A 115,343-nucleotide genomic window follows, 5' to 3' on the forward strand; every position below is an offset into this window, starting at 1 on the left:
CGGTAACAGCGGTTCAGAGTTGGCAGGCTTGTCCGACGAAGCAATTATTGTCGTCACCGAAGAAGGCTTGTTTCGTGCGGAATCCTTGGCTTCACGGATTAGTTACTTAACGGTAATGGATATTTTATATACAAATACGATGTATCACAATTTTGATCAAAATGCCGATTCCTTGAAAAAAATCCGCGACAACATTAGCACGACTAAGACCGATCCGCATTATTTGTCGTAAAGATCTGAATGGTGCTTATTTTTGTAATATCGGTCCTCGCAAATTGGCTTTATACCGTGACTCTACATTTTATGAAGCAAGTGAACTATCATGGAGGTATTTCAAAAGCGACCAATTTTTTGGTCGCTTTTTATCTTGTGGGTAAAAATAAGTTAGAAAAAAGAACTTGGGGGTTATGTCCAAGTTCTTTCTAAATCTTAAGACAATTAGTTAATGCACGTGTTGTCTTAGCTTCATTTTAAATTTGCTTATTTCGTTCATTCCGTTACTTTAAATTGTTCGGACACATATTTAGCGTAAGTTTTATGTTTACTTACTAGCTCATCATGTTTTCCTGAACCAGTTACTTTCCCTTTTTCAACAAAGTAAATGCTATCCGCATCCACAATTGTCGACAATCTATGGGCAATAACCAATGTCGTTCGGCCCTCCATTAAATTGGACAATGCCTCTTGAACCTTCATCTCAGATTCTGAATCTAGGCTAGCAGTAGCTTCATCTAACATTAGAATCTTGGGATTCCGCAAGAATGCACGAGCAATTGCAATACGCTGTCTTTGTCCTCCAGAAATTTTAACGCCACGTTCACCGACTTCCGTATTCAATTTATCTGGCATTTCTTCTACAAATTTTCGCGCATATGCTAGTTCCAAGACATCCCATAGTTGTTCATCTGAGAAGTTTTCTTCTAATCCATACGTTAGATTATCTCTGATTGTCCCTGCCATAATCGCAGAATCCTGTGATACAAAGCCGATTTGACGACGATAATCTGATAATTTGATATCTTTTATGTCAATATCTCCAAATTTAATTTGTCCTTCTGTAGGTTCATAAAACCTTTCAATTAAACTAAAAATCGTCGATTTCCCGCCACCTGATGGGCCAGCAAAAGCAATTACTTGGTTTGGCTGAGCAGTAAAAGAAATGTCTGTTAAGATAGGTTCCTCTGGTGCATCTTCATAAGAAAATTTTACATTTTTAACTGATAAAGTCTTTTCCGATAAATCAATATCTTGTCCACTTTCAAAGTCTTCAGGTTCTCTAGATAACAATTCTTGCACTCGTCGTGTTGATCCTGCTGCTTTAGCTACTTCAGAAAATAACGTCGCAATGATTGGCATGGCACCAATAAGATTAAATAGATACATTAAGAAACTCATCAATGTTCCGATTGTCATCACACCAATGGCAATTCGATGCATCCCATATGCTAATAGCCCAAATACCATACTCATAAAGACCATCATCATAATTGGTTGCATAGATGCATCAAATATTGCTTCTTTTTTCCCTACATTAAATAACCGATCCACTTCATTTGCAGCACGAACCTGCGCCTGAGATTCAGCATTAGAAGTTTTGACTAAACGAATTTCACTCAACGTTTCAGTAGCAAGTCCATTAAATTGACTCATAGCATCTTGGCGAATGTGACTAACTTTTGAACCAAATGCCATTACTGGAATCATACAAAGGATTACAACAGGAACAGCAATTACCATAGCAAGCGACATATGCCAATCCATTTTAATCATCATATATACCGTACCAATAACTGTAATCACACTGGCAACTGTTTGAGGAAAAGTAACGGCTAACAATTGCTTAACTTGATTAGTATCATTTACGACCCGGCTGGATATTTCACCCGCTTTAACAGAGTCAAAATAAGAAACTTTTAGAATAGTTAATTTATTCCATAAGCGTTTACGCATATTTTGGATGACATTTTCACCAAAAATACCTAAAATTGTCCCTCCTAATGCAGAAACGAGTGCTGAAAATATAAATAATCCAACAACTTTACCTAATAAACTATAATCTACTCCCTTTTGAAAATTATTGACTAAACTTGAAGCAAGTTTTGGAACGTACACTTGGATACTAGAAGAAATCACAAGAAATATCATCCCAATGCCAAGCAGTAAATAGTTAGGCTCTGTCATCTTGATTAAGCCTAAAAATTCTTTAAACGAAAATTTTGTTTTATCTGCTCGGATAGAATCATGACTATTTTTGCCGCCTCCACCTACTGCCATTATCTTCTCCGACCTCTCTTCCATCCTTCAAAGCCACCGTATTCACCATTGAATTCACCAAATCTACCAAAGCCATCATGTCCCATCATCTGTTCTCTAGCTCTACCATATCTAGCTGATATTTTTCTGAAATGTTCCCAATTTTTATCGTCGCCAAAAATTGTTTCAATTTTATCTAAAAATTCTTCACTAGAAATATTCTTTTCTATACGTTCTAAATAATTATTTAAAGACTCTAGTTCCTCCTCTGAAAAGCCCTTAAACATTTCTTCATTAAATCCATTAGAAATATTTCCTTGAGTACTTAAACTTTCTCGTCCCTTATCGGTCAATACAACGAATGTGACCCGAGCATCTGATTCATTTTTGACTCGTTTAACTGCTTTAACAGACTCTAATTTTTTTATGATTTGTGTCACACTAGAAGGTTTTATATCTAAATATTCAGCGATTCTTCCAGCTGTTACATTTTCTTCAGAAGCAAGCAATTTTAACGTTTCAAAAGTGTTATCTGGTTTCTCCTCTATGCTAGAAGCAAAGATTAAGTAAGGTTGTTGAGCAATTTTTAATAGTTTATTTAAAATATCTGTTTTTTTCATAATTTCCTCCAAAAAATTTATTTAGTTTATATATAAGCTAACGAACTAAATAGTAATCTATTTAGTTTACTTTGTCAACAACAAACTAATTATTTATATGTAGATATAACCAAAATGAAAAATAGCATACAGAAATTGCCGATTTGTTTTATCGATTCATCTGTTCCTCTACTTAAAAATCTATTTGCCGATTCAATCATGAATACTAAAAAACGCTTGGCACAAGCCAAGCGTTTTGATTCTCTCTTTACATCGAACCTTTAAAAACATCTTTATTCTTAGCAAAATAATCAACACCAGAGTAAATGGTGAAAATCAAGCAGGCATATAGCATGATTTGATCTAGTGGTAGATGGAGTGCTGAAAATGGAATGTTGTTAATGAACAGTAAAATAATTGCAACCATTTGGGTAGCTGTTTTTACTTTTCCCGGCCAAGCTGCTGCCATTACTTCGCCATGTTCGACTAATAACAACCGTAAACCAGTTACTGCCAATTCACGACAAACAATAATTGCTACAATCCAAGCGGGTACTTTGCCTTGACCAACTAAGACGATAAAGGCGGTCATCACTAGCATTTTGTCCGCTAATGGGTCCGCAAATTTTCCGAAGTTCGTCACCAAGCCTTGCGCACGGGCAATTTTGCCATCCAACCAGTCTGTAAAACTAGCAACTGCAAAAATAATCGCGCCCACTAATTGGGTAACGGCTAACGTTGTGTCGCCAAAACTAATCGTTCCCCAGTCCATCGGCACCGACACAATAATAATAAAAATCGGAATCATAAATATTCTTAAAACTGTTAATTTATTTGGTAAATTCACTTCAATTGCCCCTTCCTTCTCCTATTCTATTTTACGTTATCTTGCTGGCAGTGTCACGAAAAAAAGAAAAGAATCTGGAATAATTGCCGTTTGACAGTTTATCCAGATTCTTCTTACACCATTTCTAACGATACGTAATCCCTAATGTAACATCCTTACGAATTAAAACTGGCGTTTTTTCCAGTGTTAAATCGGCGCCATCGACTTGAATGGCGACGTTATTTGAGGCGCCTAGGATCAGTGTTGCATTGGCGGCATTCGCAGGTAAAGCTGTTGTTTGGGTCTCTCCTGCTTGCAGGGTGTGTTGGTACGTATAGTTGCCATCGACCATCACGCCAATCCAGCAAGAGCCTTCAGTCCCTTTAAAGGTAATGTTGATTGGACTATTCGCATCTTTAACCGTTGCAGTCACTTGATTGTTGGCATCACTCACCACAGCCACAGCTGTTTTCTTCTCTGGTTCGCTTGAAGAAGACGGCGGTGTACTACTTTGTGTGCTACTTTCTGGGGCTTGACTTGATTCTTTGGGTTTTTCCACACTGGCACTAGTTGCCGGTGTTTGAATAATCGGTTCGGCTTTTTGATCTTGCCACATAATATACAGCACCACGACCGCAATGGCTAAACCAATTAACGAAAAGGCAATGGCTGGTAAGTTCCGCAGTAACCAACTGGATTGCTTTTCTTCGTCATGCAATTGCTTACGTGACCCTTCAAGCTCTTCATACACTGGCTTGGGTTCTTCGACAATTGCTGGTTCTTTGCCATCATAGATATCTACCAATTGATTGCCATCTAAGCCGACCGCACTTGCATATTGGCGGATAAACGCCCGCACATAAAAGGTGCCTGGTAAGGACTCAAAATCGTTTTGTTCAATAATTTCTAAATATCTTTTTTGAATTTTTGTCATTTGTTGCAGTTCATCAATTGAGATGTTCTTCTGCAATCTTGCTTCTTTTAGTGTTTCTCCAATATTTACGCTGGCCACTCGTCCATCTTCTCCAGTCTATTTTGTTAATTTATCGATTGTCTCATCAGTCTTTTTCAATTGCCAAGGAAAACATTCCCGTCCTTTAAGAATACCACAAAAGAAGCCAACTGAGGATAACAAAATTGAAAGATTTCAAAGATTTTTCTTTTTCTTAAACAGTTGGTTTATTGCTCGGTTTCTCCTTTAGGATACATGTAGAAACGGCTCAATCCTTCTTCACGAATAAAGGTCTCTGCTACTTGGCGGACGTCGGCTAATTGAATGCTTTCAATGACTTCAATCTTATCAAACAGCGTGGTTTCCCCAAACAATGATTGTGAAAATTGGTTGGCGATATACTCTAAAGAGTTTAAGGATTGGAAATATTTACCAATCATTTTTTTCTTCAATAAGGACAAATTTTCTTCCGTTAATTCTGGACTTGTTGTGGCAGATAATAAAATAGCTTCAATTCGTTCTGCTAAGACTTCTGGTTGCTCACTATCGCCGCCAATATCCGCAAAATGGAAACTGCGATCTAAATTAAAGTCATAACTAAAACTATCATCTAACAAGCCTTCATCATAAAGAGCCAAATAGTTTTGAGAGGTATTACCAAACAATAATTGTAACAACAAATTCACGGTGACTTGATATTTCATTAAGTCACGACCCGTTGTTGGCACTTCATCTAAGCCTTTCAAGCCAACAAGCACTTTTGCCCGTGTGACTGCCATTTCAATGGCGCTCTCTTTGACAATGTCAGCAGCTGTTTCTTCAGGAAAATGCCGACGAATAGGTTGGGCGGCAGGAAACTCTTTCGCCGCTTGGTTTTCACGAATGAACGCCATTAACGCTTCGGGGTCCATTTTTCCTACCACGAATAAGGTCATATTACTTGGATGATAAAACGTATTGTAGCATGTATACAAATCTTCTGCGGTAATCTCCGCAATACTTGCCACTGTACCGGCAATATCAATGTGCAATGGATGTTTCGGATAAAGGTTGCCTAAAATCCCAAAGAACAAGCGCCAGTTAGGATCATCTAAATACATTTGAATTTCTTGTCCGATGATGCCTTTTTCTTTTTCGACCGTTTCCTTCGTGAAATACGGCGATTGCACAAAATCAAGCAACGTTTCTAGATTTTGTGTCACTTGATCCGTCGTTGAAAACAAATAACTCGTCTTCGTAAAACTGGTAAAGGCATTCGCTGAAGCCCCTTGTTGCCCAAATTTTTGGAAGACATCGCCATCTTCTTTTTCAAACATTTTATGTTCTAAAAAGTGGGCGATTCCGTCAGGTACTTCAATCATTTCCTCTTGACCAATTGGCACGAACGTATTGTCAATGGAACCATAATCGGTCGTAAACAAGCCATACGTTTTTTGGAAATCATTTTTCGGTAATAGGTAAACTTTTAACCCATTCGCCAGTGTTTCTGTATACAATGTTTCTTTAATTTGTGCATAGTCTTTTTTAATCATTTTCCGTTTCTCCTTCCAAAAAGAAGATCGCTTGAAGTTCCAAGCGTTTGGCCACTTCTTGGATTTCTGAAATAGTCACGGCATTGATCCGCGCAATCCATTCCTCCGCCGTCAGCATCGTCTGTGGCATTAATTGGTTCAAGTATTCTTTTTCCAGCCACGCGCCTGCATTATCTAACGCTAAGATATACTGATTTTTTAGCATTGCTTTCGTTTGTTCAATTTCTAATTCGCTAATCTTACCTAAGCGAATATTTTCCAATTCTGTCGAAATCAAACGCAAGACCTGATTCCGATTTTTGCCATCGATTCCTGTTTGAACCGTCATGAAGCCACGGAAGGTGTCGATACTACTAGAAGCATAATACGCTAAATGCTCTTTTTCACGGACATTCATAAATAATTTAGAATGCGGGAAACCGCCAAAAATCCCATTAAACACTTGCAACGCAAAATAATAGCTATCGCCATAATAAATATCCGTGTTGTAAGCCAAGTTTAATTTCGATTGGGCTAGCACCTCACGCTCGGTCCGCTCTTCAATCACGTTGCGAATCGGTTGATTGTAGAAAATCGCGGCTTTGCCTTCTTCACGAGGTGTAAACGGTAATTGCTTGAATAATGGCACTAACTCCGCCTCATTGACATCGCCTAAAACAAAAATATCCACTTGATCTTCCGCCAGCATTTTTTGATAATATGCCGCTAATGACGCCGCTGTTTCCTCAGCTAACGCCGCAACGGTCCCGAAACTAGGGATTTTTTGATCCTCCGATTGATTAAAATAGACACTTTGAAGCGCCAAAGAAGCATAGGTTTGCTTGTCCTCCACAATACTTTCCAAGTACGCTTTCAAGTTCTCTTTCTCCCGTTGGAAGGTTTCCGCCTCAAATTGGCCCGCTTGAATATTGGGGGCAAAAATAATTTCCTTCAAAAAGTCCACCGCTTCGGCGAGAACCTGACTATCCTGTAAATAATGATCATTGACAATGTTCATAGAAACATTAAACCAATGTTGATTGCCTTTTTTGGAAACGCCAATCCCAAAGCTGGCGCCGTAAAGCTCCGCCAAACGCTCACTTAACTTGACTTGATTCGGGTAATTCAAGCTGTTGGTTTCCATCAAACTGGACAACAGCGTTCTTTTTGTAATGGTTTCATGATTTAATCGTGTATTAAAGCGGACTAAAAGACGCACCGTTTTATATTTTTCTGTAGGAATGACGTGTAAATTCACGCCTTTAACTAATTGAACAGACATTGCCGCATCGCTCCTTCATTTGCTTCATCTTACCTAAAGAATGCTGTGAAATATATGTATCGCGTAAATTCTAAAGCATTTTTTAATGTTTTTTCCAATAGCTCCATTATAACACAGCTTCAGGTGCTTTCTGAATGATAAGAGTTTTTCAGTTCAAATTTTCAAGAAGATTCGGTATACTGTTTTTAAAGTGAGGAGGGAAAAAAGAATGATTAAAGAATTTAAAGAGTTTATCATGCGCGGGAGTGTCTTAGACCTAGCCGTCGGTGTTGTCATTGGTAGTGCGTTTACAGCGATTGTGACACAAGTGGTGGAAGGCTTGATTACCCCGTTAATTAGTCTGATTTTTGTCTTGACGACTGGGAAAAAGAGCGCCGACGATGCATTGGGTGCCCTTGTTTATAAAGTCGAAGGCGTTGAATTCAATATTGGTAGCGTGATTAGTGCACTTATTACATTTTTAATTACGGCCTTCGTCCTCTTCTTGATTGTCAAAGCGGCCAACAAAATGAAAAACCGTGGCAAAAAAGAAGAAGCGGCAGAAGAAGAAGTGGTACCAACGAGCGAAGATTACTTAAAAGAAATTCGCGACTTATTAGCGGCGCAAACACCGCCTGCTGAAACTGTCAAAACAGACAGCACTTTCACAGAGAAATAAGCAAAAAGTCATCCTAAGGGGATGACTTTTTTGTTTGGACTTACACAGATGGTCCTGCGACGAGGTTCCATGTGATACTGCCTGTGTAGGCCCCTGCTTTAATATTGTTGGCTGGTGTTGTGATGTTTAAAGCTGTATTAAACAGTGAAAATTGCCATAATCCTTGGCCTTGACCAGCTGCTGCGTTAGCCATTAATTGGGCTTCTCCATCTAAATCAAGGGTCCAATTTTGCGGAGCAGCCAGTTGTGGTCTGACTTCTGGCGTAGAGACTGCTGTCGTCAGAGCTACATAACTATTGCTTGTTGCCTCGTATTCCAAATCAAGTTGAGTAATCAGCGCCACTTTAATGTTGCCTTGTAAGCTTTCAGTGCCTAATTTCAGGCCATTAGATTGGGCCGTTAAATGCCAACCTTCTTTGCCGCCGCGTACGTCACCAACACCAATCATTTCTGTATGGCCGTTGATGGCTTCTGGGTCTCTTTGGTTAAGAATTGGTTTCGTTAAATCATCTGAAATTGATAATTTCCCAAAATTAAATTCGCGAGGAATAAACAGTAAATCGAAGTTACTGTTTGAGCCATTCGGGTCTGGGTCAACGGTATTGGCATCGCCGTTGCCATCTGGCAATGTTCCGCCTGCAAATTCTGCTGTGACTGGCGTATTCCCTGTCGTAGTCGCCTGTACCGAAAGTGGTGCTAAACTTGCGCCAACAACTGCGCTACCAACTAATAAACTTGTCATCATTTTCTTTTTCATTTGTGTTCTTCTCCTTTACGATTGAATGATTATTAGAGGGCAGACCAGCAGCAGTTACCAGCTGATGGTCCGTCCTCTGTTTTTTGTTGCTTGTGCTTAGATTGATGGTCCTGCGACGAGGTTCCATGTGATGTTTCCTGTGTAGGCACCTGCTTTGATGTCATTGGCTGGGGTTGTGATATTTAAAGAAGTATCAAACATTGTAAATTGCCACAAACCTTGTCCTTTCCCTACCGTGGCATTCGCAAGTAGCACAGCATCTCCACCTAAAGAAATTGAAAAAGTTGTTTCATTCACAATTTCAGGTTTGGTAACTGGGTCGGCAAGATTAGCAGCTTGAAAATCATATGTTTGAGTTTCCACATTATAGATTAATGGATATAAATTAATGTTACTAGTTGTAATACTGCCTTCTAAGCTCTCCTCACCGAGCTTCATACCAGTCGATTGAGCAGTCACATGCCATCCTTCTTTCGTTCCTCGTACATCGCCTACACCAACAGATTCCACATGCCCATTAAATCCTTCATCTCTTTTATTAAGAATCGGTTTGGTTAAATCATCAGAAATCGACAATTTTCCAAAATCATATTCTTTGGGAATAAACAATAAATCAAAGTTGCTATTTGGTTGAGTTGGATCTGGGACGACTGTATTTGGGACGCCGTTGCCATCTGGCAACGCGCCGCCTTCAAATGCTGCTGTGACTGGTGTATTCCCAGTGGTCACCGCCTGTGCTGAAAGAGATGCTAAACTTGCGCCAACCACTGCGCTACCAACTAATAAACTTGTCATCATTTTCTTTTTCATTTGTGTTCTTCTCCTTTACGATTGAATGATTATTAGAGGGCAGACCAGCAGCAGTTATCCGCTGATGGTCCGTCCTCTGTTCTTTTGTTGCTTGTGCTTAGATTGATGGTCCTACGACAAGGTTCCAAGTGATGTTACCTGTGTAGGCACCTGCTTTGATTTGTTGGTAAGGAGTTGTGACGTTTAACGATGTGTCTTTAAAAACACCTGACCAAGTTCCTTGCCCTGTACCAATAGAAGCTGTCATTAACGTAGTAGCTCCGCCACCAATCTTCATACTTGTTCCACTAAAGCTTGGTGCCGTTGAATCACTAGCAATATTAATTCCGTTTAAATTAGCTAATGAATCATATATTTTAGCCTCATCATTGTATACTGCATAATACGGTTTCAATCCAAAGCTAATTTCACCGTCAAGTTTATCTGTACCGTTACTCATTTCCACAATTTCACCTGTCACATGCCAGCCTTCTTTAGTACCACGAACGTCACCCACCATAACAGCTCTATATGCTGTTGAACTTTCCTTGATAGAAGACAAATCTTCTCCAATTTTTGACAGAGGAAAATTAAAACTTTTCGGAATGGTTAATAAATCAAAATCCTTATTTGATGTACTTGGATCTGGATCCATATTCCCGTCTCCATCCCCTAAACTATTATCATGGTCTGGCAGTACACCCCCACCAAACTCTACCTGCACTGGTGTATTCCCTGTCGTAGTCGCCTGTGCCGAAAGTGGTGCTAAACTAGCGCCAACGACTGCGCTACCAACTAATAAACTTGCCATCATTTTCTTTTTCATATTATGTACATCTCCTTTAACTGTTCTGAATTTCCAGAGCGCGTGGTTCTTTTTTTCTGCGCTTCCGAAGCTATAGCCTTATTATACAAGAATCTGCCCTCTTCGTAATTTTAAATATTTAACAGCCATTCGTAAAAATTAATGATTCCTTTAAAACCAAGCGTTTCTCTTGATTTCAAGCTTTAATTTCAGCACTTTTTGATATTTACAAATGTTATTTAATGATTTTTTCGTCAAATTCGTTTAAAAAACAAGGAGAAAACGTCAAAAAGTAAGAGTTGGACCTCTACTTTTTGACGTTTTCTCCTAAAATCTTATACATTTACCGGCGGTTCTTGCGAAAAAACCGTCAATTTTCATTTAATGACAGCCGTTTTTATATTTGTTCGTCACTAAGACTTACAATTTACGGCGACGGGCGAATTCCACAAATTTAAATTTGTTTAAGCGGTGACGGGATTCCGTATAACCAAAACAGCGGGTATCTTCCAAGTTCATAATACTGCGGACCACGACGACATGATTGCCTTCCACTTCACCAATCAGCTGCTTGTCCATCTCTGTGAGCGGTTCCACAGTAATTTCTTTCTGGGCGTAACTAATCGCCAAGCCAAGGTCGTTTTCCAGATAATCGAAAATCGAATCTTCGGCACGGTGCTTCGGCAGTTCTGGGACAATCTCTTTAATCAAGTAATCAATATCTAAAATATCGACTTCCCCTTCAATCTCCCGTTGCCGAACTAAGCGCCACACAGGGGCCCCTTCCGTCCAACCAGTCAACTGAGCCAAGTTGCGCTCCACAGGAATTTCTTCTAAGGAAACCACATGGGTATGACTTTCAATATGCTGCGTTTGTTGCAACTCCTTGTAACTGGTTACCCCTGAAATAGGAAAATTAAATTTTTTAAAGTTGAGCACAATCGAGCCTTTGCCTTGTTTTTTCTGAATGTAGCCAGCGTTAATCAGTAAATTCAAGGCTTTCCGAATTGTTTCACGGGAAACATTGTAAGTTTCCACTAATTGATTTTCACTAGGTAATAAATCGCCTGGCTGATAGTCGCCTTGGACAATTTGTTGTTCTAATTCTAAAAATATGTCATGAAACTTGTTCATGCCAATCCTCCTCTACCAACAATTTCTTTTCTAAAAGCATAGCATATTCCCTCCGAAAAACCTAGAGCTGGTCAGAAAAATCCCCCGCACTTTCTGCCTTGCTTACGCCACAAACTCCCCCAGCCAAACCACTGATTGACCGCCTTTTTTTCGGACCCAGCGCAGTCTGTTGCTGCCCCCTTCTGGAAAAGTTTTCCCAAGAATCTAGGGAAAATCCTTGTAATTCTGATTCGTTCATACTATACTGTAGTCAAACACAACATGTCTATACAAGTTTACAAGGAGGCGCCAAACATGACCATTTTAGAATTAACATTCGCAACGAACCAACTAACGACGACTTTTTTTAACCATAAATTGGAACCGCTTCACCAAAAAACATTCCCTTTTGAAGCCTTGACTATCGAAGAATCGGTTCCTGAACTGTGCCAATTGATTGTGGCAGAGGCTGCGCCGATTCTGGGGGGGATTGTGGCTGATTTCCCAGCGGACTTCTTTTCGCCAGAGGAAACGTTGGCGCTGGTTCCGCAAGCGGTGATTCAAGCATTCGCGGAACAGTTGAACACGCCACTTTTAACGGCAGCCGAACAAGCGGCGGCACCGAATCTGCTGGCAGCATTTGAAGAAAAACGGCAGTATCTGGCTTGGCATTTGGACTATTATGGCTACGTGCCTGGGAAAAATGAATATGCGGTGGAGTCCCTGTTAACTGTCGGCAATGGCTTTTTAGGCTTGCGCGGCACGACACCTGAGATGACGATTTCTGATGATCATTATCCAGCGACCTATATTGCGGGGCTTTATAATACAGCGGCTTCGGAAGTTGCGGGTCAAGTAGTGGAAAATGAAGATTTCGTCAATGCTCCTGACAACCAACACATCGCTTTAAAAATTGGCGATGCCACTGACTGGTTAACGATTTCCCCAGACACGCTACAACAATTACACCGTCAATTGAACTTGAAAACGGGGTTGTTTGTCGCAGAAATGATTTTGAAAGATGCGGACAATCAGCAAATTAAATTAACGACGAAAAAAATCGCCAATATGGCACAGCCGAATGACTATCATCTGCAATATACGTTTGAGCCGTTAAACTTTTCAGCCCCAATTACTTTGAAAACCGTCACGGATGGCAGTGTCTACAACTATAACGTGGCGCGGTATCGCAACTTAACAGCGAAACATTTTCAGGTGACAGCATTAAGCGCGCAGGAAAACAAAACCGTGATTGAGGTTTGTACCAATCAATCCAACTTGAGTGTCCGAGAAACGGCCTTGATAACCGGTGATTTTTTTGAAAAAGAAGCCATTATGATTCAAGAAGAAGCGGAAAAAATCGCCCAAGTGGTGACCGTGATGGCGCACCAAGGAACGCGCTATACGCTAGAAAAACAAGTCTTTGTGCAAGCCAGCCACGCCGAACAAAGTTGGCAAGTACCGTTTACGCCGAAGGACTCTTTTGCGGCCGCCGCTCAGGAAAGCGCCCGCGCTTGGCAAACTCTTTGGCAACAAGCCAACATTACCGTGACAGGCGATTTGATGTCTCAAAAACTTTTACGGATTCACAGTTATCACTTGCTGGCTTCGGCTTCGCCTTTTAGTAACCAAGCGCAAGCATTGGACGTCTCGATTACCGCCCGAGGCTTGCATGGTGAAGCGTATCGTGGACATATTTTCTGGGATGAAATTTTTATTTTACCTTTTTATATTCAACATTATCCTGACACAGCGAAACAATTGTTGCTGTATCGTTACCACCGATTAGAGAAAGCGAAGGAGAATGCGGCGGCCAGCCAGTATCGTGGCGCAATGTATCCGTGGCAATCAGGGCGTGATGGGCGTGAAACCACGCAAAAACTTCACTTAAATCCGTTGAATGGACATTGGGGCGAGGATCATAGTATTTTGCAACGGCATGTGTCCTTAGCGATTGCTTACAATGCTTGGTTGTATTGGCATAGTACACAGGATCATGAATTTATGAAACAATATGGCGGCGAAATGTTGTTAGAAATCGCTCAATTTTGGAACAGCGCTGCGACGTTAGATGACGCAACAGGACGGTTCTTTATTGATAAAGTGATGGGACCTGATGAGTTTCACGAGGGCTATCCAGACCAAGCGGAAAGCGGCTTGAAAAACAACGCCTATACGAATTTGATGGTGGTTTGGCTATTCGAAGAATTAACCAACATTTTGGCACTTTTCTCTGAGGAAGAACAGGCACAACTTTTTGCCAAAACGCAGACCACTTCGGATGATTTAGCCCGCATGCAGCAAATTCAAAATTCACTGGAAATTGAAGTTAATTCTGACGGTATTATTGCGCAATATGAAGGGTATTTCGGCTTAAAAGAAATTGACTGGGCGGCGATGAAAGAGAAATACGGCAATATTTACCGCATGGATCGAATTTTAAAAGCCGAAGGAGAATCTCCCGATGATTACAAAGTGGCGAAACAAGCCGATACGTTAATGTTGTTCTACAACTTAGACAAAACTCGGGTGGATCAAATTTTAGAAGATTTAGGGTATCAATTGCCTGCGGATTATTTGGAAAAAAATCTTTTGTATTATCTAAAACGGACGTCTCATGGTTCGACTTTGTCACGAATTGTTCATGCCCAATTGGCAGAAATGGCGCAATTCCATGAGCTATCTTGGCAACTTTATCAAGAAGCGTTGTATTCCGATTATCGTGACATTCAAGGTGGCACGACCGCTGAAGGGATTCATACAGGGGTCATGGCTGCGACGATCCACGTTACTTTAGCGACGTATGCAGGCGTTGACACGCGCCAGAACGAGTTATCAATTTGTCCAAACTTACCTGAACATTGGCAAGCGCTGACGTTCCAGTTTATTCATCAAGGCGTGACGTATCAATTTTCATTAACACAAACCAGTGTCACGATTACAGCAGATAGAGACACACAATTATTGGTTCAGGGCGCGTTGATTCCGTTAACCGCCGAACGACCAAAAGAAGTACATTATCAATAAAGGAGCGAACCACAATGACGATTGGATTTATTTTTGATTTGGATGGTGTCATTACAGACACCGCCAAATTTCATTATCAAGCTTGGAAAGCGTTGGCCGATTCGCTAGGTATCCCCATTGACGAAACCTTCAACGAAACATTAAAAGGCATTAGTCGGATGGATTCCTTGGACCGCATTTTAGCCCATGGCCACCGTGAAAATGCGTTTACTCCAGCAGAAAAAGAAGCCTTAGCTCAGCAAAAAAATGACCACTACGTTCAATTATTAGAACAATTAACAACAGAAGATGTTTTACCTGGTGTCGTGCCATTGCTACAGCAAACCCAAGCACGTCACATTCCCTGTGCCGTGGCTTCGGCTTCAAAAAACGCGCCTCTGATTTTGGAAAAATTAGGCGTGCGCGCGTACTTCGCCACAATTGTCGATCCCGACTCGTTAAGCAAAGGCAAACCTGATCCTGAAATCTTTTTAGCCGCCGCTGACAGTATTGGCGTGCTACCGCAAAACGCCATTGGCTTTGAGGATGCCCAATCAGGCATTGACGGCTTGAAAGCCGCGGGCATCTATGCCGTCGGCTTGTCGGCCAGCCAACCCTTAATCGGAGCCGACATGCAAGTTTCTGAAATGACTGAACTAAGCGTTGATGCACTGCTCAATCGCTAAAGAATGACAAGAACCTTTAGCAGCAGGCACCTCTTTTCATCTACATTGTATCTATGCTAGAATGTAGATGAAAAGAGAGAGATGCGTCAACATACCTCTCTAGTGTAGAGCCGTTTGAGACGGTGACCAATTTAGTTATAAAAAATAACCGTACCGGTCAAAGTAGACGGTTATTTTTTCTTGTCATTTTTAACAGCTTTTATAATTTCACGGATTAACGCTAAATTTATTCGTACTTTTCGGGAAAATGTGCTATAATGAAAACGAAAAGAGAGATATGCTTCAACATACCTCTCTGGTGTAGAGCCGTTTAAGACGGTGACCGATTTTGTTACAAAAAATAACCGTACTCGATCAAAGTAAACGGTTATTTTTTATTGTCATTTTTAAGCAATTTCACAATCAGCGCAATCAAAGCAATGGTAAACATACCAAACCCTAGGATCGTCTGAATTGTTTCATATGCTGACAACAGGCCTCTCCTTTCTGTAAATTTTGGAAGTACGCTCATACGCACCACCTCACTTTCAGATTAGATAGCCACCGTGTTAACTTCTCTACACTTAGATTATACCATGCAAAACTAAAAAATAATTAGTTTCAAATATATTTTTTTAGGGAAATGTGCTATAATGAAAACGAAAAGAGAGATATGCTTCAACATACCTCTCTGATGTAGAGCCGTTTAAGACGGTGACCGATTGTATTATTTAAAAATAACCGTACTGGTCAAAGTAGACGGTTATTTTTTATTGTCATTTTTAAGCAATTTCACAATCAGTGCAATCAAAGCAATGGTAAACATACCAAACCCTAGGATCGTCTGAATTGTTTCATATGCTGACAACAGGCCTCTCCTTTCTGTAAATTTTGGAAGTACGCTCATACGCACCACCTCACCGAAAGAGGAAAGTCTCTGCTCCTACGCTTCTCACTTTGTTGCGATGCTCGTCGCAAAGCGCATGTTCCTTTGCGCTTGCCTCCGCCTTAACTTCTCTACACTTATCGTATATCATGAATGCCTAATAAATATTCAGGTTACAATATTTTTTTAGATAAAATGATTTAGAGAAAAAACCGCCCACATCAGAAAAATGATGTGGGCGGTTTTTTGTAATTATTTATTTTTTGTTTCAAATAACGGACTAACTGGTTTGTTTTCGTGGATACGTTTAATCGCATCTCCGATTAATTCACCAACGCTGACTTCGTCAATTTTTGCAATTTTACGATCATCAGATAGGTATATAGAGTCTGTTACAACTAAGCGTTCAATTGCTGAATCTTCAATACGTTGTAAGGCTGGTCCTGATAAAACGGGATGTGTACAAGAAGCGTAAACGTCTTTTGCTCCGGCTTCTTTCAATGCGTTTGCAGCAAGAGAAATTGTCCCCGCTGTGTCAATCATGTCATCAATTAAGACACATGTTTTGCCTTCCACATGACCAATGATATTCATTACTTCTGCTACGTTCGCTTTTGGACGACGTTTGTCAATGATCGCAATTGGTGCTTTTAAGAATTCTGCCAATTTACGCGCACGCGTTACACCACCATGGTCAGGGGAAACAACAACGACGTCATCGCCTTGAATGCCGTGTTCGATGAAGTAATCGGCAATTAATGGTGCACCCATCAAATGATCCACTGGAATATCAAAGAATCCTTGAATTTGGACCGCATGTAAGTCCAATGTCAACATTCTTGTTGCACCAGCTTTTTCAATCATGTTTGCAACAAGTTTAGCAGTGATTGGTTCCCGGGCACGTGCTTTACGGTCTTGACGTGCATACCCATAATAAGGCATAACCACGTTAATTGTTTTAGCACTCGCACGTTTTAACGCATCAATCATGATTAATAGTTCCATTAAGTTATCGTTAACAGGGCTACTTGTTGATTGAATGACGTAAACATGTGCACCACGAATACTTTCTTCAATATTCACTTGAATTTCGCCATCACTAAATTGTGTTACAGAGCACTTTCCTAGCTCCACACCCACAGCATCCGCAATTTTTTCTGCTAAGGGACGATTAGAGTTCAAAGAAAAGATTTTCAATCTTGGATCAAAATAATGTTTCGACATTAGAACCTCCACTTTCTATTTCAGCCAATTCGTTAAAACTGAACAATACTTTCCTTCTAAAATAATAGTAGTCCTAGCCAAATAAATCAAGAGATTTTCTGTATTTCATACAAGATATTCATCAAAAGTCGCTTTCTTCTAACTATTTTATCGTATTTGTCTAAAAAATGAGGATTATTTGAATAAAGAAAGGTACTCGCCATAGCCTTCTTTTTCTAAATCTGCCACTGGCACAAATCTCAAAGCTGCCGCATTAATGCAATAACGTAAGCCACCTTCTTGGAGTGGGCCATCAGTGAAAACATGCCCTAAATGTGAATCCGCTTCTTGACTGCGAACTTCTACTCGGTGCATGCCGTGACTAAAATCAGCTTTTTCTTTGACGCCACGTTTTTCAATTGGTTTGGTAAAGGATGGCCAGCCGCAACCAGCATCGTATTTGTCCAAGGAGCTAAACAACGGTTCGCCACTAACAATGTCTACATAGATTCCGTCTTGGTAAAAGTTATCATATTCTCCTGAAAAAGGGCGTTCTGTTGCGTTTTCTTGTGTGACGGCATATTGAAGATCCGTCAAGGTTTGTTTTAATTCTTCTTCTGTTGGTTTTGTCATTCTGTCCACTCCTTTTCTTCTGTTCAATTTATTGGGTTCAATGATACCACGTTTGCCAAACAGGCACCTAATAGTTTGCATAGTAAAAGACAGTCCTTTCTTTTTTTGACGAATGAAAAGGACTGTCTTTTATTAGTTGAATTCTTTTAGTAGTCGGGCTACTTTGGCAATTGGTAAACCCATAATGGCGTAATAATCGCCAGCGATTGCTTCAATTAGTAATGCTCCTTGTCCTTGGATACCATAAGCGCCTGCTTTGTCGGCATATTCTGCGGTATCTAAGTAAGCATGGATTTCCGTGTCTGTCAGTGGATAAAACGTTACGGTTGAATGAACTGTCGCGGAGCGCTCTTTTTCCCCTTGTTTCAACGTCACACTTGTATACACGTCATGTGTTTTGCCACTTAGGAGGCGCAACATGCGATAACCGTCTTCCCGAGAAGTCGGTTTGCCGAGGATTTCTCCCGCCAATGCCACAATTGTATCGCAGCCAATGACTAGTGCTTCGGGGGATTGTTCTGCTATAGCCGCTGCTTTTTGGGCAGCCATTTGCGCCACATATTCTGCTGGTAAGCCGTCTTTACCAACAGTTTCATCGATATCGGCTGGTGCAATCGTAAAAGCTGGGACCACACGCTTTAATAACTCCTGACGGCGAGGAGATTGGGATGCTAAAATAATTTGCATAAATTGATGACGCCTCGTTTCTTTTTAATGGGGGTCTTGAATGCGTTTAAACATTCGTTCCATATCTGAATTCGTAAAATGAATCAGCACCGGACGTCCATGCGGACAATTAAACGGATTTTTGCACAAGGCTAAATCTTTTAATAGCACGCGTGCTTGTTGCTCATTGAGGTAATGATTGGCTTTGATGGATCGCTTACAGCTCATCATAATGGCAGTTGCTTCACGGAATTTTTTCACGCTGACCGAGCCAGTTGTTAGCAACATGTCAATCATCTCGCGAACAATGCTTTCCTCTTCGCCTGCAGGATACCAAGTTGGATGCGCCCGCACAATGAAACTATTTTGTCCAAAGTCTTCCAAATGGATGCCGACTTCCGCAAGGGTTTCTTTCTGCTCTTTAATTTTCAAGGCATCGCTATTTGGATAATCAATAACGATTGGTACCAATAGTTCTTGTAAATCATCACTGACTTCGCCAATTTTTTCACGGAAATACTCGTATTTAATTCGTTCTTGGGCAGCGTGTTGGTCGATAATAAACAGGCCATCTTTGCTTTGTGCGAATAAATAAGTTCCATGCATTTGACCGAAGTATTCTAGCTCAGGAAAACGTTCTGTCGGTCGTTCTTCTTCCAACTTGTTCAGAGCTTGTTTCAGTTCTCTTTGACTCGCAGCGCTATTGGCATCGAATTCCGGGTGAAGTTTCATTTCTTCTTGGAAAACCTCGTCAGCAGCCTCTGATGAACGCAGAGAAGGTTCTGAATCAGATACTTCAGTTATTTTCGTTTCTTCGGCTATTACCTGTTGCTCATTACTAGCTGTTTCCCAATGATTTTCGGAATCGACAGCTGCCGAAGAGGTTTCGTAAGCTGATGTTTCTTCCGCTACACTCGTTGATTCTGGCACTGGCGGCGCAAATGGATCGTCCATTGGGTCCACTGCTCTTTCTGTCTGGTTGACAGCTTCAGGGGCGCTTGAGACTGGTGTTTCGTCTGTCGCATGTTCCGCATAGAAGCGACCCGTTGCGGGATTATAGCTTAAGCTGCCCGGTCGTTGTTTTACCGCAGGTTGTTCAGTCGATAGAGGAATTTCCATTTGTTCGGCTTTAGGTTCTGGCGGTAGTTTCTTTTTAAAACGCAAATTGTCTGCCGCATTGGGAATCAACTGTTCTTGGCTCAACACTTCTTGAATCGCCTGTTCAATTAATGCCATTAAATCTTTTTCTTTACTTAAACGAACTTCTTGCTTAGTAGGATGGACATTGACATCGACTAACAGCGGATCCATTTCAATTTCTAACACAGCAATTGGAAAACGCCCCACCATTAGTTTCGAACCATAGCCGGCTACAATTGCTTTATTTAACGCGAAATTTTTAATATAACGACCATTGATAATCGTTGATAAATAGTTGCGGCTGGCCCGTGTGACTTCTGGCAATGAGACATACCCTGTCAAAGTAAAATCAAGGTCTTTTCCTTCAATTTTCAACATTTTCTTTGCGGTACTAATGCCATAAATCCCGGCAATCGTTTGTTTTAAATCACCATTGCCTGTTGTACTCATCATTTTGTGGCCGTCATGAACTAAGCGAAAAGCGACTTTAGGGTGACTTAACGCCAGACGATTGACAATGTCACCGATATTGGCCAATTCCGTTTGGATCGTTTTGACGTATTTCAAACGAGCGGGCGTATTATAAAATAAATTAGAAACGGTCATTTTTGTGCCTTTACGGAGGGCTGCTGGTCGGTTTTCTTCGACCTTGCCCCCTTTTAGAATCACATAGCTGCCTTCTTCTTCCTCAGCTGTGGCAGTTTCGACAATCATTTCAGAAACTGAGGCAATACTTGGTAAGGCTTCGCCTCGGAACCCCAAGCTGCGAATTCGGAACAAATCATCTCTTGTATGAATTTTGCTTGTGGCATGGCGTTTGAAGGCATTCAGTACATCTTCTTTGGCAATTCCTTCACCATTATCAATAATTTGAATGGTTTTCAAGCCAGCTTCTTCAATAAAAATATCAATTTGGGTGCTTCCTGCATCCAGTGCATTTTCCACCAATTCTTTGACGACAGAAGCGGGACGTTCAACAACTTCACCAGCAGCAATCTGGTTGGCTAGTTGTTCGGATAGTTCTTGAATTTTCCCCATTTCACGACCTCCTAACCGGTTCGGTTCCTAATTAGATACGTTTTTGCAATTGATGAAGCATGTTTAACGCATCTAGTGGTGTCATTTCTAATAGATTCATTTTCTTCAATGTGTCAATGACACTTAATTCTTCTGTTGAAACTTCTTTAAATAATGAAAGTTGCTCGGTTTCTTCATGGACTTCTGAAACTTCTTCATGATGAACTGAACTTGGAATCGTTGTTTCTTCCGCTTCTAAAGCGGATAAAATGGTGGCTGCTCGTTCTAAAAGTGGGCTTGGTAAACCAGCGATTTTAGCAACATGTATCCCATAACTCTTATCAGCAGGTCCTTCCATCATTTTATGAAGAAAGACCACTTCGCCATCTTTTTCGACAGCGCCCACGTGAATATTCTTCAAGCCTTTTAAGGTTTCATCTAGAACAGTTAGTTCATGATAATGTGTAGAGAATAGCGTTTTGGCTTGTACTTCACGATGGATATATTCAATGATGGCTTGCGCTAGCGCCATCCCATCATAGGTTGCTGTGCCGCGTCCTAATTCATCAAATAAAATTAGGCTGTTAGGCGTGGCATGCCGCAGTGCTTGGTTGGCTTCCATCATTTCTACCATAAAGGTACTTTGCCCTGCAATTAGATCATCAGAGGCCCCAATCCGTGTAAAAATTTGATCGAAAATTGGCATTTCAGCACTTTCCGCTGGTACAAAACAGCCAATTTGCGCCATGACCACCGTCAAAGCCAATTGACGCATGTAGGTACTTTTCCCTGACATGTTTGGTCCAGTAATCAAGAGAATATCTGTTTCTGGGTTCATGCGGATACTGTTTGGAATGTATTCTTGGTGCCCTAAAACTTTTTCCACGACTGGGTGTCGTCCTTCGACAATCGCCAAATTTTTCGTGTTACTTCTTAACGTTGGTCGAACGTATTGATACCGTTCACTAATTGTTGCAAAAGATTGTAAAACATCAACCGCACTAATGGTTTTAGCCAGTGTTTGCAACCGATCAATGTTCGTTTTCACTTGTTCTCTCACGGCCAAGAACAATTGATATTCTAGTTCAACTGATTTTTCTTCAGCTTCTAAGATTAAACGCTCTAATTCTTTTAGTTCGGGCGTAATAAAGCGCTCCGCATTAGCTAATGTTTGCTTACGCTCGTATTTTCCTTCTTCTAAATTCGCTAAATTTGACTTAGTGATTTCAATGAAATAACCAAAGACACGATTGTAGCCAATCTTCAAGTTTTTAATCCCTGTTTCTTGGCGTTCTTTCGCTTCTAACTCCGCTAACCATTGCTTACCATTGCGCATGGCATCACGGTATTCATCTAATTGGTCGTTATAGCCGTCTTTAATAACATTTCCTTCAGTAATTTGTAAAGGGGCTTCTTCATTAATCGCCGTCGCAATCAATGCCACTAAATCTTCAACGGGGTTTAAGTCGACTAACAAATCATCCCATTCCCCTTGATTGATCCCGACAATTAACTGTCGAATCGTTGGTACTTGTTCTAAAGAGGTCCGTAATTGAATTAAATCACGCCCATTCACACTGCCGAATGCCACGCGTCCTGCTAACCGCTCTAAATCATACACGTTCGTCAATGCTGCTTGCAAATCTAAGCGTTCAAAATAGGCATTTAATAAGGATTGCACCATTTCTTGACGCGCCTTAATTTGACGTTCCTGAATTAGCGGACGATCCAACCATTGTTTTAATAAACGGCCGCCCATAGCTGTTTTCGTTTCATCTAATAGCCACAAAAGAGTCCCTTTTTTCTGCCCTGTTCGAATCGACTGACTCAATTCTAAATTGAATTTAGAATAATGATCCATTTTTAAGAAATGATCTGGCTGATATTCCACAGCTTTCTGAATATGGGACAAGCTCCGCTTTTGGGTAACGGATAAATAAGATAATAATTTGCCTGTAATTTCAATTTCTAATGGATTAATCAGTTCATTGGTTAAAAAACTAAACTCGGCATTTTCTTCCACCGTTTCTTGTGTCGAAAAGATGATGTTTAAACGTAAACTTAAGTTCTCTTTTAACGATTCAGGAATCCCTGAACCTAGGACCATTTCTTTTGTTTGCAACGCAGAAGCTTCGTTTAAAACGCCCTCTTCATCAGCCAAGACTGCTGTTTTTAATTCGCCTGTACTCAAGTCTACATAGGCAAAACCGAACTGATTACCATCTGTTAGCACAGCGGTTAAGTAATTATTGTCTTTGGCTTCCAAGCCTTTACTATTCATCACCGTTCCTGGCGTTACCAACTGGACCACTTCTCGTTTGACCATGCCCTTGGTAGTCTTTGGATCTTCCACTTGCTCACAAATCGCTACTTTATAGCCTTGCTCAATCAACGTATCAATATAGCCTTGCGCGGCATGATAAGGAACGCCACACATAGGAATCGGATCATCCGCATTGCGGTTACGACTGGTTAACGTCAATTCTAAGATTTGCGCTGCATTGATAGCATCTTCATAAAATAACTCATAAAAATCACCTAAGCGATAAAATAAAAACGCATCCTTGTATTGGGCCTTAATGGATAAATATTGTTCCATCATGGGTGTATTTTTTGTCTTTTGTGGCATTTAATTCCCTTCCTTCTCTAGCTCTTCGTTCACGCGGTATTGAATGAGCGCCGTGACATGTTGGACTAAGTCATTGGCTTCGATCAGTTGTTCGCGGTAGGCTACAACGAGTGGGTGCTCATCAAACTCTTTTGTTTTCGCATCAGCTCGTTGAATGGCTTCTTTTTCAGCAGTTGGTTTGCCATAGTGAGCAAATTGAACCGCATCTTTTTGCGCAGCTTTAATTTCTTCCACTAATTCTGTCAGCTTTTTGTTTTTCTTTACCTTTTCTTCAATCGCTTGGTAGCGCTGAATGACTTCATCTTGTCCAATTAAATGTAACAATTTTTCTAATTCTTTATTACTTTGTGCATCTAAATTCAACGGCTCCATTTTTTTCACCTTCATCTTTCACCGGCACTTTTTCTATAAGAGCAGAAAAAGTTAACCTCTTAATGATCCGAGATTAACTTTTCTTCTATTATTCTTGAAACGGGCGATCTTCGCTAATCTGAATCGGCTCAATCATCTTCGCTTGGCCCGTTTGGTCATCAATCTCTAAAATACAGGCAGATAAAATCGTCCGCCCTGTTTCGACTACCTCAAAGCGCTTCGGCAATGCTGTCATAAACTTCTCAATAATCGGTTCACGCTTCATTCCTAAAATCCCATCATAAGGTCCAGTCATACCGACATCACTTAAGAAGGCTGTCCCTTTCGGTAAAATCCGAGCATCATTTGTTTGAACATGCGTATGTGTTCCAACAACGGCTGAAACTTGGCCATCTAAAAACCAGCTCATGGCTTGTTTTTCGCTCGTCGTTTCGCCATGAAAATCCACAAAAATGAGCGGTGTCCGTTTGCGAGCGATAGCCACTAGCTCGGCGGCTTTCTTGAAAGGATCTTCCAATGGCACCATAAATGTGCGGGCCTGTAAATTAATCACCGCTAGTTCCAATTGATTGACTTTCACAAAAACCATTCCTTGACCAGGCACATCTTCTGGAAAGTTCGCTGGACGAACCATTTTCTTCGCATCATCAATGAATTCAAAGATATCCTTGTTGTCCCACGTATGGTTACCCATCGTAACAACATCGACACCATCTTGCAAAAATTTCTTATAAATCTTGCCAGTAATTCCTCGACCAGATGCCGCATTTTCACCATTGGCAATGGTCACTTGTGGACGATATTTCTTCTTTAATTTAGGGACATACGTTGCTAAGGCTTCTCTTCCTAAAGAACCGACAACATCTCCTATAAATAATATACGCAAAAAGGTTCCTCTTCTCTTTTTAACATCTCTTGTTTATTATAGTTGTTTTCGCTTTGAAAAGAAAGTTTTGGTTTTAAAAGATTAAAAAAAGTGTCTCAACGAACAATCCTTGCAATTGTTCGTTGAGACACTACACGCGATACTTATTCGCTTTTTATTTTATTTCGCATAGTCTACGGCACGTGTTTCACGGATAACCGTTACTTTGATATGTCCTGGATAATCCAAGTCATCTTCAATTTTCTTCCGAATGTCTCGAACTAAACGAACAGATTCTAAATCAGAAATTTCTTCTGGTTTCACCATGACACGAACTTCACGTCCTGCTTGAACAGCAAAACTTGAATCAACGCCTTCAAAACTATTAGAAATATTTTCTAAGTTTTCTAAGCGGCGAATGTAGTTTTCTAACGATTCACTACGTGCACCTGGACGGGCTGCAGATAACGCATCTGCGGCTGCCACTAAAACAGAAATAACTGAGGTTGCTTCCACATCACCATGATGCGAGGCAATGGCATTAATAACTACTGAATTTTCTTTATATTTCGCAGCTAATTCTGCGCCAATCTCAACGTGAGAACCTTCAATTTCATGATCTAATGCTTTCCCAATATCATGTAGTAAACCTGCACGTTTGGCTAATTGAACATCTTCGCCTAATTCGGCGGCTAAAACGCCAGCTAGTTTTGCTACTTCGATTGAATGGTTCAAGACATTTTGACCATAACTTGTTCTGAAACGTAAACGGCCTAAAATTTTAATTAAATCAGGATGTAACGTATGAGCACCTACTTCAAAGGCTGCTTGTTCTCCGTATTCACGAATCCGTTCATCCATTTCTTTACGTGATTTTTCTACCATTTCTTCGATACGAGCGGGATGAATCCGACCATCTTGGATTAATTTTTCCAAGGTCATTCGAGCGATTTCTCGTCTGATTGGATCAAATCCAGATAACACAACCGCTTCTGGCGTATCATCAATGATTAAGTCAATCCCTGTTAATGTTTCCAATGTACGAATATTACGTCCTTCACGACCAATAATGCGACCTTTCATCTCATCATTTGGTAAAGTGACCACGGAAACAGTTGTTTCAGAAACAGAATCGGCGGCGCAACGTTGAATTGCTAGGGAAAGCAAGTTCTTCGCTTTGCGATCAGATTCTTCTTTGGCACGTTGTTCTGACTCCTTGACCATCAAGGTTAGTTCATGATTCAACTCTTCTTCTGTTGACTTCATAATAATCGATTTTGCTTCTTCTTTTGAAAGGGAAGCAATTCGTTCTAATTCTTGATGTTGCTGATTAATTAAGTTTTCTACTTCTTTTTCTCGCTCATCAATTAATTGCTGTCTAGCACCAAGTTTCTCTTCTTTTTCTTCCAGTGAGCCTTCACGTTTTTCAAGAGAGTCATCTTTACGATCCAACGTTTGTTCCCGTTGAATTAAACGATTTTCTTGAGATTTAAGTTCTAATCTGCTTTCTTTCAACTCACTTTCAATTTCTGAACGATACTTCTGGTTCTCTTCCTTAGCTTCTAGCAATGCTTCTTTTTTCAGTGTTTCTGATTCTTTCCGAGCGTTCTCGAGAATACTCGACGCTGAAATTTTTGCACCATTTATTGCTTTATCATGACGTGACTTTGCAATAACAAATCCTAAACCAAGACCGACAATCAAACCGACGATAGCGAGGAGAATATTTAAAACCATATTTCCACCTCCATACTATCTTTTTGTTAATTCATATCTTGTAGTTTTTTGATAAACTAAAATCAATTATCAATATGCCTACTTGCATATTTGTGCATACACACAATTTTATTCTAATGTTTGTCGCGAAAGGTGTCAACTTAAAAAAGCCCTTTCTTTTGGAAAGGGCAGCAAATATTAGACAACGTCACATTTTTAGGTTTCCGCCGTCACGAATTGTTTAAATTTTAGAACAAACGCCGCATAGTCTGCTGTTTGACTAAGCTGCTTGATGTGGATGGGTTCGGACATGGACAACAGTCTATTTAACAATTTAGTTCTAAACAAAAAAAGACAACACCTGTCCTGTTCAGTAAGTGTTGTCCTTCTTCTTAACGAGTCGTATTCACTCGTTATCTATTCATCTAAGGGTAATTCTTCTTGACCTTCTGCTTCTTCTGTAATGGTTGAACCGTCACCGATGCCGTATGCATCACGGACCAATTTAGACACTTCTGCCATCATTTCAGGATGATCCGCCATGTATTGTTTGGCATTTTCACGGCCTTGGCCAATTCGTTCTTCTTTGTAGCCATACCAAGCACCACTTTTACTGATAAGGTCTTTTTCCACAGCCATATCTAGTAATTCGCCTTCTTGGGAAATCCCTTGGCCATACATGATATCAACTTCTGCCACTTTAAATGGTGGCGCCACTTTGTTTTTAACGACTTTAATTTTTGTGCGGTTACCGACGATGTCTGTTCCTTGTTTTAACTGTTCTGCACGACGGACTTCTAGACGAACCGTTGCGTAGAATTTCAATGCACGTCCACCAGGAGTTGTTTCAGGATTTCCGAACATCACGCCAACTTTTTCACGAATTTGGTTAATGAAAATAGCAATTGTTTTTGTCTTATTAATTGAGCCTGATAATTTACGTAGTGCTTGAGACATTAGTCGAGCTTGTAAGCCGACATGGCTCGCTCCCATCTCACCATCAATCTCTGCACGAGGAACTAACGCAGCAACCGAGTCGATAACAACGATGTCAATCGCACCACTTGAAACTAAGGCATCGGCAATCTCTAAGCCTTGCTCGCCCGTATCTGGTTGAGATAAAAGTAATTCATCGATGTTAACGCCTAGTTTCTCCGCATATTGAGGATCCAATGCATGCTCAGCATCGATAAAAGCGGCTGTTCCACCATTTCGTTGCACTTCTGCAATTGCGTGTAAAGAAACAGTTGTTTTACCTGAACTCTCAGGACCATATACTTCAATAATTCGGCCACGTGGATACCCACCTACGCCCAATGCAACATCTAACGCTAAAGAACCACTAGGGATAGTTGAAATTTTTTGATCAGCTTTTTCGCCTAATTTCATAATAGAACCTTTCCCAAAGTTCTTTTCAATTTTTTTCAGTGCGGCATCTAAAGCCACTTTACGATCATCTGCCAATGGATAATCCTCCTTTAATTTATATAAACTTATTTTTCATTTCCTGTTAGTAGGTCTATCATATCTCTTTTGTACCAAAAAAGCAAGAAAAAACCGAACAAACATTCGCATATTTATTTTTTATTAATGATTCGTCGCCGCAAAAGATCTAACCCTCGCATAACCGCACTCTGTCTAATATAATTTCGATCACGGTTAAAATGGAAACATTCTACAACAGTTGGTTGGCCTTCTTCCGCCAGCCCAATCCAAACAGTGCCTGTCGGTTGACCTTCGATTGGGTCACCAGCGACCCCAGTAAATGATAAACCATAGTTAGATTTAGCTAACTGACGCGCTTTCTCTGCCATTTCTTTGGCACACGCTTCACTTACCGTGCCATGTTCTTCTAAAAGTTCATGAGAAATTCCTAAAAAGTTCTCTTTTGTTTCTTGCGAATACGTCACGAAGCCTCCCTTAAAAATCTTCGAAGCACCCGCAATTTCCCCCAGTGTACTTTGGAATAGGCCAGCAGTGAGGCTCTCAGCAGCCGTGACGGTTTGTCCGTTTTGTAATAACAAATCCACTGTTACCTTGGCTAAACTATTGTCATCCCCATACCCATAAAAATAGTCTCCCACTTTAGCTAAAACCTTTTCTTCTGTCGCTGTTAATAATTCTTCGCCAGCTACTAAGTCTTTTGTTTTAACTGTTAAACGAAGTGTCACTTCATTAGGCTTAGCATAAGGCGCAATGGTTGGATTCGTTTGGTGCGCAATCAACGATTGAATCTCGGTCACCAGCTGTGATTCACCAATCCCATAAAAACGCAAGACTCTTGAAATCAATTGTTCTTCTTGTGGAAACGCATCAATCAATAAAGGTCGTGCCGCTTGTTGGAACATCGGAATTAATTCATTGGGTGGTCCTGGTAAGAGCAAATAGCTTGTTGTGCCTTCTGTTACGAAAGAACCAACCGCTAATCCTGTCGGGTTTTGAAGAACTTGTCCACCTTCAATAGCTAACACTTGTCGTAGATTATTTTCCGTCATTGGCCGCTTAGACTGTTGGAAAAACTGGTGCAAGCGGTTCAATCCTTCTTGATCTTCTACTAATGATTTATGGAGATGTTGTGCGACAACTTGCTTGGTTAAATCGTCTTCTGTAGGTCCTAGCCCTCCACAAAGGACAATTAAATCACTTCTTTGTTCTGCTTCTGTTAGTAGCGTTTCTAAGCGGCCGCCGTTATCACCAACAACGGTCTGATAGTAAACATCGATGCCTAGCGCAGCTAACTCTTCTGATAAAAAGGTGGCGTTGGTATTCACTACTTGTCCCAGTAATAACTCTGTTCCGACTGCAATGATTTCTGCTTTCATTGATTTCCCCTTCTCTAATAACATACGTAGTTAAACTCACTTTCCATTTTAGCACAACAAAATTTTTACAAAAGAATTTGAGCTTCAGGAAATAATTTTTTTATCAGGAAATTTATTAATTATTACGAAAAAAATGTTCATTTTCTCACAATACATTGTATAATAACGTTATATCGAAAGGAGAGAAATGAATGAGTGTAGTAGTAGGACTTTTGGGTCTATTAGGGTTACTTGTCAGCGGGGGACTGACTATCAAAGCATTAATCAAGAAACAACCGAAAAAACAATATGGCTATGCCGCATTAGCAAGTGCCGCTCTATTTATTGGTGGGGTTGCCACGACAGATTCTTCCCCAACGCTTTCACTTGATGCAGAGAGTGTTGAAACCGATGCCAATGGCTCAGCCACCATCAAAGGCGAATACGACGGCAACAGCAAACTAACGGCCAATGGCAAGGAAGTAAAAACGAAAGACAAAACGTTTGCTTACAAAGTAAAACTGTCCGATGAAAAAACGCAAAAAATCACCTTTGTGGCTGAGAAGAAAGATACCAAAGTTGAAAAATCAGTCGAAGTCACACCGTCAAAAGAATTTATTGCGAGCATCACAGATTCTGAGCAAGAATTGGCCAAAACAGAAAACGCCTTAGCTTACGCTGAAAAACAACCTTCTCAGAAAAACTATGATGAAGCCGCAACCTTAGTATCTTCATTAAGTCAAGAATACGAGGAATACAATGATCGCCTTGAAAAAATCAAAGAAGCAGTACCTGTTGATGAAGCAGTTACAACTGCTGAAAAATCCAAAAGTAAAAGCGATTATCAAGCAGCTGAAAAATTAGTAGCTGCTGCCCCAGTTGGCAAAGAAGGATTTCAACAACGTTTAGCGACTGTTCAAACCGCTATCGCTGAAAAAGAAAAAAATGAACAATTAGTCGCCAGTGCGACAGCCGCTGTTGAAAAAGCTGAACAAGAACCAACCAATGAAGCTTACTATAATGAAGCGATCAAACAAATTGACGCTTTAAACTCCCCAAATCAAGCTTTAACAAAACGGGTAGCCGTTGTTAAAACTCAATTAGATGCCCACAAAGAAAAACAACGAAAAGAAGCAGAAGCTCAGAAACTAGCCGCTGAAAAAGCGCAAAAAGAACAAGCCGAAGCGGCAGCAAAAGCGCAAGCTGAAGCAGAGGCGCAACAAGCCGCACAGGCGCCGGCGGAAGTCGAGACGGCTGCTGCGGAAACACCAAGCGGTAACGCCTTAATTAAAGGGTCACGTGGTAAAATTTATCATGTACCAGGGAGCAGGTATTATGATCAGACTACTAATCCAGTAGCTTGGTTCTCTACTGTTGAAGAAGCAGAGGCAGCAGGATACCGAGCACCCAAACAGTAAATACATTAGCAATAATTAATCAAACAAGAAAATGGGGCCTCCGTTAAAACAACGGAGGCCCCATTTTCTTGTTTTTTATTGATACACACTAATTCGTTGATTTGGGTGTGCATTACTTTCCACTTCATCTAACATGGCAACGGCGTAGTCTGCGTAACTAATGTAGCTGTCACCTTGACTATTGGTTGTTAATTCTTCGCCAGCGACTTCATAATGGCCTGTCGCAGGACCATCAGCATCAAACATGGCTGCAGGACTAATATAGGTCCAGTGGATGTTTTGAGCTTCTTTCAATAAGTTTAAAGCTTCACCCATCGCCGAAGCTAATGGCTGAATTTCTGCTGGGAATGATGGTGTATCTTTTAATTGAGTTGTGTGTTCTGGGTCCACATACAAGGTTCCAGCGCCCCCAACGACAAACAAGCGCGTTTTTTGATTGGTTAAAATCTCAATCAAATGCTGGGTAGATTTTGGGAAATCTTGCACATCAGGGAATCCTAAGGCACTAATTAATACATCAAACGCTTGAATATCTTCTATTGTTAATTGATAAACATCTTTTTCAATGGTCGGTGTGCCATCTGTTATTTTTGAGGCATTACGAATGATGGCTGTCACGTCCATCCCGCGACGTTTAGCTTCTGCTAAAAGTAATTGTCCTTCTTTTCCTGTTGCTCCTAATACTGCTACTTTCATGTAAATCATCCTTTCATTTTTAAATAGAACTAAAATAGTTACATTTAATGCTTTAAAAGTAGAGAGATTACTTATCTCTCTTAACTTCTATTTCATGAATCACATCTGCTAAGGTAATGCTTTTTAATTCTTCTTCCATTTTTTGTTGCACTTTAGTAAATTCAGTTTCTAGTACCGATTGGATATTTGCCCCAACGGAACAGTTTGGATTAGGATTTTGATGAATATTGAAAATCTCTCGTTCCAATTCAACCGCTGTATAAATTTCATACAGTGAGATCTCTTCTGGTTTCTTTAATAAGGTATTTTTATTGGCTCCACGCATGGAATGAATCAAGCCGGCTTTTTTTAACTGACTCATTAGTCGTCGAACAACGACTGGATTCGTATTCACGCTCGAAGCAATGTATTCAGAAGTCACTTGTTCTTGAGGACCTGTTTCAATCAAACTTAAAATATGAATCGCAACACTTAATTTCGTTGACATGGCCATGTCTAATCACTCCAAACTAAATGTAACGTTATTTGTTACATTTAAAGAATACGCTGTTTCGTTTTATTTGTCAATGAGAAACCTCTGACTATTCAAAATAAAAATCATTTGTTGAAACAACACGGGCCCCAAACGGCATTAACGCTAATTTCGCCAATTTAAAGGATTGTTGCCCAAACGGAATACCGATGATTGTCAGACAAAGCAATAAGCCACTAATACAATGTCCAATTGCTAATGGTAGTCCACTGATAATCAGCCAAATAATATTTACCACCAAAGATACGCCGCTATCACTATACACGACTCGCTTTTTAAACGGCCAAAAGCTCAACCCCGCTAATTTAAAACATTGTAAACCAATCGGAATACCGATAATTGTAATACACCAAATCACGCCTGCGAATAGCCAAGATAAGCCACCAAAAAAGCCGCCAAAGATGAACCATAAAATATTGCCAAGTGTTTTCATTCTTGTTCCTCTACTTTCCTCATTAAAAATTATGTATGTGAGTAAGTATACCACGAAAGCTTCTTTTTGTTTCAAACAATATTGTAAGGTCGCTGACTCGTTAAAAGACGAAGACGCTATTTCATGATACAATGAAGAGACTAACGATAAAGGAGCAGACTTCATGGACTTACATTTAACCGTTGATCTAAAAAAAACAAAGACACTCATTGATTTAGCCGATCAGGCCCACTTAATCATTGAACAAACAACTAAATTACCGAAAAAAGAGGCAGCGATTCTTTTCTTGCTAAGAGATAACCAACTAGTTGCTTTAGGACTTGCTGAAGAAAAAGCTACATATAAAGAAGTTTCTTTTGATCACTCGATTTTATTGAAATCGACTTGGGACACAGAACTTGCCTATTTAGCGCAAGCTTTCCTAGATGATGCGAAAGAAAGTGGTTTAACATTGGAAGCGACCCCAACGACAGTCAAAATTCCGAAAAGTGCGGTAGCGACAGTGACTAACTATAAAGAAACAGTCATCTTTATCTTGGAACGTTTTGGCTACTCTCTGTTTAAAAAAACGGCGCCGAAGAAAGCCAGACCAGCCAAAGCACGCCACAAATGGACAAAAGAAGTCAGCCAAATTCCTTTTTATATTGATACTCGACAAAGCAAAGCAACTGTTTTTTGGCAAAAGCGCAATGAAATGCTTATTAAAGCTGGCGCGACAATGATGCCCGAAGCCCCTTTAAATAAAGACGGGTCTGTCGGTTTCTCCGCTAGATTTGGTGAAAAACTTCGTGATGAACGCAAGAGCCAATTTAAAGACTTTGTCACAACGGAAGATATCGTCTTAAAAAGCGTTAATGAAGTCGGCTTGTTTCTCTATTTTGCTGGAACAAACAGCTGGTTAGAGCTAGTTGATGAGAACGGCAAAACCTTAAATGAATGGACTGTGGTGGAATAAACCTTATAAAAAATGTCGCACCTGATTTTTATGATTCAGGCGCGACATTTTTTTAATTTAAATAACTTTTTGCTATCGCTTGATACTTATCAATCATATCTAAATAATTATCAATTTCGACATATTCGTCGACTTGGTGTGCAGTAGTGGTCACACCTGGTCCAAAGACAACGCAATCAAATGTATTGTCTGATTTAGTAAATTCAGCTAAGTCTGTGGTCCCAGCGCTTGTCACTAATGGTAATGGTTGATCAAATTGGGCTTGAATGGCTTGAATTAACGCAGAATCTTTCTCAGCTTTTACAGGAATTTTATTGTAATCAATCGTTAATTCTAACTGATGTTTTTCTTTTTTGTTCAATTCATCGACAATTTTTTGTAATAATGCAATGACTTGGTCGTTGCTGAATTCTGGAATTGAACGGATATTCCCTTGCAAGGCTGCTTGACCTGGAATACTGTTCACTTGTGTGCCACCTTTAATGACGGTTACATTGTGAATCGTTCGACCTAATTCAGGATTTTCATAGTTTGCTGTGACTTCCGCCATTTGTTGGTTTGCTTCTGTAATAAATTCGTTCAAATTATTAATCGCGTTAATGCCTTCTTCTGGCATCGAACTGTGGGCTTCTTTTCCGTGTGACACAACAGAATAGTTAATTGAACCCATGTGCGCATACATCAAGTTATAATTGGTTGGTTCTCCAATGACTAAGGCACTTAAATCATCCGCATAGCCTTTTTCAGTTAATTGGCCAGCACCTAGCTCACCGACTTCTTCACCAACTGTACCTAAAAATTTAACCGCTCCATTTAATGGAACTTCCTTTTCTTTTAATTCAATCATTGCTAAAACCATTGCGACTAAGCCGCTTTTCATGTCCGTTGCGCCACGGCCATACAATTTATTTCCTTCAATATGGGCCGCAAATGGCGGGAAAGTCCATTGACTTTCGTCCCCTTCAGAAACCACGTCCATGTGGCCACTAAACCCTAAGATTTTTTCTCGGTTTTCACCTAAATAAGCAACCAAACTACTACGATTTGGTGCATAAGAAACAAGTTCAGAAGGAATCTCATATTTCTTCAAAAGATTTTGTAAATAGATTGCCACTTCTTCTTCGTTTCCATTTACAGATTTAATTTTAACCACATCTTGTAAAATACTAATTTTTTCTGATTTTTCCATTGCCATTCGCCCTTTCTTGTTATGCTTAATTCTAGTGTACGCTTCTCTCAGTAAAACCGCAACTGACTTGGTTAGGTCAGTAAAAAACACGCGACATTTCTTAAAACTGTCGCGTGTTTTTTGCTGAGTTTATTTTAAATAATTAGGCGCTGCCAATTCATTCTCAATGACTTGATTAGGAATCACAAATTCAGGGGTGCCCATATAGTAAGGCGCAATCTCTCCTTGAGGAAACACAATCACTAATTGGTGTTTTTCATTGATATAGAAAGGTTGGTCCTTTTTAATTTTTTTGAAGGGTTGAACATCACTGGGGGCATCCTCTTTTTCGGACCAGTATATTTTATTGCTATCGTTCTTCATTTGGTCTGCTATTTGTTGTTTAATTTCACTACTAATGACATCAATGTAAAAATCATTTTTAAAAATTAAGGGGAGTGAAACGACAACATTGGCTCGTTTGTCGATGGTGTCATATTTCGTTGTCGTCGCAGAACTGCCTTTAATTTCTGTGAAGGTTCGTTTGACCACTAGGAAGCGACGGTCGTCCACGACTTTTTCATAATCTCCAGTGACTGAAACACGAGAACCATCAAACAATTGCCCTTTGACTTGTTGAAATTCTGTTTGGGCTTCTTTCAAGTATTTTTTGTTGAGCGTGTCGGCTACTGAAGATTCTTGGGATGTTTGGATTTTAGGGACATCGATGTTTACTTCACTTTCCTGTTTTTTCGCTGTCAACGTTTTGATGGTGACTAATTGAACAATTTTATCTAACACAGGAATGTTGCGGGCTGCTTCACTAAAACCTGGAAACAAATTGACTGATAAGACAAAGCCACAAGCCACTACTAGACTACTTTGCAGTGAGCGGTTTCTAAAACGAAGCCAGGTGTACCGCTTTTTCTCTTTATGAAAACGCGCTTTGACTTCCGCTTGTAGATCCGTTGGCAACGGTTGTTGGCGGTATTCTTTTGAAAAGTTTTTAACAACACTTTTTACAAAATCTTCCATTATTTTTTCGCTTCCTTTCTTTTACTAATTCAATAGACTTCGGAGTTCATTCAAACTGCGGTACATCTTCGTTTTAATCGTGTTTTCGTTAATATCCAGGATCAAGGCGATTTCTTTTAGCGTAAATCCTTCAAAAAATTTTAATAGAATAATTTCACGATTGGGACTATCTAATTGATTAATAATTTCTTCAATTTCTAAAAAACTGCGTTGGGGATTATTTAAAAGGGCTAACACATGTTCATCTTTTTCAATATGAACAGCTTCTCGTTTCTTTTTACGCCAATAATCTGTCGCTACAGAAAGCAGAATTCGAAAGAACCACGCGTCAAAATCATTAATATCGGGTCCTTTTTGGATGGCCTTCAGTGCCTTTTCAAAGCTTTCTTGAATCACATCCAAGGCATCTTCTTTCGAATGTGTATAGTTAAAGGCAATGCGATACATTTTTTCATATTTGGTATCCACAAGCGTTTCTAACGCGCGAATTTGTTTTTTTCTTTTCCAACCATCGAAAACCATCGATTTCTGGAACCTCCTTTCCTGTACACTTATATAGACGAATCACAAGCATAAAAAGTTTCAACTTTTTTATTATTTTTAATTTTTATATTCTAAAAGAAAAAGCGTGGTACAAAAATCACTTTGGATTTTTGCTTCACGCTCAAAATCTGATAAACGGCGGGAACAGAACCAGCTCCTTCGGAAATAAGCCGAAATTATCCAAAAATTAAAGAACAATTTCCGGAAATTTCTTCTTATTTCTCGGAGCTAAGCGGTGCTGTCCCGACCTTGTTTTCTTCTCCCGAGTGCGGTCTTAGTGCACTCAGCGTTTTAATAAAATGCGACCAATCAACAGGACGTGGTGGCGCTAACCAAATAATTTGAGTAATCTCAGGCCAATCGACAAAATGAATATCCGATAAAATTAATTGTACACTTTCATCTACATGTGCTTTGAAAATGATATTCCATTCCGTAATTTTTTCAATATTTTTTTGTATCATACGATTATAGGCTTCACCAAAGGAAAAGTCGACACACAATGTAATCGGAGCCAAAACTTTTTTCAATGGTAACGCATCCACCATTAACAACAGATACCGATAAAATAAAAACTGTCTGGCATCCCAAACAGCGGGATTCGTTTTTTGTTCTTGAATAAATTGTCGACTAGCAGAAAAATACTCTGTATACGTTTCTGCAAAGTAGGTTATATCCATTTTGCGATAACTATAGTTTGCTTCTATTGGAAAATGGAACAATTTAAAATGTACGATTGTTACTTTTTGTTCAAAACCTTGCAGGACTTCCTCGGAAAGCTGAAATTGTATTTTTAAATAGCTTAACAAGTCACGATTCAATTGTTGAATTTCTGCAAATCTTTGGCAAAGTGCTGCTGAAGCTACTTGAAGCCACTCTTCAGCAATTAAAAATAAGAGTAAATAATTGCCTTCGTTTGTTCGTTGTGGTTCTGGGATTTGAAGACTCTCTAACCAATTGAAAACATTCTGCTGATTGTCACCGGCTAATTGTTTTAACACTTGCGAATCTACTTTTTTCTCTACATAAAACTGTTGCTGCGTTCGTACTAAAGAAACCGCCAAAAAATGAAAACATTTAGCTTGTGCATAGCCCGCACGCTGATTAAGATGAACCTTCTCAGAAAAAAATAGCTCAAAGTTCCGAATCTGCTCTAAAACTTTTTTACCGTACAATGAAAAATCACGTTGGTATAATTGTAAAAAAACCAGTGTTGTTACTTCGCGTAAATTGGTTTCATTTCCCACCAAGTGAAATTCTTTATTAATTGTAATTTGATAATTTTCCAGCATTTTCTTTAATTCCTTGAACTCCTTATAAGCCAATGTGTGACTAACAAAGTGTTCTAACGCAAACTCATTCACAGAATCAAAACGCTGAAAAAAGAAATCTTGAAACATAGCAAAACGTAACGACTCTTTAATATAGCAATCAATCAAAGTATCGGAAGTTTCCGTTCCTGATTCATTAAGAGTTAAGAAAATACCATCGCTCACAATTTGAAAATCCTCTGATAAACCAAATTCAATAAAATCGGCATTTAATTCAGCGACCGTTTTGTTCACGATAAATTCAGATAATTCTAACTCCTGCATTACGGTTTCTTTTGACTCTGTTAACATCGGTGCATTTTCCAGTAACTGAAATAAGGCGATTTTTCTTTTATCCACTTTATTTAAAAACATCATCAATATCATAGACTTCTCTCACATCCATTTTTTTCCCATACAATCCATTTCCTGAAAGAAAGTACCCAACCGCTGCTAAATAGCTTTCAGATTCTTCATCGCCGCCTGCACCAAGTCCGTTAGGAAAGACAAAATCTTTATTCACTTGTAGGGGATGAGCCGTTGTTTCTTTTGTTTGTTTCTTTTTTTCTTTTGACATTGCCGGTTTCTCCACAGGTTTGTCTTTTTTCTTGGGTGAAGGCTTTTTTTCTTCAGAAGGAACCGTAGTTTTTTGATCTTCCGGAGGGGTTGGCGCAGGTTGTTCCGGTTCTGACTTTTCCTGAGGGGTGATTGATTCTGGTTTTGGTTGAATTTCTTCCGTTGGTTCTAAGGGATTATAAATAGGTGTCGCCAATGTTTGAATTGGTTCTATTTCGACAGCCGTAAAAATTAGCAAAGAACTAAATAAAAAAAGATACTTTTTTCTCATGGCTTCTCACTCTCTCTACCTCTACTTTATGGGAAGCAATTCCTTGTAAAAGTACCTTTACTTTTACAAGGAAAACCCTTTTTGTCAATAGATAGCCCTTTTTATTACTCAGATTGTTGTTCTTCCTCTTTTTTCTTTTTACGATACAAGAAGAAAATCAATAAGAGCAGCGCTAGAATGATTAATGCAATCAGTAGATACAACCACCAATTGGTTCCTTTAATGGTTACGTCTTTTTCATTTAATTCTTTAGCGACGTCCCCAGAAATAGTAAATTCTTTTGTAAATTCCCATTTGTACAGGTACCGTTCTTCACCATTGGCGCCTTTGACTTGATAGGTGCCCTTTTCATCTTTTACACCATAGGCCGTTGATTTCAAGACATATTTCCCTGGCGTTAATCGTTCCCCTTTTAAAGAAATTGGGTAACTAAAGTTAGAGTTTGGCGCCACTTGCATATCCTCAGTATCGGATTGGTAAAGCGTTTCGCCTCCTTTTGAAACAGTGTTGATTAAATGTAATTGGTTTAAATAGGCCGCTTGTGGGTTTTGTAAAGAAACATTGATGACGTTTCGCGCGTTGACTTGTCCTGGTTTAACCCCCAGTAATTTTAAATCTGGTTGAACCTTTGTCTCATTTTGCTGAAGAATAATAGCCACAACATAGGAGTATTCATTATTAATAGCTAACCCTTTTGATTGGTCCGCAGAAGTCGTGGTTTCTTTCTTTTTCTCTTTGAGTGTTATGCCGCCAGCCATCACGCCATCAAAAGAATCTTTAGGCATCGTGATGGTTAAAGGTAAGGTCTTTTGGGAATGCTTCGGCAAGATGATTTCTTTCGGTGCTTCCACATAATCTTTTAAGTTAAAGCGTAAAGTTTTGTCAGGTTTGATCCCGTTTTGGCCATATTCTACTACGCCATTTAAATTCGTTGTCGCTGAGTTCACCGTATTTTCAATGGTAATGTCTTCATCTGTATCATTGCGTAACTGAATTTCTACGGTTTGTTTGGCACCAGGCGCCATTTTTAAGTCAAAGTAGGTTTTTGATTTATCCACTTGATTTTCGGGAATTGTTGGTGTGACCGCAAAATTAAATTCAGAAGCGTGCGCCTCCACGCCAATCCAGCCAAATAACATACAAGCGATTACCGTTGCATATACTTTCCATCTGTTCATATTCATTCTCCTATATCTTTCATTCTTTGTTGTATTATAAGCACCAAAAGACCGAAAGATAAGCCAAAAAATTTTTGACTTATATCCCGATCTTGCGTGTATGCTGTCGTTCTTAGTTTCCTGTGTTAGCAGGTGTATCTGTCAAAGTCCAAGTAAAAGTTGTCGTGTATTTTTTCGCATATTTTGTGGTTGAACCAGGTACTTCTAATGAAATACTTGTTTTAGCGGCATCTACACTATCGCCCCAGCTCATTAAGTACGTGCCCGCACCTTCTTTATCGCCAGCAGCCATGACCACTGATTCAGCCCCAGTTGGGTTTAATTCAATCGTAGCTGGCGCTGTCGTTGGTTTTGCAGATTGTGAAGCTGAAACCACGCGTCCGTTGCTTAAAGTTACTTTGGCCGCTGTTAGTTCTTGGTTGGCTTCAGTTTTGAATTGACCATTTTGTTTTACTTTTAACGTCCAACCTGTTTCAGTCCCACGATTATCTGAGACTTGAACAAAGTTCGGGCCTTCTTGATCGGCACCAGCGTTATCTTTGTATTTTTGTGTTTCTGCATAGTAGGTCATATTTTTTGAGGTAATCGTTTGTTCCCCAAAAGATAAGCTAGATGCATAGTCAATGGATAACGGACCTGCTGTCCCTGGCTTAGGCCCTGTCGGATCAGTTGGATCAACTGGCGTAATTGGTTTATCCGGGTCTGGATTCGTCGGATCAACTGGATTCGTTGGGTTCGTATTTGGTGCAAATTGAATCGCTCCGTTTGTTTGGTATTCACCACCGTCGACTGCTAATGCACTCATTGGTACAAGTGCCAATGCGCCTAAAGTTGTGGTTGCCATCAATGTCATTACTTTTGTCTTTTTCATTTATTTCCCTCCATTATTTACTGGTACATCTGAAAGTAGCCAAGTCAATGTTGTTTTATATTGTACTGCATCCTTAGGGGTTTTCCCGGGAACAGTTAGTGAGATTGCCCGTGTGATTGTGGCATTTACTTGCTGTCCTTGTTGATTTTTTTCGGTCACTTTTTCTGCTTGTCCCCACAGCGTGATCCACGTTCCGGCGCCGGTCTTTTCTGGGGCTTGCATGACAACAGTTTCTGCGCCCGCAGCATCTAATTGAATGTTTGCGGTAGCAGTTGGCGGCAATACGTCCGTCGCATTTGAGCGCACACTGGGCTCAGTAAAGGCGACGGTGGCGCCTGTTAATTCTTTGTGTAATGTTTCTGCATTACGAAATTGACCATTTTGTTTCACTTTTAAAACCCAGCCAGCATTGGTTCCCCGTAAATCACTTACTTGTACATAATTAGCAGTTGCCAATTCACTTGCTGAACCATCTGGGTTTTTATAGGTTTGCGCTCTGGCAAAATACGTTTGATCCTTATTCGATATCTCATTACTCCCAAAATCCAAACTTGAGGCATAATCGATGGAAAGTGGCCCAGGTGTGCCTGGATTAGGTCCATCAGGATTCGTTGGATCGACTGGTCGAACTGGTTTTTCTGGATCGGGATTTTCTGGATTCACTGGATCCGTCCCATCTGTGCTTGGGGTAAAAACAATCGACTGTTCGCTATCAAAAACGACCGTCGCCGCTTCAGCAGGAACAGTGGCACCAAGCAACATTGTTCCGAATAACAAGGAGTAGACGACTGTTTTTTTCATTTACTTAGCCTCCAACATTCGTTGGTACAGATTTCAATGTCCATGTTAAGGTCGTACGATATTCTTTTGCTAATTTAATCGCTTTACCTGGGACATTTAATTTCACGGCAGTAGCACCTTCTGTCGCATCTTTCCCAAAACGATAGACCCAAGTCCCCATTCCTTTGCCATCTTCTGCTTTGACTAATTCTACTTCTGTTCCGGGAACAAAGGTATGTGCTGCTGTTGGTGTTGGCGCGTATGCGGCATCAACAATCGATGTCACACCTGCATTGGCAATCGATAAAGCGGCCCCCACTAATTCTTCATTTTGGGCTGTTTTGAATTGCCCATTTTGTACAGCGCTTAACGTCCAGCCTTCTTGTGTCCCACGTTTATCCGTTACCTGAACATAGTTGGGACCTGTTGTTCCATCTTTAAATGTTTGAATTTGTGCGTAATAATCTTTCGTATCGGAAGTGATTTTTTGGGCGCCAAATTGAAAGCTTGAAGCATAGTCAATTGATAAGGGGCCTGCAGTCCCTGGTTTTGGTCCAGTTGGGTCAGTTGGATCTTCTGGTTCAACTTTTTCATCTGGATTGGTTGGGTTAACTGGCTTCGTTGGATCTGTATCTGGTTCAAATGTAATGGCGCCATTACTTGTATAGTTCACGTTAATGTCTTCCGCAAATGCTTGTTGTGTCGCTAGGACACCGCTAAATCCTACAATCCCTACTACTGCTAATACTGTTTTTTTCATCTTCTCTTCTCCTTTTAATAAATAATATGCCTATAGTGATAAGGCTGATTCCCAAATAAATAAATGGTGCTTGATTGGTGGTACCTGTCGCTGGTAATCTTCCTTGTCGCGACCCATATACGCCAGAAGAAAGGACGGATGAAGCGCCTCCGTCAGCTGGCTTGGTGGGTTCGGTCGTTGTGGAAGAATTACTAGTCGCTGTTGTCGACTCTTCTGTGGGATATTCATACGTTCCATAAAAGGAGACAACACCACTATTTTCATAAGCTGCTTCCCCAAACGCAGTGTCTGAATGACAGAAGCTGAAAAGACCTAAAAAACAACTAAGCAAAAGGTATTTTTTCATCTCACTTCTCTCCTCCTTGTTATGGTGCCATGACTAATGACCATGACAATGTCCCTTTGAATTCGCCAACTTTTTGTTTCTCGACTGGCACAGATAGTTTAAGTCCCCGTTGGTTTGCCGCACCCCAACCTTGGTTAATTGTATAACTACCTGAACCGGAGCCTTCATTTTCTGTAACAACCGTATCTCCTTTATTGAGTAAAAATTCTCCTTTGTCTGTAACCAATGACAAATCTTCCAATTGATCTGTGCCGTTCGTTAAGGGATTCGTTACCTGAACATTCAGTTTCCAAGGCGTACTTTCTGTCCCGCGTGTGTCTTGAACGACTAAATCATCTGAAAGAGTTGGCCAGTAAACTTCTGGCTTGGCAGAAATTTTTTGTTTGCCAAAATCAATTGTTTTAGGTACTTTTTCTAACGTTAATTCACCTGAAATAGACACATTGACTTTTTTATTTAACGTTTCACCAGCTTCTGTAAATTGATAATTGGCTGGCACCGTTTTGGCTAATTCTTCTGGTTTCGCTTGCTGAATGGCTTGGAAGGTTGCGGCATCAAGACTTGGTGTTTGATTGGCCCGACCATCTGCGAAAATCACCGTTGCTTGTGTCCATTTTGCCAACTCGTCTGAATTCGTTAAGCCATTTGCTTCTTTTAATTTCAAATGCGCACTTGTCGCATACAAGGCAAACGAACGATCTTTGGCAAGGACACTTTCATTTTTCACAACAACTAAATGAACCGTTTTGTTTTGCAAATTATCCCCTGACGTCCCTGCTTCTAATTGAATATCATGTGTCCGCGATACAGTTTTTTCTGCTAACGGCGCTTGAATTTGTGGTAAATCCGTCTCTTTTAATGAGGTCTTGAAAAACGGCCGACCTTTTGCACCGAGCATTTCTATTACTTTATCAACAGTCGTTAGTTGCGCTGCCTCATCTTCTGTGACAATCACCGATTGCCCCGAAAGTTCCACTTTATTTGAAAATTGAACTTTCACCTGATAACTGTAGTTCATATTCGTCGCTTTCCATGAAAGCGGGATGGTATCTTTTTGCTCTGGAATTTGCTCTATCGAGCTCCCAACTTCACTAGATTTAACCGTTCCTTGGTGCAACCAAGAACCTGTTACTTCGTCAGGAAGGAAGCTTAGGGTTGGTGTTAAAGCACTTGAGGTCGGAATCATCAAACGTCCTTTTTGAACTTTTTGTCCAGCTACTTCGGTGCCCCACGCTTGTAAGGTTAATGGCGCATTGCCGGCTTTGACCTCTTTTACATCATGAGAAATAGTACCTGCACCTGCCACAATTCCAGGCGTTTCCACTTCATAATCGATGATAGAGCCAGGAATTGCTATTCCATAGCCATTGGCGCCCTTGGTCACATCGTTATCGCCAATAAATGTTTTTCCAGTCGCTTTTTCAATCCCATGAAACGTTGTTGGCGTAAGTTTTGTAGCATTATTGACCGTTGGATTAATCGTCAAGACCTGATAGGCTTTGACATTTCCAAACCAAGTCCCTATGCTATCCACCAAAGCAGTTGTATCTGTCGTTGGTTTAATCCATAAAAGTTCATCTTTTGTTGGATCGACAGCTTCAAAATCCGCAATGTTTACCTTACCTGTACCAGGAATTGTTTCTAATGTTGCATGATCCTGAACCGTTAGTTTGCTAGCTGAAATTAAATTGGCCGTGTTGGTAATCCCAATTCCTGCATTTTTAGATAGATGAATTGATCCGAATTCATTGTAAGTCGTACTATGATTCGCGGCAGTAGCAGAAACGCCATTTTTGATGTTCCCACCATTAGCCATTAATTTAATGCCATTGATGACATTTAATTCCGTAAAGTTGACAACGCCTAAGCCTGTCGCATTTAGTGGTTCTGTTTGATAATTATTGGTGCCGTCAACGTTAGTCCCAAAGTTAAAGGCCACTTTATTTGAACTAGCATTCACAATTGCATTAGTAAAATTATCTGTTGATGAACCACCGGATAAACCGTTAATACTAACTGCACCTTGAACATTTGCGGTAACATCACGTAAGATTTTTCCGCCACTGATATTGGAATACTGTGTCGCATATAAATTTCCAATACTAGAACCCGTTGCTTGAATATTCATTGTAATCTTGCCGTTCTTGGTATACGCAGCATTGGTTCCACCATCACCGTAAATGCTGGCCCCATTTAGAGATTCCACACCTGTTTTAGTGAAAATATTTAAAGTAATTGTGTTTGATTCATCCGTTCCTAGTGTCGTATTTTGACCATAGGGCCGACCACCAGTAATGTAGGTATTACCAGGCAACTTAAACTCTCCGTTGTAGTTTCTTAAATCAATTAAGAGTTTGGCATTTCCAAGAAGTGAGCCTGCATTGGTAATCCCACCTGAAAAACCGTTCGCGCCTGTCCGAGGAGTTCCTGAGAAATTTCCTCCGTAGATGCGATTGTCTGAATTACCAGTAATTGTATGGCCACCGCTTGCTCCATAAGAAGCGCCCATTGAAGCATTAATTACTCCTTCATAAACCGTTACACCGACATTCCCAACATTTTTGGCATCATTCCAGCCACCGCCTGAAAGAAACCAATCGACTTGACCATTATTAACGATTGTTTGACCGTTCCCATAAACTCTAGCTGCTTGATAGCCTGTTCCTTCTAATGTGTCAGCAATCCCGCCATTCAATGTGTTAGAAGTGTTTCCTTCAACGACACCTGAAAAAGAGCCACCATATGTCCAGCGAGCAATGGTATTATTTAAAACAGTCTTAGTATCTCCTTTTATATAAATATCCCAAGTATCATTACTAGCAGGATAGCCGCCGCCACCAACAATATCCCAGCCTGAACTATACCCACGACTTTTATCGGTCGTTGAATAATCTAAGCTTGTCGGTTTTGCGCCTGAATAAGCCATACCATCGCCACCTAAAGACCCATCACCATTCGCTGTTCCCACTTCAATTGTTGTATTTCCTTCAATATAGCCGCCTCGGCCAGCTGCAGTTGAATAAATTGCACCATTATTAAACGAACCGCTGACTAATTTAGAAGAAATATTTCCGAAAACTTTAAAAGCTGCTGCCGATTTGGCTAATTCTGCTCTTTGCTGTGGTGTATAAGCATCATACGTTGCTTCATTTGAGGCCCCAATTTGACTCTTGTTAAATTTCGAAACATTGTTACCAGCACCGCCGTTAAAATCATTAATACCACCAGCGGAATTCGTTCCTGCTGTAACCACATTCGTAATATCTCCGATGATCGTTCCAGAATATTGGTTGCCTCCTTCAAAATCTGCACGACCCGCACTATACAACTGTGTATTTAAATTTGTAGTAATTCCATCAGTCGTACGATTCGTTCCTATATCGCCACGGGAAGAGCCACCAATAAAACGTTGACCCGCTGTATACCAACGGCCATATCCAGAAATATCGTTTGTTACTTTTCCACCAATATTTCCGTATTGAACACCGCCATAATACGTACTTAATTGGAAACCTGTAGCAGCATTCGTAATCGCAACCTTTGTTGAGACGTTACCAGTAACATTCGCTGTGTTGGTTGCGTTGGTCCCATAACCGCCCCCATAAATTGAAGCAATTCTGCCACCAGAATCATTGACAACCAATGAAGTATTCCCAGTCACTGTCCCAATATTGGCGCCCCCACTTAATGTATTTAGTCCGCTCCGTGTATTGTTAATAACAATCGTAGGATTTCCAGCTAAATTACCACCATTTTGGTTTCCGCCATAGAAATTCCATGTGCCTGTACCTGTACTATTTACTGTTAAAGTTGGGTTTCCTGAAACATCTCCTGTATCCGTTCCACCGTATACGGTCAGACCGTTTCCACTAGAACCGCCATTCAAGTTCAAACTGTAACCATTTAAATACATATTCGTACCTGTATAGTTTAGATTTCTCAAAGTGATGTTTGAGCCAAAATAGATATTTTGATTAAATCCTAACGTCTTAGAACCCGTTGGCGCCGTTTGATCCATACTAATCGGATCCGCGCTGTTTCCAGTAATCACTAAATGATTGACCTTGCCTTGCAAGGCGTAAAAGGTCATATTACTTGCCGTAACGGTGTCAGGAATCACTTTAGCGGTGGTCGCCGTACCCGTTGTAATATTAGTTCCTATATAAAGAGTGAAATCGCCATTGTTCCCCTGTTGATACAAATCAAACAAGGCTTCTTTCAAACCAGCCTCTGTCGATGCATATTCTTTGTACGCTGCTCCATCTCCTGCTGGACTTGGCACAACAATCACTTTTGTTTTATCCGCAGGAGCAATTGTGTCCGCAATGGACTGATCAACTGAAACAGCTCTGGCCATGCGTGTCCGTTTCTGTTTAAAGACAGCTGTAAGTTGTGTATCTTCTGAAAACTCTAATTGAAGAAGTTCTTCATTTGTATATGTTTTTCCTTGGTAAGACCAGCCAACGAAAGTCGTATTTTCCTCACTATTCGCCCATTTTGGTAATTCTTCTGTCCGAAGTGGCTGATTTTTTTCTTTTACCACTTGATAACTTTTGGCATCATTTTGAAACAAAGCTTGATCCGTTGTTTCAAAGGTCAAGGTGATTTGCTTCTGCTCTTCGCTTGGTTTTGTTTCTGTGGAAGAGGTGGTTACTTTTTCTGTGATAGCACTAGATTCCGTCATTGATGACTGTTCTATAGAATGTGCGCTGCTTTCTTTTGTTGCTTCACTTGTACTGGTTTCTGCTGTTTTTGGCTGTGTCTGCGTACGTTCCGTTTGTTGCTCCCCTTCAATCGCCCACGCTGAAACAGATAAAAATGGTTGTACAAGTAAACAAGTTGCCAATAAAACAGCGATTTTCTTTTTCATTAACTTCATCACTCCTCCCTCGAAGTAAACTTTCCACAACCAACCTATGGCTCAAGTATACGAAGTTTTCTTCTGATTTTTTTAAAGATATTTTCTTAATTTCAAAAAAAAAATTTATTTTTTAATTTTCTTTTTGTTAACTAAACGAATTTTTTGCTGTTTTTGTACGATAAAAATGTTAATTTGTTCACAAAAATAACAAAAACGTTGTTTTTAACATTAAAATTAACAAACGAGTTCGTAGTATAGCACGGATTTTTTCTCATGTAAACATCATTAAATAAACATTTTTGTTTAATTTATACATATTTCTCAGCTAAAAAAATGACAAAAATAAATAAACAGAGGCCTTAGAAATATTTCTAAGGCCTCTGTTTATTTATACGTATTCACAAACTGGACTGTTTCTTGGTAACATTGTTTAGCTTCTTTTTTTTGATAGTCGAATTGATATTCGTGGGTGATCGTTGCTTTCTTATCTTTGAAAAAGAGAGCTGAAACTGGAACATTTAAAGTTTTTAACCGCTGAACCAAGGCTAGTCCTTGCTCTTGGAATGAAAAACTATTGCCATCTGTTAGATACGTCGGGGGAAATTCTTTGGTGACTTTATCCACTAAACTCACTTCTTGCAGTTCTGCACTCGTCTGCCAGTCTTTAGTGCCGAGCAAGGACCAAGCCACTGTTTTAACGAAAAATTTCATAAAACGATTATCACTTTGTTGGTTGGCCATTTGTTTCAAATCCACTGGACCACAATACGAGAGTGTGCCTTTTAAATGGCTAGCCGGCAACGCTGCAGTCATCCCTAGTTCTTTGGCATAGTTGGCATTGGTTTGAACTGTTGCATATTGTAGAGCAATCTGTGCACCCGCACTGTCCCCGCCAATAAAAAGCTTAGATAAATCTAACATGGGATACGCTTGTTTCTTTTCTAATAAAAATTGAACAAGTTCATTGACCTGCTGGAGCTGGCTTGGATAAGGTGCATCTGGTGCTAATTCATAATTCATTGAAATAAAGGCAACTGAGGAATCAGCCACTAAACGTGTCGCAAACTCTTTCATCCCAGACTTATCTCCTCCCACATAGCCACCACCATGGACCCATAAAACGACTGGTACCGCTTGTTTTGACGTTTGGGGATAATACAAATCAAAGGTATTCTTTTTTCTTGAAGAAGGGTATGTTTGATTTTCTTGCAATTGGACATTGGGCAATGCTTTATCATAGGAAGCTGAATCTTTTATTTCAACTTCACCTGCGAATAACTGGTTGATGACCCAAGCGCCTGGCTTAGGAGATAATTGAAAGGCGAGAAACACGCCTAAGCAAATAACCACAAGGATTCCTAACAACCAAAGGATAAAACGTACGATTTTTCTTTTCACTCTATTCACCTGCTTTAATTTGTAGCAAAATTATAGCATGTTTTTTAGCCAAAGCGTTTATTTTGAAACAGCTTTTTTAGAATTTGATGTACTTTTATCATTTGAAATGCTTTCTTAAAAGCTGTAAAATGAACAAAATGACTTTAACCTTTAGGAGGTTGCCAAATGAAAGCTCTGATTTCCATTGATTATACGAATGATTTTGTCGCCACAGACGGAAAACTAACCACTGGTGCCGCTGGACAAGCTATTGAAACGGCCCTTGTTCAACAAACAAAGCACTATTTTGACAATGGCGATTTTGTGGTTTTTGCCATTGATGGGCATGACCCCCTAGATCACTATCATCCTGAAAATAAACTTTTCCCACCCCACAATGTCTTAGGAACTGACGGGCGTAATCTGTTTGGCTCGCTAGCTGATTTTTATCAAGCTCACAAAAATGAGGCAACCGTTTATTGGATGGACAAACGGCACTATTCTGCTTTTAGTGGCACGGATTTGGACATTCGGTTACGAGAACGAGGAATTACAGAGCTTTGTTTAACTGGTGTTTGTACAGATATTTGCGTGTTGCATACGGCTGTTGATGCCTATAATTTAGGCTATCAATTAATGATTCCCGAGCATGCCGTTGCTAGTTTTGATGAACAAGGACACGAATGGGCATTACGCCACTTTAAACAAACTTTAGGAGCAACCATTCTATAAAAAGACTGGTCAATCCGACCTATCTATATTCAAAAAATCCTGTGAACAACACAAACATACTAAGAGTAGAGGGGAAATTCATCGACGGATGAATTTCCCCTCTACTGCTCTTTTAAGCGTATAGTTGTAAGTGAAAGGATGACCGAACATGGCCTCTTGGGCTTCGAGCCCGTGTGAAGGAAATTAGGAACGAGATGAATCAGTGAAGAACCTTTCAACACTTTTCAGGAGATGAAAATCATGTATGTACTTGCTTTAGATGTCTCAATGGGAAAAAGTTACGCCGTTATTTATCATGAAACTACTTGTCTTTTTGAACAAGAAATTCTTCACGATAAAACACATTTCAATGCACTTCTTCAAGAAATCTATGCTCTTCCAGAACGACCACAGATTGTTTTTGAAGCAACCGGGGTTTATTCAATAGCCATTGAAACGTTTTGTCAAAAGAATCATTTCACTTATTGTTTATTCAACCCTTTAGAAGCAAAAAGGCAACTGAATAGTGACTTACGTTCAGTAAAAACGGATAAACGAGATGCCCATCGTCTCGCACAAACGCACGGTCAATTTCTGCGGAAACAAAAACAAGCACAATCAGAAATCTATGAACAAACACGTGATTTAGCACGCTTTTATCAACAAATTGAAAGTGACATTAAACACATGAGAATGAACCTTCATACCGCTTTACAACTACCATTTCCAGAATTCGAACAGGTTATCAAAACTCGCCTTAAATCTTGTCGAACTTTTCCCTCATCCCGATTACTTGGCACACTTAAGTCAAAACAAGCTGAAAAATGTGTTAAAGAAAATACGGATAAAAAAATTTCCAATCAAAAAGCCTTGGCTAAAGCACAAAATTCTTATCCAGCAGAACCTATTCAAAGCATTTCTGTTCAAAAAGTCGTGTATTATGCCCGACAATTGAAACAATTACTGATGACGAAAGATCAACTCACCAAACAGCTAGTTGAAACTGCAAAACGAACAATAGAATTTGATTTCTATCAAAGTATCCCTGGAATTGGGGAACTTTCTGCAGGACTAATTATTGGTGAACTAGAGAATATTCGGCGTTTTACGAGTTAAGCGGTCTAGCTTGTAAATTTGTAAAGTAACCGATTTGCCAGACAGAGATAACTGTTTTGCTAGTTCTATTGGATTAGCTAGTTCTGGGCGGTTGCCGTTGTCTCTCGATTGTTTCTCACTGAAAATAATGTTACAACTCTTTAACGCTTCTTTCTAAACTTCAAAGCCTAACTTTTGTCTGTCGTCTATGCTACTAACTCGTGCATATCCGATTTTATCTTGTCAAGTTTATCCAAATTATTGGATTGTTGTGTCTTTAGTCTCCGCATATTGAAAACCTCCTAAGTATATATTTATTGTTACATCTATATAGTAAGGCTTACTAATTGGGATGACTAATAAATTGGACAAGAAAAAAGCTTATAATGGTTGGAGTTGTGAGGCTTTGCGACAATAATGTATGATTTGCTCTTTAATGTTTATTTTCAAAATATTATTTAATAGATAATTGCTATAGTTAATATTTGCTAACATGATATAATAAATACAAATTGAAAATATTCATTAATTTAGAAGATAAGGAGTGAAACAGGAAATGAAAAAGGTGGATTTTCATATTCACACATTACCTAACAAGTTTAGCGATGTAAATTTTGAATTTTCATTTGAGTTTTTAGAGTCTTACGTCAACGATATGAGGCTAGATGCAATCGCTATCACTAATCATAATCTATTTGACATCAAACAATACGAAGACATAAAAAGTAAACTTCCTTGTATTGTTCTTCCAGGCGTCGAAGTAGATATTGATAACGCCCATTTATTAGTTTTATGTCCAGAAAATAAGGTAGATGTGTTTAATGAACAATGTTTAAAACTGAATGAGTCCATTAATGATAATAAAAAGTGGATTGATTTTGAAGAGTTCGAGGAAATTTTTTCTAATTATGAAGAATATCTTTTGATTCCTCACTACAAGAAGAAACCAAAAATAAATCAGACCACGCTTAAAAAATTTGGTAACAACATTTTTGCTGGAGAAGTAAATAGTCCAAAAAAATTTCAAGTTGTAAAGAATAACCCTAATGACCTAGTGCCAGTTTTATTCAGTGATTTAAGAATATCAAAAGATAATTTAAATGAGTATCAAAATAATGAGAGAAATAAAAAATTTCCAATCAGACTAACTTATTTAGAAATTGAAGACATTAATGTTGGAAGCTTAAAACTAATTCTTGGAGATAGAAGAAATGTATTTTTGTCTAGCAGTAAAAATGATGATTTATTTCAAATTTTATCTGACGGAACTGTAGCATCTACAAAATTGAATTTAATTGTAGGAAAACGTTCTTCTGGTAAAACATATACGTTAGATCAAATTATTGAGTCTTTCTCATCTGAAAACGTGAAGTATATAAAACAGTTCCAGATTACGAATGAAAGTACTGATAAAAAATTTGAAAAGGTTATTAAGTCCAAGCAAGAGAATATTGTGGAAAACTACTTGTCTCCAGTCAAAAATCTCATCACAGAGATGATGGAGATTAGTCACAATTACTCCGATGAACTAGAAAAATACCTATCATCATTAATAGATTTTGCAGAACAAGAGTATTTAAATGATGAGTATTCTAAACAAAGATTGTATACCGAAGTTAAATTTAACCCCCTAAAGCCTTCTGAACTCAAGAAAGTGATTGATTCATTAATTAACTTATATACTACAAAAACCTATAAAGAAATGATTTCAGAATATATTGATGAAAGTAGTTTGAAGCAGCTTTTAGATAAAGCAATTATTAAATATAAGTATTTGTATTTGGAATACAAGTTAAAAATGGAGGTAGATTTAATTAGTTCAGAGGTTAAAAAGGCATTAAGGAATAAATCATCAAGAAATCTTATTGATGAAGTAGATTTCTATAAAGCGTACAAGCAAGATGAAATCGTTCGCAGATTTAACCGAACTATTAATGCTTTAAAAAAAGAAAGTGTTATTAAGGAAACAAAGTTAAATAGATTTAAGTCTATAGTAAAAAAACAACCATTCGAAAATACATCAGAGGTAAAAGCGGCTTTAAAAACAGGTACTGGAATTGCAACTGAATTTAAGAGTTTATATGAACAGCCTTTTCATTTTATTTTGTCCTTAAAAGATAAAGGTATTCCTGAAAGTGATTTATATAAAGCCCTTTTCAAAATCCAATATAGCGTTGTAAATAAAAACGGTTCTCCTATTTCTGGAGGAGAAAGAGCAGAATTCAATTTGTTGGATAGTATTGATGATGCTAGGAATTATGATGTTCTACTCTTAGATGAACCCGAAGCATCATTTGACAATGTTTTTATAAACGAAAGTATAATCCCTAAAATAAATGAAATAGCAGAGAATTCAATAGTATTTGTTGTAACTCACAATAGCACTATGGGTACACTGATGAACCCAAATTATATAATTTATACTGATTTTGACGAAGATGAGTTTGGAAATGGAGTAGAAAAGGAAGAATGCTATAAGGTTTACACAGGAGCATTTTCATCAAAGGAACTTAAATCTCAGTGCGGAAAAACTATGAAGAACTTTGTTGCATTGATTTCAACTATGGAAGCAGGAGAAAAAGCATTTAAGAATAGGAGAAGAATATATGATAATCTTGAAAATTGAAGAAGGAAATCCCACATTTTCTATCGATGGGATAAAATATGAAAATATCAATAAAGTTAATAAAAATGCAATACTCAATCTAATGAAAGTAATATATGAAAGCGAACTAACAGATATTTCTGATTTTTGTAATACTGATATAGAAACGATCCAAAATCCAGCTGATAAAATTGTATATGAAAATATATTAAATAATTTAGAGGATTTTATTTCTAAAAGAGATGTGCTAAAGAAGGAAGTTAATGAATTATACAAGGAAGTAGATTCTCTATAGCAATTAGTATTTTTTGATTTCATCTTGGTAAAATGTTGTATCTTCGAATACTATTTCACTGAATGAGCTAATAGAAATAAATAGACCTTCTTTTACGAAGGTCTATTTATATGGGCGAGTCCATCTCATTTAGTATTATTATTTGTCCTTATGAAAGTTAACACTTCTGTCCCACGCTCTTTTTTATGCTCATTTTAACTCCGAGCCTGCGGATTAGTGATAACTAGCATTCACAGAATAAGCAGAGACTGCTAGCTGATAGAAATTAGCTACTCATAAAAGAGTGGGAAAGCCCACTTTTTTATAGACCAATGACCGTTGCAAAGAAAGGAACTACTAAAACAGTAACTACGCCAACCACTACGACAGAAATACTAGCCATAGCAGCCTCTGTTTCACCCATTTCTATGCCAACTGCCACACCTAGGGCATGTCCGGCCGCACCTAAAGCTAAACCTTTGGCGATTGGATTGTTAATTTTAAACCATTTCAATGCAATTCGGCCCAAGGCATAGGTTAGTACACCATTGAAGATTACAGTAAACGCCGTAATGGAAGCAATGCCGCCAACAGTTTGAGAAATAGGTACGGCAATCGCTGTTGTAGCTGCTTGTGGTAAGATTGAGGCCACTAAATGATTATCCATGCCAATCACTTTTCCTGCAAAATAAACAGCCACTAGCGAACCAAAAGAACCAATTGTTAACGCCGTTAAAATTTCTAACCAATATTTTTTCAACACGTCTCTCTTTTTATATAAAGGAATCGCAAACGCTACTGTCGCAGGCTCTAGAAAGAAGCTGATATATTTGCCACCTTCATTGTATTGCTCGTAACTAATTCCTGTTACTTTTAAAACGACAACGCCTAAAATCATCGCAACGAATAATGGCGTAAATAAGAAGAAACCTTTACTTTTTTTAAACAACCAAGTACCTATGCCAAATACAGCTAATGAAATAATAATGCCAACATACGGATTCATGCGCGAACCTCTCCTTTCGCTTTCTTCGTTGCTGCGGGTTCTTTTTCTTTTCGAGCATCTTTCATATGCAATAAAAAGGCGCCCGTCCAACCAGTCGTTGCTAGTAACGCTAGTGTCGCTACTAAAATAACAAAAACAATTTGAACGCCAAATTGTTGCATAATCCCTAAAGAATTAACTAAGGAAATCCCTGAAGGAACAAATAAAAATGTAATAACCGTTGATAAGCTATTACCTAGCCCTTCCACTTGCTCCAATTTAACAACTTTTGTACATAAACCAATGAACAATAACACCATGCCAATTACTGAAGCAGGCATTGGTATTGGAGAAATGAACGCCAAGCCGTTGGCGATTAACATAATAATGGCAAAAACTGCTGCTTGTTGTAAAAATGAATATACTTTCTTTTCCATGCTTCTTCGCTCCCTTTTGTCTGTTTTCTATGGGTTAAGTATATAAAGAAAACGTTTTTTTAAGGGCTTTTTTTCATGAAATGCCAGAATTTCTTCACCAAATGCAAAAATCACCACTTGAAATGCATTCGACATTTCAAGTGGTGATTTTTTAACTTAAGCCAAGTTTTTCTTTAAATTCTTTGACGTATGAACGGCTAACAGGTACTTTTGAGCCATTGGTTAAAATTACTTGCAACGTGTTATTAAACCACGGCTGAATTTCTTGAATTTTTGTTCGATTCAAGATGAAACTTCGATGCGTTTTAATAAAGAGCGTGGCAGGTAATTTCTGTTCGATACTGTTGAGGGTCCCTGTCATCTTGTAGACCTGTTGATCTACAAAAATGCTCAGTTGCCGTTCTTCGACAGAAACGAGGTAAATATCTTCTGGCGCCACAAGATAAATGCGGTCTTCCCCTTGAATAGGTATTGCTTCAGATTTTGGTCCTTTTTCGGCAGTGTTTTCTGGGACAGCTTGAGCCATTTCTTTCGATGCTTTTTCAATGACTTGTGTTATTTTTTCTTCTTCAAAAGGTTTCAAAATATAATCTTTTGCATTCACTTGAAAGGCCTTTAACGCATATTGATCATAGGCGGTTGCAAAGACCAAGTAGGGCGCTTTTTTAAGATGGGTTAATTTTTCCGCTAAATCAAACCCGCTTTCATCGGTCAAATGAATATCTAAAAATAACAAATCTGGCTTTTGATCCATCATCTCTTCCATTGCCTCCGCCACAGAATCCGCTTCTGCAACGCTCGTCACTTGCGGATGTTGGGAAACAAGATAGCTCAATTCTTCTCGTGCTAAGGGCTCATCATCAACGATTAATACGTGCATCTAATTCCTCCTGTTCCATCGGGATTTCTAAATGAACATGGCTCCCGCCTGTTTCTAAATTTTCAATTAAAAAACAACCTTCTGATCCATAAAGGTTCGCCATTCTGCGGGACAAGTTTTCCAGTGCCGTGCCGGTGCCTTTTTCCGAAGTCACTGTTGTCTTTCCTAATAGCAAGCGGCGTTCTTCAGGAATCCCTTGCCCATTGTCATACACATCCACATGTAATTTGTGTTGTTTTGCTTTGACCACTACCCGAACTTGATTGTTCTCCTTCCGGCTGCCAAATGCATGCTTGATGGTATTTTCCACTAACACCTGAATCGCATACGGCGGTACTTTTTCTGAAGCAACCGCTTCTTCCACGTCAAATGTTACTTGATAACGATTCGGAAACCGTGCTTGTTCTAATGACAAATAGGCTTTTACTTGTTCTAGTTCTTGTGAAACTGGGATCGTAGTTTGCACGGCTCCCTGCAAGTTGCCTCGAAAGTATTTGCTTAATTGGAGCAATAGTTTCCGCGCTTTTTCACTGTCTTTCCGCATTAATGCGGAAATAGTATTGATGGCATTAAAGAAGAAATGCGGGTTCACTTGCGCTTGCAAGGATTTAATTTCAGCTTCTTTAAGTAATTTTGATTGTACTTCCGCTTCACCTAATTCAATTTGTGAAGAAAAAATTGTCCCAAGACCTTCTGCTAACTGTTCCTCGACATGCGTTAACTGCGCTGGATCCGTAAAGTACATTTTTAAGGTGCCAACAATTTGCTGATGGGAAAATAATGGAATCACAATCGCCGCTTGCAACGGACAATTAGGGTCCGAACAACCAACTTCTTCTTTGGCATGCGCGATGGTCATTTGGCCCGTCCGTAACACTTCCCGAGAAAGCTCCGTGATGACTTCTAGCTCTGGAATATGATGGTCGCTTCCTGCGCCAACATGAGCTAAAATTTGATGACTGTTTGTCATGCTAATCGCACTGACTTTTGTATAATGCTTAATAATCTCCGCAACTTTTTTGCTGGAATTTTTATTGAGTCCTTCTCGAAAATATGGCAGTGTTTCCGCTGCTAATTCCAAAACATCGTGCGTCTGAACCGCTTTGGCCTGCTCTTCTTGTTTCAATGTCGTTGTTAGAATCGACATAAAAATGAACGTTCCTACGCTATTTAACAAAATCATCGGCAGCGCAATAAAACGAACCAACGTGGCCCCATCCGCTAGATCACCGCTGAAAAAGAAAATAAAAATCATCTGAATCATTTCCATGCACGCTCCGACAATGGCAGAAAAGCCGGCAGACGGAAAAACAGTTTGCTTTGCCATGCGGCTCCCTAAAAAACCGGCAATTAAGCCAACAATTAAAGAAGCAGGCACATAAAAGAAACTATGCCCTCCACCTTGAATAACCCGATGAAAGCCAGCAATTAAACCAACCGTACTGCCGACAATCGGACCACCCACTAATCCAGAAACGCCAATTACTAACGTACGCGTATTCGCAATGGAAGCATTGCTGCTTAAATAGGTTAGTAAATTATTGGGAACAATCTGATTCTTAGCGATTTCGATACCTGTAAAATTAGAAATAATAGCAAATAAACCAAAAATCAAAATCAACTGAACTTTTGAAGACATTTTTTCACGACTTAATAAAACACGCTTAAAATAAGGCACATTCACTAAAAGAAAGGCCAGTAAAATAATTAAGCCTACCCGTTCCATCATTAAAATAAATAATTCGACCACACCGGCACCTCCTTCCTATTAACTATACTATAAATCAAGGAAAAGAAAAAAATGAAGCTTCTCAAAAAAGAGGCTTCATTTTTTCTATTCATTAAAACGCAGGAATATTAGCGCCTTTAGAATTTTTCTTGATGTATTCAGCAACTTCTTTTGTTGTCATCGCTTCTTTTAAAACCTTGATCTTTTCGCTATCTTTTTCGCCTTTGCGTGTCACAACTTGTAATGCGTAATGTTTACTTGCTTCTTCATCTTCTAACAAGATCGCATCTTTCGTTGTTAAACCAGCAGGTTCTAAGTAGGCTGGGTAGCAGAACACCATAGCGATGTCTTTTTCATCGTAGGCTTTAGCTAAATTCAGTAAATCAATGCTTTCAAAAGTGATGTTTTTAGGATTTTCCACGACATCTGCCACCGTGCCGTTAAAGCCGACACCTTCTTTTAATTTAATCACGCCGTTTGCATTTAAAATTGCTAAAGCACGACCTTCATTGGTTGGATCGCTAGGAATCCCCACTTTGGCATTTTCAGGTAAATCTTTCGCATCTTGGTATTCTTTTGAATAGAAACCACCAGCAAAATAATAAATCGGTTGCACAGCCACTAAATCAGCTTTTTTCTCTTTGTTAAACATTTCCATGAAGGGTTGATGTTGCGCAAAATTAGCATCCGCTTCGTCATGTTGCACGGCATCGTTGTAGGCAACATTGTCGCTCACTTCCATAATGTTAATTTTGTACCCTTTTTTCTCAGCTTCTTTCTTGGCAATCTCCAAGATATCTTTTGAAGATTCCAATTGCACGGCAACGGTAATCTCCTTGTCTTCTTTCTGGTCTGCTTGTTTATTTCCCCCACAGGCAGCTAAAATAACTGTTGCAATAACAGCGAATGTTGCTAAATAAAACTTCTTCATTCTTTTGTCCTCCTACTTTCTTTTGTCTAGTTTTTGGGCAATGAAGTTCCCAAGCATTTGTAAAATGAAGACCAGTGCAATCATAATCACAATGGCAACATACATAATACCGTATTCATACCGTTGATACCCGACACGAACTGCAAAATCGCCAATCCCGCCGCCACCAACAACACCCATCACCGTGGAATATGAAACCATACTCACTGTCGTGGTTGTGTAAGCAAGGACCAATCCGCTACGTGCTTCCACCAATAAAAAGTGCCAAATGTATTGGACTTTCGAGGTACCTAACGAATTAGCTAAAAAATAAATTTCTTCTGGAACATCCAACAGCACTTGTTCAACCAAGCGAGCAAAAATCGCGATCGCAACAATACTCAATGGCACAGATGAAGGAATTGGGCCAAACGCCTTTCCTAAAACAGAACGAGTGACTGGAATCAACGCAATCACAAATAATAAATAAGGAAACGAGCGAATAACAGTTACAATGAAATTTAAAACCCAGTACAGCCAAGGTTGATGCCCTTTGACTTTCGGATTAGCCAAAAATAGTCCTAAGCCTAAAGGCAAGCCGACAAGCAAACAGATAGCCATCGAAATCGACATCATAATCCCTGTTTCTTTTAAACCAACCAGCATAGATGGCCAATATTCGGCAAAGGTTTCTGAAAAAGTCATGGGCGCAAACTCCTTTCCACTTTTTCTAAATAGGAAAGCGGTTCTTCCTCATATTGCTGAGGATTATTCAGAAATTCGCCAATTAGCTGACCTTTTTCCATCACTAAGATACGATTACATAAGCGCTTCACGGTTTCTAATTCGTGACTGACAAAGAAAATAGTCGGCCGGAATTCCTGATGCGTCTTATGTAATAGTCGAACGACACTTTCTGTATTTTCTTCATCTAATGAACTCGTTGCCTCGTCACATAATAACCATTTTGGATTACGGCTCAACGCTCGAGCAATAGAGACACGCTGTTTTTCCCCACCAGAAAGCTGAGCAGGATACGCTTCTGCCTTATGGGCCATATCAACAAACGTTAATAAACGCTCAATTTTTTCAGGCTGTTTCTCTTTTAAAAGTTTCAAAGGCAACGCAACATTATCATAAATTTTCAAATTTTCTAACAAATTGTAATGCTGAAACACCATCCCCATTTGTTGTTGCTGCTGGCGAACTTCTTTTTTAGAGAAGGTTTGAACATTTCTGCCATCAATACGAATCTCCCCTTCACTCGGTTGTTCCATTAAATTCAACAAACGTAACAACGTGGACTTGCCAGAGCCACTTTTCCCAACAATCCCAACGATTTCTCCTGGTTGGACAGAAAAGTGAATATTTTTTAACGCGTGTGTCTCTTGATAGACTTTCGACACATTCACTAACTCAATCATGATTACCTCCTAAAGGCCGACAAACAAACTATAACAACTAAAAAAACTGTATAACAATTAAAGTAATTCTGTGAAACGATTTAAAAAAACTATTACGAATTAAAAAATAACACACGTTTCGAAAAACAGTGTTATACCAGAGATGTAACTACTTACATCATCTACTAAAACAGAAAAAAAAGCAACCTTTTTATTTGTGAAAAAAACACTATCTGTTTTTTGTCTGTATTATTTTGTACAAATGAATTAAAAATTTCCTGTTTCTACAGCTATTTCCCCACGCTCCTCTAAAAAAAGACATTCTCAGAAACGAGGCATCCAAAAAGGGAAAAGCGCTCGTAACGATAATGTCTCTAATGGTTTACTTTTTAAATACAACTGTTTCTTCGACAGTAATTCTTTCAGCTAATGATTGAATCACTGGACAGTTTGGGGCGACAAGCTTCAAACACCGTGTCGCCCGTGCTTGAAAGGCTTCTGGAACAGACACATAAAAGAGAATCGTCACCTGTTTTAATGGTTGTGCGCGTCTCTCTACTTCTCTTGAATACGTGACTTCTATTTTTTCAAACTCAAAGGGAATGTGCGAATTTTCCAAAACGGATTGATACACGTATCCCCCACAAGCGCCAATTGCCGAAACGAGCATTTGAACTGGCGAATATCCCTCTTCTTTTGCTAACACCCAGCGCGCTGTTTTCGTTTGTAATTCAAATTTTTCCACACCACGAATAATCGTCAAACGTTCTACCATTGCCATCTTCACTCCTTTTTACTCTTTCTTAAAAGATACTACAAAACAGCTCTAAAACAAACATTTCTAACTTCTCAACTTAGCAAGTCCTAAAAAAAACAAAATTCTCACTTGACAAACAACGCAACACCTGATAATATACTTCCGTTCAAATCGTAACCATTACGATTTATATTTTATAAATCCAAAAAGAAAGGAAGTGCCTTATGGCTAAAAAATCAAAAATTGCTAAAGCAAAAAAACAACAAGCAATGATTGCAAAATATGCGCCTATTCGCCAAGCCTTAAAAGAAGCTGGCGATTATGAAGGTCTTAGCAAATTGCCAAAAGATGCTCATCCAAGTCGCTTAAAACTCCGCGATCAAACAGATGGGCGCCCACGTGGCTACATGCGTAAATTTGGCATGTCTCGGATTCGTTTCCGTGAATTGGCTCACCAAGGCTTGATTCCTGGCGTCAAAAAAGCAAGCTGGTAACTCATTATTTCGATAAAGACAACTAGCGAGGACAGTCGCATTTGGGCTGACCTCGCAGCCCCCTTTATCTTTTATACGCAATTAAAAAAATCAAATTGGAGGACGGTACTATGCGCCAAACCATTACGTTAGCTTGCGCTGAAACTGGCGAGCGCCTTTACTTAACAAGTAAAAACAAACGAAATACACCAGAAAAATTACAGCTGAAAAAATATTCACCAAAACTACGGCGCCGCGCACTTTTCACTGAAGTCAAATAACAGGAGGAAAACTTGATGGGCATTCCAATCACCATTGTTTCTGGCTTTTTAGGCGCAGGAAAAACAACCTTAATTAACCATGCGCTTGCGCAGTCACCGTTTCCTAAAGAAGAAATTATTATTATTGAAAATGAATTTGGTCAAACAGGCGTTGACCACGCATTACTTTTACAAACCACGGAACGAATTATTCAATTAAATAACGGTTGCATGTGTTGCAGCTTACGAGGAGATCTTCTTGCCTCTTTATCAGCAATCTTAGAAGTGTACCAAGAAGAACAACAAACCGTTGCCCAAGTCATTTTAGAAACAACGGGTATTGCTGATCCGCAACCAATCATTCAAACAATTTTAACGACCCCGCACATCAAAAATCATTTCTATATAGACAGTCTCTTAACGGTCGTTGATGGGCATCATTGGCAACAGCAACTTCAAGAAACCGAAGCCATCAAACAACTGGCCTTAGCAGATCGCCTCTTTTTTTCTGTCAAGGAACCAGCAGACAGCACTCAGCTACCAACGTTCCAAGAAACCCTTCGTACCATTAATCCTTTTGCTGATATTTTATCCTTTCAAGCCAACGAGCCTCTTTTGGCTAGTGACTTTTTTCAATTAAATAAGTTTACAGCAACACTTACAGAACACGAAATGACTCATTCCCCGCATGAGCACGCCCACGAGCATCATCACCATACCTTTCACTCCCTCACGCTAACGGCGTCCTCAGCCCTCAACGAACCTCTTTTCACTCGTTGGCTTGATTGGTTAATGTATACGCATCAGGAAAAGTTATACCGTTTCAAAGGGATTCTCGCCTTACAGGAGCATGACTTGGCCATTGCCATGCAAGGCGTCAACCAGCAAGTGGCCTTTCAAATGACGAATCAACCCCCTCAAGAAACGACAATTGTTCTGATTGGCAAAGAATTAGAGACAAAAAAAATTCAAGAAACCTTTCAAACCCTCAACAAAATAGCTACTCCGTAAATTATTTTTTACGAAATGGAGGTCCTATATATAATGGAAAAAACTGACTTATCTAGCGCTTATCGTCGACTGAAAAGTCCCAACATCAAAACACGAAAACGCGCACTTAAAATCATTAAAGAACATAAGCGCAATAAACAAAAGAAAATTGCGTAATTCACTAAAGGAGCACACCTATGAAAAAATTTACTCTTCCCCTGTTAGCCGCCTTATCGCTAATCCTTTTCGGCGCTTGCGGCAAAACAAACACCTCTGATAAAACCGCTGACGGTAAAGAAAAACTATCCATTGTCACGACTTTTTATCCTATGTACGATTTCACTAAAAATATTGTAGGCGATGAAGGAGACGTCAAATTGTTAATCCCTGCTGGTTCTGAACCACACGATTATGAACCATCCGCCAAAGATATGGCTACCATCCATGATGCGGATGTTTTCGTTTACCACAATGAAAATATGGAATCTTGGGTACCCAAAGCTGCTAAAGGCTGGAAAAATGGAGCCCCGAACGTCATTAAAGGTACCGAAAACATGGTCTTACTTCCTGGCAGTGACGAAGACGGACACGACCATGAACATGGCGAAGAAGGCCACCACCATGAATTAGATCCGCATACTTGGGTTTCACCCCATCGTGCCATCCAAGAAGTTACAAACATCAAAGAACAATTAGTCAAACTTTACCCTAAAAAAGCCAAAACATTTGAAACAAACGCAGAAAAATACTTAACAAAATTAACGGCCTTAGACAAAGGGTTCCAAACAGCTTTGAAAGACGCTAAGCAAAAAAGTTTTGTTACCCAACATGCTGCATTTGGTTATCTTGCCTTAGATTACGGCTTAAAACAAGTGCCAATAGCTGGTTTAACACCTGAACAAGAGCCAACTGCAGGGCGCTTGGCAGAGTTGAAAAAATATGTCACAGACAACCAAATTCGCTATATTTATTTTGAAAAAAATGCCAACGATAAAATTGCTAAAACGTTAGCTGACGAAGCGAATGTTCAATTGGAAGTCCTAAACCCGCTAGAAAGTTTGACACAAAAACAAATGGACAATGGCGAAGATTATCTTTCTGTAATGAAAGAAAACTTAACTGCTTTGAAAAAAACAACAGATACAGCTGGGAAAGAGGTTCAGCCAGAAACCTCTGAAAAAACAGAAAAAACCGTGGCTAACGGCTATTTCAAAGACAGTGAGGTGGCTGAGAGAACACTGACAGATTACGCTGGAAATTGGCAATCCGTCTATCCTTTATTAAAAGATGGCACATTAGACCAAGTCTTCGATTACAAAGCGAAACTGAAAAAAGATAAAACACCAGCCGAATACAAAACCTACTATGATGCCGGCTATCAAACCGATGTCGACCACATCAACATCACTGATTCCACCATTGAATTTCTGGTCAATGGCAAACCACAAAAATTCACCTATAAAGCAGCCGGTTATAAAATTTTAAACTATGCAAAAGGCAACCGTGGCGTCCGTTTCCTTTTTGAAACAGACGATGCCAATGCTGGGCGGTTTAAATACGTCCAATTTAGCGACCACAACATTGCACCAACGAAAGCCGCTCATTTCCACATCTTCTTCGGCGGCGATAGCCAAGAAAGTCTGTTCAATGAAATGGACAACTGGCCAACGTATTATCCAAGCGACTTAAGCAAACAAGAAATTGCCCAAGAAATGATTGCGCATTAAACATTCAAAAGAGAGGAGGTAGCATTAGCTAAAATGCTACCTCCTCTCTTTTTTTATTTAGTCAAGCACACCATGTTCTGCTTCAAACGTCGCTAACAACTGGCGCACTTCATCCGTTGATTTTGTATTCATTAATTGTGCTCTTAAATCACTGGCACCTGGAAAGCCTTTGACATAAATTTTGAAGAAGCGATGCAGCCCAACGATGGAGCGAGGCACCAATTCTGCATACTTGTCTTGCAAATCCAATTGTAAACGTAGCAAGCCCAGCAATTCTTGTGGCGTATGCGTTTTGGGTTCTTTTTCAAAGGCATAAGGATTTTTAAAAATCCCCCGGCCAATCATGATGCCATCTACACCATATTGTTCTGCTAATTCTAGGCCCTTTTGACGATCGGGAATATCCCCATTAATCGTAATTGTCGTTTGCGGTGCGACACGGTCCCGAATAGCCATAATTTGCGGAATGACCTCCCAATGAGCATCCACTTTGCTCATCTCTTTTCGTGTTCGCAAATGAATGGATAGATTCGCAATGTCTTGCTCTAATAAATGCGTGATCCATGCCTCCATTTCCGCCATTTCAGTAAACCCAATGCGTGTTTTGACACTAACAGGTAAGCCACCTGCTTTGGCGGCGTCAATCAATTCAGCCGCGACTTCTGGGCGCAAAATCAGCCCGCTGCCTTTTCCACGCTCAGCCACGTTGGGCACAGGACAGCCCATATTTATGTCTAATCCTTGAAAGCCCATCTCCGCTACGCCGATACTCATTTCACGGAAAAATTCCGGTTTATCCCCCCAAATATGTGCCACCATCGGCTGTTCATCTTCTGTAAAAACGAGGCGCCCGCGCACACTGTCTTTTCCTTCAGGATGACAATAACTATCTGAATTAGTAAACTCTGTAAAAAACACATCTGGTGCTCCAGCTTCTTTCACGACATGACGAAAGACCACATCAGTGACGTCTTCCATCGGTGCTAAAACAAAAAAGGGCTTTGGCAATGTTGCCCAAAAATTCTTGCTCATCTTCATATACTCCGTTTCTGATTTTTTCTTTATTTTCAACGACAATTGTCGACATATTCTGGTGCGAAACATTGCTATTATACAGGGAAATGCACGAAGAATCAAAAAAGGCATACTTAGAAACAAGAAAACTGTCTGAATCTGCTCGCTAGAATGAGTGATTCAGACAGTTTAATCTTTTTACGGCTTAACTACGTAAGCCACGCCCTGTTTCTACAAGGTACCAACAAATGCCATATAAAACGACAATAAATAAGATTAAAATGGTCATAGAAATACCAATTGGCACATCTTGAACCCCTAGGAAACCGTAGCGGAACCCAGAAATCATGTAAACAATCGGATTAACTTTTGAGACAGCTTGCCAAAATGGCGGCAACATGGAAATGGCATAGAAAACCCCACCCAAATAGGTTAAAGGCTGTAACACAAAGGTCGGCACAATCGATACATCATCATAGGATTGCGCAAAAATACCATTTAACAAACCAGCTAAAGAAAAGAGAATCGCTGTCATCAATAAAGTCATGATGACCATCAGCCAAGAAACAACGTGCAATGGGACGAAAAATAGAGAAATGATGGTGACTAACGCACCGACCAAAATACTACGACCAACGCCACCAATCACAAATCCCCAAATAATCACATGAGTTGGAACTGGCGCCACGAGAATTTCTTCGATATTTTTCTGGAATTTTTGTGAGAAAAAGGAAGATGAAACATTGGCGTACGAGCTTGTAATGGCTGACATCATAATTAAACCTGGCACGATAAATTCCATATAAGAAAAACCGCCCATGTCGCCAATTCGCCCGCCAATCATTTTCCCAAAAATCACAAAATATAAGGACGTCGTAATCACTGGCGGTACCAGTGTTTGGACCCAAATCCGTAAATAACGGTTGGTTTCCTTCACAGCTAAACTTTTTAAAGCAGTAAAATACAGACTAAACATGTTGATCCTCCCTTTGGTACGTATCCTCGGTAATCTTCAAGAAGAGCTCTTCCAAACGGTTGGACTTATTCCGCATTGACAATACTTTGATTCCTTGTTGACTTAGCTGTTCAAACAAGTGATTGACTCCTTGGTTTCGTTCCACTTCCACCGCTAACGTTAACTCGTCCTCAAATATGCTTTGATAGCCTTCAATAACTGGCGCCTGCGTATAAGGTGCTAAATCAAAAATAAACGTTTCGAATTGTAATTTTGCTAACAAGTGCTTCATGCTGGTGTTTTCAATCAATTCACCAGACTGAATAATCCCAATGTTGCGACACAACATCTCAGCTTCTTCTAAGTAATGGGTCGTCAAAATAATCGTGGTTCCCTGCGCATTTAACTCTTGTAAAAAGGCCCACATTTCACGGCGCAATTCAATATCGACACCTGCAGTTGGTTCATCTAAAATCAATAACTTCGGCTCATGCATCAGCGCGCGAGCAATCATTAACCGACGTTTCATTCCGCCAGAAAGCATTCGCGCCCGCTCGTTCCGTTTTTCCCATAAGTTGGATTGTTTTAAATATTTTTCACTCCGTTTCATGGCTTCTTTACGAGACACCCCATAATAGCCCGCTTGATTGACCACAATCTGTTGGACCGTTTCAAACGGATTGAAGTTAAACTCCTGCGGCACTAACCCAATCTGTTGCTTCGCCCGCACCATCTCCGTATCTAAATCATACCCAAAAATTTTGACTTTCCCCGAAGTCTTATTAACTAACGAGGTCACAATCCCAATCGTCGTTGATTTTCCTGCGCCATTCGGTCCCAAAAGAGCATAAAAATCGCCTTCTTCGACTGTTAAATCAATCCCCCGCAACGCTTCAACACCTGAAGCGTACACTTTGCGTAAATCTTGTATCACAAGAGCATCAGTCATTCGTAACTCTCCTTAATGTATAAATATTCATGAGTATTATTGTAACACTTCTCGATAAAAACGGGGGTTATTTTGATTAAATTTCACAGTTTTGCTTAGTTATTTTTCAACAACAAACTAGCCAACGATTAACGTGTTTATTTTGATTTAAAACTGTTTAAACAGTTTCAAGAACGTTAAACTCCTTTCAAATCAAGGATTTAGAGTTCTCTTTTTTTGGCACAGAACTTGCTTTATATAAAAGTGAGGTGAAAAGAATGAAAAGAAAATTTTTAATTGCTAGTCACGGAAACTTAGCGAAAGGCTTCCAAAGTTCCTTGGATATTCTCGCAGACAAAGGAAAAGAGCTGGCGGTCATCAATGCCTATGTGACTCCTGAAGACTACACGCCAATTATTCAAACGTTTCTTCAGTCCCTTGGCGCAGAAGAACAAGCTATTATTTTAACAGATTTATATGGTGGTAGTGTCAATCAAAAAATTGTTCAAGAAGTCATGACGACAAAACCAGACAATGTTTTTATCATTTCCAATGCCAACTTAGCCATTGCCTTGTCGCTGATTTTCTTAAAAGAAGGCGAAAATCTAACCAAAGAAGATATTCAAGCAGCAATTGCTGAAGCACAAATTCAATTCGTTGAATTAAACCCATCAAATGAAGAAGAAAACTTTTTTTAGGAGGAAATTAAAATGATTACACAAGTACGAGTAGACGACAGATTAATTCACGGCCAAGTAGCCGTAGTTTGGACCAAAGAATTGAATGCCCCCTTATTAGTTGTAGCGAATGATGAAGCAGCCAAAAACGAAGTAATGCAAATGACGTTAAAAATGGCGGTCCCTAATGGCATGAAACTATTAATTCGCTCAGTTGATGATGCGATTGATGTCTTCAATGATCCTCGTGGCAAAGACAAACGAATTTTTGTAATTGTGAACAGTGTAGCGGATGCTACTAAAATTGCGAAAAACGTGACAGATATTGAAAGTGTGAATGTTGCCAACGCTGGCCGCTTTGATAAATCAGATCCAGCCACCAAAACAATGGTTTTCCCAAGTGTCCAATTAAACCCTGAAGAGTTAGAAGCTGCCAAAGAATTAGCCAGTTTGACTCACGTGGAAAGCTATAACCAAGTACTGCCAACCAACTCAAAATTAAGTTTAAAACAAGCCGTCAATTAAAAGGAGGAAATGAACAATGCTTATGCATGCAACAATGGCAGCCTTAGCTGTATTTATCTGTTTTGCTGGGAATTATTTAACTGGTCAAAGTATGATGGAACGTCCCTTAGTCGTTGGATTAGTCACAGGAATTTTAATGGGCGACATGAAAACAGGGGTTCTAATGGGGGCCTCTTTAGAAGCAATTTTCTTAGGAAATGTTAATATCGGTGGTGTTATCGCAGCGGAACCTGTAACTGCGACTACTTTAGCCACAACGTTTGCAATTATTTCAAATGTCGAACAAAAAGCCGCCATGACGTTAGCCGTACCAATTGGGATGTTAGCCGCTTTCGTGGTGATGTTTTTAAAAAATGTCTTTATGAATATCTTTGCTCCTTCTCTTGACAAAGCAGCACGTGAAGGCAACCAAAAAATGGTTGTGACACTGCATTACGGAACGTGGATTATTTATTATTTAATCATCGCTTCGATTTCATTTATCGGAATTTTAGCAGGAAGCGGGCCAGTAAATCTGTTTGTTGAAAGCATTCCACAAAATTTGATGAACGGCTTAAGCGCAGCTGGCGGACTTTTACCTGCCGTTGGGTTTGCTATGTTAATGAAACTGTTATGGGATAATAAATTAGCCGTCTTTTACATTTTAGGCTTTGTTTTAACCGCGTACCTACAATTACCAGCCGTTGCGGTGGCGGTCATCGGGACAGTAATTTGTGTCGTGAGTGCCCAACGGGATGTAGAATTTCGCGACATTCTAAAAAGAAAACCGGCGGCGTCTTCTGCGATTGAAGGCAGCGCGAAAGAAATCGAAGAGGAGGACTTTTTCGCATGAAGTTAAAAGAGAATTTATCTAAAGAAGAGAAAAAAATGATGCGCTCTGTTTTCTGGCGTTCTTGGACGATGAATGCTAGCCGGACAGGAGCTACACAATACCACGCAGTGGGTGTCATGTACACTTTACTCCCAGTTATCAATCGTTTTTATAAAACCAAGGAAGAACGGGCCGAGGCATTAGTGCGTCACACCACTTGGTTCAATGCAACCATGCATATCAATAACTTCATCATGGGGCTCGTTGCTTCGATGGAAAAACAAAACAGTGAAGACGAAAACTTTGATGCTAGCTCTATTACAGCAGTTAAAGCCTCACTAATGGGGCCACTTTCAGGCATCGGTGATTCCTTCTTCTGGGGCATCTTACGTGTTATTGCTGCTGGTATTGGGATTTCATTAGCCAGCACTGGTTCGCCATTAGGGGCGATTGTCTTCTTACTTTTATACAACGTCCCTGCGTTCTTAATTCACTATTATGCGTTGTATAGCGGCTATTCAATCGGTGAAAGTTTTATCCAAAAAATGTACGAATCAGGCGGAATGAAGATACTCACAAAAGTATCAAGTATGCTAGGCTTAATGATGATGGGCAGTATGACTGCTTCAAATGTAAAATTCAAAACGATTCTTGAAGTTTCCGTTAAAGGAAGCGAAGACGTAGTTAAAATCCAAGACTATTTGGATCAACTATTCGTCGGTATCGTACCATTAGCCGTGACGTTACTTGCTTTCTGGCTATTACGCAAAAAAGTCAATGTTAACGTGGTGATGTTTGGTATCATGTTCTTAGGCATCTTGCTAGGATTACTAGGCATCTGTTAAAATTGAAACAATAAACATTTAATTATTAAACACTTAGAGCCTGAGACAAAAATCCAAAGTGATTTTTATCTCAGGCTTAAAAGCTGATAAACGGCGGGAACAGAAGCAACCCCTGTCCCGACCTCTCTTTTGGAAGGACGATGAATCATGCGCTTGGAGACCTACCAACACTTAGTTGATATTTTAGAAACCAGCAATACCCCGATGAGCACACAAGAAATTGCCACAAAAATTCAATTAAGCCGCTCGGTAACCAGCTTATACTTAAATAAATTATTGGAAAAAGGTGAAGTCCAACAAACGGGAAAAAAACCCGTTTATTGGCAATTAACCCGTGCAACAACCCCCACGACCGATGTGTTTCGACAATACATCGGTAGCCAAGGCAGCGCCAAAAAAGCCATCGAACAATGCAAAGCCGCTATGTTGTATCCCCCATTGGGTATGCCTTTATTAATCCATGGAGCCAGTGGCGTCGGCAAAAGCTTTTTGGCAAAACTGATTTATGAGTATCTAAAAAACGAACAAATCATTGGCCTGGAAAAATTCTACACCTTTAACTGTGCCGATTATGCCAACAATCCCGAATTGCTATCATCCATTCTCTTCGGCCATACCAAAGGCGCATTTACTGGAGCTGAATCAGAAAAGCAAGGACTCTTGGCCCAAGCTAATAATTCCGTACTCTTTTTAGATGAAGTACATCGATTATCCAACGAAAACCAAGAAAAACTCTTTCAGTTTATGGATACAGGAACCTTCCGCCCCATTGGTGAAGAAGGAAAAATGGTGCATTCCAAGGTTCGACTACTATTTGCGACCACCGAAAACCCGAAAAAAGTCTTATTACCAACCTTTTATCGCCGAATTTCCGTAATCGTCTCACTTCCGAACTTCAAAGAGCGCCCCATTCGAGAACGGATTGCGATTTTAAAAAACTTATTCCACCGAGAAGCGAAACGAATGACCAAAGACATCAACGTGGACGAAGAAATCTTTACGGCATTATTAGAAAATGACGAACCTGGTAACGTGGGGAGCTTATCCAACAAAGTGCAGCTCCTTTGCGCGTCACAATTACGAAAAACTTTGCCCAATCAACCTGTCGTCATTGGCGATGCGACTCAACCAATGATTGCGATTCCTTTAGACAAAGAAGTGTTAGAAGAAGACACACTTTCTTCCGATATTTTCGCAACATTTGAAGCCTTATTTACAAAAGAAAAAACACTGGTCCACTTAAAAACTGAACTGACACAATTCATTAAATATTGTTTAGACGATGAAATAACCTTAGAAAATGATTATTTTTTACAAAACCTAGTCACGGAAGTCCAAACCAAAAACAAACTAATTATTAACCAACCTGAACAAACTGAAAAACCGATGAAAGATGTTGCCAAATTGCTGAAAATTTTACCGCCAATATTTAACGAAACAATGCTCCTTCCAGTCCAAGCACAGTTAAAAGAACACTATCCGCGAACGGTTTCCCTCGTGAAAAACTTAGTCAGTCCGCTGCCAGAAGAATACCGTTTTTTTACAGAGGTACTCTTATCTGTATTACTCAGTGGGGAAATTTCTGAAACGATTCCTTACCAAGCGCTCCTCGTGGCGCATGGTGAATCGACTGCCACAAGTATTCAAGCCGTTGCCAACAAATTATGTGGTACCTATATTTTCGATGCGATTAACATGCCCTTAACGTCCTCCGTACGAGATATCGTCGCCGAAGTTAAAGACTGGCTTTCTCAGCGGGACACATCACAAGGCGTCATTATGCTCGTCGATATGGGTTCTCTGACACAACTTTATAAAAGTTTGAAACCGCAAATTCTTGGAGAACTCTTGGTGATCAACAACCTGACCACTGCCTATGCGTTGGAAATTGGTCATCAATTAATGAACGAACAACTTTTCTATGGTATTGCTAAAACCGCTGAAAAAAAATTTAAAACCGATGTACAGTACTTTGAAGGCTTTTCAGTGGAAAAAAATATCATTGTCTCTAGTATTTCAGGTCTGGATATTGCCAAGCAAATCAAACAAATCTGTCAAAAATACCTGTATACTGATATTAAAGTCATTACCCTAAAATACAAAGATTTGGTAAACACGTTAGACATTGCCAACGCCGAAGAAAATTATTTAAAAGAAACCTCGCTCATTTTGACGACGTCCTACTTAGACAACCATACGAATGTTGCTAGCGTGAATCTCTTAGACATGTTAGACGAAGATGCAGGAACCCAGTTGATGGAACCTTTCCAAAACTTGATGCATCCCAATAACATTGATAGCATGATTAACGAATTTGTTCACTTCTTCTCGAAAGAAGGCTTGTCAGAAAAACTAGAATTTCTAAATCCTGACGTCATTATTAAACAAGTCGAAAATGTTACAAAAAACATTGAAAAACGTTTCGACCTCACACTCAGCGGCAAAATGAAATTTAACTTAATGATGCACAACGCGCTCATGGTAGAGCGGACAATGCTCGGCGTTGAAGACTATGAAATCCCTGCTAACCTAGAGGAACTAACCATTAACCAAAAACCATTTTTCCAAAATGCTAAAAACATTTTCTATACTCTAGAACAGTTTTATCGAATAGAAATTTCCAACTGGGAACTCTATGTGATTTATGAAATTTTGTCTTCTCGGTGAGGGGGGATGGGAAAGAGCTTGGGCCGTAAGTTATTTCGACTTATGGCCCAAGCTCTCTTTACTAAAGGATCTCAATAGATGTCCTTTTTATTTTTCTTCACTAACAGCAAATCACCGATTCAAACTTTCTCCATTTGTAGAAATAACCTCTTTATACCAATGAAATGAATCTTTTTTACTTCTTTCAAGCGTTCCATTCCCTGCATCATCACTATCCACGTAAATAACACCATACCGTTTAGACATTTCAATGGTTCCACATGAAATGATATCGATGATTCCCCACATAGTATAGCCTAAAAGCTCTACACCATCAGCAATTGCTTCACTCATTTGTTGTAAATGCTTTTCTAAATAGTCAATCCGATAAGGGTCATGAATTGCGCCATCCTCTTCTACTTGATCATAAGCACCTAACCCATTTTCAGCAATAAACAGCGGTAATTGATAGCGATCATACATCTCGTTTAGAGAAATTCTCAAACCAATTGGATCAATTTGCCATCCCCAGTCACTTGTTTCTAAGTAAGGATTTTTCATCCCGCTTAGTAAGTTTCCGCTGGTAATTTCATAATCAGGACTGACACTAGTTATCATTGACATATAGTACGAAAATGATAGGAAGTTTACTTTATTCTCTGCTAATAATTCTAAATCTCCAGGAGCGACTTCTATCGTAATTCCTAACTCATCAAACATTCGCTTTGTATAGCTAGGATATTTTCCTCTTGCTAAAACATCCGTATAAAAATAATTCTTATAGTTCTCATCCAAAATGCTTTGCATTACATCTTCTGGCTTACAGGTCGCAGGATATGTTGTAAATCGTGCAATCATTCCACCAATCATTGGTTCGCCTAGTATTTCTTTTGCAGCTTTAATTGCTCTTGCATTTGCCACGAACTGATTATGTCCTGCTTGAAAAATACTTTGGTTATAGTTTTCTTCTTGATCTTCAATAACGGCACATCCATTGTATGGATTAAATCTATTACAGTTAATTTCATTAAAAGGTAGCCAATAGTCCACTAAATCACCTAAACGCTCAAACAATGTACGTGCATAGACTTCAAAAAAATCAATAGTCTTTCTACTTTTCCAACCACCATATTTGGTCACTAAATTAACTGGAATCCCATAGTGAAGCATTGTAGCAAAGACTTTCATTCCTCTTTTTTGGCATTCAGTAAATAGATCAACATAAAATTGTATTCCTGCTTCATTAGGTCTCTCGTCATCTCCATTTGGATAAATACGCGACCAATCAATGGATGTTCGGAAAATATTCATCCCCATTTCTTCAAACAACGCTAAATCCTCTTTATATCTATGATAAAAATCAATCCCTCTTCTAAAGGGATAATTGCGATCGCCTTCTGCAACTAGCGCTTGCTCGAAACGCTCACTGGTCATATTAATATCTCTGTTTCGATTCCGTTCCTCACGGTTCCAGTTAGGGTCAAAGTAACGCATCGATTGTGTATCCACACCTTTGCCATCTTCTAAATAACCACCATCTGCTTGACCACTCGAAATAGCCCCGCCCCATAAAAAATCCTTTGAAAATGTGTAAGTCATTTTACTTTTCCTCCAATTCATTACGTAAATACTGGTCCTTATAAACTAGACCACTCGTTATAATAAAAGCTAAAATAAAACTAGTCACTGCACAGACAATTGCAAAAATAAAATTCCATTGATTCGTTGGATCAATAAAAATAGGCAATGTCGTAATTCCTGTTGGCGCAAAAGTCATTCGCTTAACATTCAGAAAACCCGCAAGTAAACCACTCATTGCACCAGCAATAATCACTGCTAAAAACGGTTTTTTATATTTTAAATTCACGCCATACAAAGCTGGTTCGGTAATTCCTAACAGTGCAGTAAATCCTGAAGAAAAAGCCAACCCTCGTACTTTCTGACTCTTTGCAAAGCGACCTACAGCAATTGCTGCGCCTGCTTGAGCAAAATTAGAAACTAAAAACCCAATCCCTAACATATCAAATCCATTGGAACTGATAGATTGTAAAACGAGAGGAATTGTTACCGCATAATGCATCCCAGTCATAATGAAGACTGGCGATAACGCACCAAAAATAAATGGTAGCACCCAAACAGCATAATTTTGAACTAAATTTAAGACAATTCCTAATCCTTGTCCAACCCAACTTCCTAATGGACCAATAATTCCCAAAGCTAAAGGAATCATAATAAAAAATGTCACTAATGGCCGCAAGAAAAACTTTACTGACTCAGGACAAAAACGTTCGACATAACGATCCACATAGGAAGCTACCCATATAATTAAGATAATTGGAATCACAGTTGAACTATAATTAGCTAACGTAATTGGTAAAAAGCCAAACATCTTTAATGGTTTACCTTCACTTACCAATGAAACAAAGGTCGGATGTAGCAGTAGCATGCCAATAATTGTTCCTAAATAAGGATTCAAACGAAACTTTATTGAGGCAGAATAAGCAACTAAAACAGGCATAAAATAAAAAGCAGTATCGCCAGCAAATGTCAAAATTTGATAAGTACCACCTGCAGGATCAATTAAATGGAACAAATCTAAAAGCAACAGTACTGTTTTTATCATTGCTGCAGCGGTGATTGCAGGTAACAGCGGTGTAAAAATACCTGTAATTGTATCTAATACTTGTGGAATAATCCCTTTTTTTGATGGTTCACTTGGCTCGGCCATTTCTTGATGACTCAGATCACTTTCAGACTCAGTTGACAGCAACTGAGTAAAGTGTGCATAAACAGTTCCGACACTTTGACCAATAATTATTTGATATTGTCCTCCGGTAACAATACTGCCCATTACGCCGTCTAAATCATTTATAGACTCTTGCTGTATTTTCTCTTCATCATTTAGCGTTAAACGCAAGCGAGTTGCACAATGAGTAACACTTTTCACATTTTTGGCTCCGCCTATGTTTGACAAAATGCTTTGACATAATTTTTGAACATCCATCAATAACCCTCCTATTCAACTTGTATTTCAATACTTGTACAAATATCAATCACTAGTTATACTTGAATTATACAATTATAAAAAACGCTTTCAATAATCGTTTTCCAGAACATTGATAACAAAAGGTAAGGTGATAAAATTGTTAAATCAACTCCCATCAGACTTATTTCTGTTAACCCACAGCGAACACCATTATTTAGAGGATCCCAATTATCATAGCCCTATTTATGAACAACTAGACAAAATTCTCTTACATGATCAAGAAGTCTATCAGTTTCAATTACCAAATTTAAAACAAAACCTTATTGAAATTAGAAGAGATTCGCGATTCACAGATGTACCATTACATGTACATACTAATTTAAATCTTAATTATGTCTATTCTGGAAGCTGTCATTATCAAGTAAACGGAACCGAGGTATTACTAAAAGAAGGAGATTTATGCATTGTTGATCGGCATGTTCTTCGCTCAAAAGGCAGACTAAGTGAAAAAGATATTGTCTTTAATATTAGTCTAAGCAATGACTTTTTTTCACGAGCATTTATTATGGGCTTAGGTGAAACAAGCATTTTAAGTACTTTTTTATTTTCAGCAATTACTGAAAATAACCACCATGACGGCTATATGATTTTTCAGAATAACCATAAGAATACAATTGCTTTTCTCAATCAACTAATTTGTGAATATTTCCAAAATGATACTTTTAGTAAACATGCGATAGAAGCACTCTTTTCATTAATTTTTATTCAGCTTATCCGTGATTATCAGAAGAATTCCACAAAGAAAGTTGCCCCTATTAGCAATAAAACCAGCCATATGTTAGAAATTATCGATTATATAGAAAAAAATGCTCGCACCTGTACATTAAAGGAAACCGCATTATTATTTAATTACCATCCAAAATATTTATCTCAGTTAATCAAACAGACTTTCAATAAAACCTTTAAAGAAATTCAAACAGAACAAAGGATGAAAAATGCGATACAATTATTGCGTTATTCAGAATTATCAATCGCTGAAATCTCTCAAAATGTTGGTATTTCAAACGTAAGCCAATTTTATAAAAATTTTTCAGCTCTCTATATACTCTCTCCTAATGAATATAGAAAAACATTGACGAAACACTGAAATACTCACTTACTCCATTAATGGTATAAAAAAAACACTTTCTATCAACAGAAAGTGTTTCAATAAATATTTCGTTTAGGCAGCGCTGTTTCCTGTAGTGTAAACGAACAAGAAAGTGAACAAAATGGACACGCCAACCATTATTAATTTTTTCGTTTTGTCGGGGTCCTCTTGAAGTAGCCATTTAATCAACAGACTGCCCCTAATCCGTTGACTTGCCTTCTCTTTTTCAGTCGCTGACTTTGTATACCGCCAACCACAAAAGTGCCAACGAAGTAAATTGGCGTACCAAGCCCGATAGTTTTTAGATAGAAAACCACCACAGATAAACAACGCTCCTAATAAAATATCTAAATACAACCAAACAACAAATGTTAACGGAATATCGATTAATGAATAATTCTTCACTTCAATCACTTGATCTTTCAAACCAAATTGATGAATAATCCGTTCTTGGTATTCAGAATCCGTCTCCGCTTCTTCTTTTCCCCCAACAACTTTTATGGCTGACTCGACGCCCATACCTTTTATAAAAGCTTGCTTGGAATGACAATACTTACATTCCACCACTTGATCAGCGGTATCGTGCCATTTAAACGCATTCGCCCCACAACTTTGACAAACCACACTACTCATTTTTTGCCTCCGATATTTGTTATTTTTTATGGTTATGTTTCATTACTTAATGATACCATTTTTTGGAGAATTCGGCTTATTTCTGAAGAAGTTGCTTTTGTTCAGCTGATTATTTTAAGACATAGCTAGTAGGCCATAAGTCGAAAAGACTTATGGCCTACTAGCTTTATATAACATCTTTATTTCTAATTAATTCACTTTTTTTTCCGCCCAATCTGCTGAATATTGTTTTCCTGCGACTAGGTCATACTGAATCAATTCATAATCATGAAGCAACTCTTTTTGCTCCTTCGTAAGATCTTTTTCTTCTGTCGTTTTATTTTGATCACTAGCAAATACTTTTTTACCATTCTGAACGTTTTGACTACCAGAATTAGGGTCAATTGTTGTAGCTGGTAAATTATTTGTCACTGCTGTTAACAAGGCATAAAATGGCGTCACTTTAATATTAGCTTGCTCGAGCGCCAATGAAGAAAACATATACGGAGATACTAATGAATAATTTGGCAGTTTTCTTTGTTGTTGTGCATATTTATTGTTATATACGAAATAATCTGTTTCTCGATACAACAAAGGATACTTCGCTAAATCTTGTTCCTTATAGATACCTGGTAAATGATCTCCATACCAAACAATTGTAATTGGTTTTTCAATTTTATCAATTTCTTCAATAAATTTCTGCGTTGCTTGATCTGTATAATTTAAACCTTGAAGATAGGTCTTCATTTGATTTCTATTGCTTTCTGAGACACCAGCCCCCTCGAAATCAAATGTGTCTTCTTTGTAGTAATTGTTATACGGCATATGATTTTGCATTGTAGATAGTTGGATAAACTGAGTCTTACCTTCCGTTGCATTTATCGCATCAACTGTTTCTTGATAGGCTGCTTCATCTGAAATATAAGGATTCGCTTCAATCTTTTGTGTATAATTCAATCCATCTGGACTTCCAATATAATGAAATTTATCAAACCCAAACTTTTCAAATACATTTAAACGACTGTAAGTATTTGCAGAAAATGGATGAATTGCCACAGCTTCATCAAATAAATTTAAAAAAGTAGGCGTCTTTTTTTGCTTGTTCACTAACTGAGTGTAAGGCACAGGCAAGGTAGCCCCCAAGTTACTTAAATCCATCCCTGTCAACGATTGCCACTCCATGTTTGCTGTACCTCCACCATAACCTGAGGAAAGCATTAAACCCGATGTTGTTTCTTTAGATAACTGTGTAATAAACGGAAATGGATTATTGTTCAAAGTTATATCCTTCAATCGAGACGGATCACTGAAGCTTTCGCTAAGAGTAAAAATAACCGTTTGCTCTTTTTGCCAATCCTGACGCTCTGAATTTATTTTTTTAGCCTCTGCATCATACTTTGCCATAATTTTTTTAATGTTCTCTTGTGAGTATCCAGAGGGTTCCTCCATAATTTTCACATCAATATTACTTAAAAATTGGATGACTGGACCATTAATCTGTGTCCCACGTCTTTGATTATAAAATTGACTATCAATACGAAAAAGCTTAAACACCAAATTAGGCAGCGAGTTCTGATGGTTAATGAAAAAGACCCCTGAAAAAAACACTAAAATTGAGACAATTCCTAATACTCGTTTTTTTATGTTTATTTTTAGATGATAGGTTCTTTCCAAACGTTTTTGTAGAATCCAAGAATAAATTCCTACTAAAACTAAACCAATGACGCTAACAATAAGAATGACAGGATTTAGCATATCTAAAATTTCACTAATACTGTTTAAAAAAGCTAAATCTGCCGGTAAAATTGGTTCAAGTCTATATTTAATTTTCAAAACTGTCGCGATAGTTAAAACAAGATTTATCACTAAGGTAAACGCAAACGCATACCAAAATCTATTAATCAATAAAATAACTAACATTAAGAATGCCATGATTACGATTACGTTTAAGAAAACTTGTGCTTGTCTATAGATAAAAATAGTAAAAATAGAACGAAGTGCTATATCCTTCGATCCGTAATCTGCAATTAATAACAATTGCATAATCGTGAATAAGTAGAAAAATAGCGCACTATAAAATAATCTGCGGTAAGCGCAGACCCAGTTCCATAACTTACTTAATTTCAATTTTAGTTGTGAAAAATTTTCTACTCTTAAATTCTGCTCAATTTTACGATATAGCGGAATTTTTTGTAAAAGTAATACAACACAGCTAGAAAGAAGTGCTACTATCAAATAAGCAATAGTTAAATAGATAATTTGTTTTGCCCAAACAGTACCAGATTTCACCTCTGTTTGAACAAATTTCTCAGAAACTAGACGTGTAACAATTGGCCAGTTTACTAAGATTTGTACAACTAATAAACTTGTAGATAGCACATTAAAATTTAAACGCAATAAGGAAAATCGTTTATTTACATTTTCTAAAAATATAAATAAAGAAATCGAATAGTACACGGAAAAAAGAGACCAAGGAACATTGAATCGAGTAGCAGTACTTGTTCCTTTGTTTAAAAATAGAGAGATATGTGTCATTAATAAGACTAAACTTGCTAATATTACTATTCCAAAAGTCACCTGAATAAATTTCAAATGATAACGAGGAAGAAAATTAAACCGATAAATGGTGTAGCCAACTAAGTAAAAATAAATTAAAAGTAAAATGCTATTACCGCTAGCCATTCCCCAAATATCTTTTCCAAAAAAAGTTGGTAAAGCGATTAAAAAGAATGTTAGTAGTGACATGGTCCATTTGATTTGTTCGTTCTTTAACCGATCTAAATACTCGTATAAATAAGGGCTTAATAAAAACAAAAGCAAGTAAGCCGTAGCAAATGGAAAAATATTTTGACTAATTGGAAAGAGTATCGTCCAATAATCACGTATATTTAATGAAAAAGAAGCCAAAGACAAATTTAAAACGAGTGTTCCAAAAACATATAATAAATAAAAATTTGCAAATTTAGCTAGCGGCTTGGTTCCTACTGATTTTTTTCCGTGGTACCCCATATATAAAGCCAATAAATTCCCACCAACTGCAACTAATCCTAATGCTACTGAATAAAGATAAAAACGCGTACCATTTTGGTCATATTGTGGAATCGCTGTACCCGAAAATAATACACGTTGAACAATTATAAAAATACATGCCATAATTGGTGTAACTATTGGGTATTTTTTTGATTCTATCATATTTTCACCTATCTTTAATTTAAAAAAACCGTCCAAAATGGACGGTTTATAATTTTAGTTTCCTCATTTGGAAAGTGTCTTTCAAAATGATAATTGAGTGGTACTCGATTTCCAAGGAAATCTTCGTCCCAGATTGTTTTCGTAAGCGAACACGTTCGCAACGACTCCAAATAATTAACGTTTTGAGAACTGTGAAGCTTTACGGGCTTTTTTAAGACCTGGTTTTTTACGTTCAACCATACGTGCGTCACGAGTAAGTAACCCAGCGCGTTTTAAAGCAGAACGGAAACCCTTATATATCAACGTTTACAATGGTTTTTCTCACCATCTTTTATACTTTAGAATACAGTCTTAAATTCTTCAATTTACCTCAAATTTTCAAAATCCAGACCCAAAAATAAAATGGCTTTTAGCCACATGTATCAAGGGATTAGATAACATTTCAAAAATAAAATAGACCCAATTTATTAAAATATGGGAAAAATTTCTATGTTTCCGAATAAAATAAAAAAGCCTAAAATTAAGGCTTTTTTATTTTTACCTCTAAATCAAGTTTTCTGCCATTAACTCTGCTTGTGTAATCACTAAATCAATGGTTTCTAAATCTGTCTTAAATTTATTTTTTCTCAAAAAACGTTTGATTTCAACTCTCATTCGGGCTTTCTCAGAACTACGTTTTGTCCAATCAATTGTCATATTTTCTTCAATAGTTTTAGCGATACCTACTGCAATATCTTTTAGAACTTGTTCATCTTCATCCGAATTTTTAGAGATAACATCATAAAAGGCTTTTTCTTCGACTGTCAAGCCTAATTCTTCGCCCTCTTCTTTCATTGTCTTCATATCTTTTGCCAATTCAATTAATTCACGAATGGCAATTTCAGAAGTAATTCCTCTAGTATTGTATTTATTTATGGATTTTTTCAATAGTTCAGAGTATTTTTCTGCTTGGACAACATTCGTTTTTTGAATAGACTTAATTTTTCCAGCTAATAAATTTTCAAGTAGTTGTAAAGCAAGATTCTTCTGTGGCATTTCTTTAATTTCTTCTAAAAACTTGTCAGACAAAATAGACAATTCAGCTTTTTCTAATCCTAGAGAATCGTAAATATCCACAATATCTTCCGTTACAACAGACTTAGAAATTAATTGCTTCAGTTCTTCATCGATTTGTTGAGGAGATTTTACTCCATCTACAAAGTTTAATTTAATTAAATATACTTTTACAGCTTTAAAAAAGGCAATTTCAGCATTGTATTGTTGGACTTCTTCTTCTGTCACACACAAAGCATACGCTCGAGTGATTTCCGTTACTAAATCTTTAAATCTCTTAACATCTTCAACATCATCTAATCCTAAAATATAGTTTGCAGCATTTGTAATAACTTGTAATTTTTTCGTATAATCTGTTGAATTAAAATCAGAATAATCGAACTTATCTAGAATCGTATTGGTAATCAAGTCATATTTTTCTTTGACTAAACTCACAGCGACTTGGGTATCAATACCTGCTTGTTTTTGGTCATTTGGTGTATACTCTTGTAGAGCATTTTTCAAATTCGGTGCAATCCCAATGTAATCTACAATCAATCCGCCTGTTTTGTCTTTAAATACACGATTCACACGAGCGATTGCTTGCATTAAATTATGACCTTGCATTGGTTTATCAATATACATGGTATTCATGCTAGGAACATCAAAACCTGTCAACCACATATCTCGAACAATAACAATTTGAAGTTCATCAGAATCATCTTTCATTCGCTTCGCTAATTTATCACGTCTTGTCTTATTCCCAATAAAAGGTTGCCAATAATCTGGGTCACTACTTGAACCTGTCATTACAATCTTAATTTTCCCTTTATCATCATCATCAGAATGCCAATCAGGACGAAGTTTAATTATTTCTTGGTATAAATCAATCGCAATTCTTCTAGACATTGTAACAATCATTGATTTACCGAAAGAAGCCTCTTGTCTTGTTTCAAAATGTTTCACAAAATCTTGAGCCAATTTTTCTAATCGAGGTTGTGAACCTGTGATAGCTTCTATCCGACTCCATTTTGCTTTCGTTTTTGAAGCGACATCATCTTCTTGACCTTCCACAATGTCTTCTACTAAATCGTCTATATCTAATCCATCAGGAAGTGATACAGGGATGATTCGGCTTTCATAATAGATTTTTACTGTAGCTCCATCTTCTACCGCTTGGGTCATATCGTATACGTCTATATAATCCCCAAACACAGCTTTTGTAGACTTGTCTGCACTAGAAATAGGTGTTCCTGTAAAACCAATGTAGGAAGCGTTAGGTAACGCATCTCGTAAGTATTTAGCATATCCGTATTTGATTGAGCCATCTTTTGCATTAACATCAGCACTAAAACCATATTGAGAACGATGAGCTTCATCTGCCATTACAATAACGTTTCGTCTATCAGTCAATACATCCATTTGATTGCCTTCTTTAGGTGCAAACTTTTGCATGGTACTAAAAACGATGCCACCTGCATTGACAGACAGTAATTCTTTTAACTCATCCCCATCATTGGCTTGTTTTGGTGTTTGACGTAATAAATCACTCGACTGACTAAATGTTAAAAACAATTGGTCATCTAAATCATTTCTATCCGTTAAAACTACGACAGTTGGATTATCTAATTCTTGCACCAATTTCCCAGTATAAAAAACCATTGATAGACTTTTACCTGAGCCTTGGGTGTGCCAAACAACACCAATTTTATTATCTCCATTAGTGCTAACTGCACGTTTTGCTTCTTCTACTGCACGATTCACTGCATGATATTGATGATAAGCCGCTAAAATCTTAATCGTTTTATCCCCATCAGTTTTAAACAAGATAAAATGATGCAGTAAATCAAGTAATACTTCTGGATTACACATCCCCTTGATTAGCACTTCTAATTGACTACTAGCTGTTCCGTGTTCCACTTTTCCATCAATCGTTCGCCAAACCATGAAACGTTCTTCATTACTTGATAAAGTTCCTACTTTTGCTTGCACACCATCACTAGCAACCATAAATTCATTAAACGTAAGTAATGAAGGGATTTCTTGTTTATATGTTTGTAATTGGTTATAAGCGTCTGAAATACCCACGGCTTCATCCGTAGCATTCTTCAATTCAAACAGCACAATAGGTAATCCATTGACAAAGAGAATAATATCCGTTCTTTTTCGTTGATTGTCTTCTTCCACGATAAATTGATTGACTGCTAAAAAATCATTGTTTCTTGGCTCATTAAAATCAAATAATAAAACGCGTTTTGTAACATTGCGATTACCTTCTCGTGTAGGAATTTCAATTCCATCCGTAATGTATCTATGAAAAGTCTGATTATTGACTGCCATGTCGGGATGTTTATGGACAGTAATTGTCTTTATTGCATCATTAATCACTGCCATTGATACATCAGGATTAATTGCTACAAGAGCCTCTTTCAAACGGTCTATCAAAACAACTTCTTTGTAATCTTTCCGTTTAGACATCCCACTATCTTCTAATTCTTTGGCAGAAACAGAAGTGTATCCCACTTCTTCTAACCAACGCAAAGCAACTAATTCTAACTCATTCTCATTAAAACGGTATTCTTCAGCCAAAAATTACACCTTCTCATCTTCTGGTAGTTCTATTTCACCTGATAATAGTTTGGGTAGTAATGCATCTCTCATTTCTTCAAGATTCTCGATTTGATTCCTTAAATTCATAATTTGCTCACTTATCCCTGAACAAATTTCACCATATTGATTAATTAAATCAACTGCACCAACAAATTTAAACCCCATTGCTATACTTGGTTTTATACGTTGTCTACTGCCTGTTGACCCAGTAGCATTATTAACTAAGAACCTATTAAATGCGGTTGACTTGCATAAAAAATAAGTATAAGTTTGTAGATTAATATTTTTACAATCTAATGCTATAAACTCTGGTGAGCAAACATTTAAATAACTTTTATTTAGTTCTGTTAACCATACTCTTTCAAAATTTGGATTCATTTTTGAAAATAACACTGTAAAATCTGTTATTTTGGTTTTATTACTTTTAATAGTATTTACATTCTCTATAACAGGAAACTTTTTAGAATCAAAATTAGGAATGCTAAAATGATTTACTTTTTCCACTTCGGTTTTATTTGGATTAAATGTTTCTTTTATCTGAACAACTAAATCTGACAATTTTATTATTTCCCATCCTTCAGGAATTTCACCTAATTCACTATCAACCATCTTTCCACCACTGGATTTATATGGATTTCCATTTTTATCAGGAAATTCAAAATCAACAAACCATCGTTTGAACAGTGTAGAGGCTAGTTCTTCAAGATTAGAAATAATTTGACTATTTAATTCAATTTTGGAATCAAGCTGTTTTATAAACTCTACTATTTTAATCTGATATTTTATATCTGGCACCTTAATTTTTAGCTTTGATAATTCGGAAAATGTAATTTGAGGAAAAGTACCTGACCTACTTTCGGCTATTCCCTGAAGATAATTTATTATTGGTTTAGATGTTAAATAGTAATAAAGATATTCATTTAAAATAGTATTACTTATACACCTTAAAACCATCAACTTTGTTGATACAACATATTTATCCTCGTCGATACCATTAACTAAACAATATCGACCATTCTTAGGACGGATTTCGCTATACAAAATATCGCCATTCTTAATACTTTTTTTTGCTTGGCCCGGAAGTTTGCTAACTTCCATATAGTCTTGTTTTATAATCTTTCCTTTCTCAATATCACTCGTATTTAAGAAGATTATTTTTTTCGAAGTAATTTTTTTTGTTTCTGAAACGCTAACCAATATATCCTCTATTTTTAAAACCTTATAATTCATACCCAATGCCTCCAAGTGCTTTTCGGATATCTTCTTCTAATTGATGAGATTGGGTAAATTGTTCAGATAATAACGTAGTCAATCGCTCCATCTTTTCCTCAAACGGCTCAGAATCTTCTATTTCATCTTCTAAACCGACATAACGACCGGGAGTTAAAATATAGTCTTGTTTCTTAACTGTATCTATTGAAACTGATGAACAAAATCCTGCTACATCAACATATTCTTTGTCATTTGTTCCTTTCCATGCGTGATAAACATCTGCCACTTTTTTAATATCTTCTACACTAAACTCTTTTGTTGTTCTATCAACCATAAATCCTTCATTTCTAGCATCAATAAATAAAATTTCACCTTGATGATTTCGTTCATTTTTCTTAGCTTTAGATTTTGACACAAACCATAAACATGCAGGGATTGGTGTAGAATAAAACATTTGGTTTGGTAAAGTCACAATACATTCCACTAAATCATTTTCAATTAGATTTTTACGAATTTCAAACTCATTTTTTGTCGATGTAGACATACTTCCATTTGCTAATACAAAACCTGCCGTTCCCTCGGGTGCTAATTTAGATACCATATGTTGAATCCAAGCATAGTTTGCATTTCCTGAAGGTGGTGTACCATATTTCCAACGAGAATCTTCTTGTAATTTTTTTTGCCCCCAGTCGCTGATATTAAACGGAGGATTAGCTAAAATATAGTCCGCTCTTAACCCTTTGTGCAAATCCTTGTGAAAAGTGTCCGCATTGTGTGTACCAATGTTTCCATCAATCCCTCTGATTGCAAGATTCATTTTACATAATTGCCATGTGGTCGGATTAGACTCCTGTCCATAAATTGAAATATCTCCAATTTTCCCTTGATGTTTTTCTACGAATTTTTCTGATTGTATAAACATACCTCCTGAACCACAACAAGGGTCATAAATACGTCCCTTATAAGGTTCTAACATTTCAACTAGTAGTGAAACTACTGAACGTGGCGTATAAAATTCTCCACTACCTTTTCCTTCCGCACTTGCAAACTTCCCAAGAAAATATTCATAAACTCTACCTAGAGAATCAGTTTTTCGATTTTCTGAATCTCCTACTTTAATATTTGTAATTAAATCAACCGTTTCCCCTAATCTCGTTTTGTCTAATTGAGGTCTTGAATAATTTTTAGGTAATACATTTTTCAAAGATGAATTCTCTTTTTCTATAGCAATCATCGCTTCATCAATCGTTTCGCCAATTTTTGGCGTTTTGGCATCACGATTGATTTTTTCCCATCTTGCTTTAACAGGTACCCAAAAAATATTATCAGCTAAATATTCATCCTTATCCTCAGGGTCTGCATACTCATCTTTGGTTAGTTCTTCATACTTTTCTTCAAAGCTATCTGAAACATATTTTAAAAATATTAATCCTAAAACAACATTTTTATACTCTGAAGCATCCATGCTTCCTCTTAATTTATCTGCGGCTGCCCACAGTTTATCTTCAATTTTAAGTTCTGCTGAAACCATCAATACTTCCTCCTGTTTAGTGTCATACTCTATTATTATAACAGTTTTTAAGCCAGTTTTGGATAATAAAAAACCTAATCTAAAATAGACTAGGTTTATCTGTTTGAAATTTTTGAGACATATGATAATGCAAAGCAATTGCTCTTGAAGTATCTTCTGTATAAATTGAAAAATCATAATTTTTTTTTAATTCATCCATCAATAATTGTAATTTTTGATTGTGTTGTTTTGGATAATATTTCTTTTTCATTAGTTGATGAAACTCTTTTTCAATATCTCTATAATCTCGTTTTCTACTCATAATTAATATCATCCTCTTTTATCAATAATCAGTATATCTATAAATATCTATAAATCAACTACAATGTTTTAATTATCTAAAAATAAGTACTGCCTTCAATATTAGGTAGTGATTCTATAATAGTTAGTTCATTTTCTAAGCTATCTAAAGTTTGAGCAATAATTTTTTCTGCGGTATCTCGATATACCTGATTTCCCACACAATCATCAGACAATGACTCTAATGCTAGTAAAGAGAAAACAGCTTGTTTATAGCTTAGATTACTTGTAATAACAGTTACGCATTCATTCATAATAATAGCCTCCATTCATCTTAATGGTCCTGAAGATTATCATCCAAAGTTACTATAGTCAATAAAAAAATACGATTTTTCTATTCAATCAAATATTTCTTTGTATAATTAATTTAAAGAAAAAATAGTCTTAATGTTTCATCTCCATCAGGTATGATAAATATTTTTATCTCTAAATTTTAGATAAAAACCACTTAAAAAATGACCCTCAAAAAAATCAATAAAACCAAGGTTTTTCTACTTGTTGACAAAATCAACAGATTGTTGTTATATCAACGTTTTAAAGCACTATTTTTCAAAAAACACCTGTCAGATGCAACGAAAAAAATTTTATGGGGAATTATACACTTATTGTTGTCTGAAAGGTGTTTTTTGTATTGAAGATTTTCCTAAACTATACTTAAACGTTTATATATCAATGTTTACATATAGTTTTTCAAATTCTAAAACTGGTACAAGTAAAATTTTTATCTTGCCGTCAGATTATGATTTAAAATAATATACACAAAGTCATTTTACTATTTAAAAGTTCAAAATTATTTTACAGATTCCTACAATCGATTCTATGCTGCTTATTTTGCGTTCTAAGACGTTTTAAATTTTTATGTATAATTTATCGAAAACAATTTCTAACACTCTCTAGAGAGAATATATGCTGTTTAAAACACATTTAGAGTTATTTTATTATCTAAAAACTTCATCAATTCATTTTATATAATATTATGTATATTGTTGTTAGATAGAGGTTCTTATAGATTGTCTAAGTACTTTCATTTAATAAATAAAAAAAGATAAATATAGAATTTCGTTATATATAAATACCTAATCACTGATAAAGAGTAAATTTTAGCTATTTTACCGAACCTAGGAACATCAATTAAGTAAGCAAGATGAAATCTCGCTGGCACTAAAAGATAAATATTGATATATCAATGTTTTACAGCTATTTACATTACACTATTATTTAATGTAAATAAGTTGTTGCGTATTTATATGTGTGAAAACAGATAGTTTCCCCCTGATTTCTATCAATTTTCCCAATATTTCTAGAGGTAAACGATAAGGATTTTCTTAGTTCAATACGCAATTTTTATACTTCATTTATTACTTATAAATTATTATCCTAGAAGAATACTGTTCTGTTACTCCTAGTTCTTGATGTAATCCCTTAGTTAACTTTGTTCTTTTTAAAGAATATTTATTGATAATATCTGCCCTAACCTTATTATACTGTGGACGAATACTAGCTATCTTTTTTTAATCTACTGAATTTAATGTTTTAAAATCTTGACAAAATTACAAGTTCTCGTTACAATGAATTTGTAGTAAAGGTACTACAAGTTTACGGACTTTAAAAACCGACTTAATTCGAGTTTACGGACTCATCAAAACCGACTTAATTCTTAAGTACTAAGTTTATGCTTAGTACTTTATTTTTTGCGAGGATGAAATGGATAGATTACAACTTTTTGAAATAGAACCTACCTACATTGATTTTTTAAAACAATATGATGATAAAATACCGAATCATGATTATGATACACATGATAAATTATATTGCGGCGTAGTATTAATAATTAATGATTTAAAGTATTTAGTTCCATTATCTAGTTTTAATAAACGACAAGCAACCAACCTGCTTATAAGAGATAGAACAAGAAATAATCGTGTTATTGCTAGTTTACGGTTCTGTTTTATGATTCCAGTTTTAGATGAAGTAATCAAAATAAAGGATTTTTCTGAAGAAACTGATACTAACTATGTGGCTCTTTTATCTAAAGAATTACGTTATTGTAGAACACATGCAAACGAAATATATGCAAAAGCTTTAGAAGTATATTCTTTTGGTACTGATGAAACTCATCCTCAATATATCAATTGTTGTAAATTTAAAGTATTAGAGTTAAACTGTAAATACTATAATAATATTTAAAAGACATTTTTTATGTCTTTTTTATTTATCTAATTATGATAAAACCTACCTTTTACTCATTTCAACATAAAATAAAGTCCTCAGAAATTATTCTAGGCAGCAAATTTTAGCTATTTTACTAAACCTAAGAATCTCTATTTAATAAGCAAGTCAAAGACTTGCTACTACCTAAAAACAAGAAAAGAAAATATCCTCTTTTTAAATTTCAATATTCCTATTATAAGTAAGCAAAGCGAAGCTTTGCTAATACTCAATCAGTATGTATGATTATAAAACCTACATGATATACACCATTAATATTGAATTGGAACTTTCATGAAGAAAACCCAGTTTTTCTGGTAAAACTTATTAGGTTTTATAATCATACCTCAAATAAGAATAAATAAATAATAAGTTCTTTGAGGTATGATTGTAAAAGTTATGATTTACCCCTAGTTTTATTGAAGAAATCGAATGAAAGTTACAATTCAATAAAAATAGGGTATAACTTATACAATCTCTTCAATAATTACTAATTCTTCACGTATATGATACTTCTACTCTTAATTTCATTAGATATTTTATAACTGTCTCGAATACTATTTGTTACTCTGATAAGCTCTAAATCATAGTCTTTACAGATATTCGCACGACATTGTTTTACCAAATATTCAGCATCTTTCTTTGTTTTTTTCTTTAATAGATATTTATAAACATAAAAAATTATATCTCTTTCAGCTACATAGCCCTGGGTTTCTATTTTTCTTAAAATGAATTTAGCTATTTTCAACTCATTTTCCTTTTTTGATTCGGATAATAAATTTTCATCTACTTTAATTTTCTTAGATACTACAGTGGTTTCTCTTTGCTTAAATACATTACTAGCAATATCTTTTCCCAGAATTCTAGCAATTCCTTCAAAATTCAAAGCACTCAACGTGTAATTATTATCATATAATTCTTTAGATATGTTCTCCGATTTTTCTATGTCAGCATTTTTAAACTCTATAAAATTTGTATGATGATATTTATTGCGAGTTATTTTTTCATAAGAATTTTCTGTGTATTTTTCAAATAATTCAGTAGGTATTTGTGATTCTTCTAGCTTTTCAATATTTTCTGTAATCGCCAGTTTGTTAATTACTCTTTGTATTCTTTTACTATCATACCTTGTTCCCAGAACAATATTTATTTCTTTTGCAATATTTTCACTTGTTAGGCATAGTAAGTGTCGAACTTCCCCTGTTTTAAAATCTTCATACATATACTCTGAAAGCATATCCAACAATGCGATAGATATATTCAAATCACTTCCTAAAAACTTTCTAAATTTAGGGTATTCAACAGCTAATTTTTCACTCTTCAATACTTTTCTAAAAAAATGAATTTTATCAATTTGTTCTGCTGATTCAGAAGTTCTATCCAAACTACTTCCAGTTAAATATAGTAATAAATCGATGGATTTACAACTTCCTTCATACCCTGTTAGATTTAACAGTTTAGAAATTACTCGCAAAATATCTAAATTGGCAAAAGAATCCTTATTAAACCGATGGTAAATTTGAGTGCCATCTTCCCATTTTATTACACTTGCACTTGGATTTTCATCTTTTTCTAAAATATCATGAAACGGTTCTGATTTAGGTAGTTCTAAAAACTCTCTCATATCAATTGTTTGCCTTAGTATCACTCGTGCATTTGTGTAAGAAGGATAAACCTTAGAAATTTCTGAATCAAATTTATCTAGGATGATGGCTCTTGCTTCATCAATAGATTCTTGCGTATTTTCTTTAATCAATTGCCAAACCAGCTTTCTATCTTGAATTTCATATTGTTCGTTAGAAATTTCTGATTTTACTATTTTATTTATTATTTTTTTCGTTGGAACAATATCACTTGTAAACTGTTTTACATTTAAAAGATTGGAAAAATGAACTTCTTCATATCCTCGATTACTTCCAAAAAATAAACGGTTAGGATTGGAACATTTTCTATCAGCAGATGGGAATAAACGAAATAATTTAGTATAGATATTCCCAATCAGTAAATAATCTTTTACTGATTCATTCAACACAAAAACTACTCTAAATTTATCAACTATTGCTTCTTTATCAGAGAAGGTTCGATACATGAAACAAGCATTTTGTTTAATAAAGTCATGATTTCTTACATAGTCATAAGTGGTTATACCGTATTTTTCTATATCTACTTTAGAATTATCAAAATCAAGCATAATCAGTTGTTGCTGTTTAAAATTAATCGAATGAATACGTTCAGAGAATTCTTCTGTTTCAAAATACGTTGCTAACATACTTGTTTTCCCTTGATTAGCAATACTTTCAGCAATATTTTCAATTTCTTTTTTCTTTATTTTTTTATATAAAGTATTTTGAATCAATCTGATTTCATTAGGATTAGGTTTACTCCTTCTTTGAATATCTTCCATACACAATTCAATTTTCATTCTTATAACTCCTCCTCGAATAATTTACCATATTTGAACTGTAATAGTTCCTCTAATCCACTTAATTTTTCTTCACTTATCGTTCGTTGTCCTTTTCTGAAATTATGTAAATTTTGATAGTGAATCCCAACAGCTTTAGCTACACTAGTCATCTTCACTCCATAATATCCTTCTAAAGTATCTAACTGTCCTTTTACTTTTTCTTGTCTTACAATCGTTTCCTCTGTCAATTTATTATTTCTCATATTTATTATCTCCTTATATAATTATTAGTTATCTAATCACAGCTGGACCTTACCATCATTTGAAACTGAAGTAAAGAGTAAATATTCTATTCAGACAACAAAAAATAATTAGTGTATGTTTATTAAAAATCGTCTTTTATAACAACCCATTTTTCTACGACTTTTTTTAATAGATAAAAAGAACTTAATAACCTTGATATATCAAGGTTTATTCAAATAATATATTTGTCTACATACTAAAAAAACACCTCTCAGATTCATTTAAGCGTAGAATTACCCACAAAAATTTTTTCGTGTCGTTTGAGAGGTGTTTTTTCAAAAATAGTGCTTTAAAACGTTGATATAACAATAATCTATTGATTTTGTCAACAAAGAGAAAACCCTTGATTTTGTTGACTTTTTCGAGGGTCATTTTTTAAGTGTATTTTTACAAAAATTTGAAGATAAAAAGAGGCATGATTTACTCATACCTCTTCAATGAATTTATTTTAAAGTTCTTCTAAAAACATCATCATGACTTCCAGTAGCAAGCAAATAAAATATCATTTCTATATCATTTACTTCATAAACCAAGAGCCAATTTCCACCTTCAATATGCAATTCTCTTAATCCTTGATGGGAACCACTCAATGAATGGTCATTGTAAACTCTTTTTAAGGTTTCTGTGTCATCTTTTTCAATTAACCGAATCACTTCTGATAACTTTTTCATATCGTAATGTTTCTTTTTTAAACGCTTAACATCTCGTTTGAATTGGGGTAAATATTCTGCTTGTCTAGTCATCTAGTCCTAAATCCTCTATCAAACTTTCTGCATTATCAAATCGAACACCTAATCCACGTCTTTTCTCATTCAAAGCAATTTCAAGATTATTCGTAGCTAAATCAAAAGGGATGGCATTTTGAGCAATCACTTGTTTCAAATAAATCTTGATGCCTGTTGATAAATCCATTCCTAATGCTTCAAATACATCTTTTGACTGTTCTTTTATTTCTTCATCAACTCTAATATTAATATTAGCCATTTTCTATCACCTCTTTACATTCACATTGTAACACATTGTGATAACTATGTAAAACAATATTCATCTTTACTTTAAAATACTGGAAGAATCTTAATGATTTTTGATGATAATTTCCACTAAAAAAGAGACATGAATAAAATCATATCTCTTTTAATAATTCTTTTTCTTTAGTAGCCATATGTTTATCCCAGAGTAATTTTACTATTTCATCAGAATCCAATAAATATTCCTGTTCTTTTTCTGAACACTTAGCAAATTCTTTATACAATTCATTGGCTATACTATTTACGACTATCTGTGAAATCGTCACATTTGATTTATAGAAAGTCCTTTTCACTTTATGAAGGACATATTTTTTCTGAACAAATTTATCCATTTACTTTCAACACACCTAAACTTTCATTTGCCTTTTCTCGATAACTGGCTAGATTGTCATTTGTTAGGGGGGATATATAAATATATTCTGTTTCTTCTAACACATTCCCTTTTTCATCAATAATGCTATACTTCCCATCTTCAGATTCTGTCATTGCTGATAATCCATTGTCGTTATATTGCTGAATAGTATGGGCAAATGGTTCTTTGATAATTTCACCAGTATTTACATTAATCAAACCATATTGCCCATCTTTTTCTAATTTATAAGGAGCAATTCCATTGATGTTCGGTTTCTTAATTTCAAAGGCAAACGGTTCTTTTATTACTGTTCCATCGGATGAAATAATCCCTTTTTTTCTTGGTGTAAAATCAATATTAGATGGGGTCGAGCCATCAGGTGTTACTTTTTCATTTAAATCTTCAAAAACATAGTTTTCTGCTTCACCAATATCTCCTAAAAATTCACCATCCCCAATTGGTTTCTCAATCCCATAGTCAACAAATTTAACAATTTCTATATTTGATGGATAATTGTAACTTGTATCAGAATCTAAATCATAAAATGTCCAAATCGCAGGGTCATCAACTAAGCCAGTTGTATACTGTCTGATAAATAGACGATTTTTATCGTTTATATTTGTTGCTGTATCTAATTTGACTGTATTGATTGTTTTAGTGGCTATATCTTTTTCACCACTACTGTTATCACCACTATCTTTCAATTTTGCATCATAAATCTGAACAGAAGTGTCATTAACTGTCTTGCTATCATTCATTTGTTCAAGAAGTGTGAAATAGCCATTTTTATTTATATCGCCTGACATACTACCATAAGCCGTATAAAACCCTTTTTCTCTATAATCATTTGCTAAATAATCAACAGTAACTCTTGAAGAAAAACGATAGGGAATTATTCCATATTTTCCAGAAGTTAGTGTATTAAGAGATGCAGGATTATCAACTGTTCGTTCTCCTAACCGAATCCCTTTCAAATCACCATTTTCATCTAAATAAGTAGATAATATTTCATTCTCATCTTCTATTGGAACTTCTTTTCCTAAAATTACATCCATTTCAGTTTTCAATGAATGTGCCAGTTCATCTCGTTTCTTATCAGCATTTAAAATAGAATTTTTTTCATTTAATGATGTATCATAAATTGTCCAATTATATGAACTGTAATCCCCAGTTTGTGCAATAACTAAACCATTTTGAACATAAATCGTATCGTAATCTGTCGCTGTTTTTGATTGAATAATTGATTCTTTTTCTTTAGTATGGGGTGTTGATTCTACTGTGGATGATTGAACTTCTTTACTGTCCTTAGTATCTTGCACTTTCCCACACGCACCTAACATACTCAAGGATAACAAGCCAAGACTTGCCATTTTTACCCATTGTTTCATTTTATTCACCCCTTCTGTTACTTTTTATTAAATAAACTAATCACAAATACTACTCCCACAATAAACAAAAAGGAAATAAACAAGTGTTGGAAAACAAAATCTAATACATGTATTAGAATTGTTATAGCAATCACTAATAATACTAGCCAACCAATGCATCCACACCCTTTTTCCCTCTCGTCAGGTACTTCTATCATTTCTTGAAAAATACGTCCACCTTTAAGTGCCATTTTTTCAATCCTTTCTAGCTTTTTAATGACGTAAAAATCCAAGGTTTTTTCTGCATAAAAAAAGACCAATCTATCAATCTTTAAAACATTGATACACTCGTCTTTGTCTGTCAGTTATTTTTTTAATAAATTATCGGTAAAAAACCTTGGATTTGTACCGATGAAATGCTATGTTATACTACTAAATTTTATCGTTTGTCCATTAAAATAGCAAGTACTATTTTCTTGATAAACCTTCACTTCTAGCCAAATTATAGACTGTTTTTACACTAACACCACATTTTTTAGCGATTTCATTTAGTGATAATTCTTTATTCTGATATAGCTTCAAAACTTTCTTTTTCGTGTTATTTTTAACTTTAGGTCTCCCAAGTTTCTTGTTTGAATTCGCCAATGCTTCTTTTGTTCGGATACTGATATTTTCTGCTTCAAATTCTGCAATAGCAGCTAAAACGGTGAAGAATAACCTTCCTGTGGCTGTTTTCGTATCTACACTCTCTTGAATACTTTTTAGATGAATTCTTTTCGCATTTAATTCTGACATTAAGTTCACTAACTGCTTACTAGACCTACTTAAACGAGCTAAATTATAGATAAGTAAAGTATCTCCTGTATCTAAATTTTCTAACGCTTTTTCAAGCTCTGTTCGCTTCTCTTTTCTTCCACTTACTTTTTCAGAATAAATAATATCTGGTTTATACCGCTCTAACGCCTTTTTCTGGACTTCTAATCCTAAATCTTGTGAACTAGTGCTTGTTCTGATATATCCAATGACTTTATTTGTCATCCTGCAAAACCTCCCTTCTTTCTTTAGTTTAATCGCTTCTTTTCTATACAAAAACACCCTAGTATCACATAAAAAAATGGATACTAGAGCAAATTAGGACTTTTCTATCATATAGAAGGAATACAATTATCTATTATTGAATCTATTTATATGACAATGATAATTCGTCAAGGTACATTTATTATTACATCAAAAATAACAATTGTCCAGAAAATCAATCCCCCTTTACTTTTCTATTATTTCTCTTTAAACACTTTATTTTTCTACCAAAAATGCTTTATTAAAGAAATATTCATGTGCTATAAAATTGATTTCTAAAAGGTACTTGCTATAATATGCACCAAATTAAATAACAATCCAAAAGGAGGTCATGGATAATGACAAATGGAACAAGTCAAGGACTATTCGTAGTTATCGCAATTATTATTTTTGGTATTTTTGTAGGTATTAGCTATTTACTATTTAGAGATACTTTAAAACCTAGTTTATCAGGAATATTTACGGATAGTTTAGAACAGGCTGATGAAAACTTAACAGGTATTACTAACCAAAAATATTTAATTTACTCAAATCTAAATGGCGATAGTGTTGTTGGTTTAAATTCAAAGGCATACAATTCTGATGGCAGTATTAAGAAGAATTTCAAAACCATTACTTTACCTAATACCATTAGAGAGAAAGATTTAGTAACCATAGACTTTATAAATTTACGAGGAAAATTTAAAGGGGTTGAAAAAATAGTAGGAAATACTAATTTAACTACAGTTACATCAGTGACTAATGATACTCCGAACCTTGTATAATTAGATTTAAGTCAAACTAAAGTAACTAATTTAGGAGTTCAATATTTTTTAAGTGATAATAAAACAGTTAAAAAATTAACATTAGGTAAAGAATTTAATAAATTTGGATATGGTGCTTTTCAAAATTCTGCATTAGAAGAATTAGTTTTAACAAATACAACTCCTATTTCTGATATTCAATATATTGCGACAGCCCCTAGAAAACAACTAACAGTGAAAGCCCCTAAAGAGTTAGAAAGTCAAATAAAACCATATGAAAGTAGTTTGAAAGAAGTTATTTATTATTAAATCAAACCGTCAGGAATAACTCCTGATGTTTTTTTCTATTCCCTACCTTTTCATTGTCAACAAATTTTACACACAACATTCAAATTTCCACTCTCTATTTTTTGATGCTATAATTTTTTATGGGAGTAGTGAAAAAGGATAGTCACGAGATGGATACTTACGAGAAGTAACTATTTTTTATTAGAAAATAGACCCCTCCATAACCCCTTCATCTCCAATCTTCCTACCCTTCATAATCCCTTCATAAACCCTGCATAAAGATAATTTTAGAGTTCCTAGATGAGAACTATTTGCGAACTTTTGCGAGAACTTTTTTAAAACTCTATCATTTTTGAAGGAATTTTTGAAAAATTCAATGGAAACCTCCGTGAATTTTTTTAAACAGCAGCTTCATGAAAAATTTTTTAACTATGTCACTTGGACAAGACTACTGAAATGAGTGTATGAATGGAATGGATACTTACGAGAATAAGATATGTTGATGGATAGTTTTGAAAACAATCAATCAAAGAAAATAAACAAAAAAAATCATTGGAGGGAGTGGACTTGAAAAAATATATTGTCAACAAAAGAGCTATCAGTAACGAAGAATTACTACAACTAATTATTGCGTCTAACGGAATTTATGAATCTACCTTGGAAAAACTACTACAATGCAACAGAACTAGCCTAGAAGCTCGTTTAAAAACACTTGAAAAGCATAAATGGATTTCTAAAAGGAAGCTATCTAAACACTTCTATTACGCTAAAAAGTTTGATTTAGCCAATTTAAAAGAGTTAGATTTACAAGCTGATGCCTTACAAAAAATGTTAACATTAGGCTTCAGAACAAGTAGCGTATCAATCACTACGAATCAGCAAAAACAAGTGAAGGCTTCATTTCACAGTGCTGTAAAGAAAATATATACGCATAAAAATTTTAGTCAAAAACCCCAAGCTTTTCAATTATTTCAGCAATGCATATCTAACGAAAACAAAGAATTATTTTCAAATTTTATCAATTACCATCATGTTGAAATACCTATTCAATTTTCGAGTATTTATGATGAGAATCAACTAATTTATACTAAATCTTTAGATTCTTTAGATATTATTGCAATTCCTACCATGCAACAATTACCTGCTATCAAAAAGAGATTGAAAGATTTTAGTAGGTATCGAGTGAAGAACAACACCACATTTATAAGAGATGATATCTTAATCTATATTCAAAGTTACGATAGTTTCTTTTTCTATACGAAAAATGACCAGCAACAATGGAATTTATATCAAATCGACAGTCTATTTGAATTCATTTTTTACTTGGCTAATCATTTTAAGTCTTCTAAACAACTGACTTTTTCAAATGACAAAGAAGAATATAAGGCATTAGAAACACTCTATATAAAAAGCAGTGAAAATAGAAAACAATATAATACAATAGCTAAAAAGAAAGCAAAAAAAGAAGCACAGTCTTAATTGATTGTGCTTTCATGATTTTTACTACTATTTTCTAAGTAAGTTTTTGCTATAGTTTCTAAATTTTTAAAATCCAAACATCTAGCAGATACTCTATCATCAGGAAATTGGTATTTTCGTTCATATAATTTTATTGCCATTTCTTCAATTCTTAATTCTCTAATTTTTTCTATTTGCTTATTTAATAAATCTATATATCTAGATTTTTCAATCTCACTATCAAAATCTCTATACGTATCCATTTTAGAGTTTTCAATTTTTTCAATTAATTCTTTAGGTACTGGAAACATATAATTTAAATTGATGACACAATATAAATCACCTACACCACCAGTTTTTTCATTATCTGGTTTAAAAACCTTTATAAAGTCAGCACTGTTACGCAATCGTAAATGTCTTTCTTGTGGATGAGATACTTGAGTAACATAGACTAAATTATCCAATTCAAACAGTGGAGAAAAAAACGGCTTCAGTAGTTTCCTCCCTCTTACATCATAGTATTCAGAATTTGGAATTCTTGGTTCTTCTACTCTTAAAAAATCCAAATAGTTTTTATCAACTTTAATCCATTCCAACATACTTATATTCTCCCTATAAAAATAGACCTACGAAATTGTAGGTCTAACTATTAAAACAGTTTTGGTAGGCTCTGTAACCTCTATTAAAACAGTTTTGGTAGGCTCTGTAACCTCTATTAAAACAGTTTTGGTAGGCTCTGTAACCTCTATTAAAACAGTTTTGGTAGGCTCTGTAACCTCTATTAACTACTTACATAATATCATAGAATTATATTGACTACAAGTAGTCAGACCTAAAAAATATACCCCTACTACAGAATTATCCTTACCTAGATACCTTAAAAGCCACCCTAGATATTATTGAAAAGGATTAAAATTATCTAAACTAGATTGAAGTTCTTCTTCTTCAATTCCTATGTATCGAAGAGTTACACTTTGAGAACTATGGTTCAGAATCTTCATTAAGCTTGATAAATCTTTCGTTTTCTTATAATAAGTATAGCCAAATGTTTTTCGCAAGCTATGCGTTCCGATATAATCTAGACCGAGCGATTCAGCAGTCTTTTGCATAATTTTATAATACTGATGGGTAGCTAAAGGTTTCATATTATTCCTAGGAGACGGAAATAACCACTTACTTTCTCCATCGTGTTCCTCGTTTAGGTATTTAATGATTTGATTGGTCAATTGCATTAAATTAAGTGTTCTCTTTTTTCCTGTTTTTTTCTCTACAATATCAGTTTTTAATTTCCCTTTCACATCATCAACTTTCAGATTCAATATATCTGATATTCTTAATCCTGTAAAAATCCCAAACACGAAAATTGTATAATCTCTTTGTCCATGTTTGTTTTTCAACAATTCTGTGGCAAATTTATTCAATACCTCTTTATCTTTAATTGCTTTCACATTAATATTTTTTTGTACCATATTTTCCCTCCATAAATGCTTATTTTATGGATACTTTCTATCTCTCATAATATAAATCTATCCATCTTTGCTAAATCACAATCTTAGGTATTGATAGAATAGGATTCGTGATGGATAGAAATGTAAAAAGTATCCATTTCAAGGACCTTTATAGCATCATAAATGACGGAGGGCAAATTTGTAGAACATCCTCGATATCTACTCTAAAGCGAGGTATAATCGCTGCACACTTCTGAAGAATTGGAGCGATTATATTGGCTAGAGTAGAAAAATATATCAAGAAAAATGGAGAAACTGCTTATAAATTTAGAATTTTCCTTGGCTTAGATTATAATGGAAAACAAAAATATATTAAAAAGTCTGGATTTTCAACAAAAAAACAAGCATTAGAAAAATTAGCAGAAATTGAAGGGAAAATAGAATCTGAACAAAAATACATTCAGATTTCATTCCAAGATATGTATAACGAATGGATAATCGATTACAAAGATTCAGTCCGATTGGTCACATATCATCGAACAATTGATTTATTTAGATTAAAAATACTGCCCATTTTCGGAAAAAAATACGTTGATGAGATAACCACAGAGTTTTGCCAACTGACACTGAATAAATGGGCAAAAGAATATGATAGGTTTAAATCGTTAAAAGGATATACTCAACAAGTCTTAGATTTAGCAATTAAAAAGGATTTAATTCAAAAAAATCCTATGCGACTATGCACAATGCCAAAGATAAATAAATCTCGAATGAATATTGCTAATACTGTCGAATTAACAAGCAGTAATACTGAAAATTACTACGATAAAGATGAATTAAATAAATTTTTGACCACATTAGAACAAAATTATGATTATATGTGGTTTACGGCTTTTCGTTTATTAGCTTTCACTGGAATCCGAAAAGGTGAATTAATGGCTTTAAGATGGTCGGATATACGTCATGATAGCATCGTTGTAAATAAATCAATGACAATGATTAAACGTGTTGCTTATGTATCTGATACTAAAAATGAAAATAGCAATAGAGTCATAAGCATTGACCCTTCCACTTATAATATTTTAAAAACTTGGAAAGAGAAACAACAGGCACGCTATATTAATGTTAAAGACAACCATTTAGTGTTCACAAGAGACATTCCATTAAAACATGAAAAAGACCAACCATTTGACCCCGACTATTTGAATCGTTGTATGAAAACTGTTGTTAAAGAAAATAAAGAAATACGAGAAATCACAATCCATGGTTTTAGACACACTCATTGTTCATTGTTATTCGAGGCAGGAGCAACGCTCAAAGAAGTTCAAGACCGATTAGGACACGCTAATAGTGATATAACTTTAAAGATTTATACTCATGTCACAACCAAAGCTAAAAGAGAAACTGCAAATAAACTTGCTTTATACTTAGATAGCTAAGAAGCTAGTTCATACGAATTAGCTTCTTTTTTAGTTCAACAAAAATAAATTTTCTATTCACCTATTAAAGGCTTTCTATACATATTAAACAAACGTAAGACACATAAAACACCATGTTTTACGTCCCAAAATCAAAATCCATTATTGTATAACAAATTTACGCAGTCACATTCCCTAACATTGCTAAAAACATAGTAAATATTAGAATTAAATAAAATTTAAAAATAACAAATTTTTCCAAGTCTGAAAAATAGTTTACATAGAAAAGGGTCTGTAAAATAGACCCAATTTTCAAGAAATTCAACTAAAAAAAGACACCATCCAAACGGATGATGCCTTGAAATCCTTGATATAATAAGGATTAACGTTTTGAAAATTGACTTGCTTTTCTTGCCTTTTTTAACCCTGGTTTTTTACGTTCAACCATACGTGCGTCACGAGTAAGTAACCCAGCGCGTTTTAAAGCAGAACGGAAGTCAGGATCTACTTGTAACAATGCACGAGCGATTCCGTGACGGATAGCTCCTGATTGTCCAGCATAGCCACCACCGTTTACGTTTACGATTACATCGTAAGCGCCTTTTGTTTCAGTTACGCCAAATGGTTGGTTGATAACTTCACGCAAGTCAGCATGTGGAATATATTCTTCTACGTCTTTTTTGTTTACAGTAATTTTACCAGTACCTGGTACTAAGCGTACGCGGGCAACTGCATTTTTACGACGGCCTGTGCCGCTATATTGTACTTGTGCCAATGAATTTCCCTCCTTAAATTAAGTTCGTGATATCTAATACTTCTGGTTGTTGTGCAGCATGTGGATGCTCAGCTCCACCGTATACGTTCAATTTAGTAAATTGTTTACGTCCTAAAGTGTTTTTAGGTAGCATACCTTTTACAGAAGTTTCGATAAGACGGCGAGAGTTTTTGTCGCGTAATTCACCAGCAGTCACTGATTTTAATCCTCCAGGATACATTGAGTGACGGTAGTAAATTTTGTCTGTAGCTTTTTTACCTGTTAATTTTACTTTATCAGCGTTAATTACGATTACGAAATCTCCAGTATCCACATGTGGTGTGAATGTTGGTTTATTTTTACCACGTAGTACAGAAGCAACAACTGCTGATAGACGTCCTAAAGGAACATCTGTTGCATCTACTACGTACCATTTACGTTCTACTTCGCCAGCTTTGGCCATATATGTTGTACGCACGTTTCTTTCCTCCAATTTTGTTTTCGATGTTTGACATACACTTGAGTTTCCGGGGCTCATTGTGGGGCAAACAATACCATTTAATATTTTACCTTCAATCACTGATAAAGTCAATGTTTTTCTGCGCTTTCAGAAAATAGATTTTCACTTATTTTTTTGTGCCTTTTAAACAGAAAAAAACCGCCAACGTCAACGTCAGCGGCTTTGGGAGTTGTTTTAAATTATGCGTCAATACCAGGCGCTTTGCCAAGTTTGGCTTGTAACATCCAAATATTTTTTTCGATGTCTGTTTTGTTTGCGATGAAAATGTCTTGTGTGCAGTCGTCGCCTTCTTCACCAGAAACTTCGATTCCTTTTGCGTAAAGGTCTGCTAAGTAACGGTAGCCTGCTACTAATTTTTCCATACGTTCTGGAATGGTGCGGTCCCAGTTACCAATTTCATCTTCAATTTTTGTATTTTCTGCGAATTCACGCAATGTTGAGAATGGAGAGCCGTCCAATGTGATTAAACGTTCTGAAACAACATCTAATTGCTCATTGATTTGATCCATGTATTCATCCATTTGTGGGTGAAGTGTTAAAAATTCAGGTCCACGCATATACCAATGTGTTTGATGAATTACCACGGAAAATTGGCTTAAATCTGCAACGAGTTGGTTCAAAATTTCTTTTGTTTTTTCAAATTTCATTCTTTGTCATCCTCCTAAATATTATTTCTACACTCTTAGTGTAATATGAATTGTGAAAAAAGTACACTGAAAACCTTTCTTTTTTAAAATTATTATCAAATTATAATAATTATAATTAAGAATCTAATTAATTTCCTGAAATCGCTGTTTTTTCATCCGCAGTGACGACTTTTTGTTCCGCTTGAGTGAGGATCGTGTCGAGTGCCTCCGTCAACTGGTCAGTATCTTCTTTTCCTGTGACGAAAGCTAAAAAAAACTGATTCAGTCTCAGTTGCTCCGCTGCCGGCAAGTACCATTGCCCTTCTACTTGCTTAACCGTTAATGGCAGTTCAACTGGCTCATGGCTGACATTGATTTGTTGGATTTCTTTTTTTAAAATGGCTAACGTGTGCTGCATGTCTAGCGCTTGTGTCGCCTGTTGCGTTTGCTGAAGAAGAGCAGTGGTTGTATCTTCAATCGCCGTCACAAAATCTAAGCCCTTAATCTGAAAAGTGATTGTCGCTTGCCCATTCAATTCTTTCGTGGCTACTAGTTGATATGACGCTTTTTTCTTCACTTGAGCCAGTAATTCTGCGCTAAGCTTCTGGGCTTCGGTCTCGGTGACTTCAGCGTTCATTTCTTTTAAGCTATTGAAAAATTGCTTCTGGAACTGTTGACGGCTCGTCTGCAAATGCTCCGCCAAGACTTTCGGTTCACGAAAAGTTTGAGAGAATGTCGCTGGCTTTTCTTGATAAATAAAGTAATCTACCAACTGTTGCGCTACTTTTTCGCCGGAACGAGACGGTGCACTGCAGCTTGCTAACGCCCCAATGAATAACAGAAATAGTGGTAGTAGCTGCTTCTTCATTCCTCATCCTCATTTCCTCAAGTCTTTGTCTCTCTTCTAGTTAAGCAACTTCTCAGCCATTTGTCAAAGCTATTTACTATCAATTATTTGCGGAATTCTGCTAATTTTTGATAACTTTGTGCTAAAACTTGTTGGGTTTCTTGAAAAACAGGATACAGTTCTTGATAAACTAGCAATTGATCCGCCCGTGGCGTGACCGTTTCATGAATCAGCACCTGTTGCGCCGCTGCTTGTAAATTTGGTAACTGCCCTAAGCCTTGCCAACCTAGCAAAACAGCGCCTAATGCCGAAGCTTCGGTGCTATCAGTGAACGATAACGTTTCTCCCAGCACATCAGCCATGATTTGACGGAACACAGGGGAATCAGCAAAGCCGCCTGTCGCTCGAATCTCCTGAACGGGTCCACCGAGTTGTTTCAAATCTTCTAAAATGGTTTTTAAATTGAAACAGATGCCTTCCACCACCGCTCGAGCTAAATGTCCGGCATGGTGATTTTTGCGCAAGCCAATAAAACTTGCGCTCGCCTCTGCATTCCACAACGGCGCTCGTTCACCAAGCAAATAAGGATGAAACAGTAAGCCATTTGCCCCGGCTGGCACGGTTGCAATTTTGGCCATAATTGGGTCATAGAGATTGGTCCCGTTTTGGAGAGCTTGCTGACGTTCTTCTGCAAAAATCGTTTGGCTCGCCCAATCTAACGCAACTGCACCATTACTACTTGCGCCACCAATCACCCAGTGCTGTTCATCTAGAGCAAAACAAAACGTGTCACCTTGCGGATGCAAAAAAGGTTCCTCGACAATATACCGAAGTGCGCCGCTCGTACCAACGGTCAAAGTCGCTACACCCATTCCTAGCGCTCCCAAACCTAAATTAGACAATGGACCATCCGCGCCACCAAGAACTAAAACCGTTTCCTCCTCAACACCAAGCATCTCTTGCCAAGAAGGCGCTAATGCTGGAAAAATGAACGTTGACGGGGCAACTTTTGGCAACTGTTCCTCCTCAATAGATAAATACGCTAAAATCGACGATTCCCATTGTCGCGTGTGAATATTAAATAAACCCATTCCTGAAGCACTACTATAATCTGTCCAGTATTCGCTAAAGAAACGGTAAAAAATGTAGTCCTTAATCCCAATAAACTTGGCCGCGCTCTGCGCAACGGCTGGCTGATTTTCCTGCAGCCAGCGAATCTTGTACAAAGGCGCCATTGGATGAACTGGCATGCCTGTCAATTGATAAAACAATTGGGCCGCTGGCGTTTCTTTTAACGCTTCCGCATAATCAGATGCTCGTGTGTCAGCCCAAGTAATCACTTGGGTCAATGGGCGTCCTTGCGCATCCATGGCAATTAAGCCATGCATCGCTGAAGCAAAAGAAATGAGCCCAATTGGTTGATTCTTCACTTGTTGTGTGACGGTTCGAATACAGTTCACCACAGCTTGGAACAGCGTTTCTGGGTCTTGCTCCGCCATTCCTTCAGTCTCTTGAATTAATGGATAACGCACATAGCTAGAAGCTACGACTGTGCCATTTGCTTGAAAAGCCACTGCTTTGGCTTGCGTGGTGCCAACGTCGACACCAATCGCTAATTTTTCCATTTGATTCCCTCATTTCTTGTTTCTTTTATTATTCCTAACAAAAAAAGATTTGTCTAGTCAAACGAAAAAGTTTAAAAAAAGCGTAGTTTATTTTTAAGGAGGTAACCTATGTTTTTCTTGAGTCTCTTTTTGATTGGTGCCTGTTTCGGTTCTTTTTTATGCTTAGTGGCGGAGCGCTTACCAGTAGGGCGTTCTTTGTGGTGGCCCCCTTCCCACTGTCAAGGTTGCCACCAGCCTCTACAACTCTATGAATTAATTCCAGTTGTTTCGATTTTGCTGCAGCGCTTTCGTTGTCGAAAGTGTCAACAGCCAGTAGCTAAGTGTTATCTTTTAGCAGAACTTGTCATGGGCGGGTTAACCGCAAGCTGTTTTTTTGCTGGCCTGACGATTGATGCTTTGATTCTCTGGTGGTGGCTGACGAGCGCTTTCACATTATCCTTGATTGATTACTGGTATTTAGTGGTTGAACCGAAGATTCTTTATCCTAGTTTTTTTGTGCTTTGCTTGCTGAAAATTGCGGGTCAGCATTCGTTTTACTTACTGACTGGTCTTTTTTGTTTTTGTTTTTTCCAAGCCGTCTTACATTATTTTCCGGAAGCCATGGGACGAGGGGATCTTTTGTTACTGGGTTTGTGGGGCTGTTTTTTACAGGTACCTCAGTTGCTGATGCTACTATTTTTTGCCAGTAGTTATGGCCTAATCTATGGCTACAGCTGTAAATTTTTGGGGTATCCAGTTGAACAGACACTTCCCTTTGTCCCCTTTTTAAGTTTGGGCTTACTCACAATCAGTTGGCTATAGCAAATAAAAAAAGCCGTAAGGAGCATGCTCCTTACGGCTTTTTAGGGTTTATTTATTGATGTTTTTCATCGCATCTTCAGCAGCCATTTGTGCTTCAATGTCTGAAATACTATAAACGTTTTCGCTAGCTACGCCAACTTCTTTTGGTTCCATGTTACGGTAACGAGCCATACCAGTACCAGCTGGGATGATTTTACCAATGATAACATTTTCTTTCAATCCAAGTAATGGATCTTTTTTGCCACGGATAGCAGCATCTGTTAACACGCGTGTTGTTTCTTGGAAGGATGCAGCAGATAAGAAGCTGTTTGTTTCCAATGACGCTTTGGTAATACCAAGTAAGACTGGACGACTAGTAGCAGGGACGCCACCAGCAACTAATGTGTCGTAGTTACGGTCTTTAAATTCTGCGATGTCCATTAATGTTCCTGGAAGGATTTCAGTGTCACCTGGATCCATTACGCGGATTTTACGTAACATTTGACGAACCATTACTTCGATATGTTTGTCGCCGATTTCTACCCCTTGCATACGGTAAACACGTTGTACTTCACGTAATAGGTAGTTTTCAACAGATAAAACATCACGAACTTGTAATAATTGTTTTGGATCGATTGAACCTTCTGTCAACGGTGCACCACGGTGGATGATGTCGCCTTCAGCAACTTTCATACGTGCAGTGTAAGGGACAGTATAGGTACGTGTATCTGTTTTTCCTTTGATGGTTACTTCTTTTTGACGTGTGGCAGGATCTTCAGAAATATCGATAACTTCACCGGTTACTTCTGTAATCACTGCTTGTCCTTTCGGATTACGTGCTTCAAAGATTTCTTGGATACGAGGTAAACCTTGAGTGATATCGTCACCGGCAACCCCACCGGTATGGAACGTACGCATGGTTAACTGTGTACCAGGTTCCCCGATAGATTGAGCGGCGATTGTACCAACTGCTTCTCCGACTTCAACGTCAGAACCAGTTGCCAAGTTACGTCCGTAACAGTGCTTACATACACCATGTTTTGTGTTACATGTAAAGACAGAACGGATGGTTACTTTTTCAATACCAGCGTCCACGATTTCTCTGGCAAGATCTTCAGTGATTAATTGATCCGCACCAATGATGATTGCACCAGTTTCTGGATGAACAACTGATTTACGTGTATAACGACCTAATAGACGTTCGTCTAATGGTTCGATAATTTCGTTACCTTCACGAATTGCTTCGATTTCAAGACCACGGTCAGTGCCACAGTCGTCTTCACGAATGATTACGTCTTGGGCAACGTCAACTAAACGACGTGTTAAGTAACCTGAATCGGCTGTCTTCAAGGCCGTATCGGTCATCCCTTTACGAGCCCCGTGAGTTGAGATAAACATTTCTAAGACAGAAAGTCCTTCACGGAAGTTTGAGATGATTGGTAATTCCATGATTCGTCCATTCGGAGCGGCCATCAAACCACGCATACCAGCTAACTGTGTAAAGTTGGAGATGTTACCACGGGCTCCAGAGTCAGACATCATGAAGATTGGGTTACGAGCTTCCATACTTTCGATCAGTTTTTGTTGGATTTCGTCTTTGGCACCGTTCCAAACGCCGATTACACGTTCATAACGTTCGTCATCAGTAATTAAACCACGACGGAATTGTTTAGTAATTGTTTCAACTTGTTTGTGGGCAGCATCAATGATTGCTTGTTTTTCATGAAGAACCATGATATCGGCAATCCCTACCGTCATCCCAGCATAAGTTGAGTGTTTGTAACCTAAGTCTTTCATGCGGTCAAGCATTTTAGAGGTTTCCGTAATGTGGAATCTCTTGAAGACTTCAGCAATGATATTTCCAAGATTTTTCTTCTTGAATGGTAAAACTAATTCTTGCTCTTTAATGTGTGCAGGAATGTCTGTACCAGCTTCTACGAAGTATTTATCTGGTGTTTGAACAGTTAAGTTATAGTCTGTTGGTTCGTTCAAGTAAGGGAACTCAACAGGCATGATTTCGTTAAAGATGATCTTACCAACTGTGGTGATTAAGATTCGTTCTTTTTGCCAATCAGTAAATGGTTTGTCACCTAAAAGTGTTGTTTGAACCCCAATCCGTGAGTGTAAATGTACGTAGCCATTTTGCCATGCTAAAACAGCTTCGTTCATGTCGCGGAAGATCATGCCTTCCCCTTCACGGCCTTCTTCTTCCATTGTTAGGTAGTAGTTACCTAAGACCATATCTTGAGATGGTGTAACAACTGGTTTACCATCTTTCGGGTTCAAGATATTTTGGGCAGCAAGCATTAACATACGAGCTTCTGCTTGTGCTTCTTCATTTAGAGGCACGTGAACCGCCATTTGGTCTCCATCGAAATCGGCATTATAGGCTTCACACACTAATGGGTGAAGACGGATCGCACGACCTTCAACAAGAACAGGTTCGAAAGCTTGGATCCCTAATCTATGCAACGTAGGTGCCCGGTTAAGTAAAACTGGGTGTTCTTGGATAACTTCTTCTAAGATATCCCAAACTTCATCTTCGCCACGTTCGATTTTACGTTTCGCATTTTTAATGTTTGTCGCAATTTCACGTTGTACTAATTCACGCATTACAAATGGTTTGAATAATTCAATCGCCATTTCTTTTGGTAAACCACATTGGTACATTTTTAAGAACGGACCAACGACGATTACGGAACGACCAGAATAGTCAACACGTTTACCTAGTAAGTTTTGACGGAAACGACCTTGTTTCCCTTTCAACATGTGAGAAAGAGATTTCAATGGACGGTTACCTGGTCCAGTAACTGGACGGCCACGACGACCATTATCGATTAAAGCATCGACCGCTTCTTGTAACATCCGTTTTTCGTTTTGAACGATGATGCTTGGCGCATTTAAGTCTAATAAACGTTTTAGACGGTTGTTACGGTTGATAACACGGCGGTATAAGTCGTTTAAGTCACTTGTTGCAAAACGACCACCTTCCAATTGAACCATCGGACGTAAATCTGGTGGAATAACTGGGATAACATCCATTACCATCCAGCTTGGTTGGTTACCAGAGGCACGGAAGGCTTCTAAGATGTCTAAACGACGGATGGCACGTGTCCGTTTTTGACCAGAAGCTGTTTTCAATTCTTCTTTTAATTGCGCAACTTCGCCATCTAAATCAACGTTATCTAATAATTGTTTCACGGCTTCGGCACCCATAGCAGCTTTGAAGGCTTGGCCATATTGTTCACGTTTTTCACGATATTCGCGTTCCGTTAACAATTGTTTTTTCTCTAATGTTGTGTCACCCGGTTCGATGACAACGTATGAAGCAAAATAAATGACTTCTTCCAATGCACGAGGGCTCATGTCTAAAACAAGACCCATCCGAGATGGAATTCCTTTAAAGTACCAGATATGTGAAACTGGTGCGGCTAATTCAATATGTCCCATACGTTCACGACGTACTTTTGAACGAGTGACTTCAACGCCACAACGGTCACAGACAATACCTTTATAACGGATACGTTTATATTTACCACAAGCACATTCCCAGTCTTTGGTTGGACCAAAAATGCGTTCACAGAATAACCCTTCACGTTCGGGTTTTAATGTACGGTAGTTAATTGTTTCGGGTTTTTTAACTTCCCCATAAGACCAACTTCTGATCTTTTCTGGTGAAGCAAGCCCTATTTGCATACTTTCGAATTTATTTACATCGATCAAAAGGAATTCCCTCCATTTCCTTATTTAGAGAAGCTGAGTCAGCAACTTGTTAGCAAATGGCAAGCATCACTTGAAAGAAGGTCTGACGACACTTGGAACAAGTAATGGCTTGCGCAGTTGCAACAAAGTCGCAGTTGAATCAACTCATCAGAGTGGTAGCGACAAATTAGTCTCTGTCTTCGGCTGTTTCAATTTCTTGAACAACGTCTTGTGCTTCTTCTTTCACGACTGATTCTGCTTCTTTTTCCAGCTGTTTCGCTGATTGTTGTTCCGCAAATTTGGTTAGTGCGTCAACGGTGATTAAATCATCATCGTCATCGTCCATATCGCGTAACTCAATCTCAGCTTCCTCAATGTCCAAGACACGCATGTCTAAACCAAGTGATTGTAATTCTTTCACTAATACTCGGAATGATTCAGGCACACCTGGTTTTGGAATTGGTTCACCTTTAACGATGGCTTCGTATGTTTTCACACGTCCGACAACGTCATCAGATTTGTAAGTTAAGATTTCTTGTAATGTGTAAGCAGCACCGTAAGCTTCCAGTGCCCAAACTTCCATTTCCCCGAAACGTTGTCCACCGAATTGAGCTTTACCACCCAACGGTTGTTGCGTAACAAGAGAGTAAGGTCCGATTGAACGAGCATGCAATTTGTCATCAACCATGTGGGCTAATTTAATCATATACATGACACCAACGGAAATACGGTTATCAAATGGTTCACCTGTACGTCCATCGTAAAGAACTGTTTTAGCATCGCTAGCCATACCAGCTTCACGAACAGTTTCCCAAACGTCTTCATCGGTTGCCCCATCGAAAACAGGTGTTGCGACATGAATACCTAATTGGCGAGCAGCCATACCTAAGTGTAATTCAAGTACTTGTCCGATATTCATACGAGAAGGTACCCCTAATGGGTTCAACATGATATCAACAGGTGTTCCGTCAGGTAAGAATGGCATATCTTCTTCCGGCATAATACGGGAAACAACCCCTTTATTTCCGTGACGTCCCGCCATTTTATCTCCTTCGTGAATTTTACGTTTTTGAACGATATAGACACGAACTAACATGTTGACACCTGGTGATAATTCATCGCCAGCTTCACGAGTAAAGATTTTCACATCATGAACGATACCGCCGCCACCGTGAGGTACACGGAGAGACGTATCACGAACTTCGCGGGCTTTTTCCCCGAAGATTGCGTGTAATAAACGTTCTTCTGCAGATAATTCTGTAACCCCTTTAGGTGTGACTTTCCCAACTAGTAAGTCGCCATCTTGAACTTCAGCACCAATGCGGATAATCCCCATTTCGTCTAAGTCTTTCAACGCGTCTTCCCCAACGTTTGGAATTTCACGGGTAATTTCTTCAGGTCCTAATTTTGTATCACGTGCTTCTGATTCATATTCTTCAATATGCACAGAAGTGTAGACATCGTCTTTAACTAAACGACGGCTCATGATAATGGCATCCTCGTAGTTGTAACCTTCCCATGTCATGAAGGCAACTAAGACGTTTTGCCCTAAAGCCATTTCGCCTTCTTCCATAGAAGGTCCATCCGCTAAAGTATCGCCTTTTTCAACTTTTTCACCTAAGTGAACAATTGGGCGTTGGTTGTAGCTTGTTCCTGAGTTAGAACGACGGAATTTCGTAACCATATATTTGTCTAATGCGCCATTGTCGCGACGAACGCGAATTTCTTTTGCATCGACGAATTCTACGACACCGTCATGTTTACATAGTAAAGCAGCACCTGAGTCATGGGCTGATTTATATTCCATACCTGTACCTACCCACGGAGAGCGTGGTTGAATTAACGGCACCGCTTGACGCTGCATGTTGGCACCCATCAAGGCACGGTTGGAGTCATCGTTTTCTAAGAAAGGAATACATGCTGTTGCGACTGCGACTACTTGTTTTGGTGAAACGTCCATGTAGTCAACTTTGTCTACGGCAACTTCTAAGTTTTCACTTTGTAGACGCGCCATAACAACATCATTGGCAAATGTGCCATCTTCATTTAAAAGTGAGTTCGCTTGCGCTACGATATAATGGTCTTCGATGTCTGCTGTTAAGTAATCTACTTGATCAGTAACACGGCCTGTCGCACGATCAACACGGCGATAAGGCGTTTCGATGAAACCAAATTTATTCACTTTCGCATAACTAGATAAACTGTTGATCAACCCGATATTTGGTCCCTCAGGCGTTTCAATTGGACACATACGACCATAGTGAGAGTAGTGAACGTCACGAACTTCATAACCGGCACGGTCACGAGTCAAACCACCAGGCCCTAAGGCTGATAGACGACGTTTATGGGTTAACTCACCTAATGGGTTTGTTTGGTCCATGAACTGTGATAACTGTGAAGAACCAAAGAATTCTTTGATACTTGCTACCACTGGACGGATGTTAATTAATTGTTGTGGTGTCAATGTTTCTGTGTCTTGAATAGACATTCTTTCACGAACCACACGTTCCATACGGGCTAAGCCAATACGGAATTGGTTTTGTAATAATTCGCCTACTGAACGGATACGACGATTACCTAAGTGGTCGATATCATCGACATTACCGATATCTTCCATTAAGTTGAAGAAGTAGCTCATTGAAGCAACGATATCTGCTGGACGAACTGTTTTTACGCTGTCGTCTGGATAGCCGTTACCAATCACATTTACGATACGTTCAGGATCTTTTGGTGAAAGAACTTGAATCACTTGGATCGTCATTGGTTCAGTTACTACCGCATCTTCACTTGGATAGTAAGTTACGCTGTTTAAGCCGTTGTCAATGTATTCGCCTAATGTTTCCATGATTTGGTGTGTTAAAACCGTGCCTTTTTCGACAATGATTTCACCAGTTTCTGGATCAACTAGCGTTTCAGCTAAGGTTAAGTTTAATAGACGTGTTTTTAAGTCTAATTTTTTGTTAACTTTGTAGCGACCAACGTTTGCCAAATCATAACGTTTTGGATCAAAGAAACGTGCAGTTAACAAGCTACGTGAGCTATCTGCTGTTTTTGGTTCGCCTGGGCGAAGACGTTCATAAATGTCTTTCAAGCCTTCTTCTGTACGAGAATCACTTGCATTTTTGTGTAAATCTTTTTCAATTGTGTTGCGTAAGCTTTCGCTGTCGCCGAAAATTTCGAAGATGGTATCATCTGAACCGAAACCTAAAGCACGAACTAACACAGTTAAAGGAATTTTACGTGTGCGGTCAATCCGAACATAAGAAATGTCTTTCGCATCTGTTTCCATTTCTAACCATGCACCACGGTTAGGAATGACTGTTGAGCCAAAACCTTCTTTGCCGTTTTTGTCCACTTTTCCATGGAAGTAAACACCTGGAGAACGAACTAATTGGGAAACGATAACACGTTCTGCCCCGTTGATGATGAAGGTACCCATTTCTGTCATTAATGGGAAATCGCCGAAGAAGACTTCTTGGGATTTAATTTCACCTGTTTCACGGTTGGTTAAACGTAATGTTACATGTAATGGCGCAGAATAGTTGGCATCATGTGCGCGGGCTTCTTCTACTGTGTACTTTGGTTCTTTTAATTCATAGTCAACAAATTCTAAGGATAAGTTTCCTTGGAAATCATCAATTGGTAAAATGTCTTCAAACATTTCACGAAGTCCCTCATCTAAAAACCATTGATAAGAGTCTGTTTGGATTTCAATTAAATTTGGTAATTCCAATACTTCACTGATACGTGCGAAACTTCTACGTTCGCGATGCTTTCCGTATTTTACTACGTGTCCAGCCAAGCTCTTCACCCCTCTAGTTATAAGTCTATCAAAACACCGATCCGAAAAATTACATTTACGTTACATATATTAAATATATGTAACAAAAAGCATTTTTTGCAGTTTTTAAGCAAAAAAAAACCAAAAATAGAACATGCTTCCGAAAAATTTTCTGGCGTTTCTACTTTTGTTTTCCTATAAAAAACCGGAACGGACAATATTTCGCTCCTGCTTCGTCACTTTCAGATAGTTTTTGCTCTATAGATTCTACTACCTTTGTCTAGAAAAGTCAAGGGTTTCTTTAAGGTTTTCTTTTTCATAAAAAGGAGTTTTTTTGTAAAGGGTTTTAATGAAAAAATGCGTAATAAATAATTACGCATTTTTTCAACAACTAGAAAATATATTCAATTATTTGGTCAATTTTCGCCATATCTTTTAATGGCAAATGCTCAATTTGACTTAATTTTCTTTCAGTGAAGTCCAAAGATTTCAGTTGTGAGATCACTACTTGCCCATGGGTTTCTATGTCATCGGGCAACGTATATCGAGTGGGAATATTTTTAATGGTGGAAGTAATCGGGCAAATCACAGCAAACATGGTTTTCCGATTAAATTCATATCTTGACACGACTAAACCAGGGCGTCTCTTCTGAATTTCTTTACCTGCAGCAGGATCAAAATCAATCCATACAATATCTCCTTTTTTAGGAATGTACTTCTTTTCAACGTTCATTAAAAAAGTTCTCTCCCCTCAGGTGCAAGATCATGCCACTCATCTTTTTCATAATACTCACCTTCTGGACCTTCACTAAATGGATCCTGAATTTTAGGGACTAATGTAATTGTACCGTCGTCAGAATACATCACAATATATTCTTGGTCGACTTTTGGTTTTTTACCATTATCAGTGGGTAAAGTTAAAACGACCGAGCTTCCTTGTCTTCTTGATTTAGTTGTTAGCATGAAATCACTCCCTTCGCTTCATTATACTATGCCTTTGCAATGATGGAAAGAATTTTAAATCACACTTAATGTGACTGAGTTTACTATATAATGCGTGTGGGACAAAAATCACTTTGGATTTTTGCTCCACGCTCAAAAACTGATAAACGGCGGGAACAGAAGCAACACTACGCGTTGCTCCGATCTCAACAACTTCTAAGGTGTTTTCTCGACATGCGTCTCGTCACAGTACAGCCTTCAAAAGAGCTACAGCTCTAAGAGTTGCGATGTTTCACTGTGAAGCATGAACAGATGAAATCATCGTACCTACTTGGTTCTCGGAGTTAAACGCTTCTGGCCCGACCTCCTTTTCCCCTATCTTCTATTCACACAAAAAAACGAATGCAAAGATGCATTCGTTTTTGACTAACCGCCACCTAATAAAAAGTCTAGGACATTCATGCCGCCGCTTGTTTGGCTGCGGTAAAGTTCGGTGTAGCCGCATTGGGTACAGCTAATTGTAATAAATTTTTTATTTTGAACATCAAAAATTTTCGCAAAGTTCCCACCTGTTGCTTGAAATTGGTCCGACACATAGTGCATGTTGCCACATTTCTCACAAACATATTGTTGCTTTTCCATTCCCCTCACTCCTTCTCAATAAAACAAGTATAGCAAACGCCTGCTTCATTTTCCTCCATCCTAAGATGGATTTTTTCACTAGTTGACCAAGCCTTTTCCTTTCCGCTACAATAAGCATAACGAATCGGAGGAAAAAATATGTCGACAAAAAGCCAAGTCCTAACTTTATTGATGAAACAAACGCCCGCATTCCTTTCTGGCGAAGAGATGGCACAACGTCTGTCCTTATCTCGCACAGCTATTTGGAAAGCGATTAATGAATTGAAAAAAGATGGCTATCAAATTACTAGCGTGCAAAATAAGGGGTATCGCCTTGAAAAATCAGATGTCCTTTCTGCAGAAGGCATTCAGTTGGCGTTATGGTCACAAACACCGCCTTTAACAATTACCGTCCTAGAAACATCTGAATCTACCATGACCGATGCTAAGCGGGCGATTTTAGACCAGACGCCCGACAATACTTTGATTGTTGCTG

At 37.7% G+C, this 115,343-nt stretch carries 103 protein-coding genes and 2 pseudogenes (2 of these 105 cut by a window edge); 27 read left to right on the forward strand and 78 right to left on the reverse strand.

Going from position 1 to position 115,343, the window contains the following annotated elements; all coding sequences use genetic code 11:
- On the forward strand, positions 1-232 hold the final stretch of the coding sequence (locus IGJ03_RS11700) for a MurR/RpiR family transcriptional regulator (protein ID WP_002383224.1). It extends 656 nt beyond the left edge of the window; 232 of the gene's 888 nt are visible here — the last part of the coding sequence; its start codon lies off the left edge, out of view; its stop codon occupies positions 230-232.
- 257 nt (positions 233-489) lie between these two features.
- Here IGJ03_RS11700 and IGJ03_RS11705 read toward each other — a convergent pair whose 3' ends face one another.
- From IGJ03_RS11705 to yfmF, 6 genes are all read right to left on the reverse strand, one after another.
- Positions 490-2,274, reverse strand: a complete 1,785-nt coding sequence (locus IGJ03_RS11705) for an ABC transporter ATP-binding protein (RefSeq protein ID WP_077932656.1) — start codon at positions 2,272-2,274, stop codon at positions 490-492.
- A complete protein-coding gene (locus IGJ03_RS11710) occupies positions 2,274-2,873 on the reverse strand; it encodes a MarR family winged helix-turn-helix transcriptional regulator (RefSeq protein WP_002359022.1) in 600 nt (199 codons plus the stop codon). Before IGJ03_RS11710 ends, IGJ03_RS11705 begins: the two co-directional genes overlap by 1 nt.
- A gap of 247 nt (positions 2,874-3,120) precedes the next feature.
- Positions 3,121-3,699, reverse strand: coding sequence for a CDP-diacylglycerol--glycerol-3-phosphate 3-phosphatidyltransferase (pgsA, locus tag IGJ03_RS11715; protein WP_002365382.1), 579 nt, complete (start codon positions 3,697-3,699; stop codon positions 3,121-3,123).
- Between the two features lie 124 nt (positions 3,700-3,823).
- Entirely contained in the window at positions 3,824-4,690 is an 867-nt protein-coding gene (locus IGJ03_RS11720) for a RodZ domain-containing protein (RefSeq protein ID WP_002359020.1), read from the reverse strand.
- Between the two features lie 167 nt (positions 4,691-4,857).
- Entirely contained in the window at positions 4,858-6,162 is a 1,305-nt protein-coding gene (gene yfmH / locus IGJ03_RS11725; RefSeq protein ID WP_002380969.1) for an EF-P 5-aminopentanol modification-associated protein YfmH, read from the reverse strand.
- Positions 6,155-7,423 carry an EF-P 5-aminopentanol modification-associated protein YfmF gene (gene yfmF, locus IGJ03_RS11730; RefSeq protein ID WP_174125971.1) on the reverse strand — a complete coding sequence of 423 codons (1,269 nt, stop codon included), beginning with the start codon at positions 7,421-7,423 and terminating at the stop codon, positions 6,155-6,157. Before yfmF ends, yfmH begins: the two co-directional genes overlap by 8 nt.
- A gap of 208 nt (positions 7,424-7,631) precedes the next feature.
- Here yfmF and mscL point away from each other — a divergent pair, with 208 nt between their 5' ends.
- Complete coding sequence (gene mscL / locus IGJ03_RS11735) at positions 7,632-8,081, forward strand: large conductance mechanosensitive channel protein MscL (RefSeq protein ID WP_002354883.1); 450 nt, start codon at positions 7,632-7,634, stop codon at positions 8,079-8,081.
- A gap of 40 nt (positions 8,082-8,121) precedes the next feature.
- On the opposite strand, the gene IGJ03_RS11740 is transcribed toward mscL, so the two are convergent.
- The 4 genes from IGJ03_RS11740 to treR all read right to left on the reverse strand — a co-directional run bounded on the left by IGJ03_RS11740 (position 8,122) and on the right by treR (position 11,566).
- Positions 8,122-8,838, reverse strand: a complete 717-nt coding sequence (locus IGJ03_RS11740; protein ID WP_010824262.1) for a WxL domain-containing protein — start codon at positions 8,836-8,838, stop codon at positions 8,122-8,124.
- A 96-nt stretch (positions 8,839-8,934) separates the two neighbouring features.
- A complete protein-coding gene (locus IGJ03_RS11745) occupies positions 8,935-9,648 on the reverse strand; it encodes a WxL domain-containing protein (protein WP_438711150.1) in 714 nt (237 codons plus the stop codon).
- 97 nt (positions 9,649-9,745) lie between these two features.
- Positions 9,746-10,453, reverse strand: coding sequence for a WxL domain-containing protein (locus tag IGJ03_RS11750; protein WP_010824264.1), 708 nt, complete (start codon positions 10,451-10,453; stop codon positions 9,746-9,748).
- 399 nt (positions 10,454-10,852) lie between these two features.
- Complete coding sequence (treR, locus tag IGJ03_RS11755; protein WP_002354877.1) at positions 10,853-11,566, reverse strand: trehalose operon repressor; 714 nt, start codon at positions 11,564-11,566, stop codon at positions 10,853-10,855.
- Positions 11,567-11,827: 261 nt separating this feature from the next.
- Here treR and IGJ03_RS11760 point away from each other — a divergent pair, with 261 nt between their 5' ends.
- Together IGJ03_RS11760 and pgmB are read left to right on the forward strand one after the other, a co-directional pair.
- Positions 11,828-14,572 carry a glycoside hydrolase family 65 protein gene (locus IGJ03_RS11760; protein ID WP_375804779.1) on the forward strand — a complete coding sequence of 915 codons (2,745 nt, stop codon included), beginning with the start codon at positions 11,828-11,830 and terminating at the stop codon, positions 14,570-14,572.
- A gap of 14 nt (positions 14,573-14,586) precedes the next feature.
- Positions 14,587-15,237, forward strand: coding sequence for a beta-phosphoglucomutase (gene pgmB / locus IGJ03_RS11765; protein WP_375804780.1), 651 nt, complete (start codon positions 14,587-14,589; stop codon positions 15,235-15,237).
- A gap of 367 nt (positions 15,238-15,604) precedes the next feature.
- Here the strand turns inward: pgmB and pepG1 (IGJ03_RS11770) are convergent, their stop codons facing one another.
- From pepG1 (IGJ03_RS11770) to IGJ03_RS11825, 12 genes are all read right to left on the reverse strand, one after another.
- On the reverse strand, positions 15,605-15,748 hold the full coding sequence (pepG1, locus tag IGJ03_RS11770; RefSeq protein WP_002392696.1) for a type I toxin-antitoxin system toxin PepG1: 144 nt from the start codon (positions 15,746-15,748) through the stop codon (positions 15,605-15,607).
- Between the two features lie 231 nt (positions 15,749-15,979).
- Positions 15,980-16,123, reverse strand: a complete 144-nt coding sequence (gene pepG1 / locus IGJ03_RS11775; protein WP_002392696.1) for a type I toxin-antitoxin system toxin PepG1 — start codon at positions 16,121-16,123, stop codon at positions 15,980-15,982.
- A 231-nt stretch (positions 16,124-16,354) separates the two neighbouring features.
- On the reverse strand, positions 16,355-17,326 hold the full coding sequence (locus IGJ03_RS11780) for a ribose-phosphate diphosphokinase (protein ID WP_002381060.1): 972 nt from the start codon (positions 17,324-17,326) through the stop codon (positions 16,355-16,357).
- Between the two features lie 174 nt (positions 17,327-17,500).
- Positions 17,501-17,938: a peptide-methionine (R)-S-oxide reductase MsrB gene (gene msrB / locus IGJ03_RS11785; RefSeq protein ID WP_375804781.1), complete on the reverse strand. Its 438-nt coding sequence runs from the start codon at positions 17,936-17,938 to the stop codon at positions 17,501-17,503.
- A 132-nt stretch (positions 17,939-18,070) separates the two neighbouring features.
- Positions 18,071-18,625 carry a Maf family protein gene (locus IGJ03_RS11790; protein WP_002378827.1) on the reverse strand — a complete coding sequence of 185 codons (555 nt, stop codon included), beginning with the start codon at positions 18,623-18,625 and terminating at the stop codon, positions 18,071-18,073.
- A 24-nt stretch (positions 18,626-18,649) separates the two neighbouring features.
- Positions 18,650-20,782, reverse strand: a complete 2,133-nt coding sequence (gene mutL, locus IGJ03_RS11795) for a DNA mismatch repair endonuclease MutL (protein WP_375804782.1) — start codon at positions 20,780-20,782, stop codon at positions 18,650-18,652.
- Between the two features lie 31 nt (positions 20,783-20,813).
- Positions 20,814-23,390 carry a DNA mismatch repair protein MutS gene (gene mutS, locus IGJ03_RS11800; protein WP_002354867.1) on the reverse strand — a complete coding sequence of 859 codons (2,577 nt, stop codon included), beginning with the start codon at positions 23,388-23,390 and terminating at the stop codon, positions 20,814-20,816.
- Positions 23,391-23,777, reverse strand: a complete 387-nt coding sequence (locus tag IGJ03_RS11805; protein ID WP_002359008.1) for a RicAFT regulatory complex protein RicA family protein — start codon at positions 23,775-23,777, stop codon at positions 23,391-23,393.
- A 73-nt stretch (positions 23,778-23,850) separates the two neighbouring features.
- The gene (locus tag IGJ03_RS11810; protein ID WP_002354864.1) at positions 23,851-24,648 is read right to left on the reverse strand and encodes a TIGR00282 family metallophosphoesterase; all 798 of its coding nucleotides are present in this window, start codon (positions 24,646-24,648) and stop codon (positions 23,851-23,853) included.
- 159 nt (positions 24,649-24,807) lie between these two features.
- The gene (gene rny, locus IGJ03_RS11815) at positions 24,808-26,364 is read right to left on the reverse strand and encodes a ribonuclease Y (protein WP_002354863.1); all 1,557 of its coding nucleotides are present in this window, start codon (positions 26,362-26,364) and stop codon (positions 24,808-24,810) included.
- A gap of 396 nt (positions 26,365-26,760) precedes the next feature.
- Positions 26,761-27,807, reverse strand: coding sequence for a recombinase RecA (gene recA, locus IGJ03_RS11820; RefSeq protein ID WP_002354860.1), 1,047 nt, complete (start codon positions 27,805-27,807; stop codon positions 26,761-26,763).
- 113 nt (positions 27,808-27,920) lie between these two features.
- Positions 27,921-29,165: a competence/damage-inducible protein A gene (locus IGJ03_RS11825; RefSeq protein ID WP_010820333.1), complete on the reverse strand. Its 1,245-nt coding sequence runs from the start codon at positions 29,163-29,165 to the stop codon at positions 27,921-27,923.
- Between the two features lie 191 nt (positions 29,166-29,356).
- Between IGJ03_RS11825 and IGJ03_RS11830 the strand changes: the two genes are divergently transcribed.
- The gene (locus tag IGJ03_RS11830; RefSeq protein WP_048949540.1) at positions 29,357-30,562 is read left to right on the forward strand and encodes a sunset domain-containing protein; all 1,206 of its coding nucleotides are present in this window, start codon (positions 29,357-29,359) and stop codon (positions 30,560-30,562) included.
- Between the two features lie 75 nt (positions 30,563-30,637).
- Here the strand turns inward: IGJ03_RS11830 and IGJ03_RS11835 are convergent, their stop codons facing one another.
- From IGJ03_RS11835 to IGJ03_RS11845, 3 genes are all read right to left on the reverse strand, one after another.
- A complete protein-coding gene (locus IGJ03_RS11835; RefSeq protein ID WP_161797706.1) occupies positions 30,638-31,267 on the reverse strand; it encodes an NAD(P)-dependent oxidoreductase in 630 nt (209 codons plus the stop codon).
- A 58-nt stretch (positions 31,268-31,325) separates the two neighbouring features.
- Positions 31,326-31,751, reverse strand: coding sequence for an Rrf2 family transcriptional regulator (locus IGJ03_RS11840; protein WP_002383201.1), 426 nt, complete (start codon positions 31,749-31,751; stop codon positions 31,326-31,328).
- Between the two features lie 88 nt (positions 31,752-31,839).
- Positions 31,840-32,223 (reverse strand): YccF domain-containing protein, encoded by a 384-nt coding sequence (locus tag IGJ03_RS11845; RefSeq protein ID WP_002358999.1) that lies wholly within the window; start codon positions 32,221-32,223, stop codon positions 31,840-31,842.
- Between the two features lie 163 nt (positions 32,224-32,386).
- Between IGJ03_RS11845 and IGJ03_RS11850 the strand changes: the two genes are divergently transcribed.
- Positions 32,387-33,178, forward strand: coding sequence for a hypothetical protein (locus IGJ03_RS11850; protein ID WP_048949542.1), 792 nt, complete (start codon positions 32,387-32,389; stop codon positions 33,176-33,178).
- Between the two features lie 52 nt (positions 33,179-33,230).
- Here the strand turns inward: IGJ03_RS11850 and IGJ03_RS11855 are convergent, their stop codons facing one another.
- The 12 genes from IGJ03_RS11855 to IGJ03_RS11910 all read right to left on the reverse strand — a co-directional run bounded on the left by IGJ03_RS11855 (position 33,231) and on the right by IGJ03_RS11910 (position 48,275).
- Positions 33,231-34,367 carry an ArgE/DapE family deacylase gene (locus IGJ03_RS11855; RefSeq protein ID WP_048949560.1) on the reverse strand — a complete coding sequence of 379 codons (1,137 nt, stop codon included), beginning with the start codon at positions 34,365-34,367 and terminating at the stop codon, positions 33,231-33,233.
- Between the two features lie 129 nt (positions 34,368-34,496).
- Positions 34,497-35,381 (reverse strand): RsiV family protein, encoded by an 885-nt coding sequence (locus tag IGJ03_RS11860; protein ID WP_002365402.1) that lies wholly within the window; start codon positions 35,379-35,381, stop codon positions 34,497-34,499.
- Between the two features lie 24 nt (positions 35,382-35,405).
- On the reverse strand, positions 35,406-35,903 hold the full coding sequence (locus IGJ03_RS11865) for an RNA polymerase sigma factor (protein WP_002372752.1): 498 nt from the start codon (positions 35,901-35,903) through the stop codon (positions 35,406-35,408).
- A gap of 236 nt (positions 35,904-36,139) precedes the next feature.
- A complete protein-coding gene (locus tag IGJ03_RS11870) occupies positions 36,140-37,621 on the reverse strand; it encodes a helix-turn-helix domain-containing protein (RefSeq protein ID WP_329434057.1) in 1,482 nt (493 codons plus the stop codon).
- Complete coding sequence (locus IGJ03_RS11875; RefSeq protein WP_002354843.1) at positions 37,596-38,081, reverse strand: hypothetical protein; 486 nt, start codon at positions 38,079-38,081, stop codon at positions 37,596-37,598. The genes IGJ03_RS11870 and IGJ03_RS11875 overlap by 26 nt, the downstream gene beginning before the upstream one ends.
- Before the next feature lie 104 nt (positions 38,082-38,185).
- On the reverse strand, positions 38,186-39,265 hold the full coding sequence (locus tag IGJ03_RS11880) for a DUF916 and DUF3324 domain-containing protein (protein ID WP_002354842.1): 1,080 nt from the start codon (positions 39,263-39,265) through the stop codon (positions 38,186-38,188).
- 106 nt (positions 39,266-39,371) lie between these two features.
- Positions 39,372-40,130: a WxL domain-containing protein gene (locus tag IGJ03_RS11885; RefSeq protein WP_002383195.1), complete on the reverse strand. Its 759-nt coding sequence runs from the start codon at positions 40,128-40,130 to the stop codon at positions 39,372-39,374.
- Entirely contained in the window at positions 40,131-40,931 is an 801-nt protein-coding gene (locus tag IGJ03_RS11890; RefSeq protein ID WP_002385162.1) for a WxL domain-containing protein, read from the reverse strand.
- A 4-nt stretch (positions 40,932-40,935) separates the two neighbouring features.
- Positions 40,936-41,670: a WxL domain-containing protein gene (locus tag IGJ03_RS11895; RefSeq protein ID WP_002365407.1), complete on the reverse strand. Its 735-nt coding sequence runs from the start codon at positions 41,668-41,670 to the stop codon at positions 40,936-40,938.
- Positions 41,627-42,016 carry an LPXTG cell wall anchor domain-containing protein gene (locus IGJ03_RS11900; protein ID WP_002354835.1) on the reverse strand — a complete coding sequence of 130 codons (390 nt, stop codon included), beginning with the start codon at positions 42,014-42,016 and terminating at the stop codon, positions 41,627-41,629. The genes IGJ03_RS11895 and IGJ03_RS11900 overlap by 44 nt, the downstream gene beginning before the upstream one ends.
- A 19-nt stretch (positions 42,017-42,035) precedes the next feature.
- Positions 42,036-46,895, reverse strand: coding sequence for a hypothetical protein (locus tag IGJ03_RS11905; RefSeq protein ID WP_438711152.1), 4,860 nt, complete (start codon positions 46,893-46,895; stop codon positions 42,036-42,038).
- A gap of 366 nt (positions 46,896-47,261) precedes the next feature.
- Complete coding sequence (locus tag IGJ03_RS11910) at positions 47,262-48,275, reverse strand: alpha/beta hydrolase (RefSeq protein WP_375804784.1); 1,014 nt, start codon at positions 48,273-48,275, stop codon at positions 47,262-47,264.
- Between the two features lie 165 nt (positions 48,276-48,440).
- Here IGJ03_RS11910 and IGJ03_RS11915 point away from each other — a divergent pair, with 165 nt between their 5' ends.
- From IGJ03_RS11915 to IGJ03_RS11930, 4 genes and pseudogenes are all read left to right on the forward strand, one after another.
- Positions 48,441-48,986: a cysteine hydrolase family protein gene (locus IGJ03_RS11915; RefSeq protein WP_002398192.1), complete on the forward strand. Its 546-nt coding sequence runs from the start codon at positions 48,441-48,443 to the stop codon at positions 48,984-48,986.
- Between the two features lie 231 nt (positions 48,987-49,217).
- Positions 49,218-50,078 (forward strand): annotated as a pseudogene (locus IGJ03_RS11920) (IS110 family transposase); the annotation flags it as partial.
- A gap of 538 nt (positions 50,079-50,616) precedes the next feature.
- On the forward strand, positions 50,617-52,686 hold the full coding sequence (locus tag IGJ03_RS11925) for a hypothetical protein (RefSeq protein WP_070416063.1): 2,070 nt from the start codon (positions 50,617-50,619) through the stop codon (positions 52,684-52,686).
- Positions 52,667-52,960 (forward strand): hypothetical protein, encoded by a 294-nt coding sequence (locus tag IGJ03_RS11930; protein WP_023895429.1) that lies wholly within the window; start codon positions 52,667-52,669, stop codon positions 52,958-52,960. Before IGJ03_RS11925 ends, IGJ03_RS11930 begins: the two co-directional genes overlap by 20 nt.
- A gap of 301 nt (positions 52,961-53,261) precedes the next feature.
- Here the strand turns inward: IGJ03_RS11930 and lrgB are convergent, their stop codons facing one another.
- The 8 genes from lrgB to IGJ03_RS11970 all read right to left on the reverse strand — a co-directional run bounded on the left by lrgB (position 53,262) and on the right by IGJ03_RS11970 (position 60,064).
- Positions 53,262-53,945: an antiholin-like protein LrgB gene (gene lrgB, locus IGJ03_RS11935; RefSeq protein WP_002365411.1), complete on the reverse strand. Its 684-nt coding sequence runs from the start codon at positions 53,943-53,945 to the stop codon at positions 53,262-53,264.
- Entirely contained in the window at positions 53,942-54,361 is a 420-nt protein-coding gene (gene lrgA / locus IGJ03_RS11940; RefSeq protein ID WP_002354829.1) for an antiholin-like murein hydrolase modulator LrgA, read from the reverse strand. Before lrgA ends, lrgB begins: the two co-directional genes overlap by 4 nt.
- A gap of 151 nt (positions 54,362-54,512) precedes the next feature.
- Positions 54,513-55,241 (reverse strand): LytR/AlgR family response regulator transcription factor, encoded by a 729-nt coding sequence (locus IGJ03_RS11945; protein ID WP_002354828.1) that lies wholly within the window; start codon positions 55,239-55,241, stop codon positions 54,513-54,515.
- A complete protein-coding gene (locus IGJ03_RS11950) occupies positions 55,222-56,991 on the reverse strand; it encodes a sensor histidine kinase (protein WP_002367484.1) in 1,770 nt (589 codons plus the stop codon). The genes IGJ03_RS11945 and IGJ03_RS11950 overlap by 20 nt, the downstream gene beginning before the upstream one ends.
- A 91-nt stretch (positions 56,992-57,082) precedes the next feature.
- Complete coding sequence (locus tag IGJ03_RS11955) at positions 57,083-57,901, reverse strand: MetQ/NlpA family ABC transporter substrate-binding protein (RefSeq protein WP_002354826.1); 819 nt, start codon at positions 57,899-57,901, stop codon at positions 57,083-57,085.
- 12 nt (positions 57,902-57,913) lie between these two features.
- Positions 57,914-58,585 (reverse strand): methionine ABC transporter permease, encoded by a 672-nt coding sequence (locus tag IGJ03_RS11960; protein WP_002368484.1) that lies wholly within the window; start codon positions 58,583-58,585, stop codon positions 57,914-57,916.
- Positions 58,582-59,304 carry a methionine ABC transporter ATP-binding protein gene (locus tag IGJ03_RS11965; RefSeq protein WP_002354824.1) on the reverse strand — a complete coding sequence of 241 codons (723 nt, stop codon included), beginning with the start codon at positions 59,302-59,304 and terminating at the stop codon, positions 58,582-58,584. The genes IGJ03_RS11960 and IGJ03_RS11965 overlap by 4 nt, the downstream gene beginning before the upstream one ends.
- Positions 59,305-59,665: 361 nt before the next feature.
- A complete protein-coding gene (locus IGJ03_RS11970) occupies positions 59,666-60,064 on the reverse strand; it encodes an OsmC family protein (protein ID WP_002398194.1) in 399 nt (132 codons plus the stop codon).
- Between the two features lie 200 nt (positions 60,065-60,264).
- On the opposite strand from IGJ03_RS11970, the gene rpsN reads away from it, so the two are divergent.
- The 5 genes from rpsN (at position 60,265) to IGJ03_RS11995 (ending at position 63,490) form a co-directional block, all read left to right on the forward strand.
- Positions 60,265-60,534: a 30S ribosomal protein S14 gene (gene rpsN, locus IGJ03_RS11975; RefSeq protein WP_002354822.1), complete on the forward strand. Its 270-nt coding sequence runs from the start codon at positions 60,265-60,267 to the stop codon at positions 60,532-60,534.
- A 110-nt stretch (positions 60,535-60,644) separates the two neighbouring features.
- Positions 60,645-60,794: a 50S ribosomal protein L33 gene (rpmG, locus tag IGJ03_RS11980; protein ID WP_002354818.1), complete on the forward strand. Its 150-nt coding sequence runs from the start codon at positions 60,645-60,647 to the stop codon at positions 60,792-60,794.
- 15 nt (positions 60,795-60,809) lie between these two features.
- Entirely contained in the window at positions 60,810-61,784 is a 975-nt protein-coding gene (locus IGJ03_RS11985) for a CobW family GTP-binding protein (RefSeq protein WP_010822218.1), read from the forward strand.
- A 33-nt stretch (positions 61,785-61,817) separates the two neighbouring features.
- Positions 61,818-61,940 carry a putative metal homeostasis protein gene (locus IGJ03_RS11990; RefSeq protein WP_002383181.1) on the forward strand — a complete coding sequence of 41 codons (123 nt, stop codon included), beginning with the start codon at positions 61,818-61,820 and terminating at the stop codon, positions 61,938-61,940.
- A 20-nt stretch (positions 61,941-61,960) separates the two neighbouring features.
- Positions 61,961-63,490, forward strand: coding sequence for a metal ABC transporter solute-binding protein, Zn/Mn family (locus tag IGJ03_RS11995; protein ID WP_375804787.1), 1,530 nt, complete (start codon positions 61,961-61,963; stop codon positions 63,488-63,490).
- 57 nt (positions 63,491-63,547) lie between these two features.
- On the opposite strand, the gene IGJ03_RS12000 is transcribed toward IGJ03_RS11995, so the two are convergent.
- From IGJ03_RS12000 to IGJ03_RS12010, 3 genes are all read right to left on the reverse strand, one after another.
- Positions 63,548-64,522 carry a tRNA dihydrouridine synthase gene (locus IGJ03_RS12000; protein ID WP_002413934.1) on the reverse strand — a complete coding sequence of 325 codons (975 nt, stop codon included), beginning with the start codon at positions 64,520-64,522 and terminating at the stop codon, positions 63,548-63,550.
- A gap of 187 nt (positions 64,523-64,709) precedes the next feature.
- The gene (locus IGJ03_RS12005; RefSeq protein WP_002354811.1) at positions 64,710-65,480 is read right to left on the reverse strand and encodes an ABC transporter permease; all 771 of its coding nucleotides are present in this window, start codon (positions 65,478-65,480) and stop codon (positions 64,710-64,712) included.
- Entirely contained in the window at positions 65,473-66,408 is a 936-nt protein-coding gene (locus IGJ03_RS12010) for an ABC transporter ATP-binding protein (RefSeq protein WP_002410665.1), read from the reverse strand. Before IGJ03_RS12010 ends, IGJ03_RS12005 begins: the two co-directional genes overlap by 8 nt.
- A gap of 257 nt (positions 66,409-66,665) precedes the next feature.
- Here IGJ03_RS12010 and IGJ03_RS12015 point away from each other — a divergent pair, with 257 nt between their 5' ends.
- The 5 genes from IGJ03_RS12015 (at position 66,666) to IGJ03_RS12035 (ending at position 71,912) form a co-directional block, all read left to right on the forward strand.
- Positions 66,666-67,085 carry a PTS sugar transporter subunit IIA gene (locus IGJ03_RS12015; protein WP_438711154.1) on the forward strand — a complete coding sequence of 140 codons (420 nt, stop codon included), beginning with the start codon at positions 66,666-66,668 and terminating at the stop codon, positions 67,083-67,085.
- Between the two features lie 12 nt (positions 67,086-67,097).
- Entirely contained in the window at positions 67,098-67,589 is a 492-nt protein-coding gene (locus tag IGJ03_RS12020) for a PTS system mannose/fructose/N-acetylgalactosamine-transporter subunit IIB (protein ID WP_002354800.1), read from the forward strand.
- A gap of 16 nt (positions 67,590-67,605) precedes the next feature.
- A complete protein-coding gene (locus IGJ03_RS12025; protein ID WP_375804788.1) occupies positions 67,606-68,421 on the forward strand; it encodes a PTS mannose/fructose/sorbose/N-acetylgalactosamine transporter subunit IIC in 816 nt (271 codons plus the stop codon).
- Positions 68,418-69,245, forward strand: coding sequence for a PTS system mannose/fructose/sorbose family transporter subunit IID (locus tag IGJ03_RS12030; protein ID WP_002360964.1), 828 nt, complete (start codon positions 68,418-68,420; stop codon positions 69,243-69,245). Before IGJ03_RS12025 ends, IGJ03_RS12030 begins: the two co-directional genes overlap by 4 nt.
- A gap of 147 nt (positions 69,246-69,392) precedes the next feature.
- Positions 69,393-71,912, forward strand: coding sequence for a sigma 54-interacting transcriptional regulator (locus IGJ03_RS12035; RefSeq protein WP_375804789.1), 2,520 nt, complete (start codon positions 69,393-69,395; stop codon positions 71,910-71,912).
- Between the two features lie 111 nt (positions 71,913-72,023).
- On the opposite strand, the gene IGJ03_RS12040 is transcribed toward IGJ03_RS12035, so the two are convergent.
- Together IGJ03_RS12040 and IGJ03_RS12045 are read right to left on the reverse strand one after the other, a co-directional pair.
- Positions 72,024-73,490, reverse strand: a complete 1,467-nt coding sequence (locus tag IGJ03_RS12040) for a glycoside hydrolase family 1 protein (protein WP_002375460.1) — start codon at positions 73,488-73,490, stop codon at positions 72,024-72,026.
- Between the two features lies 1 nt (position 73,491).
- The gene (locus IGJ03_RS12045; protein ID WP_425135921.1) at positions 73,492-74,895 is read right to left on the reverse strand and encodes a PTS transporter subunit EIIC; all 1,404 of its coding nucleotides are present in this window, start codon (positions 74,893-74,895) and stop codon (positions 73,492-73,494) included.
- Between the two features lie 130 nt (positions 74,896-75,025).
- Between IGJ03_RS12045 and IGJ03_RS12050 the strand changes: the two genes are divergently transcribed.
- Positions 75,026-76,024, forward strand: a complete 999-nt coding sequence (locus tag IGJ03_RS12050; RefSeq protein ID WP_242384502.1) for an AraC family transcriptional regulator — start codon at positions 75,026-75,028, stop codon at positions 76,022-76,024.
- Between the two features lie 75 nt (positions 76,025-76,099).
- On the opposite strand, the gene IGJ03_RS12055 is transcribed toward IGJ03_RS12050, so the two are convergent.
- The 8 genes and pseudogenes from IGJ03_RS12055 to IGJ03_RS12090 all read right to left on the reverse strand — a co-directional run bounded on the left by IGJ03_RS12055 (position 76,100) and on the right by IGJ03_RS12090 (position 86,809).
- Positions 76,100-76,660 (reverse strand): hypothetical protein, encoded by a 561-nt coding sequence (locus tag IGJ03_RS12055; protein ID WP_438711156.1) that lies wholly within the window; start codon positions 76,658-76,660, stop codon positions 76,100-76,102.
- 189 nt (positions 76,661-76,849) lie between these two features.
- Positions 76,850-79,867 (reverse strand): LTA synthase family protein, encoded by a 3,018-nt coding sequence (locus IGJ03_RS12060; protein WP_375804792.1) that lies wholly within the window; start codon positions 79,865-79,867, stop codon positions 76,850-76,852.
- Positions 79,868-80,005: 138 nt separating this feature from the next.
- Positions 80,006-80,119 (reverse strand): annotated as a pseudogene (rpsI, locus tag IGJ03_RS12065) (30S ribosomal protein S9); the annotation flags it as partial.
- Between the two features lie 255 nt (positions 80,120-80,374).
- The gene (locus IGJ03_RS12070; protein ID WP_406842736.1) at positions 80,375-83,452 is read right to left on the reverse strand and encodes a type I restriction endonuclease subunit R; all 3,078 of its coding nucleotides are present in this window, start codon (positions 83,450-83,452) and stop codon (positions 80,375-80,377) included.
- A gap of 3 nt (positions 83,453-83,455) precedes the next feature.
- Positions 83,456-84,703: a restriction endonuclease subunit S gene (locus tag IGJ03_RS12075; RefSeq protein ID WP_406842737.1), complete on the reverse strand. Its 1,248-nt coding sequence runs from the start codon at positions 84,701-84,703 to the stop codon at positions 83,456-83,458.
- Complete coding sequence (locus IGJ03_RS12080; protein WP_353966984.1) at positions 84,693-86,216, reverse strand: type I restriction-modification system subunit M; 1,524 nt, start codon at positions 86,214-86,216, stop codon at positions 84,693-84,695. The genes IGJ03_RS12075 and IGJ03_RS12080 overlap by 11 nt, the downstream gene beginning before the upstream one ends.
- Before the next feature lie 79 nt (positions 86,217-86,295).
- Positions 86,296-86,517: a hypothetical protein gene (locus IGJ03_RS12085; protein WP_010819209.1), complete on the reverse strand. Its 222-nt coding sequence runs from the start codon at positions 86,515-86,517 to the stop codon at positions 86,296-86,298.
- 76 nt (positions 86,518-86,593) lie between these two features.
- Positions 86,594-86,809, reverse strand: coding sequence for a hypothetical protein (locus IGJ03_RS12090; RefSeq protein ID WP_241232592.1), 216 nt, complete (start codon positions 86,807-86,809; stop codon positions 86,594-86,596).
- 1,450 nt (positions 86,810-88,259) lie between these two features.
- Here IGJ03_RS12090 and IGJ03_RS12095 point away from each other — a divergent pair.
- Complete coding sequence (locus tag IGJ03_RS12095) at positions 88,260-88,742, forward strand: type III toxin-antitoxin system ToxN/AbiQ family toxin (protein WP_406842738.1); 483 nt, start codon at positions 88,260-88,262, stop codon at positions 88,740-88,742.
- Between the two features lie 511 nt (positions 88,743-89,253).
- Here IGJ03_RS12095 and IGJ03_RS12100 read toward each other — a convergent pair.
- The 8 genes from IGJ03_RS12100 to IGJ03_RS12135 all read right to left on the reverse strand — a co-directional run bounded on the left by IGJ03_RS12100 (position 89,254) and on the right by IGJ03_RS12135 (position 95,255).
- Positions 89,254-91,185, reverse strand: a complete 1,932-nt coding sequence (locus tag IGJ03_RS12100) for a hypothetical protein (protein WP_406842739.1) — start codon at positions 91,183-91,185, stop codon at positions 89,254-89,256.
- A 2-nt stretch (positions 91,186-91,187) separates the two neighbouring features.
- Positions 91,188-91,430, reverse strand: a complete 243-nt coding sequence (locus IGJ03_RS12105; protein ID WP_406842740.1) for a hypothetical protein — start codon at positions 91,428-91,430, stop codon at positions 91,188-91,190.
- Positions 91,431-91,913: 483 nt separating this feature from the next.
- Positions 91,914-92,213 carry a type II toxin-antitoxin system RelE/ParE family toxin gene (locus tag IGJ03_RS12110; protein ID WP_126263817.1) on the reverse strand — a complete coding sequence of 100 codons (300 nt, stop codon included), beginning with the start codon at positions 92,211-92,213 and terminating at the stop codon, positions 91,914-91,916.
- On the reverse strand, positions 92,206-92,454 hold the full coding sequence (locus IGJ03_RS12115; RefSeq protein ID WP_126263818.1) for a type II toxin-antitoxin system RelB/DinJ family antitoxin: 249 nt from the start codon (positions 92,452-92,454) through the stop codon (positions 92,206-92,208). Before IGJ03_RS12115 ends, IGJ03_RS12110 begins: the two co-directional genes overlap by 8 nt.
- Before the next feature lie 139 nt (positions 92,455-92,593).
- The gene (locus IGJ03_RS12120; RefSeq protein WP_353966963.1) at positions 92,594-92,830 is read right to left on the reverse strand and encodes a hypothetical protein; all 237 of its coding nucleotides are present in this window, start codon (positions 92,828-92,830) and stop codon (positions 92,594-92,596) included.
- Entirely contained in the window at positions 92,823-94,238 is a 1,416-nt protein-coding gene (locus IGJ03_RS12125) for a hypothetical protein (RefSeq protein WP_406842741.1), read from the reverse strand. The genes IGJ03_RS12120 and IGJ03_RS12125 overlap by 8 nt, the downstream gene beginning before the upstream one ends.
- A gap of 17 nt (positions 94,239-94,255) precedes the next feature.
- Complete coding sequence (locus tag IGJ03_RS12130; protein ID WP_126263821.1) at positions 94,256-94,468, reverse strand: preprotein translocase, SecE subunit domain protein; 213 nt, start codon at positions 94,466-94,468, stop codon at positions 94,256-94,258.
- 217 nt (positions 94,469-94,685) lie between these two features.
- A complete protein-coding gene (locus IGJ03_RS12135) occupies positions 94,686-95,255 on the reverse strand; it encodes a recombinase family protein (protein WP_271851709.1) in 570 nt (189 codons plus the stop codon).
- A 377-nt stretch (positions 95,256-95,632) separates the two neighbouring features.
- Between IGJ03_RS12135 and IGJ03_RS12140 the strand changes: the two genes are divergently transcribed.
- Positions 95,633-96,058: a hypothetical protein gene (locus tag IGJ03_RS12140; protein ID WP_406842742.1), complete on the forward strand. Its 426-nt coding sequence runs from the start codon at positions 95,633-95,635 to the stop codon at positions 96,056-96,058.
- Positions 96,059-96,892: 834 nt separating this feature from the next.
- Positions 96,893-97,804 carry a hypothetical protein gene (locus IGJ03_RS12145; protein ID WP_174097400.1) on the forward strand — a complete coding sequence of 304 codons (912 nt, stop codon included), beginning with the start codon at positions 96,893-96,895 and terminating at the stop codon, positions 97,802-97,804.
- Here the strand turns inward: IGJ03_RS12145 and IGJ03_RS12150 are convergent.
- Together IGJ03_RS12150 and IGJ03_RS12155 are read right to left on the reverse strand one after the other, a co-directional pair.
- Positions 97,801-98,382, reverse strand: a complete 582-nt coding sequence (locus IGJ03_RS12150; protein WP_104888632.1) for a type III toxin-antitoxin system ToxN/AbiQ family toxin — start codon at positions 98,380-98,382, stop codon at positions 97,801-97,803. The two genes, IGJ03_RS12145 and IGJ03_RS12150, sit on opposite strands and share 4 nt — an antisense overlap.
- Positions 98,383-98,679: 297 nt before the next feature.
- A complete protein-coding gene (locus IGJ03_RS12155; RefSeq protein WP_126263824.1) occupies positions 98,680-99,252 on the reverse strand; it encodes a tyrosine-type recombinase/integrase in 573 nt (190 codons plus the stop codon).
- Positions 99,253-99,506: 254 nt separating this feature from the next.
- Between IGJ03_RS12155 and IGJ03_RS12160 the strand changes: the two genes are divergently transcribed.
- Positions 99,507-100,670, forward strand: coding sequence for a site-specific integrase (locus IGJ03_RS12160; protein ID WP_271851704.1), 1,164 nt, complete (start codon positions 99,507-99,509; stop codon positions 100,668-100,670).
- Between the two features lie 361 nt (positions 100,671-101,031).
- On the opposite strand, the gene rpsI (IGJ03_RS12165) is transcribed toward IGJ03_RS12160, so the two are convergent.
- The 5 genes from rpsI (IGJ03_RS12165) to IGJ03_RS12185 all read right to left on the reverse strand — a co-directional run bounded on the left by rpsI (IGJ03_RS12165) (position 101,032) and on the right by IGJ03_RS12185 (position 105,021).
- Positions 101,032-101,424, reverse strand: coding sequence for a 30S ribosomal protein S9 (gene rpsI / locus IGJ03_RS12165; RefSeq protein WP_002354786.1), 393 nt, complete (start codon positions 101,422-101,424; stop codon positions 101,032-101,034).
- Between the two features lie 13 nt (positions 101,425-101,437).
- Positions 101,438-101,866: a 50S ribosomal protein L13 gene (gene rplM, locus IGJ03_RS12170; protein ID WP_048670019.1), complete on the reverse strand. Its 429-nt coding sequence runs from the start codon at positions 101,864-101,866 to the stop codon at positions 101,438-101,440.
- A gap of 236 nt (positions 101,867-102,102) precedes the next feature.
- Entirely contained in the window at positions 102,103-102,570 is a 468-nt protein-coding gene (locus IGJ03_RS12175; protein WP_002354782.1) for a Dps family protein, read from the reverse strand.
- Between the two features lie 127 nt (positions 102,571-102,697).
- On the reverse strand, positions 102,698-103,417 hold the full coding sequence (locus IGJ03_RS12180) for a DUF5105 domain-containing protein (protein ID WP_375804793.1): 720 nt from the start codon (positions 103,415-103,417) through the stop codon (positions 102,698-102,700).
- An 83-nt stretch (positions 103,418-103,500) separates the two neighbouring features.
- Complete coding sequence (locus tag IGJ03_RS12185) at positions 103,501-105,021, reverse strand: gluconokinase (protein ID WP_375804794.1); 1,521 nt, start codon at positions 105,019-105,021, stop codon at positions 103,501-103,503.
- Between the two features lie 108 nt (positions 105,022-105,129).
- Here IGJ03_RS12185 and IGJ03_RS12190 point away from each other — a divergent pair, with 108 nt between their 5' ends.
- Positions 105,130-105,822, forward strand: coding sequence for a prepilin peptidase (locus IGJ03_RS12190; RefSeq protein WP_002387581.1), 693 nt, complete (start codon positions 105,130-105,132; stop codon positions 105,820-105,822).
- A 48-nt stretch (positions 105,823-105,870) separates the two neighbouring features.
- On the opposite strand, the gene rpoC is transcribed toward IGJ03_RS12190, so the two are convergent.
- The 5 genes from rpoC to IGJ03_RS12215 all read right to left on the reverse strand — a co-directional run bounded on the left by rpoC (position 105,871) and on the right by IGJ03_RS12215 (position 114,868).
- A complete protein-coding gene (gene rpoC / locus IGJ03_RS12195; RefSeq protein ID WP_002354777.1) occupies positions 105,871-109,524 on the reverse strand; it encodes a DNA-directed RNA polymerase subunit beta' in 3,654 nt (1,217 codons plus the stop codon).
- Positions 109,525-109,690: 166 nt separating this feature from the next.
- The gene (rpoB, locus tag IGJ03_RS12200) at positions 109,691-113,305 is read right to left on the reverse strand and encodes a DNA-directed RNA polymerase subunit beta (RefSeq protein ID WP_002389470.1); all 3,615 of its coding nucleotides are present in this window, start codon (positions 113,303-113,305) and stop codon (positions 109,691-109,693) included.
- Positions 113,306-113,675: 370 nt separating this feature from the next.
- Positions 113,676-114,017 carry a type II toxin-antitoxin system PemK/MazF family toxin gene (locus IGJ03_RS12205; protein WP_002360937.1) on the reverse strand — a complete coding sequence of 114 codons (342 nt, stop codon included), beginning with the start codon at positions 114,015-114,017 and terminating at the stop codon, positions 113,676-113,678.
- Positions 114,017-114,247 (reverse strand): type II toxin-antitoxin system PemI/MazE family antitoxin, encoded by a 231-nt coding sequence (gene mazE / locus IGJ03_RS12210; RefSeq protein ID WP_002354773.1) that lies wholly within the window; start codon positions 114,245-114,247, stop codon positions 114,017-114,019. The genes IGJ03_RS12205 and mazE overlap by 1 nt, the downstream gene beginning before the upstream one ends.
- A gap of 405 nt (positions 114,248-114,652) precedes the next feature.
- Positions 114,653-114,868 carry a zinc ribbon domain-containing protein gene (locus IGJ03_RS12215; protein ID WP_002354768.1) on the reverse strand — a complete coding sequence of 72 codons (216 nt, stop codon included), beginning with the start codon at positions 114,866-114,868 and terminating at the stop codon, positions 114,653-114,655.
- A 138-nt stretch (positions 114,869-115,006) separates the two neighbouring features.
- Between IGJ03_RS12215 and IGJ03_RS12220 the strand changes: the two genes are divergently transcribed.
- Positions 115,007-115,343, forward strand: the beginning of a protein-coding gene (locus IGJ03_RS12220) for a biotin--[acetyl-CoA-carboxylase] ligase (protein ID WP_010778026.1). Its footprint extends 656 nt past the window's final position; 337 of the gene's 993 nt are visible here — the first part of the coding sequence; it begins with the start codon at positions 115,007-115,009; the stop codon falls past the right edge of the window.

Source organism: Enterococcus sp. DIV1315a, from assembly GCF_051712325.1.
GTDB lineage: Bacteria > Bacillota > Bacilli > Lactobacillales > Enterococcaceae > Enterococcus > Enterococcus faecalis.

Excerpts from the sequence above, each read along its gene's own strand:
- IGJ03_RS11705 (WP_077932656.1), bottom strand. The coding sequence starts at position 2,274 with ATGGCAGTAGGTGGAGGCGGCAAAAATAGTCATGATTCTATCCGAGCA.
- IGJ03_RS11710 (WP_002359022.1), bottom strand. The coding sequence starts at position 2,873 with ATGAAAAAAACAGATATTTTAAATAAACTATTAAAAATTGCTCAACAA.
- yfmH (WP_002380969.1), bottom strand. The coding sequence starts at position 6,162 with ATGATTAAAAAAGACTATGCACAAATTAAAGAAACATTGTATACAGAA.
- yfmF (WP_174125971.1), bottom strand. The coding sequence starts at position 7,423 with ATGTCTGTTCAATTAGTTAAAGGCGTGAATTTACACGTCATTCCTACA.
- mscL (WP_002354883.1), top strand. The coding sequence starts at position 7,632 with ATGATTAAAGAATTTAAAGAGTTTATCATGCGCGGGAGTGTCTTAGAC.
- IGJ03_RS11740 (WP_010824262.1), bottom strand. The coding sequence starts at position 8,838 with ATGAAAAAGAAAATGATGACAAGTTTATTAGTTGGTAGCGCAGTTGTT.
- IGJ03_RS11745 (WP_438711150.1), bottom strand. The coding sequence starts at position 9,648 with ATGAAAAAGAAAATGATGACAAGTTTATTAGTTGGTAGCGCAGTGGTT.
- IGJ03_RS11750 (WP_010824264.1), bottom strand. The coding sequence starts at position 10,453 with ATGAAAAAGAAAATGATGGCAAGTTTATTAGTTGGTAGCGCAGTCGTT.
- treR (WP_002354877.1), bottom strand. The coding sequence starts at position 11,566 with ATGAACAAGTTTCATGACATATTTTTAGAATTAGAACAACAAATTGTC.
- IGJ03_RS11760 (WP_375804779.1), top strand. The coding sequence starts at position 11,828 with ATGTCTATACAAGTTTACAAGGAGGCGCCAAACATGACCATTTTAGAA.
- pgmB (WP_375804780.1), top strand. The coding sequence starts at position 14,587 with ATGACGATTGGATTTATTTTTGATTTGGATGGTGTCATTACAGACACC.
- pepG1 (WP_002392696.1), bottom strand. The coding sequence starts at position 15,748 with ATGAGCGTACTTCCAAAATTTACAGAAAGGAGAGGCCTGTTGTCAGCA.
- pepG1 (WP_002392696.1), bottom strand. The coding sequence starts at position 16,123 with ATGAGCGTACTTCCAAAATTTACAGAAAGGAGAGGCCTGTTGTCAGCA.
- IGJ03_RS11780 (WP_002381060.1), bottom strand. The coding sequence starts at position 17,326 with ATGTCGAAACATTATTTTGATCCAAGATTGAAAATCTTTTCTTTGAAC.
- msrB (WP_375804781.1), bottom strand. The coding sequence starts at position 17,938 with ATGACAAAACCAACAGAAGAAGAATTAAAACAAACCTTGACGGATCTT.
- IGJ03_RS11790 (WP_002378827.1), bottom strand. The coding sequence starts at position 18,625 with ATGCAAATTATTTTAGCATCCCAATCTCCTCGCCGTCAGGAGTTATTA.
- mutL (WP_375804782.1), bottom strand. The coding sequence starts at position 20,782 with ATGGGGAAAATTCAAGAACTATCCGAACAACTAGCCAACCAGATTGCT.
- mutS (WP_002354867.1), bottom strand. The coding sequence starts at position 23,390 with ATGCCACAAAAGACAAAAAATACACCCATGATGGAACAATATTTATCC.
- IGJ03_RS11805 (WP_002359008.1), bottom strand. The coding sequence starts at position 23,777 with ATGAAGGTGAAAAAAATGGAGCCGTTGAATTTAGATGCACAAAGTAAT.
- rny (WP_002354863.1), bottom strand. The coding sequence starts at position 26,364 with ATGGTTTTAAATATTCTCCTCGCTATCGTCGGTTTGATTGTCGGTCTT.
- IGJ03_RS11825 (WP_010820333.1), bottom strand. The coding sequence starts at position 29,165 with ATGAAAGCAGAAATCATTGCAGTCGGAACAGAGTTATTACTGGGACAA.
- IGJ03_RS11830 (WP_048949540.1), top strand. The coding sequence starts at position 29,357 with ATGAGTGTAGTAGTAGGACTTTTGGGTCTATTAGGGTTACTTGTCAGC.
- IGJ03_RS11835 (WP_161797706.1), bottom strand. The coding sequence starts at position 31,267 with ATGATTTACATGAAAGTAGCAGTATTAGGAGCAACAGGAAAAGAAGGA.
- IGJ03_RS11840 (WP_002383201.1), bottom strand. The coding sequence starts at position 31,751 with ATGGCCATGTCAACGAAATTAAGTGTTGCGATTCATATTTTAAGTTTG.
- IGJ03_RS11845 (WP_002358999.1), bottom strand. The coding sequence starts at position 32,223 with ATGAAAACACTTGGCAATATTTTATGGTTCATCTTTGGCGGCTTTTTT.
- IGJ03_RS11850 (WP_048949542.1), top strand. The coding sequence starts at position 32,387 with ATGGACTTACATTTAACCGTTGATCTAAAAAAAACAAAGACACTCATT.
- IGJ03_RS11855 (WP_048949560.1), bottom strand. The coding sequence starts at position 34,367 with ATGGAAAAATCAGAAAAAATTAGTATTTTACAAGATGTGGTTAAAATT.
- IGJ03_RS11860 (WP_002365402.1), bottom strand. The coding sequence starts at position 35,381 with ATGGAAGATTTTGTAAAAAGTGTTGTTAAAAACTTTTCAAAAGAATAC.
- IGJ03_RS11865 (WP_002372752.1), bottom strand. The coding sequence starts at position 35,903 with ATGGTTTTCGATGGTTGGAAAAGAAAAAAACAAATTCGCGCGTTAGAA.
- IGJ03_RS11870 (WP_329434057.1), bottom strand. The coding sequence starts at position 37,621 with ATGATATTGATGATGTTTTTAAATAAAGTGGATAAAAGAAAAATCGCC.
- IGJ03_RS11875 (WP_002354843.1), bottom strand. The coding sequence starts at position 38,081 with ATGAGAAAAAAGTATCTTTTTTTATTTAGTTCTTTGCTAATTTTTACG.
- IGJ03_RS11880 (WP_002354842.1), bottom strand. The coding sequence starts at position 39,265 with ATGAATATGAACAGATGGAAAGTATATGCAACGGTAATCGCTTGTATG.
- IGJ03_RS11885 (WP_002383195.1), bottom strand. The coding sequence starts at position 40,130 with ATGAAAAAGACAAAAGTAATGACATTGATGGCAACCACAACTTTAGGC.
- IGJ03_RS11890 (WP_002385162.1), bottom strand. The coding sequence starts at position 40,931 with ATGAAAAAAACAGTCGTCTACTCCTTGTTATTCGGAACAATGTTGCTT.
- IGJ03_RS11895 (WP_002365407.1), bottom strand. The coding sequence starts at position 41,670 with ATGAAAAAAACAGTATTAGCAGTAGTAGGGATTGTAGGATTTAGCGGT.
- IGJ03_RS11900 (WP_002354835.1), bottom strand. The coding sequence starts at position 42,016 with ATGAAAAAATACCTTTTGCTTAGTTGTTTTTTAGGTCTTTTCAGCTTC.
- IGJ03_RS11905 (WP_438711152.1), bottom strand. The coding sequence starts at position 46,895 with ATGAAGTTAATGAAAAAGAAAATCGCTGTTTTATTGGCAACTTGTTTA.
- IGJ03_RS11915 (WP_002398192.1), top strand. The coding sequence starts at position 48,441 with ATGAAAGCTCTGATTTCCATTGATTATACGAATGATTTTGTCGCCACA.
- IGJ03_RS11925 (WP_070416063.1), top strand. The coding sequence starts at position 50,617 with ATGAAAAAGGTGGATTTTCATATTCACACATTACCTAACAAGTTTAGC.
- IGJ03_RS11930 (WP_023895429.1), top strand. The coding sequence starts at position 52,667 with ATGATAATCTTGAAAATTGAAGAAGGAAATCCCACATTTTCTATCGAT.
- lrgB (WP_002365411.1), bottom strand. The coding sequence starts at position 53,945 with ATGAATCCGTATGTTGGCATTATTATTTCATTAGCTGTATTTGGCATA.
- lrgA (WP_002354829.1), bottom strand. The coding sequence starts at position 54,361 with ATGGAAAAGAAAGTATATTCATTTTTACAACAAGCAGCAGTTTTTGCC.
- IGJ03_RS11945 (WP_002354828.1), bottom strand. The coding sequence starts at position 55,241 with ATGCACGTATTAATCGTTGATGATGAGCCCTTAGCACGAGAAGAATTG.
- IGJ03_RS11955 (WP_002354826.1), bottom strand. The coding sequence starts at position 57,901 with ATGAAGAAGTTTTATTTAGCAACATTCGCTGTTATTGCAACAGTTATT.
- IGJ03_RS11960 (WP_002368484.1), bottom strand. The coding sequence starts at position 58,585 with ATGACTTTTTCAGAAACCTTTGCCGAATATTGGCCATCTATGCTGGTT.
- IGJ03_RS11965 (WP_002354824.1), bottom strand. The coding sequence starts at position 59,304 with ATGATTGAGTTAGTGAATGTGTCGAAAGTCTATCAAGAGACACACGCG.
- IGJ03_RS11970 (WP_002398194.1), bottom strand. The coding sequence starts at position 60,064 with ATGGCAATGGTAGAACGTTTGACGATTATTCGTGGTGTGGAAAAATTT.
- rpsN (WP_002354822.1), top strand. The coding sequence starts at position 60,265 with ATGGCTAAAAAATCAAAAATTGCTAAAGCAAAAAAACAACAAGCAATG.
- rpmG (WP_002354818.1), top strand. The coding sequence starts at position 60,645 with ATGCGCCAAACCATTACGTTAGCTTGCGCTGAAACTGGCGAGCGCCTT.
- IGJ03_RS11985 (WP_010822218.1), top strand. The coding sequence starts at position 60,810 with ATGGGCATTCCAATCACCATTGTTTCTGGCTTTTTAGGCGCAGGAAAA.
- IGJ03_RS11990 (WP_002383181.1), top strand. The coding sequence starts at position 61,818 with ATGGAAAAAACTGACTTATCTAGCGCTTATCGTCGACTGAAAAGTCCC.
- IGJ03_RS11995 (WP_375804787.1), top strand. The coding sequence starts at position 61,961 with ATGAAAAAATTTACTCTTCCCCTGTTAGCCGCCTTATCGCTAATCCTT.
- IGJ03_RS12000 (WP_002413934.1), bottom strand. The coding sequence starts at position 64,522 with ATGAGCAAGAATTTTTGGGCAACATTGCCAAAGCCCTTTTTTGTTTTA.
- IGJ03_RS12005 (WP_002354811.1), bottom strand. The coding sequence starts at position 65,480 with ATGTTTAGTCTGTATTTTACTGCTTTAAAAAGTTTAGCTGTGAAGGAA.
- IGJ03_RS12010 (WP_002410665.1), bottom strand. The coding sequence starts at position 66,408 with ATGACTGATGCTCTTGTGATACAAGATTTACGCAAAGTGTACGCTTCA.
- IGJ03_RS12015 (WP_438711154.1), top strand. The coding sequence starts at position 66,666 with ATGAAAAGAAAATTTTTAATTGCTAGTCACGGAAACTTAGCGAAAGGC.
- IGJ03_RS12020 (WP_002354800.1), top strand. The coding sequence starts at position 67,098 with ATGATTACACAAGTACGAGTAGACGACAGATTAATTCACGGCCAAGTA.
- IGJ03_RS12025 (WP_375804788.1), top strand. The coding sequence starts at position 67,606 with ATGCTTATGCATGCAACAATGGCAGCCTTAGCTGTATTTATCTGTTTT.
- IGJ03_RS12030 (WP_002360964.1), top strand. The coding sequence starts at position 68,418 with ATGAAGTTAAAAGAGAATTTATCTAAAGAAGAGAAAAAAATGATGCGC.
- IGJ03_RS12035 (WP_375804789.1), top strand. The coding sequence starts at position 69,393 with ATGCGCTTGGAGACCTACCAACACTTAGTTGATATTTTAGAAACCAGC.
- IGJ03_RS12040 (WP_002375460.1), bottom strand. The coding sequence starts at position 73,490 with ATGACTTACACATTTTCAAAGGATTTTTTATGGGGCGGGGCTATTTCG.
- IGJ03_RS12045 (WP_425135921.1), bottom strand. The coding sequence starts at position 74,895 with ATGGATGTTCAAAAATTATGTCAAAGCATTTTGTCAAACATAGGCGGA.
- IGJ03_RS12055 (WP_438711156.1), bottom strand. The coding sequence starts at position 76,660 with ATGAGTAGTGTGGTTTGTCAAAGTTGTGGGGCGAATGCGTTTAAATGG.
- IGJ03_RS12075 (WP_406842737.1), bottom strand. The coding sequence starts at position 84,703 with ATGAATTATAAGGTTTTAAAAATAGAGGATATATTGGTTAGCGTTTCA.
- IGJ03_RS12080 (WP_353966984.1), bottom strand. The coding sequence starts at position 86,216 with ATGGTTTCAGCAGAACTTAAAATTGAAGATAAACTGTGGGCAGCCGCA.
- IGJ03_RS12085 (WP_010819209.1), bottom strand. The coding sequence starts at position 86,517 with ATGAGTAGAAAACGAGATTATAGAGATATTGAAAAAGAGTTTCATCAA.
- IGJ03_RS12090 (WP_241232592.1), bottom strand. The coding sequence starts at position 86,809 with ATGAATGAATGCGTAACTGTTATTACAAGTAATCTAAGCTATAAACAA.
- IGJ03_RS12095 (WP_406842738.1), top strand. The coding sequence starts at position 88,260 with ATGGATAGATTACAACTTTTTGAAATAGAACCTACCTACATTGATTTT.
- IGJ03_RS12100 (WP_406842739.1), bottom strand. The coding sequence starts at position 91,185 with ATGAAAATTGAATTGTGTATGGAAGATATTCAAAGAAGGAGTAAACCT.
- IGJ03_RS12105 (WP_406842740.1), bottom strand. The coding sequence starts at position 91,430 with ATGAGAAATAATAAATTGACAGAGGAAACGATTGTAAGACAAGAAAAA.
- IGJ03_RS12110 (WP_126263817.1), bottom strand. The coding sequence starts at position 92,213 with ATGACTAGACAAGCAGAATATTTACCCCAATTCAAACGAGATGTTAAG.
- IGJ03_RS12115 (WP_126263818.1), bottom strand. The coding sequence starts at position 92,454 with ATGGCTAATATTAATATTAGAGTTGATGAAGAAATAAAAGAACAGTCA.
- IGJ03_RS12120 (WP_353966963.1), bottom strand. The coding sequence starts at position 92,830 with ATGGATAAATTTGTTCAGAAAAAATATGTCCTTCATAAAGTGAAAAGG.
- IGJ03_RS12125 (WP_406842741.1), bottom strand. The coding sequence starts at position 94,238 with ATGAAACAATGGGTAAAAATGGCAAGTCTTGGCTTGTTATCCTTGAGT.
- IGJ03_RS12130 (WP_126263821.1), bottom strand. The coding sequence starts at position 94,468 with ATGGCACTTAAAGGTGGACGTATTTTTCAAGAAATGATAGAAGTACCT.
- IGJ03_RS12135 (WP_271851709.1), bottom strand. The coding sequence starts at position 95,255 with ATGACAAATAAAGTCATTGGATATATCAGAACAAGCACTAGTTCACAA.
- IGJ03_RS12140 (WP_406842742.1), top strand. The coding sequence starts at position 95,633 with ATGACAAATGGAACAAGTCAAGGACTATTCGTAGTTATCGCAATTATT.
- IGJ03_RS12150 (WP_104888632.1), bottom strand. The coding sequence starts at position 98,382 with ATGTTGGAATGGATTAAAGTTGATAAAAACTATTTGGATTTTTTAAGA.
- IGJ03_RS12155 (WP_126263824.1), bottom strand. The coding sequence starts at position 99,252 with ATGGTACAAAAAAATATTAATGTGAAAGCAATTAAAGATAAAGAGGTA.
- rplM (WP_048670019.1), bottom strand. The coding sequence starts at position 101,866 with ATGGCCAAAGCTGGCGAAGTAGAACGTAAATGGTACGTAGTAGATGCA.
- IGJ03_RS12175 (WP_002354782.1), bottom strand. The coding sequence starts at position 102,570 with ATGAAATTTGAAAAAACAAAAGAAATTTTGAACCAACTCGTTGCAGAT.
- IGJ03_RS12180 (WP_375804793.1), bottom strand. The coding sequence starts at position 103,417 with ATGAAGAAGCAGCTACTACCACTATTTCTGTTATTCATTGGGGCGTTA.
- IGJ03_RS12185 (WP_375804794.1), bottom strand. The coding sequence starts at position 105,021 with ATGGAAAAATTAGCGATTGGTGTCGACGTTGGCACCACGCAAGCCAAA.
- IGJ03_RS12190 (WP_002387581.1), top strand. The coding sequence starts at position 105,130 with ATGTTTTTCTTGAGTCTCTTTTTGATTGGTGCCTGTTTCGGTTCTTTT.
- IGJ03_RS12205 (WP_002360937.1), bottom strand. The coding sequence starts at position 114,017 with ATGAACGTTGAAAAGAAGTACATTCCTAAAAAAGGAGATATTGTATGG.
- mazE (WP_002354773.1), bottom strand. The coding sequence starts at position 114,247 with ATGCTAACAACTAAATCAAGAAGACAAGGAAGCTCGGTCGTTTTAACT.
- IGJ03_RS12215 (WP_002354768.1), bottom strand. The coding sequence starts at position 114,868 with ATGGAAAAGCAACAATATGTTTGTGAGAAATGTGGCAACATGCACTAT.